The sequence below is a fragment of the Streptomyces globisporus C-1027 genome (assembly GCF_000261345.2).
In the GTDB taxonomy this organism is placed as follows: domain Bacteria; phylum Actinomycetota; class Actinomycetes; order Streptomycetales; family Streptomycetaceae; genus Streptomyces; species Streptomyces pakalii.
Window position 1 is genome coordinate 2,218,506 of sequence record NZ_CP013738.1, and the last position, 115,343, is coordinate 2,333,848.

At 72.7% G+C, this 115,343-nt stretch carries 61 protein-coding genes and 1 pseudogene (2 of these 62 cut by a window edge); 32 read left to right on the forward strand and 30 right to left on the reverse strand.

Annotation, left to right across the window (positions count from 1 at the left end; all coding sequences use genetic code 11):
- From WQO_RS09755 to WQO_RS09770, 4 genes are all read left to right on the forward strand, one after another.
- Positions 1-765 carry the 3' portion of a sensor histidine kinase gene (locus tag WQO_RS09755; RefSeq protein WP_237274112.1) on the forward strand. It extends 708 nt beyond the left edge of the window, so 765 of the gene's 1,473 nt are visible here — the last part of the coding sequence; its start codon lies off the left edge, out of view; its stop codon occupies positions 763-765.
- Complete coding sequence (locus WQO_RS09760; RefSeq protein ID WP_010057476.1) at positions 762-1,421, forward strand: response regulator transcription factor; 660 nt, start codon at positions 762-764, stop codon at positions 1,419-1,421. Before WQO_RS09755 ends, WQO_RS09760 begins: the two co-directional genes overlap by 4 nt.
- 149 nt (positions 1,422-1,570) lie before the next feature.
- Positions 1,571-3,004 (forward strand): SLC13 family permease, encoded by a 1,434-nt coding sequence (locus WQO_RS09765; RefSeq protein WP_010057474.1) that lies wholly within the window; start codon positions 1,571-1,573, stop codon positions 3,002-3,004.
- Positions 3,001-4,212 (forward strand): glycerate kinase family protein, encoded by a 1,212-nt coding sequence (locus WQO_RS09770; RefSeq protein ID WP_010057472.1) that lies wholly within the window; start codon positions 3,001-3,003, stop codon positions 4,210-4,212. The genes WQO_RS09765 and WQO_RS09770 overlap by 4 nt, the downstream gene beginning before the upstream one ends.
- A 312-nt stretch (positions 4,213-4,524) precedes the next feature.
- Here the strand turns inward: WQO_RS09770 and WQO_RS34880 are convergent.
- The 3 genes and pseudogenes from WQO_RS34880 to WQO_RS09775 form a co-directional block, all read right to left on the reverse strand.
- Positions 4,525-4,767, reverse strand: a pseudogene (locus tag WQO_RS34880) (RHS repeat-associated core domain-containing protein); the annotation flags it as partial.
- 142 nt (positions 4,768-4,909) lie between these two features.
- Positions 4,910-5,068, reverse strand: a complete 159-nt coding sequence (locus WQO_RS36365) for a hypothetical protein (protein WP_167552030.1) — start codon at positions 5,066-5,068, stop codon at positions 4,910-4,912.
- A gap of 304 nt (positions 5,069-5,372) precedes the next feature.
- Positions 5,373-8,804, reverse strand: coding sequence for an RHS repeat-associated core domain-containing protein (locus tag WQO_RS09775; protein ID WP_237274113.1), 3,432 nt, complete (start codon positions 8,802-8,804; stop codon positions 5,373-5,375).
- Positions 8,805-9,118: 314 nt separating this feature from the next.
- Between WQO_RS09775 and WQO_RS09780 the strand changes: the two genes are divergently transcribed.
- The 6 genes from WQO_RS09780 to WQO_RS09805 all read left to right on the forward strand — a co-directional run bounded on the left by WQO_RS09780 (position 9,119) and on the right by WQO_RS09805 (position 13,287).
- Positions 9,119-9,424 (forward strand): hypothetical protein, encoded by a 306-nt coding sequence (locus WQO_RS09780; protein WP_010057468.1) that lies wholly within the window; start codon positions 9,119-9,121, stop codon positions 9,422-9,424.
- Positions 9,425-9,714: 290 nt separating this feature from the next.
- Positions 9,715-10,278 carry a hypothetical protein gene (locus WQO_RS09785; protein WP_010057467.1) on the forward strand — a complete coding sequence of 188 codons (564 nt, stop codon included), beginning with the start codon at positions 9,715-9,717 and terminating at the stop codon, positions 10,276-10,278.
- Positions 10,279-10,408: 130 nt separating this feature from the next.
- On the forward strand, positions 10,409-11,086 hold the full coding sequence (locus WQO_RS09790; protein WP_010057466.1) for an ATP-binding cassette domain-containing protein: 678 nt from the start codon (positions 10,409-10,411) through the stop codon (positions 11,084-11,086).
- A gap of 61 nt (positions 11,087-11,147) precedes the next feature.
- Complete coding sequence (locus WQO_RS09795; RefSeq protein WP_029181993.1) at positions 11,148-11,978, forward strand: hypothetical protein; 831 nt, start codon at positions 11,148-11,150, stop codon at positions 11,976-11,978.
- Between the two features lie 63 nt (positions 11,979-12,041).
- Positions 12,042-12,854: a serine hydrolase domain-containing protein gene (locus WQO_RS09800; protein ID WP_010057464.1), complete on the forward strand. Its 813-nt coding sequence runs from the start codon at positions 12,042-12,044 to the stop codon at positions 12,852-12,854.
- A gap of 163 nt (positions 12,855-13,017) precedes the next feature.
- On the forward strand, positions 13,018-13,287 hold the full coding sequence (locus tag WQO_RS09805) for a DUF397 domain-containing protein (RefSeq protein ID WP_010057463.1): 270 nt from the start codon (positions 13,018-13,020) through the stop codon (positions 13,285-13,287).
- A gap of 15 nt (positions 13,288-13,302) precedes the next feature.
- Here the strand turns inward: WQO_RS09805 and WQO_RS09810 are convergent, their stop codons facing one another.
- The 15 genes from WQO_RS09810 to eccD all read right to left on the reverse strand — a co-directional run bounded on the left by WQO_RS09810 (position 13,303) and on the right by eccD (position 72,770).
- A complete protein-coding gene (locus tag WQO_RS09810) occupies positions 13,303-14,574 on the reverse strand; it encodes an aspartate aminotransferase type Ic (protein ID WP_010057461.1) in 1,272 nt (423 codons plus the stop codon).
- Positions 14,575-14,909: 335 nt separating this feature from the next.
- Positions 14,910-16,187, reverse strand: a complete 1,278-nt coding sequence (locus WQO_RS09815) for an RICIN domain-containing protein (RefSeq protein ID WP_010057459.1) — start codon at positions 16,185-16,187, stop codon at positions 14,910-14,912.
- Between the two features lie 162 nt (positions 16,188-16,349).
- Positions 16,350-20,270, reverse strand: a complete 3,921-nt coding sequence (locus WQO_RS36730) for a hypothetical protein (protein WP_010057457.1) — start codon at positions 20,268-20,270, stop codon at positions 16,350-16,352.
- Positions 20,267-21,163, reverse strand: coding sequence for a type VII secretion system-associated protein (locus tag WQO_RS34425; protein ID WP_010057455.1), 897 nt, complete (start codon positions 21,161-21,163; stop codon positions 20,267-20,269). The genes WQO_RS36730 and WQO_RS34425 overlap by 4 nt, the downstream gene beginning before the upstream one ends.
- Positions 21,164-21,469: 306 nt before the next feature.
- Positions 21,470-22,297, reverse strand: coding sequence for a type VII secretion system-associated protein (locus WQO_RS09830; protein WP_010057454.1), 828 nt, complete (start codon positions 22,295-22,297; stop codon positions 21,470-21,472).
- A gap of 44 nt (positions 22,298-22,341) precedes the next feature.
- The gene (locus WQO_RS09835) at positions 22,342-23,100 is read right to left on the reverse strand and encodes a type VII secretion system-associated protein (protein ID WP_010057453.1); all 759 of its coding nucleotides are present in this window, start codon (positions 23,098-23,100) and stop codon (positions 22,342-22,344) included.
- Positions 23,101-23,116: 16 nt separating this feature from the next.
- Positions 23,117-63,328, reverse strand: a complete 40,212-nt coding sequence (locus WQO_RS09840) for a lonely Cys domain-containing protein (RefSeq protein ID WP_058953935.1) — start codon at positions 63,326-63,328, stop codon at positions 23,117-23,119.
- A complete protein-coding gene (locus WQO_RS09845; RefSeq protein WP_010064399.1) occupies positions 63,329-63,694 on the reverse strand; it encodes a hypothetical protein in 366 nt (121 codons plus the stop codon).
- Between the two features lie 31 nt (positions 63,695-63,725).
- Positions 63,726-64,160 carry a YbaB/EbfC family nucleoid-associated protein gene (locus tag WQO_RS09850; protein WP_010064398.1) on the reverse strand — a complete coding sequence of 145 codons (435 nt, stop codon included), beginning with the start codon at positions 64,158-64,160 and terminating at the stop codon, positions 63,726-63,728.
- A 146-nt stretch (positions 64,161-64,306) separates the two neighbouring features.
- Entirely contained in the window at positions 64,307-67,912 is a 3,606-nt protein-coding gene (locus tag WQO_RS09855) for an AAWKG family protein (protein WP_058953936.1), read from the reverse strand.
- 119 nt (positions 67,913-68,031) lie between these two features.
- Positions 68,032-68,532, reverse strand: coding sequence for a type VII secretion system-associated protein (locus WQO_RS09860; protein WP_010064395.1), 501 nt, complete (start codon positions 68,530-68,532; stop codon positions 68,032-68,034).
- A 180-nt stretch (positions 68,533-68,712) separates the two neighbouring features.
- Positions 68,713-69,042, reverse strand: coding sequence for a WXG100 family type VII secretion target (locus WQO_RS09865; protein ID WP_010064394.1), 330 nt, complete (start codon positions 69,040-69,042; stop codon positions 68,713-68,715).
- Positions 69,043-69,129: 87 nt separating this feature from the next.
- Complete coding sequence (locus WQO_RS09870; protein WP_010064393.1) at positions 69,130-69,486, reverse strand: hypothetical protein; 357 nt, start codon at positions 69,484-69,486, stop codon at positions 69,130-69,132.
- A 413-nt stretch (positions 69,487-69,899) separates the two neighbouring features.
- Positions 69,900-71,348, reverse strand: coding sequence for a type VII secretion protein EccB (gene eccB, locus WQO_RS09875; protein ID WP_010064391.1), 1,449 nt, complete (start codon positions 71,346-71,348; stop codon positions 69,900-69,902).
- Positions 71,349-71,369: 21 nt separating this feature from the next.
- Complete coding sequence (eccD, locus tag WQO_RS09880) at positions 71,370-72,770, reverse strand: type VII secretion integral membrane protein EccD (protein WP_030801344.1); 1,401 nt, start codon at positions 72,768-72,770, stop codon at positions 71,370-71,372.
- Positions 72,771-73,417: 647 nt separating this feature from the next.
- Between eccD and eccCa the strand changes: the two genes are divergently transcribed.
- The gene (eccCa, locus tag WQO_RS09885) at positions 73,418-77,383 is read left to right on the forward strand and encodes a type VII secretion protein EccCa (RefSeq protein WP_073821285.1); all 3,966 of its coding nucleotides are present in this window, start codon (positions 73,418-73,420) and stop codon (positions 77,381-77,383) included.
- Positions 77,384-77,524: 141 nt separating this feature from the next.
- Here eccCa and WQO_RS09890 read toward each other — a convergent pair whose 3' ends face one another.
- Positions 77,525-78,709, reverse strand: a complete 1,185-nt coding sequence (locus WQO_RS09890) for a S8 family serine peptidase (protein WP_010064388.1) — start codon at positions 78,707-78,709, stop codon at positions 77,525-77,527.
- Positions 78,710-78,961: 252 nt separating this feature from the next.
- Here WQO_RS09890 and WQO_RS09895 point away from each other — a divergent pair, with 252 nt between their 5' ends.
- The 3 genes from WQO_RS09895 (at position 78,962) to WQO_RS09905 (ending at position 83,592) form a co-directional block, all read left to right on the forward strand.
- Positions 78,962-82,270, forward strand: a complete 3,309-nt coding sequence (locus tag WQO_RS09895) for a right-handed parallel beta-helix repeat-containing protein (RefSeq protein WP_029182724.1) — start codon at positions 78,962-78,964, stop codon at positions 82,268-82,270.
- A gap of 85 nt (positions 82,271-82,355) precedes the next feature.
- Positions 82,356-82,823: a hypothetical protein gene (locus WQO_RS09900; RefSeq protein ID WP_050992372.1), complete on the forward strand. Its 468-nt coding sequence runs from the start codon at positions 82,356-82,358 to the stop codon at positions 82,821-82,823.
- Positions 82,824-82,884: 61 nt separating this feature from the next.
- The gene (locus WQO_RS09905; RefSeq protein ID WP_010064384.1) at positions 82,885-83,592 is read left to right on the forward strand and encodes a DinB family protein; all 708 of its coding nucleotides are present in this window, start codon (positions 82,885-82,887) and stop codon (positions 83,590-83,592) included.
- 9 nt (positions 83,593-83,601) lie between these two features.
- Here WQO_RS09905 and WQO_RS09910 read toward each other — a convergent pair whose 3' ends face one another.
- On the reverse strand, positions 83,602-84,261 hold the full coding sequence (locus WQO_RS09910; protein ID WP_029182723.1) for a pirin family protein: 660 nt from the start codon (positions 84,259-84,261) through the stop codon (positions 83,602-83,604).
- A gap of 164 nt (positions 84,262-84,425) precedes the next feature.
- Between WQO_RS09910 and WQO_RS09915 the strand changes: the two genes are divergently transcribed.
- The 5 genes from WQO_RS09915 to fabF all read left to right on the forward strand — a co-directional run bounded on the left by WQO_RS09915 (position 84,426) and on the right by fabF (position 89,324).
- Positions 84,426-85,625 (forward strand): PucR family transcriptional regulator, encoded by a 1,200-nt coding sequence (locus tag WQO_RS09915; RefSeq protein WP_010064382.1) that lies wholly within the window; start codon positions 84,426-84,428, stop codon positions 85,623-85,625.
- An 89-nt stretch (positions 85,626-85,714) separates the two neighbouring features.
- Positions 85,715-86,632 (forward strand): ACP S-malonyltransferase, encoded by a 918-nt coding sequence (locus tag WQO_RS09920; RefSeq protein ID WP_010064381.1) that lies wholly within the window; start codon positions 85,715-85,717, stop codon positions 86,630-86,632.
- Between the two features lie 9 nt (positions 86,633-86,641).
- The gene (locus tag WQO_RS09925) at positions 86,642-87,673 is read left to right on the forward strand and encodes a ketoacyl-ACP synthase III (RefSeq protein ID WP_010064380.1); all 1,032 of its coding nucleotides are present in this window, start codon (positions 86,642-86,644) and stop codon (positions 87,671-87,673) included.
- Between the two features lie 63 nt (positions 87,674-87,736).
- Positions 87,737-87,985: an acyl carrier protein gene (locus tag WQO_RS09930; protein WP_003969376.1), complete on the forward strand. Its 249-nt coding sequence runs from the start codon at positions 87,737-87,739 to the stop codon at positions 87,983-87,985.
- Between the two features lie 76 nt (positions 87,986-88,061).
- Positions 88,062-89,324, forward strand: coding sequence for a beta-ketoacyl-ACP synthase II (gene fabF, locus WQO_RS09935; protein ID WP_010064379.1), 1,263 nt, complete (start codon positions 88,062-88,064; stop codon positions 89,322-89,324).
- 111 nt (positions 89,325-89,435) lie between these two features.
- On the opposite strand, the gene WQO_RS09940 is transcribed toward fabF, so the two are convergent.
- Positions 89,436-89,930 (reverse strand): DUF3145 domain-containing protein, encoded by a 495-nt coding sequence (locus tag WQO_RS09940; RefSeq protein ID WP_010064377.1) that lies wholly within the window; start codon positions 89,928-89,930, stop codon positions 89,436-89,438.
- A 400-nt stretch (positions 89,931-90,330) separates the two neighbouring features.
- Between WQO_RS09940 and WQO_RS09945 the strand changes: the two genes are divergently transcribed.
- Both WQO_RS09945 and WQO_RS09950 read left to right on the forward strand, forming a co-directional pair.
- Positions 90,331-91,233 carry an SGNH/GDSL hydrolase family protein gene (locus WQO_RS09945; RefSeq protein ID WP_010064376.1) on the forward strand — a complete coding sequence of 301 codons (903 nt, stop codon included), beginning with the start codon at positions 90,331-90,333 and terminating at the stop codon, positions 91,231-91,233.
- Positions 91,234-91,238: 5 nt separating this feature from the next.
- Positions 91,239-92,252 (forward strand): aldose epimerase family protein, encoded by a 1,014-nt coding sequence (locus tag WQO_RS09950; protein ID WP_010064375.1) that lies wholly within the window; start codon positions 91,239-91,241, stop codon positions 92,250-92,252.
- Between the two features lie 24 nt (positions 92,253-92,276).
- On the opposite strand, the gene WQO_RS09955 is transcribed toward WQO_RS09950, so the two are convergent.
- From WQO_RS09955 to WQO_RS09970, 4 genes are all read right to left on the reverse strand, one after another.
- A complete protein-coding gene (locus WQO_RS09955; RefSeq protein ID WP_029182722.1) occupies positions 92,277-92,885 on the reverse strand; it encodes a LysE family translocator in 609 nt (202 codons plus the stop codon).
- Positions 92,882-93,694 carry an EI24 domain-containing protein gene (locus tag WQO_RS09960; protein ID WP_010064373.1) on the reverse strand — a complete coding sequence of 271 codons (813 nt, stop codon included), beginning with the start codon at positions 93,692-93,694 and terminating at the stop codon, positions 92,882-92,884. The genes WQO_RS09955 and WQO_RS09960 overlap by 4 nt, the downstream gene beginning before the upstream one ends.
- A gap of 85 nt (positions 93,695-93,779) precedes the next feature.
- Positions 93,780-94,208, reverse strand: coding sequence for an organic hydroperoxide resistance protein (locus WQO_RS09965; RefSeq protein ID WP_006124225.1), 429 nt, complete (start codon positions 94,206-94,208; stop codon positions 93,780-93,782).
- A gap of 107 nt (positions 94,209-94,315) precedes the next feature.
- Positions 94,316-95,335: an NADP-dependent oxidoreductase gene (locus WQO_RS09970; protein WP_010064372.1), complete on the reverse strand. Its 1,020-nt coding sequence runs from the start codon at positions 95,333-95,335 to the stop codon at positions 94,316-94,318.
- A gap of 131 nt (positions 95,336-95,466) precedes the next feature.
- Here WQO_RS09970 and WQO_RS09975 point away from each other — a divergent pair, with 131 nt between their 5' ends.
- On the forward strand, positions 95,467-95,898 hold the full coding sequence (locus WQO_RS09975) for a MarR family winged helix-turn-helix transcriptional regulator (protein ID WP_010064371.1): 432 nt from the start codon (positions 95,467-95,469) through the stop codon (positions 95,896-95,898).
- A 9-nt stretch (positions 95,899-95,907) separates the two neighbouring features.
- On the opposite strand, the gene WQO_RS09980 is transcribed toward WQO_RS09975, so the two are convergent.
- Complete coding sequence (locus tag WQO_RS09980) at positions 95,908-96,813, reverse strand: SCO2400 family protein (protein ID WP_010064369.1); 906 nt, start codon at positions 96,811-96,813, stop codon at positions 95,908-95,910.
- 124 nt (positions 96,814-96,937) lie between these two features.
- Between WQO_RS09980 and WQO_RS09985 the strand changes: the two genes are divergently transcribed.
- The 3 genes from WQO_RS09985 (at position 96,938) to WQO_RS09995 (ending at position 100,244) form a co-directional block, all read left to right on the forward strand.
- Positions 96,938-97,507 (forward strand): hypothetical protein, encoded by a 570-nt coding sequence (locus WQO_RS09985; protein ID WP_010064367.1) that lies wholly within the window; start codon positions 96,938-96,940, stop codon positions 97,505-97,507.
- 134 nt (positions 97,508-97,641) lie between these two features.
- Positions 97,642-98,679 (forward strand): rod shape-determining protein, encoded by a 1,038-nt coding sequence (gene mreB / locus WQO_RS09990; RefSeq protein WP_010064366.1) that lies wholly within the window; start codon positions 97,642-97,644, stop codon positions 98,677-98,679.
- Between the two features lie 119 nt (positions 98,680-98,798).
- Positions 98,799-100,244, forward strand: a complete 1,446-nt coding sequence (locus tag WQO_RS09995; RefSeq protein ID WP_010064365.1) for a sensor histidine kinase — start codon at positions 98,799-98,801, stop codon at positions 100,242-100,244.
- Positions 100,245-100,300: 56 nt separating this feature from the next.
- Here WQO_RS09995 and WQO_RS10000 read toward each other — a convergent pair whose 3' ends face one another.
- Positions 100,301-100,732, reverse strand: coding sequence for an Lrp/AsnC family transcriptional regulator (locus tag WQO_RS10000; RefSeq protein ID WP_010064364.1), 432 nt, complete (start codon positions 100,730-100,732; stop codon positions 100,301-100,303).
- 117 nt (positions 100,733-100,849) lie between these two features.
- Here WQO_RS10000 and WQO_RS10005 point away from each other — a divergent pair, with 117 nt between their 5' ends.
- The gene (locus WQO_RS10005) at positions 100,850-102,073 is read left to right on the forward strand and encodes a nitrate/nitrite transporter (protein WP_010064363.1); all 1,224 of its coding nucleotides are present in this window, start codon (positions 100,850-100,852) and stop codon (positions 102,071-102,073) included.
- 60 nt (positions 102,074-102,133) lie between these two features.
- Here WQO_RS10005 and WQO_RS10010 read toward each other — a convergent pair whose 3' ends face one another.
- Together WQO_RS10010 and WQO_RS10015 are read right to left on the reverse strand one after the other, a co-directional pair.
- Entirely contained in the window at positions 102,134-104,302 is a 2,169-nt protein-coding gene (locus WQO_RS10010) for a glycoside hydrolase family 99 protein (RefSeq protein ID WP_010064362.1), read from the reverse strand.
- The gene (locus WQO_RS10015) at positions 104,299-106,788 is read right to left on the reverse strand and encodes a PQQ-dependent sugar dehydrogenase (RefSeq protein ID WP_010064361.1); all 2,490 of its coding nucleotides are present in this window, start codon (positions 106,786-106,788) and stop codon (positions 104,299-104,301) included. The genes WQO_RS10010 and WQO_RS10015 overlap by 4 nt, the downstream gene beginning before the upstream one ends.
- Before the next feature lie 328 nt (positions 106,789-107,116).
- Here WQO_RS10015 and WQO_RS10020 point away from each other — a divergent pair, with 328 nt between their 5' ends.
- The 3 genes from WQO_RS10020 to WQO_RS36735 are packed head-to-tail and all read left to right on the forward strand — an operon-like array spanning position 107,117 to position 110,361.
- Positions 107,117-108,682 (forward strand): acyl-CoA synthetase, encoded by a 1,566-nt coding sequence (locus WQO_RS10020; protein WP_010064360.1) that lies wholly within the window; start codon positions 107,117-107,119, stop codon positions 108,680-108,682.
- The gene (locus tag WQO_RS10025) at positions 108,675-110,120 is read left to right on the forward strand and encodes a carboxyl transferase domain-containing protein (protein WP_010064358.1); all 1,446 of its coding nucleotides are present in this window, start codon (positions 108,675-108,677) and stop codon (positions 110,118-110,120) included. Before WQO_RS10020 ends, WQO_RS10025 begins: the two co-directional genes overlap by 8 nt.
- Positions 110,080-110,361, forward strand: a complete 282-nt coding sequence (locus WQO_RS36735; protein WP_418082123.1) for an SDR family oxidoreductase — start codon at positions 110,080-110,082, stop codon at positions 110,359-110,361. Before WQO_RS10025 ends, WQO_RS36735 begins: the two co-directional genes overlap by 41 nt.
- Here the strand turns inward: WQO_RS36735 and WQO_RS10030 are convergent.
- Positions 110,306-111,571: an MFS transporter gene (locus tag WQO_RS10030; protein ID WP_010064356.1), complete on the reverse strand. Its 1,266-nt coding sequence runs from the start codon at positions 111,569-111,571 to the stop codon at positions 110,306-110,308. The genes WQO_RS36735 and WQO_RS10030 overlap by 56 nt on opposite strands.
- A gap of 223 nt (positions 111,572-111,794) precedes the next feature.
- On the opposite strand from WQO_RS10030, the gene WQO_RS10035 reads away from it, so the two are divergent.
- The 3 genes from WQO_RS10035 to WQO_RS10045 all read left to right on the forward strand — a co-directional run.
- Positions 111,795-112,301 carry a hypothetical protein gene (locus tag WQO_RS10035; RefSeq protein WP_010064355.1) on the forward strand — a complete coding sequence of 169 codons (507 nt, stop codon included), beginning with the start codon at positions 111,795-111,797 and terminating at the stop codon, positions 112,299-112,301.
- A 230-nt stretch (positions 112,302-112,531) separates the two neighbouring features.
- A complete protein-coding gene (locus WQO_RS10040; protein WP_010064354.1) occupies positions 112,532-113,026 on the forward strand; it encodes a hypothetical protein in 495 nt (164 codons plus the stop codon).
- 39 nt (positions 113,027-113,065) lie between these two features.
- A protein-coding gene (locus WQO_RS10045; RefSeq protein WP_010064353.1) for a hypothetical protein crosses the window boundary here: on the forward strand, positions 113,066-115,343 show its 5' portion. Its footprint extends 23 nt past the window's final position; only the first 2,278 of its 2,301 coding nucleotides appear in the window; the start codon lies at positions 113,066-113,068; its stop codon lies beyond the right edge, outside the window.

Below are 115,343 nucleotides of genomic sequence, written 5' to 3' on the forward strand. Positions count from 1 at the left end.
CTGACCCGGCGGATCCCCGTGGAGGGCCGGGACGACATCGCCGCCCTCGCCGAGACGTTCAACGCGATGCTGGACCGGCTTGAGCGGGCGTTCGCCGCGCAGCGGGTCTTCGTCGACGACGCCGGGCACGAGCTGCGCACCCCGATCACCATCGTCCGGGGCCACCTGGAGCTGATGGGCGACGATCCGGCGGACCGGGAGGAGACGGTGCGGCTGGTCACGGACGAGCTGGACCGGATGAGCCGGATCGTGGAGGACCTGCTGCTGCTCGCGGGGGCCGAGCGCCCCGACTTCGTGCGCCCGGAACCCGTCCAGCTCGCGGAGCTGACCGCCGACGTGTTCGTGAAGGTGCGGACCCTCGGGGAGCGGAAGTGGCAGCTCGACGGGGTCGCGGACCGCGAAGTACGCCTGGATCCGCAGCGGATGACGCAGGCCATGGTCCAGCTCGCGCAGAACGCCGTCCAGCACACCGTGCCCGGCCAGCGCATCCGGATCGGCTCCCGGTCCGCCGACTCCCGCGCCGAGGGGGACCGTATCGAGCTGTACGTCGCCGACCACGGGCCTGGCATTCCGCCGGAGGACGCCGAGGTCATCTTCGAGCGGTTCCGCCGGGGCACGTCCCGGCGCGGGACCCGCACCAGCGGGGCCGGGCTCGGCCTCGCCATCGTCAAGGCCATCGCGGAGGGCCACCACGGCCGCGTCGAACTCCGCCGGACCGAGGGCGGCGGAGCCACCTTCGTACTCACGCTGGAGACCGATTCATGAACCGCATCCTGATCGCCGAGGACGAGGAGCGCATCGCCTCGTTCGTCCAGAAGGGCCTGCGCGCCAACGGCTTCACCACGGTCGTCGCCGAGGACGGTGACCTGGCGCTCGGCCATGCGCTGACCGGCGGGTTCGACCTGATGGTGCTCGACATCGGGCTGCCGGGCCGGGACGGCTTCACCGTGCTGCGGGAGCTGCGCGAGGCGCGCGTCACGCTGCCGGTGATCGTCCTCACCGCCCGCGACTCCGTGCGCGACACGGTGGCCGGCCTGGAGGGCGGGGCCGACGACTGGATGACGAAGCCGTTCCGCTTCGAGGAGCTGCTCGCCCGGGTACGGCTGCGGCAGCGCACCGCGGCCCGCGCCCCCGAGGTCACCATGCTGCGCAGCGGCACCCTCGCCCTGGACCTGCGCACGCGCCGGGCCCGCGCGGAGGACCGGACGGTGGATCTGACGGCGCGCGAGTTCGTCCTGCTGGAGATGTTCCTGCGCCACCCGGGCCAGGTGCTGTCGCGGGAGCAGATCCTGTCGCATGTGTGGGGGTACGACTTCGACCCCGGCTCCAACATCGTGGACGTGTATGTCCGCGCGCTGCGCCGGAAGTTGGGGGCGGAGCGGCTGGAGACGGTACGGGGTATGGGGTACCGGCTGCCGTAGCGGCCGGCTCCGGCGCGCGGCCAGGGGCTGCCCTGAGCCGGCCCGACCGGACCGCCGTCCGCCATCAGGTGGTCGGGGCGCCGAGCAGATGAAAAGCCCTTCACGGGCGGCTCATCGACCGCTCACCCCGCCTTCAGAGGCTGTACAGCGTGCCTCTTCCTCTCCGGCAGACCGTCGGCCTCTGTGCCGTCCTCGGGCTCTGCGCTCTCCTCGCCGTCCCCGGCGCCGCCCCCGGCCTCAGCGTCGGCGGGCGGCTCTCGCTCGCCGTCTTCGCCCTGGCCACCGCCGCCTGGATCGCCACCCCGGTGGACGACGCCTACATCGCGCTCGGCGCGGGTCTGGCACTGACGGTGACGGGGGTGATCAGCAGCGAGACCCTGTTCGCGACGTTGGGCGACGAGACGGTGTGGCTGCTGATCTGCGCCTTCGTCCTGGCGGCCGCCGTGACCCGGACCGGGCTCGCAGGCCGGGCCGCCGTCTTCCTGGTCGGCGGGGCCAGGACCGTACGCCAGCTGGTGCACCTGACCACCGCCGGTCTCGTGGTCACCGCGTTCGCCGTGCCGGCCACGTCGGGGCGGGCCGCGCTCGCCCTCCCGGTGTTCCTGGCGCTGGCGGCCGCACTCCGTGAGCGGACCCGCCTGGTCGTCATGCTGGCGCTGCTCTTCCCCACCGTCATCCTGCTGTCCGCCGTCGCGACGCTGATCGGGGCGGGGGCGCACCTGATCACGGTCGGAGCGCTGTGGGAGCAGACCGGGGAGCAGCTGAGCTTCGTCCAATGGCTGCTCCTCGGGCTGCCGTTGGCCGTCGTCTCGTCCCATCTCGCCGCAGAACTGGTGCTGTTGACGACGACCCGGCGGGCCGACCGAAAAGGACCGGTCACGATCACGGCGGCGCAGATCCAGGAGCACTCCGAGACGGCCGTCGAGGGCCCGTTCACCCCGGCGGAGTCCCGGTGTCTGCTGCTCCTGGCGACGGTCGTCCTGCTGTGGTGCAGCGAGCCGTTGCACGGGGTGTCGCCCGCCGTCGTCGCGCTCATCGGCGCGCTGGTGGCGACCTCGCCCGCGCTGGGAACGGTCCGCTTCAAGGACGGCCTGCGGACGGTCCCCTGGCCGCTACTGCTGTTCATGGCCGCCACGATGGCGATGGGCGTCGCGCTCTCCGACTCGGGTGCAGCCGACTGGCTGGTGGGGTGGATACCCCTGGGGGCGTCCACGCCCCCGTGGCTGTTCCTGGCCGGAGTGGTCGTCGTCAGCACGGCCGCCCATCTGGCGCTCCAGTCGCGCTCCGCCCGGTCCTCCGTCCTCGTCCCGCTGGTGGTCGCGGCGGCGGTCGGGGCCGGGGTCAACCCCGTCACGGCGGCGCTGGCGTCCACCGCCGCCGCCGGTTTCTGCCACACCCTGCCGTCCTCGGCCAAGCCGGTCGCGCTCTTCGCGGACGTGCCCGGCACCCCGACGTACACCCCGCGCGACCTGCTGCGGCTGTCCGCCCTCCTCGCGCCGCTCACGGCGGCCCTCGTCCTCGCCTTCGCCCTCGTCGTCTGGCCGCTGCTCGGCGTGCCCGTCCTTCTGGAGACCCAGCCATGACCCGTCACACCCACCGCATCGCCATCGCCCCCAGCGGTTTCAAGGAGTCCCTGTCGGCCGCCCGGGTCGCGGAGGCCATCGCCACCGGGGTGCGCCGGGTGATCCCCGACGCCGACCTCGACCTCATCCCCCTCGTGGACGGTGGCGAGGGCACGGCGGAGGCGCTGGCCCTGGCGGGCGGCGGGCGCCTGGTGCCGGTCACCGCGACGGGCCCGGTGGGCGACCCGGTCGCCTCGCACTTCGCGCTGCTGGGCGGGGCCGGCCCACTCACCGCCGTCGTGGAGATGGCGGCCGTCGCGGGCCTCGCCCTGGTCCCGCCGGACCGCCGCCACCCGGGCGCGACGACGACGTACGGTGTCGGCGAGCTGATCCGCGCGGCTCTGGACGCCGGGGCCCGGCGCATCCTCGTCGGCTGCGGCGACTCCGGTACGTCGGACGGGGGCGCGGGCGCGCTCCAGGCCCTGGGGGCCCGGCTGACCGACCGGCACGGCCGCGAACTCCGGCCGGGCGGGGGGTCGTTGGACGAACTGGAGCACATCGACCCGTCCGGCCTGGACCCCAGGCTGGCCGGCACCGAGCTGCTCGTGGCGTGCAATCCGTACAACGTGCTGTGCGGGAAGCGCGGGGTGGCCCGGGTGTTCGGGCCGCAGAAGGGGGCGACCCCGGCGGAGGTGGAGCTGCTCTCGGCGGGCCTGGAGCGGCTGGCCGCCGTCCTCACCCGGGACCTGCTCCCGGCGTTCGCCCCACGGGCCGGAGACCCGATCGACCTGCGGACGGCCCCCGGCACGGGTGCGTCGGGCGGCCTGGGGGCGGGGCTCGCGTCCGTGGGCGCCCGGCTCCTGCCCCGGTACGACGTCCTCCTCGACGGCCTCGACCTGGACGCCCGCCTGGCCCGCGCCGACTTCGTGATCACGGCGGAGGGGGCGCTCGACCACCAGACCGTACGCGGCAAGATCCCGGCGGAGGTGGCACGCCGGGCCCGGGCGGCAGGGGTGCCGGTCCTGGTGCTGGCCGGGACGATCGGGCCGGGCGCGCAGGACGTACGGGCGGTGGGCGTGGACGCCTACAGCGCGATCCTGCCCGCGCCGATGACGCTGGTGGAGGCGATCGGCCGGAGCGGCGAGTTCCTGGCGGACGCGTCGGAGCGGGCGATGCGGATCATGGCGCTGGGGACCCGGTTGGCGCCGGTGGCCCCGCTGGCCGCGTGAGGGGCCATAGGCTCATTCAAGTCTGCTTTGTTCGAAAACGCAGAGCGGCACTTGCACCCATGACACAGACCGCACCAACCAGGATGACCCAGAAACCTGGCCGCATTCCCGCAACGGCTGCAATTATCCCCACGACCAGAAGGAGAATCCCGCCCATGACAGCCATCCACAGCCCCGAAGTTGCAGCGGCCTCTCCTGGCCGACTTCCTCGATCAAGCATTCCGCCACCTTCAGATCTGTGCGGACCGCCCCCGCGGCGGGGGCGGCGTCGAAGTCCGATACCTCTCATTCGGCCGGCGGCTCAGATGCGGCTCAGATATCTTTCGCCCCCGACACGGCCCTCGTGATCCCGTTGCCGATGCCGCTCAGGCTGAGGAGCCCGGTGGGGTCGATGCGGTTGACGGGGTCGCCTGCGGCGTAGAGGTAGGGGTTCTGTTCCTGGCCGGAGGGGTCGGGGGTGGTGAAGCGGCCGATGTTGGGGTCGTAGTAGCGGGCCGCGAAGTGGTAGAGCCCGGTGGGGTCCTGGCAGCCGCCGATGAAGCGATAGGGCGGGGGCGGCGCTTGTCCGACATATCACCCGACTACTCATGCCCCAGTCGGGCATCTCGAAAGATCACGTAGCGAGCGAGCCATGGGAACCTTGCCGGGGCGAATATCGTCCGGAGGATTACTTGGAGTTCCGCCCGGATCTGTACATCTAAATCCCGATGCCGAGAAAGAGAGCAGGCGCCAGCATCACCGGAGTAAAGCGAGATCCCTGGGCGAGCAGCACGACAACCGAAACAGTCATGACCAAGGTCAGGGCCAGCAAGAGAAGCCCGAAAGCCCTATTTACTTTTGCATTCTCGTGCGCCATACATCACCCTTCCTTGGATGCCGAATAGCAACGTTCGTTGAATATCTCCAGGGTTGCCGCCCGCACCCGTCCATGCGACTGAAACTCGTTTTCGTCATGGGCGCCCGCAGCGTATGCCTACTTCTTTTTTCGGTGACGAATGATCAGAGTAGAAACAAGGACAAAGGCAAGACAAATGAACAGCCCGGGAAGTGCCCACCCCTCGGGCACCCACGACCCTTTTCCTTCCGAAGCAAAATTCCACATAGGAACTCCTCTCATATAAGCCCGGGGAGCGAAGAGTTCTTCGCCCCCCGGCTCGTCATCAGGACCAAGCCGCTACGGTCTTGTCCTCTGCGTACGAACCGGCGAACTCACCTGCCGCCACACAAGGAACAGTCCCCACGGCGATCCCTATCCCCCCGCCGGTCGCTGCACCTCGCAGGCAGGTGGTTTCGACTGCCTTACCCACTGCGAGACCAAAAGAGAGACCGGCGGCTTTGCCCCAATCTCCGTCGAGTCCCGCATTCCAGATTTTCCCCACCGTATCGATATCGTTGGCCACACCGATGGCATTGTTGATCCCGTTGCCGACGCCGCTCAGGCTGAGGAGCCCGGTGGGGTCGATGCGGTTGACGGGGTCGCCTGCGGCGTAGAGGTAGGGGTTCTGTTCCTGGCCGGAGGGGTCGGGGGTGGTGAAGCGGCCGATGTTGGGGTCGTAGTAGCGGGCCGCGAAGTGGTAGAGCCCGGTGGGGTCCTGGTAGCCGCCGGCGAAGCGGTAGGGCTGGGGGACCTGTTCGGCGGTGGCGGCTCGCTGGACGCCGCGGGGGCTGTAGGCGTACGTGTTGACCTTCGTGCCCGCTTCGTCCGCCAGGGCGACGACGCTGCCGAGTGCGTCGGTCAGGTAGTAGTGGTTCTTCCCCCCACGGGTCATGGAGTTCAGCGTGCCCCCGGGTTCGCGGTTGAATCCCGTGTCCACTCCGGCCGTTGAGGTGGCGGAGAGGCCGAGGGGACCGTTGTGGAAGAAGGTGTCGCCGAGCTTGATGCGCTCGGACTGGTCGGTGGAGCCGTACTGGCCCGCGTACGTCGTGCCGCCGGTCGTGATCGACGTCATCTGGGAGTGGTCCGACCACTTCATCCCGGTGCGGGTGGACTCCGGGGTGGAGGCGGCGGCCGTCTCGTTGCCGATCTTGTCGTAGGACCAGTTCGTGGCCGAGCCGTTCTTCGCGGTGATCTGCTGGGCGTCGTTGACCGTGTAGGTGGTGCCGCGCGGGCAGCCCTTGTCGACGCCCTGGGAGGTGAGGTTCCCGGCGAGGTCGTAGCAGTACTGCCAGGAGGAGGTGAGCGTGGAGCCCTTCTTCTCCGCCGCGTAGGAGAAGCGGCCGGACGTGTCGTACTCGTAGCTCGTCTTCGTCCCGGCGACCGCGTCCGTCGTGGTGCCGATCTTTCCGCCGTCCTTACCGTCCGGGCGGGCATAGGTGTACGCCAGGTCGACCAGGGTGCCCCTGGGGCTGGTGGCCTTGATCGTCTCCGGGCGGCCGGACTTGTCCGGGGTGACCGTGTGCACCGTGTTGCCCGGGTAGGTCGTCGTGGTGCGGACGTCGTTCCTGTTGTACGCGTACGTGGTGACCTTGCCCTTGGGGTCCTTGAGCTCCTTGAGCTTGTTGACCTCGTTCCAGGTGTAGTCGGTCAGGCCCGCGGGGTTCTTGTAGGTGTCGACGTTGCCCGCCGGGGTGTAGGCGAGGACCGTCTGCGCCCCGTTCTGAAGGGTGCGGACCGTCTCACGGGAGAGGGGGTCGAAGTCGTACTTGATGACTCCCGTGCCGTCCGAGCGCTGGATGAGGTTGCCGTCGCTGTCGTACTCGTAGGTGACGGCCTGGTAGTTGGAGGAGTCGACCTTCTTCACCCGATCACGGTGGTCGTACTCGTAGGTGATGGTGATACCGCGGGCGTCCTTCGCCGACGACACCCTCCCCAGGCCGTCGTAGGTGTAGGTGGTCGTGCCCAGCGGCGCGGGGGCCTTGACCGTCTTCAGGTTGCCCTGGGCGTCGTAAGTGAAGTTCGTGGAGACGGACTTCGCATCCGTCATCTTCGTGGTGACCTTGCAGACCTGGCCCTCGAAGCCGCCGCAGGTGGGGGTGGCCGGGTTGTAGTCGAAGGACTGGTTGCCGCCGCCCGTTCCCTGCACGGCGACGGACTTGGTGTTGCCCGCCGTGTCGTAGGTGTACTTCGTCTTCTCGCCGTCCGCCGTGGTCATCGTCTCGGGCAGGTCCGACCCGGCGATCGTCTGGTAGCCGCTCATCGTGGCGGTCGCGCCGGTCGGAAGCTTGGACGATGTGGGGTTGTTGCGGGAGTCCCACCCGTATGTGGTGACGTTTCCGGAGGCCCCGCCCACGCCCATGGCGTCTTCGGCTTCCTCCACGTTCCGGTTCGCGTCGTACTTCTTGGAACGCGACCGCTCCAGCGCGTCGGTGACCTTCTCGACCTGGCCGTCCGCGTCGTGCTCGTACGTCGTCGCGTGGTTCTCCGGGTCCGTGACGGTCGTCCTGCCGGCCGCCGACGGAGAGGCGGCGGAGTAGGCGTAGGTCCAGGTCGGGCCGGTGTGGCCGGAGCCGCCCAACTCGGTGGCCCGGAGCATCGAGGTGACACGGTTGTGGCCGTCGTAGGTGAAGACCGTCACCCGGCCCTCGTGGGTGGTGATCTTCATCAGGCGGCGTGAGGAGTCGTAGCCGAAGACCGTGGACTTCCCCTCGGTGTCCGTCGTCTTCTCCAGATCCCCGGCAGCGTTCAGATCGAAGACGGCCGTGCGGCCGGTGTGGTCCTTGGCCTGCCACTGGTTCGCGTGCGTCTTGACCAGGTCCACCCAGCGCCCGGAGCGGGTCTCGGTCAGCTTGAAGCCCTTGTGCTCGCCGCCCTCATGGTGCTGGGTGACCGTGATGGCGCCCTTGTTCTTGTCGGTCACCTTGGTCAGCGTGCCGTCGACGTTGTAGGTGTCCTTCGAGCCGGACTTGCGATCGGTCAGCGTGTACGTGCCGTCCGCGTTCTTCTTCAGGTCCTTGGAGTAGCCCTTCGGGGTGGTCAGCGACCCGTCGGACTCCTTCGCGAAGCGGACCGCCGCCCCGGTGGCGTCGTACAGGACCACCTCGCCGCCGTCCGCGAGGTTCAGATAACGCTCGTACTCCTGCCACCACCGCTGCGACACCTTGCCCCATGGGGCGTCCAGCGAGTTGTACGTCCGGGCCAGCCGCAGCTTCTGTCCCACCCCGGCGATCTCGAAGTCCGTGCCCGCCAGCATCAGGTTGCCGGTGGAGTAGTTCACCCGCGCCACCAGCGCATCGGTGATCCGGAAGTCAGATATCTGGTGCCAGGGGACCGACCCCTGACCCTCCGGAACGTACGCGGCCGCGGCCGCCGCCCCCCGGGCCGCCTTCCGGCCGGCCGGTGCGGGCGGTGTACCGGTTGCCGCACGCTCCTCTTCGGCCTCCAGCCAGGCCGCCTTCTGCGCCGAGGGCGCTGCCTCGGCCTCGTTGCCGACCGGCTTGTTGGAGCCGACCTTGACCGGCGGGATCTCCGCCTTCGGGCCACCCGGACCCCAGGCGGACGTCGCCGCTCCGTCAGCAGCCGGGCCTGCGCCCGGTGCCGCCAGTGACGGCAGCGCCGAGGCCCCGAGAGCCGCCACCACCAGGGCGGCGGTCAGAGCGCTTCTGCGCTGGATACGGGCACGTCGAGACGGCGTGCCGAAAGCACGCGAAACCATGCGATCCCCCCACGGGACACGTAGACGCGGCGACCGCGGAGGCGACCGCCGGAAGCCCACACGCTGACACGGCTCCTTCACGTGGCACGAACAATTTCTCGACCAAAAACGCGCAAATGAGCGAGAACAAGCCGACTTTCACGCCCGCTTCGCCCCGAAAAGCACCTAGCCCCAGCGCGACTTTCCCTGTGGCAACTGTTTCAGCGTCAACAAAAGCGGGGCTGAAAGCCAGCCCCGGACTGCGTCATTCCGCGCATCGAAACGCATGAACAGTCAAGGTCGGGCAAAGAAGCACACGACGAGACGGGGGAAACATGGAGCAGCAACAGCGCGGAGCCAGATCCGGCCTGCGGAGGATCGACCGCACTGCCAGCAGGGTCGGCATCGCGCTGTGCTGGTCCCACGCGATCGCCATCGCCCTCACCGCTGCCGAGGCCATGGTCCGTACGGCTACCAGCTGGTGGGTCATCAGTTGGGCGCTGACCGCCGCTCTCTTCGTCATCTGGGTGCCGCTCCGGGCCACCCAGAAGGGGCTCCTCCGAAGGGTCGCCGGCAGCGAGGGCAAGGAACCCGACCCCTGCTCGCCCGAAGAGCCCCCTCACTACGATCGCGCCGCATAGACACACGGAGGTCGAGCGCGTCAGGCAAGCGCAATCAATTCACCTCCCTTGCTGCTGAGTTGAGAAATCGAGCAGCTCTCTCAGCGGCACGGGAGCCCGGTGAGATGCGGAACAGCGGCCATCCCGAATGAGCTCAACTAGTGCGGGGCGACGGAATTTTACGCCTTTCGGTTCCAGTGATTTTCCGTGATCATCTGCACCGATTTACCCCGGAAAACCTGAGATAGCATCAGTCTTCGACCGGCCCGGCCCGATTGCGGTCGGGTTCTGATGACCCCAGGGGGGAATACATGCGGAACCGCTTCATCACTGTCGCCGCGTCCTGCGGCATCGCTCTGGCGATAGCCGCCCCTGCCGCAACCGCCTTTGCCGATACCACCGGTGAGCCGATCGCGGTCAGCGAGGACGGAGTGGCGGTATCGACGGATCAGCTCAGCCCGGAGCAGCTCGCGGCATTCACCGATGAGCCGATCGCGGAAGCCGCCGATATTTCCGGCGATGAGGCAGGGGACGGAGTCACGGCCCGTGCCGCGGCCAAGACGAAGTACCGGAAGGCCCAGTACAAGCGCGGCAGTTCACTGATGTGGACCCGAGACACCGTGTACTTCGGCTACAACGGAAAGAAGGTCACCTCGTCCAAGGGTTGGCAGGAGAGCGGGCACATCTTCCCGAACATCGCGAAGAACAACGGGATCAAGCGCTACCACAACACCGCCTCGACCCATAAGTGGCGTGCCAAGGACACGATCGGCGCAGGGGTGCCCACTCCGTGGGGTGACGTGAAGGCGTATTCGAAGGACTACACGCACTACTTCTCCGGCAGCAAGTCCGGCGCCTGGAGCTGGAAGGTCTGACAGTTCGGCTCACCGACGTACCGAGTGCGGACGTAACGAGATACGGACCGTACCGACGTGGCAGGCGCGGGCGGCTGGGGCGCGTACGTGCGAACCGGCCGCCCGCCGCGCGGGAATCGAGACATCACCAATGATCACCATCACCTCCCTGTCCAAGGCGTACGGCGGCCAGACGGTCCTGGACGATGCTTCCGCGGTATTCAGCCGGGGCAGAGTGAGTTATCTCCTCGGCCCCAACGGTTCGGGAAAGACGACGCTGTTCAAGTGCCTGCTGGGCCTGGAGCGGCACGGCGGGACCGTGGAGTTCTCCGGCCGACCGCTGACGGATGTACGCGAGCACGTCTTCCCCGTGTTCGACGACTGCCCCCTCTACCCTCACCTCTCCGGCTTCGAGAACCTTCGCCACCTGACCGGACGCCGGGTGAGCTGGGACGACGTCAGAGCTGTCGCGAACGGTGCGCTGGACCGGACGAGCCTGCGCAAGCCCGCCCGCGCCCTCTCCTACGGGCAGCGGAAGAAGCTGTACACCGTCGGCCTGCTGATCGCCCGCCCCGCCTACATCGTGCTCGACGAGCTGGCGAACGGTCTGGACTACGACAGTCTGCAATGGCTGCGCGGCTCCATCGAGCGGCTCAAGGAGAACGGCGTCGTGGTCGCCTCCGGCCACCAATTCGACTTCTACGACAAAGTGGCGGACGACGTTTTCGCCCTATCCGAGAAAAGGCTGAGCAGGCTTGACTTCAACCATGATGACGGAGACAGCCTCGAAGCGGTCTATCTGCGCCATCGGGCGCACGCTCCGCAGTGATCTCCGCTACCAGTGGGTCTCACGCCACTTTCTCTACGCCGCGACCTGTTTCGCGGCCGTCATGTCGGCCTTCGCCCTCGGTGCGTACGCGAGCGCTCGCGCGGCGGTCGACAGCCTGCACCAGGAATGGCAGTTTCTGCACGAGGACGGCGGCTACACCTTTCAGCGGGCCATCGGGAAGAGCCCGGATGCGACCGACGCGCCCTTGAAGGAGACCTGGGAAGCGGCCGGACAGGCCGTCGCCGGTCTCCATCCGGTACAGGGCGCGGTGAATCTGCTCCAGGTGCTCTGCTTCGTCATCGGGCCGATCGTCTTCTTCACCTATGGCGCCATCGCGGCCACCCGTGACGCGCATTACAAGACGCTGAAGTTCCGCGTGGTACGGGAAGGGTATCGGCCGCTCTTCGTGGCCCGGGCGGCCTCCTTGGTGACGGCGGTGACCGCGCTGACCGTCACGGCTCTTCTCTTCGCCCTCGCCATCACCACCGCGGTACATCTGGCGGTTTCGAGCCGCATCGACACCCGTCTTCTGCGCGTGCCCCAGGACATGTCTTTCCCGGACGCGCTTCCCACGCTCACCATGACGGTCACGACCGGGGTCTTCTTCGCCCTGCTGGGAATGTGCACCGCTGTTCTCTTCCGGCGCCCGCTGTACATCCTTCCCCTTTTCGTTGCCGGATTCTTCCTCGTACCGATCCTGAGCCGGTTCGATCCACGCAATCTGCTGATGGTCCTCGCCTACCCGCACATGGAATTCATCGGCGGGTTCGTGCCCCCGGCACCGAGACCGGTGCACGTGCTGCTCGCCGCCTTCCTCCTCCTTGCCGGCGTCGCCGGCATGCTCGCCGTCACGTACGCGGTGGAGTCCCGTCGCTCGGCGTACACGACGTGAACCCCGGGGCCGACCCCGGAGGGCCACCGAAGCCGACCGGTGAGGCCGGTTAGGCTCGGGGACATGGAGAGCCTGCGCATCATCGACACCTGGCCGGTCACGACGGCGGCGGCCGCCGTCGTGCGGGCGGACGGCACGGTCCTCGGCACGCACGGGCCGGCCGACCACCGCTTCCCCCTCGCTTCGGTCACCAAGCCGCTCGCGGCCTACGCGGCGCTGGTGGCGTACGAGGAGGGGGCCGTCGAACTGGACGAGCCCGCCGGGCCCGAGGGCTCCACGGTGCGCCACCTGCTCGCCCACACCAGCGGCCTCGCCTTCGACGAGCACCGGGTGACGGCCCCGCCCGGCAACCGCCGCCTGTACTCGAACGCGGGCTTCGAGGTGCTGGGCGACCACATCGCCAAGGCGTCCGGCATCCCGTTCGCGGAGTACCTGCGCCAGGCCGTCCTGGAGCCGCTGGGCATGACCTCCACGACCCTCGACGGCTCCCCCGCCCGCGACGGCGTCTCCACCGTCACCGACCTGGTCCGCTTCGCCGCCGAGGTCCAGGCCCCGCGCCTCCTCGACCCGCGTACGGTCCTGGAGGCCCAGAGCGTCGTGCATCCGGGCCTCAAGGGCGTCCTGCCGGGCTACGGCCACCAGAGCCCGAACGACTGGGGCCTCGGCTTCGAGATCCGCGACTCCAAGTCCCCGCACTGGACGGGCAACACGTCCTCCCCCGCCACCTTCGGGCACTTCGGCCAATCGGGCACGTTCCTGTGGATCGACCCGGTCGCGGGCGCCGCCTGCGTCGCGCTGACCGACCGCGCCTTCGGCCCGTGGGCGGCCGAGGCCTGGACCCCGTTCACGGACGCGGTTCTGGCCGAGCTGTCCTGAACCGGCTGCCGCCCCGCTCGGGCGGCGTCAGGCATTCGAACCAGACGGTCTTCCCGCCGCCGTCCCACCGCTTGATGCCCCCCCCACTCATCGGTGACGGCGTCGACCAGGACGAGCCCCCGGCCCCCGTCGTCCAGCGGATCGCCCGTGGTGGAGGAGCGTTATGGAGCACGGCCCTGACCTGACGACCGCGGACTGGCGCAAGTCGAGCTACAGCGGGAACACCGGCGGCGACTGCGTCGAGTGCACGGTCACCGGCGGCGCGGCCTGGCGCACCTCCTCCTACAGCGGCAGCACCGGCGGCGAGTGCGTCGAGGTCGCCCCCTCCCACGCCTGCGGCTCCGTCCCCGTCCGTGACAGCAAGAACCCCACCGGCCCCGCCATCGTCCTCGGGGCCCCCGCCTGGCAGGCGTTCGTGGACGGCCTGCGCTGACGAGGGCCCTCGCCCTCAACTCGCCGTGTCGGCCAGCAGCTTCTCGTAGCCGACCAGGCGCACGCAGGCCGTGACGCCCGCGATCGCCTGCTCCAGCTCCTCCGGGGTGGGGAAGCTGGGCGCGATCCGGATCACCGCGTCGTCCGGGTCCTGGCCGTGCGGGTGGGTGGCGCCCGCCGGGGTGAGGACGATGCCCGCGTCGGCGGCGCGGCGGACCACCTCGCGGGCGCAGCCGTCGAGGACCTTCAGGGTGATGAAGTAGCCGCCCTTGGGGTCCGTCCAGGTGGCAAGGCCGGTGGAGCCGAGTTCGGCTTCGAGGATGCGCAGGACGGCGTCGAACTTCGGGCGGAGCTTGGCGCGGTGGAGGTCCATGTGGGCGTGGACGCCCGCCTCGTCCTTGAGGAAGAGCGCGTGCCGCAGCTGGTTCACCTTGTCCGGGCCGATCGTGCGCTTGGCGAGGTTGCCGAGCAGCCAGGTGATGTTGTCGGGCGAGGCGCCGAAGAAGCCGACGCCGCTCCCGGCGAAGGTGATCTTCGAGGTGGAGCCGAAGACGAAAGCCCGGTCGGGGTGGCCGTGGCCGGCGCAGGCGGCGAGCACGTCGGCTATCGCGACGCGCTCGTCGGTCAGGTGGTGGACGGCGTAGGCGTTGTCCCAGAAGATCCGGAAGTCCGGCGCGGCCGTGGGCATCGCGGCGAGCCGGTCGACGACCTCGTCGCTGTAGCTGATCCCGTCCGGGTTGCTGTACTTCGGGACGCACCAGATGCCCTTGACCGAGGCGTCCTCGGCCACCAGCCGCTCCACGGTGTCCATGTCAGGGCCCTGGTCGGTCATCGGGACGGGGATCATCTCGATGCCGAGCCGCTCGCACACGCCGAAGTGCCGGTCGTAGCCGGGTACGGGGCAGAGGAAGGCGATCCGCTCCTGGTCCACCCAGCGGGAGGCGGCCCCCGGCAGCACGCTCAGCAGCGCGTGCACCAGGCTGTCGTGCATCAGCTCCAGGCTGGAGTTGCCCGCGGCCACCAGCTGCTCGACGGGGACCTGGAGCGGGCCGCTGAAGATCTCCCGCAGCTCGCGCAGGCCGTGGAGGCCGCCGTAGTTGCGGGTGTCCACGGATTCGGCGCTGCGGTGCGTCTCGCCGGGCAGGGCGAGCAGCGGTGCGGCGAGGTCGAGCTGGTCCGCGGCCGGCTTCCCGCGCGTGAGGTCGAGGGAGAGGCCCCGCTCCACCAGCTCGGCGTAGTCCTGCTGCGCGCGGTCTCGGTGGGCGGCCAGGGCTTCGGGGCCGGACACGATGGTGTTGATGGCAGATCTCCTTCGCGGGCGAACGCGGGGTGTACGGAAAACGGCGTACGGCAGACACGGCGTACGGGCATACGACGCCGTCTGCACCTTACGGAGGCGCTCGGCTCCGGCAGGCCCCAGGGTCGGTGGCCCGCCTCAGAACCGGTTGCCCGCGATCACACCGTGGCCTGACTTCTCGGCTGACCCCAGGTGGTCTGAACCAAACCTTCGGCGACGGCGGCGCGCATCCGCCTTCCGGAAAACGAAGGAGCGACGCCCCCGTTCCCCTGGGTGCGTAAGGCTGCACCGCAGGAACAGGGGCGTCGCTCCGCCGGAGCGGATCCTCAGACGATCCAGCGATCGCCGAAGCCGCAGTTGGCGATTTCGAGCGCGGTGTCGTCCTTCGCGCTCGCGCCGCCGGTCGGGCGCAGGCACAGGTCGTTGCTGACCGCGTTACGGATCCAGTTGGTCCCGTCCCCGCGAGGGTCGAGCCACCAGAGCTGGTTGTCTCCGGTCGCGTTGCAGTGGAACTGGGTGACCTTCGTTCCCGCCGACCTCGCCTTGTAGTAGCCCAGGTCCAGGCACAGCCCGCCCTTGCTGTTGCGGATCAGGAAGAGGGGCGCGTTCTGGGGCCCGCCGTCCTTGTCCACGATGTCGAGGTTCCACAGCTGGTTGTCGGAGGTAGAGGTTGTGCAGGGGTCCTGGTTGATCCGGCCGTCGATCTCGCCCTTGCCCCAGCCCGGGACGTCCACGCACTGTCCGGTGTCCGCGTTCTTGATCACGGTGTTCTGGACCCCGGAGCGTCCGTTGGCCCACTGGCGGAGCTTCTCGGCGGGCGTCAGCACCTTGGCCTTGACCTTGGGCTTCTTCGCGTCCTTGGACTTCTCCGGCGAGGGCGTCGGCGAGGGCGTGACCGGGGGCTGGTGGACCACGGGCTCGACCGGCTTCTTCTCCTTCTTCTCCTTCTTGCTCGGCGTGGGGGAGGGGGCCGGCGACTGGCTGGTGTAGGTCTCCGGAACCGGAGGGCGTTCGCTGTCCAGCACCGTGCCGGCCGCGTTCTCGGTCCGGGTGCGCTCGGGCTCGCGGTCGTCCTGCCCCGCCAGGAGGAAGGGCACCGCGATCAGGAGCGCGCCGACGATGCCGGCCGCCGCGAGCATCGGCTTCTTGGGCCGGCTGCCGGGCGGTTCGTCGCCCTCCTGCGAGCTCGCGCCACCGCCGCCACCGGTACCGGTCGCGGTCGCCACGGAGGAGCCCGAAGCCGGGCCGTCGGTGCTGACGGTCGCCAGCTCCGCGGTCGGAACGGAAGCCGACGACGCCGACGCCGACGCGGCGCCGGACAGTGCCGCGGCCGGAGCGGCGGCGGGTTCGGCGGTGCCCTCCGCTTCGCCCCGGGGCGCGTTGGCGCGCGTCCCGGTCGCCTCGCCGGTCTTCGCGGCGTCGGGGCCCGTGGCGGCGTTCGTGTTCGCCTCGGCCTTCGTCTTCGCGGGGTCCCCGGACGCCGGGATCTCCGCTCGGGTGGCGGCCTCCGGAGCGGTTCCGGAGACGGGCGCGGCCTTACCGCCGGGCCGCTCGCCGCCGCCCGGCGCCAGTGCGCTGCCGGGGTCCCCGGGGGTTCCGGGCATGGTCACCGATCGGCGGACCGATACCGATGAGCCGCCGGAGTTCCGGCCGTTCCCCGTGCCACCTTCGCCGGTGGACGTGCCCGACCGCGTGGATATGCGGGAGGTTGGATCATGCTCTCTTGCCACCTAAGGTCCTCGCTCTTGTCGGGGTTCGTTGTCGCGTCACGGTCCGGCCCCCACAGCGCCCGCGCAGCGCTCCGGCCAGTGGCCGGTGCCCTTGGGCGTCGCTTCGGGTCCGGCTGCGACGGCTTCCAGCCGGGCGAGCACGGCCCGATCCCCCTCGGGATCGGGCGCGAGCGCCCCGGCAGGTCCGGTGAGTTCACGCAGATGGATCTGCACGCCGGGCTGCGCGCGGCGGACGGCCAGCACCCGGAAGAGCGTCCCGGGGGCGAACACCACCTCCTCCGGCCCGCGCTGCTCGGAGAACTGCCGCACGCGGCGGCCGGCCACCGACCAGATGACATAGCTGTCACCCGGCGGCGGTGCGGTGCCGGCGTCCAGCCGCACGGTGCTCAGCAGAGCCGCGTCGCGCAGCAGTGTCCCGGGACGCGGCGGTCCGGGATGGCCGCCGTCTCCGGAGGCGGTGGTGCCGCGCAGCACCGCGCCCCGGTAGGACGGCATCCGGTTCAGTGCCGAGGCCACACAGGCGCCGTACGGCAGCAGGTCCAGCTCACGGTCGCGCAGACTCCAGGTCAACGCGCCATGGCTGAAGGGCCCTTCCGAAAGGTGCAGGTACATCCGCAGCGCGATGAGATCGGCGCGGGCCGCCTCCTGCTCCTTTCCGCGCAGCGCGGGCATCCGGGCGAGCGCCCGTGCGACGGCCGCGCCGTGCCGGTCCCACATGTCGCCCGCGAGCGCGCGGAAGGCGGTCCGCTCGGCCTCGGAGCTGCGGTGCCCGGGGTCCAGCAGGACCGGGGGAAGCGGAGCCTGCACGGCCTCCGCGCCCTCGTCCTCGTTGCCCTCTCCGTCCTCGGCCTCGGCCTCGGTCACGTGGCCGGTGTCGGGAGTGTCGGGGGCCTCGGGATCGGGAGCGCCTCGGACCTCCGGTGCATCCGGTACGGGCGGTACGTCCGGAAGCCGGGCGGCACCGGAGTCCGACGAGGCGGTCGAGGTGAGCGGCGCCGTTGCGGGCACGGGGTCGGAGGATTCGGCCACCACCCGGTGCGGCGGTCCCGGCGGGGCGGGCGCCGGCTCCGGATCGCGTACGTCCGGGCCTTCGGAGCGGGGAGCGGCCGGGGCGACCTCGGTGGCGTCCGGTCCGGTGGACGGTTTCGGGGTGGGGGCGGCTGCCGGACCGTCCGGAACCGCGGAGATTCCTGGGGCTCCGGCCTCTGCCGAGGTCTTCTCGTCGTCCGCTTCCCCGGGGTCGGGCGCGAGGATCGACGCGCCGCCCGCTTCCGGCTGCCCCGGCCCCCCGGGGGGCGCGGATCCGGCGTCCGCGTCGGGGCTCTCGTCGCCGTCGGGGCCTTCGGGCGCCCCAGGTGCGGGGTCCTTCCGCTCGGCACCGGACCGGCCCTGCCCGCCTTCCGGTTCGGAGCCGTCGGTCGCTGCGGAGCCGTCGGTCGTGGCGGCGTTCCCGGTCGTCACGTCGGTGGCCAGGCCGCCCTCGGCGCGTTCGTCCGGGCCGGAGGTCTCAGCAGCTCCCCCGTTGTCGTCGCTTCGGGTCTCGGCCGCAGCTCCCGCGCGGCCGCCTTCGTCGAGGCCTGGGGGCCGTACGGGGTCTTCGTCCCGACCGGCGGCGCGGGCTTTCGGAGCCGGGGCGTTCGCCTCCGGGGCCTTCGCCTCCGCACCGTTCGCCTCCGGGGCGTTCGCCTCCGGCTCCCGCGCTTCGGGGCGCCCGGCCGGGCCGGTGTTCCGCCCCGGGGCCTGGGGCGCCGGAGCAGCATGGGTGCCGAGCCCAGGGCCCGCGGTCGTTCCCGACGAGCGGGCCCGTCCGGCGAACCCCGTCGGAACGCGGTCGTCCGACCAGTCGAACGTGTCCGCCCGTCGCTCCCGCTCCCCACGCGCCGCGCTCCTGCCGGACGCGCCGGACTTGCCCGGGGTGGCCGGGGTGCCCGAGCCACCCGCAGGTGCCGACGTGCCCTGCGCGCCCACAGTTGCCGAGGTGGTCGGCTTGCCAAAAGGTGCCGACGTGCCCGGGGCGCCCGAGCCGCCCGAGGTCGCCGGGCCGCCCGGCGTGCCCGCCGTACCCGGCACGCCCGAAGTACCCGCGGTGCCCGCCGTCGTGGGCGTACCAGGTGCCGGGCGCGCACCGGACGGACCGCGTCCGCCCGGCGTACCCGACGGGGCGGAGGCGGACGGCGTACCGGAGGTGCCCGCGGCCGTCGAGGCGCTCGCCCCCGTCTCCGTACCGGCGGCCATCGCCTCCCTGAGCTCCCGTGCACGTTCCGTGCGCGCCGCTCTGCCCCCGATCTTCGCGGGCGGGGCCGGGGCGGACCCGGAGGCCCGTCCCGGCTGGTGGGGCACCGCGGGTTGTCCGGACTGGGTACGCGGGCCCGGGCCGGGGCGCTCCGCCGGTCCGGACGACGCCGGGCGCTCGGAGCCCCGTGCATGAGGCGGCGGTGACAACGATGCCAGCGGGGTGGCTCCGGGCGGAGGGACCGCACCGGCAGCGGCGGGACGGCGCGGGGCCGTCTGCCCGGACCGGACCGGGGCCGGGGCGGCGTGGCGCAGGGTACGCAGTCCGTACTGGGCCGCCAGCCGCCGCAGTTCGCGTCCGCCGTCGCGGGCCACACCGTGCACATGGAGGACCGTGCGGCCGCGCAGGTCCGGCGCCAGGGATTCCAGCACGTTCGACAGGACCGGCCACAGCGAGGCGTCGAGGAGTTCACCCGGCATGCCCAGCTCGATCATGGGACCGGCCGGGTCCACCCGGCGGGCGGTGGGAGACAGCGCCGGGCCGCCGCGCGGCCCCACCCACATGCCGGCCCGGGTCACCGTGAGCTGCCAGTCGTCGGTCAGACCGACCACGCCCTCCTCCGGACGTGCAGGCCCCGGCAGCGGAGGGCTCCAGCGCAGCAGCCGGGGCGGCCGGGCGCGGCCCTCCGCGTCCGGCGGGGAGCACCGGACCGCGTCCACGAACGGGATCCACGCCGGAGTGCCGTCCGGCGTCGCCAGGACCGACCGCACGGAGTAGGTGCCCATCAGGCCGGCGGCCGCGACGAGCGGCAGCCCGGTCATGACCTCCACGTCGATGTCCAGCCGGTCGGAGACCGACTGGGCCAGCGGCAGCAGATCGCGCCGCCCACCGGGCACGAGCCGCACGTCGACCTGGACGTCGTCCGGGAGGGCTTCGAGCACCTCGGCGACCTCCTCGGCGGAGATGTCCTCGCCGAAGGGCACGCCGACCACCACGGTCAGGCGGCGGGGGTCGACCGGTACGGCGTGGTAGAGGTCGCCGGGCCGGGCCGGCGCGGCTCCGGACGGACGGACCAGCACCCCGGCAGGTATCTGCTCGACGACGCAGCCGCCCGCCAGGGCCGCCGGCAGGTCGTCGAGCGCGGACTGCCAGGACGGCTGCGGGCTGCGCGGGCCCAGGGGTTCGGGCCGTTTCCCCGGCGCGAACCGCCACCAGGCACCCGCCGAGGACCGCCGTCCGGCGCCTTCGACGGACGGGATGAAGAGGGAGCCGCCCGGCACGACGAGCGGCGGCCCGTCCGGCGCCTCGACCTCCATCCGCCAGGCGTCGGCGATGCGGCGCGCGGTGGCGGGCCGGCCCTCGGCGTCATGCCCCGCTCCGGGCATGACCAGCCGTACGCTGTCGGCCCCCGACTCGCTCAGTGTGTCGAGCAGTTCGCTCAGCTTCGGCCAGAAGGCGGCGGATCCCGCACCCTCGGCGCCCGCGATGACGGTCACGGTGTCCTCGTCCGCACGCATGGTGCGGGCCAGGTCGGCGACGTCGGCCGGGGTGAGGGTGTCGTCGGAGAAGGTCCGCAACAGCAGCAGTCCGTCGTGGTCCTCGACCAGGAACCCCTCCTCGGCCTCACTGTTCGGTCTGCTGGAGGCGGCAGCGGTGCGGTCGCGCCCGGCACCGGTGGAGGGTCCGGTGCCGCGTCGGCGTGCGAAGACTCCTCTGCCCTTCATGCCCGGGCCTCCGTTCCGGCCGGGGACACGGCCGTTTCCGTCCGGCCGGGCGCGTCGGCGACGAGCCGGTCGGCGTCGGTCACGTGGACCGCCAGGATGCGCGGCGCGCTCGGCCCCTCCGGGCTGTCCGTGCTCACCGCCCTGGTCTCGCCGCGCTCCTGGGCGGCGATCTCCTCGGCCAACGCCTCCGTCTCCATGATCATTCCGGCCGGTCCGGTCGGGTTGAGGTAGAGGGAGTGCCCCTCGGGCAGCCCCGCGACCACGTCGGCCACCGGGACCAGCCGGGCGGCGAGCGATCCGAGGGCGCGGAGGTGGGCCGGGCTGGTGAAGACAGGGACCACGGGGTCGCCCTGGGCCGACCGGAGGGCCGTGGGCTCGCCGTCGGAGCCGACGAGTACCGCGACCTTCGACGCGGCCAGGGTCCGCAGGACCTCGGCGGCCGGTCCGTAACCGGTGACAGCGCGCTGGACGGCGGACTCCACGGGGTCGGTGGCCCTGGGCCAGCCGAGCGCCGCCGGGGAGGGGCGGTAGTCCGCGTTGTCCTCCCACGCCACGATCGTCCCCGCGGCGTCGGTACGCCACCGGCCGGGAACCGCCCAGTCCGGCGGCGCGCCCCGCCCCGACCACGCGGCGTCGGGGACGCTCAGCCAGCGGTCGGGCAGCTCCCGGGCCGCCTCGACCACCTCCGGGGGCGGCTCCGGCTGCGGACCTGCCGGGGCCACCGGCCCGTCAGGGGCGGGGGCCGGGTCCGCCGGCCCGCCGGCGGTCGCAACCGCTTCGGCCGCGGCGGGTCCCGGCACCGGTATCGCCGGATCGTCCTCGGCCGCGGGGAGGGGCTCGGGTCCGGGCGCGGGAGGTATCTCCGGGACGGAGCTGTCGACGTACTCACTCACCGGCGGGCACTCCAAGAACAGAAGACATGAGCCATTGCTGCGAACTCACCCTCATCAGTTGACAGTCCGGTGATACGGACGGCCGGGCCGGGCCCTCTGCCGTGGTGCGCACGGAGGGGCGTGCGGGCGGCAAGCGGAATCGCGGACCACACGAGGTTCTGCTCACGGATGAACCGTACCCGCACAAAGTGGAGTTAGAGGAGTCAGATCCGTACCGCCCTGCCCTCTTCACCGCCCGGTCCTGCCCTCCGTGGCGTCCGGCCCTGCCCTGCCACCGCCGACGCGGGGGGCCGGGGGCCCGCGGGCTCAGCTCTCTCCCCGGAAGAACTCGGGCCGCTCCTCGGCGGATCCAGGGGGCCAGGGGGTGGCCTCGGAGCCGCCGCCGGCCGTCGGCCCGGGTGGCCAGGCGTCGGCCTCCTCCAGGCGGGCGAACTCCTCCAGCTCGGCCTGGGCCGCCAGCAGGGCGCTCGCCGTGACGAGTTGCCCCACGGGTGCGGAGGAACTGAGGACCAGCACCTCCTTCCCCTCGGGGAGCCGGTCCAGGAGGTCGGGTACCAGCATCATCTCGTGCGGCGGCAGCCTGTCCTGGTCCAGGGTCGGGGAGGCCGGAAAGACCGGCACGGCCTGGGTGCCGTCCTGCGCGTCGGTGACCGCCAGGCCACCCACCTCGTCGAGGCACACGGCGACTTCGGCGTCGGCGACCATCAGGGCGAACAGATCCTCCGAGGCGTATCCGGTGGCGACCAGCTGCACGGCGGCGTCCACGGGGCTGACCGGCGGGGCCCAGCCGTGTGCGTCGGGCGACGGGCGGTACTCGGTGTTCTCCTCCCACTCCACGATGTCGCCCTGGGTGTCGCTGCGCCAGCGCCCCAGGATCGCCCACGGAGGCGTGGGCTCGTCCTCGTCGCCGGTCCAGTGCCGGTCGATCACGGACAGCCAGTGGTCGGGGGCCGCCTTCGCGGCCTCCACGTAGTCCTCGGGCGGCTCCCGGAACCCCGGTCGGCCCCGCAGCACGGCGGACGGGCCGCCCTGGACACCGGAAGGGCGCGGTCCGGAAGCAGCGGGCCCGTCGGCCGTCTCCGCGTCGGCGGGGCCGTCGGGCTCGCGGTCCGGTGCACCTGAAGGGCTCGTCATCGGGGCAACTCCATCGGTTCGCTTCGTGCGTCGTACGGGGGCGGTCAGCTCTCGGAGCGCGCGGAGGCTTCGCGGCCGGTCTCTTCGGCGGGGTCCGGGAGGGGGGCGGCGGGGGAGGAATCCGGCCCGCCCGCCCCGGTGGCCGAGGGCTCCGGGTCGTCGGCCTCGGCCTCGGTGGAGCGCCGCGGTTCTTCCGGCGTCGCCCCGGCGGCCTCGTCGACCGCCCGGCGCAGGGCGTCGGTCTCGACGGTCATACCGACCGGCCCGGAAGGGTTGACGTAGAGCAGGTGGCCCTCGGGCAGACGTTCCATCACCTCGGTGACCGGCGCGAGTTCGTAGCCGAAGCGGCCGGCCGCGTGCAGATGGACAGGTGAGGAGAAGACCGGTACCACCGCGGTCCCGTCGGGCGAGACCGCCGACAGCGGTACGCCGCCGGGCGCGAGCAGGACGGCGACCTCCGCCGTGGCCAGCGCCCTGGGGACCGCCTCCCCCGGACCGTACCCCGTGGCGGAGAGCTGCACCGCCTCGTCCACCGGGTCGGTGGGGGCGGGCCAGCCGAGCGCCTGGGGCGAAGGCCGGTACGCCTCGTTCGGCTGCCACTCCTCGATGTCGCCGTCCAGGCCGGACCGCCACCGGCCCACCACGGCCCATTCCGGCGGATCGCCCTCGCCCGCCCATGCCGGGTCGACCATGCCGAGCCAGTGATCGGGAGCGAGCCGGGCGGCCTCCCTGATCTCCTCGGGGACCGGCGGCGCGGCGTCGTCGCCGGTCGCGGCCGGTCCTGCGGCAGTGCTGTCGTTCATGGATTCCTCGCTGGGATCAGGCACGGACGTCGTTCAGTATGCGGCGGATCCGGTCGGCCAGGCTGCCGGGGGGTACCAGGCTCCGGGCCCGGAACCAGTCGTCGACCAGGTGCTCCAGCCGCTCGGGTGTCAGTGGGGCGGCCCCTGACGCGGTGTCGGGACCGAGCGCCGACAGGAGGCGCAGGGCGTCCTCCAGGACGATGTGGTGCTCCCGGGCCCAGGCGGCCACCGCGGGGTCGGCGGGATCAGCCGGTCCGGACAACTCCTCGTCCCCGAAGGGGTGCAGAGCGTGTTCGTCGGGGAACAGTCCGTCGACCGCGACGTGCTGCCTCAGTTCCGCCTCGGTCAAGGGGGCGATCCTCCAGTAGCGGCCCCAGTTGTCGACGTAGTCGAGGTCGGCCGGCTCCGGGGCACCGGCCTGCCGCAGCCGGTCGAGGACCAGTTGGCTGCCCCGCATGATCTCGTCCAGACCGTGGTGCTCCGCCTGCAGCATCTCCGCCATGAGGGCGAGCCGGACCAGCCCGAGGTCGATGTCGAGGCCCCATTCCTGGCGCATCTTCACCGCCTGCGACATCAGCCGGTGAGCCGAACCGGAGGTGGCGGCCCGCACGAGGGCGCCCCTGTCCTCCGCCTCCGCCTGCGGGACGCTGTCCATGGCGATGTCGTACCGGTGCATGCCCGGAATCCACGGGATGCCGTCGTCCGGCATCAGGGCCCGCTCGGCCTCGCTCAGAGGCGGCGAGAGGTCCTCGGCGCGCGCCCGGGTCCGCAGCTCACGCGCGGCCCGCTCCATCCGCCGCTGCTCCTCGGGAGTCCTGTCCGGCTGCCCCGACAACTGCTGGTAGGCGGTGATCGTCCCGGACGGAGGCCTGGCGGCCCGGTACTCCTCGGTGATCACGTCGGGATTGGGGTCGGGACTGCCGAGCAGTTCGGAGATGACTCCGCCCTGGCCGTCCGGCGCCTGGGAGCCGATCCAGAGCATGCCCATGCGTTCCCGCGTGTTGCCCGACTCCACGACGGCGAGGAGCTGGTCCCGGCCGGTGCCGACCGCGCCGTCGACGGTGGGGTCGTCCGAGCCCAGCTCCGTCCAACGGCCTGCCGCGACGGCCCGGTCCCACAGCTCTCGGGTCATCACCGCGAGCTGGGCGTCGACCGCCGCGTGGCCGCCGAGATACCGGCCGAGGCGCTGCTCGAAACGGACGGCCTCGGTCATGTAGCGGATGCGGGCCATGACCCACTCCGGCGCCGGCCGGTCCGCCGCCCGGCGCAGTACGGACGCCGGGGCGACGGACAGGGCGTGCACCAGCCGGTTCAGCCGCTCCTCCTCGTCGACGGCCGTATCGCCGGGTCCTTCCGGAAGCCCGGCCAGATGGCGGTCCCCGTCCGCGACGAGCAGGGCGGGCGGTCCGCCTTCGGTGCGCTCACCGTGGAACGTCACCTCGCCGTCGGGGCCCGCCACGGCCACCGTCACACCGAGACGGCGTGCCGTCGCCGCTGCGAGGGGCCTCATCGGCAGTGTGGTGCCGTCCTGTTGGTACGAGGGGTCGGCGAGCAGCACCCGCAGGCGCTGCACCGGGGCCAGCTGCAGCCGCGAGGCCGGGAGGCGGTCGCCGTAGAGCATGGCCTCCGTGCGCAGGGATATACCGAGGGAGACGCCGGCCCGGTCGAGGAGGGCCAGCGGAAGGTCCTGGCCGCCGTCCAGGGGCGGGATGTCCAGGTCGGACACGTCGTCCTCGGTGACCGTGCCGCCCAGCCAGGCACGGAAGTCCTCCGCCGTGTCGACGCCCGCGTCCCGCAGCCCGTCCGCGGCCACCTGGCGGACCGCGAGCAGGAGGACGTCCGCGGTCCGGTCCCCCTCGCCCGGGGAGTCGTGCAGGGTGAAGAGGGTGCCGTCGAGTTCGGCGGCGTACGGTCCCGTGCGGCGGTAGCCGTCGCGGGGCGCGGTCGCCTCCGGCTGCCGTGTCTCCGACTCGTCGGTCTCGCCGGTGTCGTCGGTTTCGTCGGCGTCGTCGGTGAGTTCGACGATCCGGGGCGAGGTGCCGTCCTGCGCGTTGTAGTAGGCCGGGTGGGGATAGCCGGGCATCTCCCGGAATTCGTAGTCGAGGTAGTCGCGTCCCGTACTGGGCTCCGTCGCGACCTCACGGTTGACGATGCTCAGCGCCGCGCCCGGCGGATAGAGGACCTCCTTCTCGTCGAGCCACGCCGAGAACGGCACCACCGGGCGGGCGGTGGAGTCCTCGACGTATCCGCGCATCGCGTGTTTGTCCCCGGCGTCGCCCATCTCCTGCAGATCGCCCCGGGTGTAACCTCCGGCGGTCTCCCAGCTCTCGGTGGTGCTGCGGAACCGCGGCACGAACAGCGTGGTCGCGGTGAGGAGCGGCGAGTCCTGCGGGATCGCGTCCAGGGACCCGGGCAGCCAGCCGCCCCAGTAGACCGGGCCGTTGAGCGGCGGCAGGATCTCCAGCGCCTCGACCGCCATGTCGACGTGCATGCTCATGTCGTCGTACAGCCGGTCGGCGACGCGGTCCACCCGGCGGCGGATCTCCTGGACGTCCGGACCGGTCGCGTCCGGGTCCAGGTCCCTCAGATCGGACATGGCATCGCTCAAGTCCTCGTCGCGGTCCAGCAGTTCGGGCAGGCCTTGCCCGCTCTCCACGGCGTCCTCACGGACGTACCTCCACACCCGTTGCGCGAACATCCAGCGGCCGACCGCATCGCCGAAGCGCCCGGCGGTGACGTAGGTCTTGAAGAGCTCGTGGTCCTGGCTGGTGTAGAGGTACAGGGCGGTCATATGACCCGGAGTGAGGGCGCGCAGGGAGGCCCGCGCGCGGTCGCCGAAGCGTTCCAGCCACTGGGTGGCCACCTCGGTCCGCTCCTCCAGCTCCTCGCTCACCGGGGCCCCGGTCATCGCCGCGTTCATCGCCGCGACGAGGTCTCCTGGGACGTGGGTGTCGAGGCGGGAGAAGAAGCGCGTCCTCTGGTCGTAGGCCTGGTGGTGCGGCAGGACCGGGCCCATGCCGAAGACACGCGCGGTCACCTGGTGCAGCCGGGCGCCGTCGTGGGCGAGCGCGGCACGCTCCGGCTCCAGGCCGACACCCGCCAGGTGCGAGGCGCGCAGCACCTCGTGCAGGGACTGGGTGTCGGTCAGGACCGACCAGGACAGCACCGCCTTGCGGAAGGCCAGCAGTTCGGGCCCGCTCGCCCCGAGCGCCCGGTACGCCTGGAGCATCCACAGGGCCGGGCCGACCATGCCGCCGACATAGCGGAATCCGCGCGGGTCGTGCGCGAGCCGGTACGCGCCCTGGCGGTTCCCGTTCGGCCGGGGCGGCCAGGGCATCGCGAGCCAGCCGGGCAGGGTCTGCTGCAGGGTGACGGGTCCTCCGTTGCCGTACGCCGCCAGGCCGAACGCCCGGACCAACTGGGGAACCGACGGCCCGCTCTCCAGGAAGCGCGCCACCGCGTCCGGCCGTCCGGCCCACTGCTGGGCCTCGGGGCCCTGGAAGAAGGCGCCGTCCGCCGCGAGCGGACCGTGTCGCTGGGCGAGGGCCTGACGGAGCCGGGAAAGGGCGTGCGCGGCGGCCTGGACGGTCTCGGGTTCGGCGGCCAGTCTCTGTGCCAGCCCCGCCTCGAACTGGAAACTGAAGGTGCGCCAGCTCCGGTCCCGGTAGAGCCGGGCGAACCGCACGGTCTCGGGTGCTCCGGCGACCCGCCACCCGGGCACCGACCAGGGCTGGGTGGCGGGGGCGTCCGTGGCGGGGGCCGGGACGGCGGGCAGGACGGCGTCCGCGCCCGCCCGGGACCCCGGCGGGACCCGCAGGACGGTGGTGGGGCTTCCGTCCGCCGCCTCCAGGAGGTGGATGTCGGCGGTCGGTCCCCCGTCCCCGTCCCGGCCCGGGGTGATCGCCGTGCGACCGGTGGTGAGGTACACGTCCAGGCCGGTGAGGTCGGCGATGTCCGCGGCGCGGCGGACGGCGCGCTCCAGGCTCTCGCCCCCGGGTGCGGTGCCGGCGGGTCCGCCGGTGGCGGTGGCCACGTCACACGCGAGGACGGTGATGCTGGTGAAGCCCGCGGCGGCCAGGTCCGGTCCGAGCAGACGTCCCACCGCCGCGCTGTCGGCGCCGGCGGGCAGGTCGTTCGCCCCGGCGACGGCATAGCCTTCCGGCCCGCCGTGCGACGTCCAGAAGAAGGTGCCGGACGCTCCCGTGGCGGGGAGGGGACGCCGGTGGGCGATGCGTTCCTGGGCGGGTCCGCGGCTCCACTCGGTGTAGTGGGTGGCCTGGGGCAGGCGGCTGTAGAAGGGCTCGCGCAGCGCCCAGTCGCGCCGGGTGAAGGATGCCTTGCCGACGGTCCTGCCGTCCGCATTGATCTCCTGGACGACGATCTGCTGCGTGGCCGGCGCGGTCGCCTGCCCCTCCCACGGGGCATTCCAGTAGTCGTGCCGGGGGTAGGCACGGGTGGCCGTTTCCGAGGGGTCCGCGACGAGGCCGGAGTCCGCGTCGGAGTCCGTCTCGGAGTACCCGTCGACATCCGACAGCTCGACGTCCGACAGGTCGGCGTCGGAGCGGCCGAGGTCGAACACGTCGTCCACCGCGTCCTCGAACACGGCCGGTGCGTACGGCACCGGGCCGGTCCGCGGCACCTCGGAGAGGCCGTCGGGCAGCGGGGCCCTCTCCTCCGCCACCTCGTGCAGCATCGGGGGCCGCCGGTAGGACTCGACGAGGCGTCGGCTGACGACGTCGAAGCGCATGCCCGGCGGGTACAGCGCCTCCCCTTCCGACAGGTGCTTGAGGAAGGGGGCGGCGTCGCGGGCCGTGGAGTTCGCGACCTCGATCAGTCTGCGGTGCGACCGGGCGGGCACGGGCTTGTCGCTCAGCGCGAACTCGACGGCCTCCTCGATCTTCAGCGAGGTACTGCGGAAGAACGCCACCTCGATGGCGCCGTCGCCGTACAGGGGCCCGTTCAGGGCGGGCCGCTCGACGGGCCCGGGCGCACCCCGCTCGCCCCACCAGATGGTCCGGTCGACGGACGGCAGGATCTCCAGGGCCTCGATGGCCATGTCGATGTGGAGCCTCAGCTCGTCGTGGAGCAGGTCGGCCATCGCGTCCGCGCGGCGGCGCAGCGCGGCCAGGCCGGGGTGGGGGGTGTCGAGGTCGGGCAGCTCGGTGAGTTCGGCGTACAGGTCCGCGAACTCGGGACGGCTGACGAGGGTGAGCGGCGGCATGTCCAGCTCCTCCTCGCGCGCCGACTCCCGCAGGTACTGCCAGCTGTGGAAACGCACGAGGTGACGGCTGACGCCCCGGCCCAGCCGCTCCCCGTTGAGCAGCGCCTTCATCAGCCGGTAGTCGTAGGAGCTGTAGAGGTACAGGGCCGTGATGTGGGCGGGCATGAGCTGCCTGAGCGCGGCGGCGCCCCGGTCCCCGTACCGCTCCAGCCATGCGGCCATGGCCTGGAGCCTGGGCGTGGGGCGGGACGGCAGCGCTCCGGCGAGCGCGGCGTCGGCCATCGTGACGAGGGCGTCGGGCACGTCCATCGTCCCGGTGAGCTCGAACGGGAAGGACATGCGGTCCTGGTAGAGCGCCTGGTGCGGCGGGACCAGGGCAGCGGGCGCCCGTCCGTCGTCCTCGCGCGCAAGCAGGCCGTCCGCCGTGAAGGCGTCCACGGTCCAGGTATGCAGCGCGGCCCCGTCGCGGGTGGCGGCTCCGCGTTCGTCGGCCGCGCCCATGCCGATCAGGTGGGAGGCGCGCAGCACCTCGTGCAGCGACTGGAGGTCGTACGGAATCGTCCAGGCGGCCACGGCGGCGCGGAACGGGGGAAGCAGCTCGGACGGCAGGCCGAGTGCCGCGGCCACCCTCAGCAGGTGCAGCGCGGGTCCCCGCTCGCCGCCGACCCGGCGGAAGCCGCGGCTGTCGTGCACGGCGCGGTAGGCGCTGTCCCCGCCGAACCGCCCGCCGCCCTCGGTGAGCGCCTCGTGGACGGGGGCCGGCAGCCCCGGTCCGGCGTAGGACGCGTACACGAACGCCCGCATCAGCCCGTCCAGCGCCTCGGGGCCCGGCGGTTCGTCGAGCAGCCGCTCCAGCTCGGCGGCCGGGTCGTCGGGCGTCTCGTCCGGGGCGAAGAACGCGCGTGCCGCACGCTCTTCCCCGTTGCGGAGGGCGAGTTGGCCGTACAGTCCGCGCACCGCGAGCCCGGCGGCCTCGGCGAGCCGGGGGACCTCGCTCAGCGCCTCGGCGAGCGAGTCCTCCCAGTCGACGCTCGCCTGTCGCCAGGCGCGCTCGCGGTAGAACCCGGTGAACCTCGGTGTGCCCGGCGCCCCGGCGGGGCCCCAGGACGACACCGACCACGGCGTGCCCCGGTCGGCGTCGAGGTCGTCGAGCTCTTCGGGGGCGGCGTCCAGCACCCGGCCCTGGACGTTGAACTGTCCGGGTGCGGGGTAGCGGTGCGCGGTGCGTCCGGCGGCGGACGTACCCGGTGCCGGGACGCGGGGGCCCGTCCAGCCCACCGGATAGGCCGTGACCCACTCCGTGGGCTGCCCGTCGGCGTCCTCCAGCAGGTGCGGCAGCCCGTCGGACACCGCCACCCGGCCGGTGGGGAGGTGGACCGGCAGTCCCGCCCGGTCGGCGATGCGTTCGGCCCGCGCCTGGGCCTCCGCCCGGTTGCGGGGCACGTCGCCGGGGCCGCAGGCGAGCACCGTCACGCTGCCGAAGCCACGCGTGCCGGCCGACCGCAGCAGCCGCCCGGCGTAGGAACCGTCGTCCGTCCGCCGGCCGCCGTCCTCGGTGACGAGCGCGAGCCCGTCGCCGCCGCCGTGCGACGCGAAGAAGAACGTTCCCCCTGTCGTTCCGCCGCCGGGCAGCGCCCGGTGGGTGGGGACGTGCCTGCCGTCGGCGTCGCGTTCCCACGACACGAAGCCCGTGGCGTCGGCCAGCCGGCCGTACTCCTGCTGCCGTTCCGCCCAGTCGGCGTCGTCGAACGACGCGATGCCGATCGTGCTGCCGTCCTGTCGGCGTACGGTCCGCAGCACCGGTGCGCGACGGGACGGCGTCTCCCGGGTGCCGGCCGGGGGCGCGATGTTGAAGAGGTCGTCGGGAGTGCCGGATGCCGTGCCGGTCGTGGCAGCCTCGGTGACGTCGATGCTCTCGTACGCCCGTGTACGCGGGTCGCCGGGGACGACCGTCCGGGTGGTGACGTCGAAGGAGGCTCCCGGCGGATACAGGACCTCGGTCTCCAGCGGCAGCACCACGAACGGGCTGACCTCCCGCGCCGTGGAGTCCGACACGTGGACCAGTCCGAGGTGCGAGTCGCCGGGGGCTCCCTTGCTCCGGTGCATGAAGCCGAGCGCCTCGTCACGCTCCAGCGCCGTGCTGCGGAAGAAGGGCACGGTGATGCGGTTCCGCCCGTACACCGGTCCGTCGGACGGTGGCGCGCCCAGCGGGCCGGGCATGCCACGGTCGCCCCACCAGACGTCTCCGTGCAGCGGGGGCAGGATCTCCAGCGCCTCGACCACCATGTCGACGTGCGACGGAAGCTCCGCGAACACCGCGTCGGCCATCGCGTCCAGACGGCGCCTCAGGGCGGCCACCTCGGCGGTCCGCTCCTGGAGGTCGTCCACGTCCCACATGGCGTCGAACAGGGCGGTGAAACCCCGCTGCCGACGCAGCGTCATCGGGAGCAGGTCCGCGGCTCCGACCTCCGCCATCTTGCTGGTCATCGTCCAGGCGTTGAGACGGACGAGTCGACGCCCCATACCCGCGCCGAACCGCTCGCCGTTGAGGAACGCCTTCATCAGACGGTAGTCGGCGCCGCTGTACAGGTGGATCGCCGTCAGATGGGCGGGCGACAGCCGCCGCAGCGCGTCCCGGCCCGCGTCGCCGTAGCGGTCGAGCCAGGCGAGAAGCGCCCGGTTCCGGGCGGTGTCCGGGCTCAGCGTGCCGGCGAGCGCGGCGTCGGCCAGCTGCGCGAGGTCATCGGGGAGGTTCAGCCCGCTGCGCGTGATGTCACGGCCGAACGTCATCCGCTCCGCGTACAGGGCGACGTGCGGCGGGACCGGTGCCGCGGGACGGTCCGACCGTCCCTCGCCGTCCGCGGAGCCCGCGATGAGCGCGCCGGCCGCCCAGGTGTGGAGTCCGGCGCCGTCGCGCAGCGCGGTGTCGCGCTCCGCGGCGGTTCCCCCGCCGGCCCGGTGGGAGGCGCGCAGGATCTCGTGGAGCGACTGGAGGTCGGCCGGGATCGCCCAGGCGATGAGCGCGTCGCGCAGGACGGCCAGGCTGTCCGGTGCCGCGCCGAGCGCGGCGTAGGTGCGCAGGAGGCGTAGCGCGGGGCCGTCCTCGCCGCCCACGCGGCGCATGCCGCGGCTGTCGTGCACCTCGCGGTAGGAGCTGCCCGGCGTGTAGCGCCCCTGCCTGCCGGGCGGGCGGGCCAGGGTCTCGGCCGTCTCGCGGGGCAGGCCGTGGCCCGCGTGGGCCGCGTAGGTGAACGCGGTCATGAGCGCGGCGAGGGTGAGCGGCCCGGGCGGGGCGGTCAGCAGCCGCTCCAGCGTCGCGGCCGGGTCGCCCGGGGGTGCGTCCGGGGCGAAGAAGGCGCGCAGGGCAGCCTGCTCGCCGTGGCGTGCGGTGAGTTCGCCGGCCATGCGGGACACCGCGTCGCGCGCCGCCTCGGTGAGCCCTGCGGCGCGGCCCGTGTGCGCGGCGAACGCGAGCTCGAAGGCCGTGCTGCGACGCTGCCACTCCCGGTCGCGGTACAGGGCGGCGAACCGGGCCGTGCCGGGCGACCCGGCGGGACGCCAGGACCGCAGGGCCCAGGCCGGGCCGGTGGCGGCTGCGGGCACCGGTCCGGTGGCCGCGGGCGCCGCATCGGCGGGGTCACTCCCCGGGGCGTCGTCCTGGTCCGCCGTGGACACCGGGGTGGCGTTGATGCGGACGGCGGACGGATAGGCGATGTCCGGCCGGCCGCTCTCCCCGTCGGCTTCCCGGGCACGGCGGGGCGCGCCAGTCGTGAAGTGGAAGGTACCGGTGCCGGAGTCGTGCCGGGCCGAGTGCTCGGGCCAGGCGGAGGGGCCGGTCTTGACCGCCCCGCCGGGCGTCCCCGTCGCGGCTCCCTGGGTCGGCCGGGGCTTCCAGATAGTCCTGGTCCACTGCCCCAGCTTCTTCTCCCGCAGGGCGGTGATGTGCAGCGGGTCGAACGGGTCGTCCTCGATCAGGTCCAGGGGTCCGGAGTAGCCGAAGGCGCTGCGGCCGGTGCGGTCGGTGAACGGCTGGGTCCGCCGCGCCCTGCCGCCCGTGAAGCCGCTCATCGGGAAGACGACGGGGACGTCGACGCCCGCGTCGGTCACCAGCGGAGCCAGGTCCAGCAGCGCCCACAGCTCCTCGTCGGGGACGGGCAGCGGGGCGTGTCCGGGCAGGTGGATGACGACGCCGCCGTCGTCCGCCCGGGTCCCCGTCCAGATCACCAGGGACTTTCCACCCGGCTCCGTGGACCTCCACTGGGCCGGGTGGGGAAGGGTGAGGACGTCGTTGCCGGCCTTGATCCGCGCGTACCACTGGCCGCTCTCCACGCCGTTCGGGGCGGGCCGTCCGCTCCAGTTGTAGCCGGTGGGCTCCGTCCCGTCGGTGAGCGTCTGCCCAAGGGCGCCCAGTTCGCGGAGGTGGTGGGCGGCGAGCTGGTGCGGGTCGGTGATGTCGATCCGGCGGGCGTGGGCCCGTACCGCCAGGAACGTCAGTTCCGCCGTCGTCGCGTCGCTCCACACCTCCGTGCCGGCGAGGTGGAGGGCGCGGCGGCCCAGGCTCTCCTGCTGCGCCGGGTCCAGGCGGAAGAGGACCAGGTCGGCGCCGGCCACCATCGCCCAGAAGGCGCGGGTGATGTCCTTGGGCCGCAGGGTGACGGGTTCGGGGAGGCCCACCGCGTCGCGGACGAGGTCCTCGCCCTGGCTGCCGGAGAGTTCGTCGACGGCGTACGTCAGGGGGGTGTCCGGCAGCATCCCGGAGAGCGTGCTGTCCGGCTGCGCGCCGATCAGCTGCCGGGCGGCGTCCAGGACGTTCCGATAAGCGTCGCGGCCCGGGGAGTCGCCGCCGACGCGCCGGGCGAGGAACGTCCACAGCTCCATCCGGAACGGGGTGAACCGCCGCATGCCGGGGTCGTTGGCGCGCAGGGTCTCCAGCGCGGCGATGCCCTTCAGCGCCCGCTCGTACCCGCCGCCCGGCACCCAGCGGTCGTCCTCCACCGCGTGGTCGAAGACCAGGCGCAGCGCGCGGACCAGCCGCAGGACGGTGGCCCGGACCTCCGGCGGCACGGTGTCCGGATCGCCGTGCAGGCCCGCGATCACGGCCAGGCGGTCCAGTTCGGCGTCGGTCGGCTCGGGGCGGACGCGCACCAAGCGGCCGACCACCCCGCCGGGGGTGTCCTCCAGTACGTAGGAGTCGTCGTCCAGCGCCGCGACCAGGGTCGGGCCTTCGACCTCGCGCCGGCCGGCGTTGGCCGTGTGCTGGATGAGGGAGAGCTCGTCCAGCGGGTCCTCCACGGGCGGTACCGGTCGGCCCTCCTGCTGCGGGTCGCGGTGGTTGCCCGCCGACGCCGAATAGCAGACCTGGAGGCCGATCCGGTGGCCGGGCGGCAGTTCTCGGACCTCGCGCAGTCCGCCGATGTACGCCCCGCCGTCGGCCGCGGTCAGCGTCACCGTCGAGCCGTCGCGCAGGACGATGGCCAGCACACCGGGAACGCCGTGCCCGTAGTAGGTGTAGATCGCGGGGTCCGGGGTGTACGGCTCGGTGCTGACCAGCTGGTCGCCCAGGGTGGTGGCCGCGTAGTGGATCCGCTGCCGTCGGCGGAAGAGCCCCCGCAGCAGTTTCTCGCGCTGGTCCAGGTCGTCGGCGACCGACACCCTGCCGTACCGCTCCCGGCGGTCGAAGACAAGGGGCAGGGTCGCCACGTCGCTGTCGCGGAAGGTCCTGCCCTCGACCGAGGTCCACTGCCGGTCCTCGTAGGGCGCCGGCACCGCGGGGGGATCGAACGGCACCCAGTCGCCGTGCCAGCCGGCGGGGTCGTGGACCGTCATCGTCGGGATGCGCGCCTGGAGCGCCGAGTCGTGTCGGAGCCGCCCGTCGCCACTGGGGGCCCACACCCGGCGGCCGAGCCGGCCGGCGACCGCGCGCACCAGGTCCAGGTACTGCGCTCCGGCGTACGGGATCGCCAGGACCACCGGCACGTGGGGCGGCAGAGCGGCCAGTTCCGGATCGGTGGCCAGCTTCTCCGCGAACGCCTCCGGGGTCAGGCCCTGGCCGTCGAGGGAACGGTCGCCGACCAGATAGGCCTCGCTCCCCCAGGGTGCGGGCTCGTCCGGCTCCCGGGCGGCCTGTCCGTCCACGACCTCCCGTACCCGGTCGGTGCGCACCCGGTCGGTCCAGGCGCCGGTCAGATCGCGTCCGAGCACCTTCCCCGCGCCGTCCCGCAGCACGGTGGCCGGGTCCTGGAAGGGGTCCGTCCCCAGGTCGGCCGGGGACGGCGGCCCGAAGAAGGCCGGCTGGTCCTGGCCGGTGGCGGTGGCGGTGGCGGCGGTCAACCGGCGGGCGGCGGCGGTCCATCGGCCCGGGGCGTTGGTCGCCGGGTCCGGCAGGGCGACGATGCCGAGCGGGGTCTTGGGGCTGGGGGCGGTGAGCGCCATCGGGGCGCTGTAGCCGTAGGCGGGGCGGCCGGTGCGCTGCGAGAACCGCTGCACCAGCTCCGGGCTCAGCGCCCCCGGTCCGGTGGTGAGGAACAGCACCGGAATGCCGAGAGAGACCGTGCGCAGGGCGGGCGCCAGATCCAGCAGGGCCAGGAACTCGTTCTCCGGTACGAGGACGGGGGGGCGGCCGGGGAGGTGGAGGACGGGGGTGCCGGCCGGGTCGACCTCGATGACGTTGAGGAGGGGCATGAGCTTGCCGGGGCCGGCCCATTCGGGTGTGAGCTGGTGGGAGACCGTCCCGTCGGGCCGGCGCAGGGTGCTCCAGTCGATCCCGGCGGGGGCGGTGGCGCCGGACCAGTTGACTCCCTGGATGTTGGGGCCCTGCCGGAGCAGGGACGCCGGGCCGAAGGCGCCGCTCTCCGCCAGCTGGAACGCGGCGAGCAGGTCGTGGTCGGTGGCGTCCATGCCCTGGGCGATCGCCTTGGCCGACACCGCCCAGACGGCTTGCTGCTGGTCCCGGCCCCAGGTGGTGGCGGGGTCCAGATGGAGGACCTTGCGGCCCATGGCCTCGCGGGCGGCGGGGGTCATCGGGCGGAAGAGCTGGGCGGCCCGGGCCGTGGCCCACAGCGTGGACGCCACGTGGCGCGGGGTGAAGGCCGCCTGGGGTGGCAGCGACTGCACGTGCCGGATCATCTGCTCGCCCGCGTCCGCCAGTTGCTTCAGGGTGATCTGAAGCGCGGGCGAGGGCACGGCGTCGGTGAGCCGTGCGTCGAGGTCGGCCTCGACGCGGGCGGCCGCGTGGTCGAGGAGAGCCCGGTATCCGGCCAGGTCCGGGGCCCGGCCGGTGTGTTCGCGGACGAAGAAGTCGAGCAGGTCCCTGCGGAACGGGGTGAAGGCGTTGAGGGCCGGGTCGTTGGCGCGGAGGCGTTCCAGCGCGCCGATGGAGCGGAGCGCCCGTTCGTAGCGCCCGCCGGGGGTGGCCCGGTCGTCCTCGATGGCGTCGCCGAACACCGCCCGCAGGGCGCGTACCAGCCGGAGCGTCGCCTCCCGGGTCTCGGGCGGCACGTCGCCCGGGGTCCGGTGGAGTCCGGCGACGCCCGCCAGCCGGTCCAGCTCACCGTCGAGCGGTTCGGGGCGGCGCAGCACGCGGCGGCCGTGTCCGCCGTCGGCCGCGCCCATGATGAAGCGCCGGGTGTCGTCCATGCCGGTCATCCGGGTGGAGCCGTCGGTGTCGCGGCGGGTCAGGTTGGCGACGAGCTGGTCGAGCGGGACGTCGCCCAGCGGGTCGTCGACGTGCGGGACCGGGGCGAACGACGGCTGCGGCCGGGCGGGGTCGCCGTCCGAGGAGCTCCAGCAGACCTCCAGGTGCATGCGGTGGCCCGGCGGCAGTTCGCGGACCTCGCGCAGCCCCGCGATGTATGCGGCCGCCTCGTGCTTGCCCAGCCAGACGGTCCGGCCGTCGCGGAGCGGGAGCTGCATCCGGCCGGGTTCGCCGTGGCCGGCGTAGACGTAGGCGGCCGCGTCCATGGAGACCGGTTCGGAGGCCGTCTCCTGGGCGCGGGTGCCGGCGGGCGTCCAGTGGACGAGCCGGCGCATCCTGCGCAGGGCGCGGAAGTTGCGCTCGCGCCGCCGCAGCGCGTCCCCCCGGTGGACCGCGATCCGGCCGAACCGCTGGTGGTTCTCGTCGGCCAGCGGACGGGTGACGACGTCGCTGTCGCGGAACACGGTGCCGTCCAGCGCCGTCCACGTCCGGTCCTCGTGCGGTCCGGCCGTCGGCGACGGGGCGACGGACACCCACGCCCCGACCGGTGCGTCGGGGTCGGGGTCCATCGTCACCAGGACGTGCGCGTCCCCGGTGCCGTCGGGGACGATCCGGCCCACGCCGCTCGGCCCCCACACGGTGCGGCCCAGCCGGTCGGCCACCGCCCTGAGCGTCTCCAGGTACCGGTCGCCGGTGTACGGGACCGCGAGGACGACGGGCACGTCCTTCGGGAGCTTCGCCAGCTCCGGGTCGGCGGCCAGCGCGTCGGCCACCGCCCCCGCGTCCAGGACCCGGCCGTCCGGCGTCCGCACCCGCCCGTCCTCGCCGTCGGCGGTGACGACGTACGCGGTGTCCGGCCAGGGTGCGTTGTCGGTCGCGACGACCTTCGGTGCGGTGCCGGGCCGGCGCTCGATGGTCCGCAGGGTCCCCGGGAGGACACGGCTGACGTTCTTCCCGGTCCAGTTGCGGCCCTGCGCGGCGCCGGACGGCCCGGTCAGCAGGGTGTCCGGCGCGAGCAGTGGATCGTTCGGCCCGGTGAACGCGCCGGTGGCCGGTTGGGGCGCGGCGGTGGTCGGCGCGGTGGCGGGTGCGGTGTCGACGGGGGCGAAGAAGTCCGGGCCGGCGATGGCCGTGTCCCAGGCGCGCACGCTGTGGTGCTGCGGGGTGATCGCCATCCCCGACAGCTCCAGGTCGACCCCGACCGATCCGGCGGCCGAGAGCAGCAGGAACTGCAACGCCACCGGCAGCGGCGGTTCGGCCTGCCCGTTCGCGGTGAAGTACCCGCTGACCGCCGTCCGCAGGTCGCTCCAGGTGAGCGGTGCCGTGAAGCCGTTGGCCGCACGGGTCCGCTCCAGGGCCCAGAAGCCCCGCAGCAGCGCTTCGAACGCGGTCGCGTCGTTCTCCAGCAGGGGGCCGTAGACCAGCCGGACCGCCCGGACCCAGCGGCGTACGTCCGGCGCCCGGCCCCGGTCGCCGGTGATCCGCTCGGCCCAGCGGCCGAGTTCGGCGGTCGACGGCTCGGGGCGGAACCCGGCCCACCAGTCGCCCTCGGCCAGCTGCCAACGCGGCCCGGCCAGCTGGTCGGCGGGCACGAGGAACGCCTCCGCTCCGCTGCCGGGGGCCCAGACCCAGCGGTCCAGGCCGTCGGCCAGTTGCTGGCCGGCCACCGGGGTGTCCAGCGGGTCGGCGGGCGGCGGGCCCGCGAGATCGGCCCCCGTCACCAGGACCGGCCGTTCCGGGGCCAGCGCGGTGAGGTCCCCGTCCACGGCGTACAGGAAGTCCACGACGCGGGCGTAGGCGAACGCCGCGTCGGTGCCGTCGGCCAGCGCGAGGAGCGCGCCGCCGGGGCCGCCGCGCAGTCCGACCAGGTACGCGTCCTCGAACGGCAGGGCCTGGACGGGGCTTTCGAGCGGCACCGGGCCCGGCCGCAGGTAGGTGAAGCCGGTCACCTGGGGCAGCAGGCCGTAGTGCTGCCGCAGTCCGTCCTGCCAGGCGGCCAGCGGCAGCGAGGACGTGCCCACCGGGATGTCCTGTGCGTCGCGGTGCCGGATCACCATCACGCGGTCCAGGAGGACGCGGGCGCCGTCCATCGCGACCACTTCCGCGTACCACCGCATGACCGGCGGGGTCTGCGCCGGGTCGGCGAGGACGGCCAGGGCGCCGCGTGCCGCGTCGAAGAAGCCCCGGGCCTTCGTCCGGCCGCCCGGGGGGATGTTCGGCAGCAGCGCGTACGCCTCGGTCAGCGCCGCCCGCAGGGCCTGGTACGCGGGGTGGCCGTCGTGCAGGGGCCGGCCCAGCGCGTACTCGCCCAGCGCCAGGGAGATGTTCCGGCTGTCCCACTCGCTCAGCGGCCTGCGGGTGCCACCGCCCGCCTGCGGGATGCCGGCGCGCGCCGCCACCATCAGGAAGCCCGCGACACTCTGCACCACCGGGTTGTCCACGATCCGCCGGACGGACTCGCGCAGCACGTCCTCGGGCAGCGGCGCCCGGGACCGCAGGGCGCGCTCGTAGGCGGCGCGGCCGAACGCGGACAGTTCGGTGACGGCGCGCTGGATCTCCTCGGGCGTCATGAACTGGCCGGTGTAGCCGAAGTGCCGCAGCTCGGCGAGGACCAGGGGGACGGCCAGCCGGCCGTCGTCGGTGTCCAGGACCGGGTAGTCACCGTCGTCCATGCCGACGGCGTAGCGCTGGCTGACGGGCTCGCCCTGGGACGTGCGGCCGGTGAGGACGGCGGTCCAGTGCTCGCGGGGCGTCGGCACCTCCGTGCCGGCGGTGTCGAAGAACGCGGGGTCGGCTGGCAGGTGGGGCGTCAGTCGCTGCCGGAAGAAGCCCAGCAGTCGTTCCAGCTGCTCGGCTGCGTCGGCGGAGAGCTGGTCGTGGTGCTCGTTCAGGAACGCCCGGGTGCCGGGACGCAGCGCCCGCAGGATCCGGTCCAGGGCGTTGCGTGAGGCGGCGGGCAGGAGGTTCTTGATCAGCTCCGGGTCGGTGCCCGGCGGGCGGGCGTTGTCGAAGACGTCGCCGACCGGCGCGGCCACGACGTTCTGGAAGCCCAGCCATCCGTAGCCCCACACCTCGTCGACCTCGGGGATCGCCGCGAGGAACGGTGCGATGTGGCTCTCCACGGAGGTCGTGCCGAGGAGCTGGTTCGCGTAGGTGGCGGTGAGCGACTGGCCGAAGTTGCGGGCGACGGCGACGGCCATCTCGAACTTGGGGACGGTCAGCCGCTGGTGGGCGATGTCCTGGAGCTCCCGGAGGCCGACGGTGGGGTAGCCGAGGGTCAGCTGCCCGTAGGCGGTCCAGTCGAAGCCCTCGGGGGCGGGGTTGACCTTGGTCGTCAGCCCGGTCTCGGTGAACGTCCAGCCGCCGAGCGGGCCCAGCATCTCGGTGAGCGGGACGGCGACCTGGCGCTCGTCCGGCAACCGTCCGGCGGCGCGCGCCCGCTGGAGCTGGGCCATGCCCTCCTCCTGGGTCTGCCGGCGCTCGCCGGGGAGGACGGCCATGGGGTCGAGGACGAACTCGCCGATGGCGAAGTTCCTGCGGACCGGGCGCGGCTGCCCCGGCGGCACCTGCGGCTCGTTGACGTGGAGGAGGCCGTCGGCCGTCATCCAGAAGCCCCGGCTGTCGGTGACGAGCGTGATGCCGGGGCCGTGGGCGAGGACGAGCGTCGAGGTGAGGCGGCCGGGCAGGTCGAGGAAGAGGTCGCGGCGCTCCTCGACCTCCAGTCCGATGGCGCCGTAGCCGGGCTCGACCGGCGCGTCCAGAACGGCGTGGGCCGTGGAGGAGGACGGGGCGAACTCGGGGAGGGCGTGTTCCAGGGCCTGCCCGCCGGGTCCGACGACGACGGCACGGGCGTCGGACGCCGCGACCGCGGGCGGGAGGAGGGACACCTGCCGGCCGTGGCCGGCCGAGAGGTCCACCCACACCACACCGCCGCCGCTGAGGTGGTAGGCCGCCCAGGCGTGCCCGGGGGCCGCTCCCTGGCGGTGGGCCAGGACGAGGGCCACGGTGCCCGGCCCCTGGGCGGTGACCGCTCCGGCCACCGCGTCCCACGACCGGACCCGGGCCCACCCGGGGCCCATCACCAGGGACGACTCCGTGACAGGGACACCGACCGCCGTGTCGTCCACCGTCCGCGCCGGGCGCACGCCCTGCGGGAACAGCTCGGCACGAAGGGTCCCCAGGAGCACCAGGCAGCGTTCGACGGTCAGGCCGCGCACCGGTTCCGGGCCCGTCACCCGGCGGACCAGCGCGGTGAGTCCGGCCCGGTCGAGCGGCGGGCCCACGGTGATCTCGGCCCCGGTCAGGCTGCGCGGCGCGGTGAGCGCGGTGGTGGCCGGTTCCGTGTCCGGTACGGGGGTGAGCCGCGCGGCCGGCTTCGGGGAGGAGAACAGGGCATCGCCGTAGGGGGCGGTCATCACGACGCTGGAGTTCAGGCCCTGCAGCCATGCCTTGCGCCATACGCCCGGCCGGCCGCTCGTGGTCTCGGGCCGTCCGATCAGCCGCAGCGGGGCGGCCGCGGCACCGGGCTGCGGGGTGCCCGTGGCAGCGGGCGGGGTGGTCGGGGCCACCGTCAACGCGCCGCTGTAGGCCCAGCCGTTGCGGGCGGTGCGGTTGGAGAACGCCTCGGAGAGTATGGCGGCGCGTCCCGTGCCACTGCCCGCACCGGAGAGCACGAACACGACGGGGACCCCGAGCGCGACGGTCCGCAGCGGCGGGGCCAGGTCGAGCAGGGCCAGGAACTCGCGGTCGGCGACGCGGAGGGGCCGCATGCCGGGCAGGTGGAGGACCACGAAGCCCTCGGCGTCGGTATCGGTCCACGCCACCATGGCGTCCGCGGGTTCGCCCTCGGCGGCCCATGGCGCGCGGAAGTGCTGGAGGGCTGCGCCGTCGGCTCCGGTGTCCTGACGGCCGACGGCCCGCAGGTCGATCCCGCCGGGCGCCGGGCCGCCGCTCCAGTTGAAGCCCTGGAAGCCCTCCCCCGAACGCAGTTGGTGGGCGGGGCCGAAAGCCCCCCTGGAAGCGAGGTGGAAGGCTGACAGCGTGAAGAAGTCCGCCGGGTCGAGTCCGGCCGCGATGGCCTGGGCCGTCAGCATGTACAGGTGCTGCTTCCGCGCCGGGGCCCACGCCTCGTCGGGGAACACGTGCAGGACCCGGCGGCCCAGCTTCTCCGTGAACGCGTCGTCCCGGCCCGCCATCTGCTGGGCGGCGCCCGCCATCGCCCAGAAGGCCTGGGTGACGGCACGTCTGGTCACCGGTACGTTCTCGGGCTGCCGCAGCACGTTCCGTACGAGCGGAGCGCCGAACTGGGTGGCCTGCCGGATCGCGTGCTGGATCGCCGGATCCCCGATGGCTTCGCCGAGGGGGGCCTCCGGCTTCTGCGCCAGCAGGCCGGCGGCCAGGTCCAGGACCTTGCGGTAGTCGTCGGGGCCCGGGGTCTTTCCGCCCACCCGCTGGGCGATGAAGGTCCACAGCTCCATGCGGAAGGGGGTGAACCGGCTCAGTGCCTGGTCGTTGGCGCGCAGGGTCTCCATGGCGCCGATGCCCCGGAGCAGCCGTGCGTGCTGGTTCTGGTCCTGTTCGGCCTCGGGGCCGAAGACGATGCGCAGGGCCCGCACCAGCCGGAGGGCGGTGGCGCGCACCTCCGGCGACGCCTCCCCGTCCCCGGTGTGCAGGCCCGCGGTGCGGGCCATCGCGTCCAGCTCGTGCGGCAGCGGCTCGGGACTGACCCACCTGCGGCGTCCGGCGACTCCACCGGGGGCGTCGTGCAGGATGTGCGCGTCGGTGTGGAAGCCGCTGCTCGTCAGCGACCCCTCGGTGACGCGGCGGCTCACGTTCGCCGTGTGCTGGGCGAGCGAGACCTCCTCCAGCGGGTCCTGGACGGCGGGCGCGGGGCGGTTGTCCAGCTGCGGCAGGGCCGGGTTCCCCGGCGCGTCGCTCCAGCAGACCTCCAGCTTCATCCGGTGGCCCTCGGGCAGTTCGGCGACCTCCGGCAGTCCGCCGATGTACCGGCCGCCGTCCTCCGCGCTCAGCCACACCGTCCGGCCGTCGCGCAGGGCGAGTTGCAGGCCGCCCGGCAGCCCGTGGGCGACGTACACGTACGACGCCGGGTCCGGGGTCCGGGACTCCTCGCTGATCAGCGCGGTCCGACTGCCGGACGCCATCAGGTGGACCAGCTTCTTGGCGCGCTGGTAGGTACGCATCAGGGTCTCGCGGCCCCGGACGTCGTCGCCGTGCGACATCCGGCCGAACCGCTCGTCCCGGTCGGAGACCAGGGGCCGGGTGAGGACGTCGCTGTCGCGGAAGACCGTGCCGTCGAGCGCCGTCCAGACGCGGTCCGGGAGCGGTGCGGCCTTCTTCGTGGGCCGGAACGGCACCCAGGAGCCGAGGGGTTGGTCCGCGCCGTGGTCGATGAGCGCCGGGACGTGCTCGCGCTTCTTGTTGCGCACCAGTCGGCCGTCGCCGCTGGGGGCCCACACGGGGCGCTCCAGCAGGTTGGCGACCGCCCGCAGGTAGGCCAGGTACCGCTCGTTGGCCAGGTGCGGGACGACCAGGACGACGGGGACGTCCTGGGGCAGCTTCGCCAGTTCGGGGTCGGCCGCGAGTTCGGCCGCCAGCTGCTCCGCGTCCAGCGTGCGCCCGTCGGGGAACCGCACCCCGTTCGGGGCGCTTCCGCCCCAGACGACGTATGCAGAGTCGCCCCACGGTGCGGCCCGGTCCTCGCCGGTCTTCTCCTTGGGCGGAGCGCCCGCCTCCTCCTCGTACACCCGGACGCGTCCGATGCGCAGCTGGCGCACCTTCTCGTCCGTGAGATTGCGGCCGCGCGGGGAGCCCGAGGCGTTCGTCATGAGCGTCGCGGGCGACAGGAGCGAACCGGCCGGGGGCTGCCCCTGGTCGCCGACGCTCAGGGAGCCGATGTCCGGCAGTGCGCCGGCCTTCCGGTCCGACGGGCTGAAGACGATCAGGTCGCCCGTGCCGGCGGCGGCCGCGGGGGCGTTGGTCTGCCGGGCGGCGCGGGTCCAGGTGCCCGGCGTCTTCGTGGCCGGGTCGGTCAGCGCGAGGATGCCGAGCGGGGTGGCGGGGTCGCCGGAGGAGAGCATCATCGGCGCGCTGTAGCGGTACGCGGGGCGTCCGGTGCGCTCGGAGAACCTCTGGACCAGCTGGGGGCTCAGGGTTCCCGGTCCTGTGGTCAGGAACAGCACCGGGTGCTTGAGCGGGAGGGTGCGCAGGCCGGGGTCCCGTTCCAGCAGGGCCAGGAACTCGGTCTCGGACACGGGCAGGGGCGCGCGGCCCGGCAGGTGCAGCACGATCCGCCCGGCCCCGTCGACCTCCACGACGTTCAGCACCGGCATCGGCTTGTGCGGGCCGGTCCAGGCCGGCTGCACCGAGGCCATGCTGCTGCCGTTGGGCCCGAACGTCATCTGCCGCACGCTGCCCCAGTCGACCCCGGCGGGCATGGGGGCGCCGGACCAGTTGATCCCCTGGTCGTTCGCTCCCTGCCGGAGCACCGCGGGCAGGGAGAACGCGCCGCTCTCCGCAAGGCCGTAGGCCGCCATGACGTCCTGGTCGCCGGCGTCCACGCCCTCGGCGACCGCCTTGGTGAGCAGCGCCCACAGCGACTCCTGCCGTGACCGGTCCCAGGCGGTGGCGGCGTCGAGGTGGAGGATCCTGCGGCCCATGGCCTCCCGGGCGGCCGGCGTCATCGGGCGCAGCAGCCGGGCCGCACGGGTGGTGGCCCACAGGGTCGAGGCGACCTGCCGGGGGTTGAACGGCGCGGGGGCGGGCAGCGACTGCACGTGGCGGATCATCTGCTCGCCGTTGTCCGCCAGTTGCTTGAGGGCGATCTCCAGCGACGGTGCGGACACCGCGTCGGTGAGCTTGGCGTTCCCGTCGTCGGCGATCCGCTCCGCGGCGAAGTCGAGCAGTTCCACGTACCCCCGCTTGTCGGGGGCCCGGCCGGTGTGCTCCTGGACGAAGAAGTCCAGCATGTCGAGGCGGAACGGGGTGAGGCGGGAGATCGATCCGTCGTTCGCCCGCATCCGCTCCAGCGCGACGACGCCCTTCATGACGCGCTCGAACCGGCCGTCCGGCCCGCCGCGGTGGTCCTCGAAGGTGGTGCCGAAGACGCTGCGCACCGCCCGGAGCAGCCGCAGCATCGTCTGCCGCGTCTCCGGGGAGACCGGGTCCGGACCGCGGTGCAGTCCGAAGTCCCGGGCCAGGGCGTCGAGTGCGGGTCCGAGCGGTTCGGGGCGGCGCAGGACCCTGCCCCCCCGCTGGCCGGTCGCGGAGGCCAGGGCGATGCGCTGGGTGTCGTTGAAGCCGGTCTGGCGGAGCGAGCCGTCCGTCTCCCGGCGGGTGAGGTTGGCCACCAGCTGGTCGAGCGGCACGTCGTCGAGGGGGTCGTCCACGTGGGGCGTGTCGCCCAGCGAGGGGTACTGGCGGCGCGGGTCGCCGTCCGAGGAGCTCCAGCAGACCTCCAGGTGCATGCGGTGGCCGCGCGGCAGATTGCGTACCTCGGGCAGCCCCGCGATGTACGCCGCCGCGTCCGCCTTCGCCAGCCAAACCGTTCGGCCGTCGCGCAGCGGAAGGTTCATCCGGCCCGGTGCGCCGTGTCCGGCGTAGACGTGGACGGCTGCGTCCGTCGTGACCGGCTCCGAACCGACCGGCCCGTGCTCGGTGCCGGCGTCGGTGCCCTCGGGGAGGCGGTGGGAGAGCTCCCGCAGTTTGAGGAAGCGGCGGAGCCGCTGCGTCCGCCGCCGCAGGCCGTCCTTCTGCTCGACGGCCAGCCGCCCGAAGTGCCGGTGGTCCTCGTCGGTCAGCGGCACGGTGAGGACGTCGCTGTCGCGGAACACGGTCCCGTCCAGGGCCGTCCACGTACGGTCGAGGTAGGACCCGATCGCGGTCGAGGGCTCCACGGACACCCAGTCGCCGACCGGAGCGTCCGCGTCGCGGTCCAGCAACGCCAGGACATGGTCGCCCGACCCGTCGGGGACGGCGCGGCCCATCCCGCTCGGCCCCCACACGGTGCGGCCCAGCCGGTCGGCCACGGCCTGCAGGGTCTGCTGGTAGCGGTCGCCGGTGTACGGGACGGCGAGGACGACGGGCACGTCCTCCGGGAGCTTCGCCAGGTCCGGGTCGGCGGCCAGCGCGTCGGCCACCGCCTCCGGGCCGAGCTCCCGGCCGTCCGGCAGCAGCACCCGGCCGTCCTCGCCGTCGGCGATCACCACGTACGCGGTGTCCGGCCACGGTGCCGGGCCGGTCGAGACGACCTTCGCCGCGGTGTCCGGCCGCTTCTCCAGGGTCCGCAGCGTCCCCGGGAGGACCCGGTCGACCTTCGCGCGGGTCCAGTTGCGGCCCTGGGTGCTCCCGGACGGGCCGGTGATCCTGGTCCGGGAATCCAGCGCGGGGTCGCTCGGTCCGGTGAACGCGTCCGACGCCGGAGCGGGGGCGGGTGCGGCCGGTGCGGTCGGCTGTCCGGCGGGCGCCGGGGCGAAGAGGGACATCTCCTCGTCCTGGTCGGTGACGTCCTCGACGACGCCGCCCGGGGTGGCCGTGTCCCAGGCGCGCACGCTGTGGTGCTGCGGGGTGATCGCCATCCCCGACAGCTCCAGGTCGACCCCGACCGCTCCGGCGGCGGACAGCAGCAGGAACTGAAGCGCCACCGGCAGCGGCGGTTCCGCCTGCCCGTTGGCAGTGAAGTACGCGCCGATCACGGTCCGCAGGTCGCTCCAGGTGAGCGGGCCCGTGAAGCCGGCGGCCGCACGCGTCCGGTCCAGCGCCCAGAAGCCGCGCAGCAGCGTGGCGAGGGCGTCGCCCTGGTCGTCGACGGTGGGGCCGTAGACCAGCCGGGCCGCCCGGACCCATCGCAGGACGTCGGGGGCCCGGCCCCGGTCGCCGGTGATCCGCTCGGCCCACCGGGCCAGTTCGGGGGTGGTGGGCTCGGGGCGGAACCCGGCCCACCAGTCGCCCTCGGCCAGTTGCCAGCGGGGTCCGGTCGGCCCGTCGCCCGGGGCGAGGACGGGTTCGATGCCACGGCCGGTGGTCCAGATCCAGTGGTCCAGGCCGTTGGCGAGCCGCTGGCCGGCCAGGGGCGTCTCCAGCGGGTCGGCGGACGGCGGGCCCGCCAGATCGGCCCCGGTCACCAGCACCGGCCGTTGCGGGGCGAGGGCGGTCAGATCGCCGTCGAACGCGAACAGGAAGTCCACGATCCTCGCGTAGTCGACGACGGCGTCGGTGCCGTCGGACAGGGCCAGCGCGGCGGTCCCGGGTCCGCCGCGCAGCCCGACCAGGTACGCGTCGTGGAACGGCAGGTTCTGGACCGGGCTCTCCAGGGTCACCGGGCCGGGACGCACGTAGGTGAAGCCGACCACCTCGGGCAGCAGTCCGTACGTCTGCCGCCGGGCGTCCTGCCAGTCCTGGTCGGGGCGGGAGGAGGTGCCCAGCGGAGTGCCGTCCGCGGCACGGTGCCTGACCGCGAGGACCCGGTCCAGGAGGACGCGGGAGCCGTCCGCCGCGATCAGTTCGGACGCCCACAAAAGCGGCGGCGGTGTCCGCTCCGGGTCGGCCAGGACCTCCAGGGCGCCCTGTGCGGCGGTGACCATGGCCTGGAGCCGGGGCCGGTGGCCCGGGGGAAGCGTGTCGACGGCGTCGGCCGCTTCCTGGACCGCCGTGCGCAAGGCCCGGTGCAAGGGATGGTCGGCGGGCAGCGGGGTGCCGAGCGCGTACTCGCCGAGGGCACGGGAGATCAACTGGCTCTCGCCCACCGGCATCAGGCGGCGGGGAGACCCCGACGCCTGGGGCAGGCCGGCCATCAGGACCATCTGCACGAAGTGGGTGAGGCCCCGGACGGCTTCGTTGTCCAGGATGCGGTTCAGGGACTCGGCCAGGACGTCGTCGGGCAGCGGGGCGCGCTGCGCGAGAGCCCGGCGGTAGGCCTGACGGCTCAGCTCCGCCAGCTCGGCCACGGCCTGCCGGATCTCCTCCGGCGTCATCAACTGCTCACCGTCGTAGGCGAAGTGGCGCAGCTCCGTGAGGACCAGCGGGATGTCGAGGCGGCCGCCGTCGGTGTCCAGGGTCGGATACCGGTGGTCGTCCATGTCGACCGTCTGCTTCTGCGTGACGGCCTTGCCCTCGGAGGTGCGCCCGGTCAGCAGGGAGGTGGTGTGCTCGCGCGCGGAGGGGACGTCGCCGATCGTGGCGTCGAAGTAGCCCGGGAAGAGGGGCTTGTCCGGGGTGATGGTGCGGCGGTAGAGGTCCAGCAGCCGTCCGAGGGTGGCGGCGAGCCCCGCGCTGACGGTGTCGTGGTGCCGGTCGAGGAAGTCCCTGGCCCGGGGCCGCAGCGCCCGCAGGACCCGGTCGAGGGCCGGACGTGACGCCACCGCCAGGCCGTTCTTCACCATGAACGCGGCGGGGCCCTGATTGAGGATGACGCCGGTCGGCCGGGCGACGGCGTGGGCGTAGGCGAAGCGGAGGTAGCCCCACAGGTCGTCGACGTCCGGGACCGGGGCGAGGAAGGGGACGACGATGTCGGGCACGTCGGTCCGTCCGGTGACGGCGCGGACGAACTCCGCGGTGGCCTTCATCGCGAACTCCCGGCCGGAAGCCTCCACCGCCCCGATCGCGCCCTTGGGAAGCCGGTCCACCGCCCGGTCCTGGAGCAGGCTCAGGCCCAGGGCGGGGAAGCCCGTGGTGGGCTGTACGTAGGCGCGGTTGGTCCGGACCGGGGTCTGGCCGACCAGGGTCCTGCCGCCCAGTTCGGTGAGCGTCCAGCCGTCCTCGGCGGGCAGCAGGTCGGCCAGGGCGGTCTGCGGGGCCGCGCCCGGCTGGTCACGGCCGTCCAGCGCCCGCTCCACCCGGGCGAGCCGCTCCAGCGTCTCATCGGAGGACTGGTGCCGCTCCCTCGGGAGCACCGCCATCGGCTCGATGACGATCTCACCGATGAGGTAGCCGAACCGCTGGGGCTTCGGGTCGCCCGGCGCGATGGGCGGAAGGGTCAGGTGCAGGCGGCCGTCCGCCGTCCGCGCGACGCTCGCGTGGTCCGTCACGATGCTGAAGCCGGGGGCGGTGGCCAGGATCTGCTTGGCCGGGACGTCGCCGAGGCCGCTGATCACGAAGACCAGCCGCCGTTCGATCTCCAGGCCGATGGCTCCGTAGGCGCGGCCGGTCGCCGCGTCCAGCAGGGAGTGCGGGGTGGAGGACGACGCGGTGAAGGCGGGCAGGGCGCCCTCGACGGCCCGGCCGTCCGGGCCGACGACCAGGGCCCGCGCCTCGGACGCCGCGACCGGGGGCGGCGCGGAGGAGAGCTGACGGCCGTCCCGGGCCGAGAGGTCCAGCCACATCACGCCGTCGAAACCGCCGAGGTGGTAGGCGGCCCACGCGTGGCCCAGCGCCTCCCCCTGACGCCGTGCCAGGACGAACGCCGCCGCGCCCGGCCCCTGGGCGGCGACGGTCCGGGCCACCGCCTCCCACGAGCCCACGGGGCTCCAGCCCGGCCCCGGGACCAGGGCGGAGGCCGGGGTCGCGGTGGAGAGCGCCGCGTCGTCGACCGTGGCCGCAGGACGTACGCCGCCCGGGTACAGGGCATCGCGGAGCGCGCCGAGCAGGACCAGGCACCGCCGCTCGGTGAGGCCCCGGCGGGGCGTGGGGCCCGCGATCCGGCGGGCGGTCGCCGTCAGCCGGGGGCGGCTGAGCGGGGCGGAGCGCGGTGGGGCGGGCGGAGCGGGGACGGGCGCGTGGGGCTGCGGCTCGTACGCCCCGTCGTGGCCGTCCCAGAGGGCGCGGAAGGCCGCCCAGGTGTCGTCCTCGGCCCGGGGGTTGGCACCCCAGTGGTGTGCCGCCTGCGGGTCGGGCCCGTACAGCTCCTGGAGGAGCGGCAGCAGCGTCGGCTCGTTGCGCCGGACCCACTTCGCGCCGTTGTTGCGGGGGTGGCCGGTGTAGGGGTCGGTGCCGGTGTTCGTGCCGAGGTAGGCGTTGGTGAGCTGGGCGAAGTACTCGAACTCGTCGCGGGCCGAGTAGTTGCGGTGGGTGCCGGTGCTGTCGTACAGCGGTCCGTCGGGCCAGGCGCCGAAGCTGCCCGCCAGCACCTTGTCGTGGTACGCCTCGGTGATGAGCCGGCGCTGCTCGTCGGTGAGGCCGTGGCGGTGGAGGGCGTGCGCGAACTCGTGGGTCGCGGCGGAGTAGCCGTCGGCGTACAGCCCGGACCCGGGTACGGCGGTGGTGTCGCCCAGCAGGTTCTCCTCGCCGACGGCGGCCAGTCCGCCGGCCTCGACACCGCGCAGGATGTCGTAGGGGCGCGCGTTCTCGTCCCTCTCGCCGCGCAGGAGGCCGAACGCGTCGAGCGAGGTGGTCGCGGCGTCCTTGGGGACCACGATCAGCCGCGCGCCCTCGTTCAGCAGGCGTTCGGCCACGGCGGGCGAGCGCAGCATCCGGGCCACCTGCGCCCGCGCCTCGATGCCGGAGGAGACGGGGAGGTCCACGCCGGGCGGTACGTCGACCATCAGGAGGGCGGCGGTCCGGGCGAATGCGTCGGCGGGCAGGGTCCGGCGCAGCCCGGCGGTGAGCGCCGGGTCGGCGGCCAGGGCCTCGCGGTCGGCGGACGACAGGGAGAGCAGCCGGGAGGTCCGCTCGTCCTCGGTCATCGCGGCCAGCCCGGCGGCCAGTTCGGTGCGTTCGGCGACGGGCAGGCCGGGGCGCGGAGCGGGTGTCGGCGTCGCGGCGGGCGGCGGGGCCGTGGCGGTGGTTGTCGCCGAGGTCTCGGCGGACGGCGTGGCCGTCTCGGGCGGCGGGGCGGGCAGGGGCTGTCCGCGCAGCCGCCCGGCGCGGGTCGGACGGGCGGGCGCGGAGGAGACGGTGCTGCGCAGGGACGGACCGTCGCCGAGCCCCTCGGCGCGGCGGCCGGTCTCCAGCGCGTCGGTGAGGGCGGGCAGATCCTCCCACGCCTGGGTGTGGCGGCGCGCCTGCTCGCCCAACTCGTCGCGTACGTCGATCAGTTCGGCTTCGATGCCGTCGACCTGGTCCTGGATCGTGTCGCGTACCCCGGTCGCCCGGCGCAGCCCGGCCTCCGCCTGCCGCAGGACGCGGGCGGCCTCGGCGACGGTCGTCTCGGCGCGGCGGAGGTTCCCGGCGAGGGTGGTCTCCCGGGCGACGGCCCGCTCCAGGCGGGTCCGCAGCCCGTCCGCCTCCTCGCGGGAGGTCTCCGCCGTGTCCAGGTCCTCCTCGCGCCGCTGGTGCAGTGCGCGGCCCCGGTCCCGGAGCGCGTCGGCCTGTTCGATCGCCGCGTCCAGGGCGTCCTGTCCGTCCGGGGACGCCGGGTCGGTGTCCGGGGCGGCGGCGACGAGCTCTTCGAGCCGGGCCACCTCGGCCCGGGCCCGCTGCCACCGGCCGTGGAGCTCGCGCTCCTCGTCGGCGGTGTCGTCGTAGCGGGCCTGCGCCTCCCGGGCCTCGGTGTCGAGCCGGGTGATCTCATCCCGGGCCTCGGTGATCCGGCCCCGCAGCGTGGTGAGTTCCGTCCGTACCGCCGTGGCGTCGCGGCGGGCGGCCGTGTGCGCTCGGTCGGCGTCCCGGTGCGCGGTGGTGGCGGTGTCCAGGGCCCGATCGGCGGTGTCCAGGGCGGCGAGCGCGCCGGGCTGCCGCCGGGTGAGCCGCCCCTCGCGGTACCGGGCGGCCGCCTCGGCCCGTACGGCGTCGAGGTGGACGCCGATGGTGTCCGCCACGTTCTGCCAGGCCTCGTCGGTGGCGGCCGTGGTGTCGGTGAGCGAGCCGTCGGCGGCGAAGGGCCAGATCCGGAGCCCCTGGCCGGTGCGGATGACCAGTTCGACCGGCTTCCCGGCCCGGGCGGCCGTGAGCGAGCCGACGAACAGGGCGCGGGCCAGCCGGGTGCCGTCCGGGTCGGGGCCGAGCGCGAGCCACAGCTCGGCCGATGCGTCCTGCTCGTCGATGGCGTCCGCCAGCACGTCCGGCAGGTCGGTGACCGGGTGCTGGGCCCAGTCGCGTAGGTCGTCCGCTCCCTGGTCGGCCAGGATCGCGGGCAGGTCGTAGATCCGGGGGCCCGGTCGCGCCGGGGTGACGCCGAAGCCGAGGACGTCGCGTTCCCACAGGCGGGTGGTGGAGCTGCCGGTCACGTACCGGACGCCGTCGGGGCCGTCGACCTCGATGACGGTGTCGACCAGGGTCTCGTAGGTGCGGGGGATGCGCCGGTCGTCCGGATCGCTGGTCGCGCCGGTCCGCAGCCTGCTGAAGGAGAAGGCGGAGGCGTTGCCGCCCGAGGAGAGGGCGTGGGGCTGCTGCGCCGCCAGCGGGAAGGTCACTCCGAGCACCTGGCTCTTGCCGTCGGCAAGGTTGTAGGAGCCCTGCTGGTTGAGGACGAAGGAGCCGGCGGCGGACGAGGCCACGGCCGCGGTGCGGTTCTGCCGCCGGACCCGGTCGATGGCGACGTCGCCGGCCTCGGTGACCGGCCGCGGGTTGTGCAGGGTTATGCGCAGGGACGGCGCGGTTCCGGGACTCTCGACCGGCCAGCTGCCGGGCATCGTGTCGGTCAGCCCGGCCGCCGTGCGGGAGGGGTCGAGGGTGATCTCGCCGGCCTGGACCAGCTCGGCGAGGCGGGCGGCGACGGCTTCCGCGGAGGCGTTGGCGGGCAGCCCCCACGCGGCGGCCATGCGGGGGTCGACGTCGTGCAGCGCCCGCATCAGCTGCGGGGCGGCGTTGAAGTCGTACACCGGTGTCGGGCCGGTGGTCTCCAGCCGGACACCCTGCGGGAAGGGGGTGGTCCCCTGGGCCGCGGCGGCGGTGGCCGTGAGCAGCAGCGGGTCGGCCCCGAGCAACGCGGGTGCCCGGGGCCCCTCGTGCTGCTTGGGCCGGTCGGCCTCGGAGGCGACGAACCGCAGGGCCGTCGCGGCGGGTACGGAGACGCGGCTGACCGGGCGGCCACGCAGCAGGCGCCCGGCCCAGCTGCGGACCCGCTGCGCCACGTCCCCTTCCAGGCCGGAGAGGTTGAGCAGGCCGGACTGGAAGAGGGCGCCGGGCAGGTTGGCGGGCCACTGCCATACGGCCTGGGAGCGGACGGTGGCGGTGTAGCGGTAGTCGACGGCGAAGTCGGCGACGCTGCCCGAACGGGTCCAGAAGCGGTCCTCCGTGGCCACTTCGGAACGGGCCGTACGGGCCCGGGTCTCGGCCACCGCCAGGGACGGGCCGGCGCGGTCCGTCCAGCTGGTCGCGCCGGGGCGCGGATAGCGGGAGACCGGATTGACCGTGCCCTGCCGGGTGGTGGTGGTCCCGGAGGTGGTCACCCGGGACTGCGGGGTGTGGGTGTCGACGTGCTCCAGGCCGGTGCCCGCGCCCGCCCTGCGCCCGCGCAGGCCGCGCAGGGCGGGCGTCTGGAGCACCGGCTCGGCGGTCAGGGCGACCTCGACCAGGCGCGCCCCGCCGTAGGCGACGTGGAGGAAGTGGAAGCGCACCTGCCCGCCGGGGCCGCGTCCGGGCAGGGCGCGCAGCGCGGCGGGTTCGGTGACCCGGGCGATCTCGGTGGCCACGCCCGGCAGGTAGGAGGCGTGGCCGGGCCGGAGGGTGCCGGGCGCCTCGCTGTCCACCAGGGCCGTCAGCTCCTGGCGCATCCGGTCGCGGCGCTCCCGGCGGTTGGCCGTGCCGTCGAGCTGGGTGACCGTCAGGACGGTCGCCTTGCCCAGCTGCCGGGTCCGGGCGTACCGGTCGGGCAGCGGGACGTCGAGCGGGTTCAGGGTCAGCGCGGGGATGCCGGGCATGCCCTGGAACCAGGCCGCCAGTTGGGCCACGGCCTGGGCGGGGGCGAGGTACGTGACGGCGCGCGGCAGGTCGATGGCGACCGTGACCGGGGTGTAGGGGCCGAGGCCGACGGTGTTCCCCGCGACGTTGCGCACGCCCCAGCGGACGGTCAGCAGCAGCGTCAGGTCGTTGCCGATCCAGAGGGTGTCGCCGCTGTGCTCCGTGGCGTGGGTGATCTTCGTGCCGGAGCCCACGGTGGCGGTGTCGTCGGTGCGGCGGGACTGGGAGTAGCGGCCGCCCGGGTTGGCCTGGTGGACCAGCAGCTCGGGCGGGGTCGGGGCCGCCTGCAACGCCGTGACCTGGAGGTTGCCCTGGTGGTTGACGCCGACGCCGCGCTGCCGGCCGGAGGTGTCCCCGCTCAGGACGTCCTGCTCCGAGTAGAGCGATTCGGAGCCCAGGTTGCGGGGGTTGGAGAGGTAGCCGGTGACCTCCAGCATCATGACCTGGTCGGCCGCCATGCCGGGCAGCGTCAGCCCTTCCACCACGTAGGCGCCGCCCAGGATCTGCGGGGCCCTGGAGATGAGCTGGCCGGGCCTGATCGCGTCCTGCCGGGCCTCGGCCGCCAGGGTGCCGCGATCGTTCAGGGAGGCGCCCGCCACGGCGACGGAGGTCCACTTGTAGGTCGCCGCCGCACCGTCCGTGGACGTCTTGGCCGCCCAGACCACCGGTGCGGCGGCCCAGTTGACGGCCGAGCCGGCCCGGTTGACGGCACCGGACAGGCCCGCCGGGAGGGCTTCCTTCATCGCGGAGCCCCGCCGTGCCGTCTCCGTGGCCAGCCCGGACAGCGTCGCGGAGGCGCGCTGGACGGCCCGCCCGACCCGGCCCCGGCCCGGACTGCCCGGGTAGGTGCCCGCGACGATGCTCCGGAGGGCCGTCATCAACGCGGTGGTGCCCCGGAAGGTGTCGACGATGGCGCCTTCGGGGAGTCTGGTCAGGCCGGGCAGCGGACGGCCGCGTTCGTCGACCAGGGCGAGGCGCCGCTGGTCGTCCCTCGGGCCGCCGTCGGTGACGGGCTGCCGGATCACATGTCCCGGGGAGGGTGCGGGGGCCGGGGCGGGCAGCGGCGCCGGGGCGGGGACGCGGGTGCGGTAGTGCGGCACCAGCAGCCGGACGCTCCCCGGCACGGTGGGCGTGGCGGCGGCCCCGATCTGCATCTCCAGGTCGTCCTCCGCCTCCGGCTCCGCCTCGGGCCGCGCCGGGTTCCCGTCGGCGTCGGTCTCGGCGAACCGGACGAGGGGGTCCTCGCCGGTGCCTTCGTACAGGTCGAGGCCGAGCCGGGCGGGCACCTCGAAGAGTTCGCTGCCGTTGCGGGTGGTCATCGTGAACTGGTCGTAGCCGACCTGGCCGGCGGTCGAGGAGGCGTCGGTGAGCTGCCGGGTGCCGAGATAGTCCGGGGCCGTGTTCAGTCCCCAGGAGCCCCGGTCGATGGGGGCGTTGAGGCCGCCTCCGCCGCCGAGGGCGCCGCTCAGCGCGGTGCCGCGCTGGCGGCCGCCGCCGGACTCGTACGAGCTGGAGCCGACGTGCAGCACATCGGGCAGGCGGCGGGTGTGGACGGCGGGCCGGGTGGTGTCCCGGGCGGCGGAGAAGACCAGTTGCACACGACGGGTGCCCGAGACCGCGTTCGGCCGCTCGAACCAGACCGACTCCCCGCCGTCCACGGCGTCCGGCGCCGACGAGGCGAGGCCGTAGGTCGAGCGCATCTGCCGCAGCCGCCGCAGGTTCTCCAACTGGGCGACCACGAGCGGCTCGTCCAGCCGGAAGACCGCCGACCTGCTCCGGTGCCGGACGGGCGGCAGGAACCCCTCCCTGCGCAGCCAGGCCTCCGCTGCGGTGAACAGCGGGTCCGCCCCGTCCACCTTCAGCGGCGTCTCGGTGTACCCGATGCTCTCCAGGTTCTCCAGGTGCTCGGGGAGTTCGCGCAGTTCCGCCGGGGTCGGGCGGTGGCCCGCCATCGTGGCGCGCTGGGCGATCCGCAGCCGCAGGCCGTCCGTCCACGGGCCGAAGGTCGAGCTGATACGGCCGCCGCCGGCCCGGTGCAGCGTCGCGGTGTAGGCGACCCGGCCGCTGGTCAGCAGGTGGCTGCTCTTGGTGCGGAGCCCGTGCATGAGCGTGGCGCTGCTGACGTTGCTGAGCTGGTCGGTCAGCTGCCAGTTGACGGCGGCCTTGCCCATGAGGTTGCCGCCGAAGGACGAGGCGGCGGCCGGGTGGCCGGGGGTGTGGTCGGTGGTGAACGCCGGCCCGCCGGCCGCCTCGACGCCCATACCGCTGGTGAGCTTCGCCGACTTGTCCACGCTGGACGCGTGGGAGAACCAGGTCTCCAGCGTGGACTTGCCGTCGGCGCTCTTGCGCATCGGCCGTCCGGGTTCGATCACCGCGGTCAGTTCCAGGACGCCGACCGCGTTGCCGTCGCCGTCCAGGAGGGTCGGCGAGAACACCCCGCCGTCGCGCTGGAGGTGCGGCGTGCCCTGGAGCATGCGCTGCGAGAGGAAGTTCTCCAGCGCCCGTTCCGAGTCCTCGTCGAGGTCCCGCAGCGCCGCGAACGTGTCGTCCTGGAGCAGTTCGGTCAGCAGGCGGCGCGGTTCGGCGACGCTGTCGCCGCCCCACAGCGGCAGGTCGTCGACGTCGCCGGGTTCCGGCAGCGCGGTGGTGTCGCCGTCGAAGGCGAGGTGCTCGTGGAACCAGATCGTGAGGGCGCCGTGCGACTGCTCGGCCTGCCAGTTGTCGGTCTCACCCTCGCGAGGCGTGTCGAGCTGGATCTGCCACCGCCCGTCCACGTCCATCGGGTGCGCGGGCTCCTCGGCCTGCTGCTTGCTCGTGACCAGGAAGGTCTCGCCGACGGTGACGGACTGGGTGAGCTGGTTGTGCGTCGCGGACACGTTGACGGTGCTGTCCCACCAGCGCAGCGCCCCGGCGCGGTCGTCCGGGAAGATCCCGCTCCACGGCACCGAGCCGGTCCGGATGTTGCCCGAGCCCTCGACGTGCGAGGTGGACTGCCCGCCGCCGGCCCGGGCCTCGACGCCCATGTCCGGGAGGGTCGGCGGGCGTTGGCCGCTGTCGCTGCCGTACTTCGTGGACCGTACGGGGTCGGCGTAGGAGAGCCGTACGTCCACCGTCCGGTCGCGGCCGCCGTGCCGGAGCGTGATCCGGTATCCCTGGCGGCTGCGCAGGTACGGGCGGTTCAGCTCGATCTCCTCGGCGCTGAGCACGTCCTGGAGCCGGGTCAGCAGCCGCTGTCCGTCGGTGGTCTCCGGGTCGGCGCCGAGGGCCTCGACGATGCTGCGGTGCAGTCCGTCCAGGACGGTTGCGGGGGTCGGCTCGTGGAGGACGAGGCCGACGTGCCCGTCGTGGCGCCGACCGTGGTCGCGGATGTACTGCGAGAGCGGGGCGGTGGCGGCCGCGGTGGACGAGGTGGCCACCGCCGTGGACGACTCGGTCCCGGGGGCCCGTCCGGTGAACGTGTGGAGGGGGCCCTGCTGGGCGGAGACACCGGGCAGGGCGGCGGGCCGCCGGGTCTGCCAGTGGTCGGTCCGGGCGGCCGTCCCCTCGGTCAGGACGATCGCGTTCCGGCCGCTCACCGGATGCGGGACGAGGGTGCCGGGCAGCTCGGACAGCAGGGTGGTGCGGGCCGTTCCCGCCCGCCCGGCGAGGTGCTGCGCGAGGCTGCCGGGGTTGGTGTGGGTACCGATCACCAGGAGCGGGGCACGCAGGGCGATCTGCTGGTGGACCCGGTCGTGGCGGAGCAGGGCGGCTATCTCGCTCCCCGGCACCCAGCGGCTGGAGCCGTCGGTCCACGGCATGGCGACATGGCCGTTGGTGCTGTCCGCGGTGAGCACGTAAGCCGTGGCGGCCGATCCCCTGGGGGCGTCGGGCCACGGCGCCGGGTGCGGGGTGGCGCCGTCCGGGCCGCCGTCGGGCGAGACGAGGTACCCCTCGGTCGCGATGTCCCCGGTGACGGTCCCGCGGGTCCAGTTGCGGCCGGTCGGCACGCCGTCGGCCGTCAGCCGGGTGCTGTCGTCGAGAGCGCCGTGCCGTACGAGGTCCCACGCGGCGAGTTCCGTCGGGTCCGCGGGGTCGAATCCGGTGACCGCCGCGCCGGCCATCAGCCACAGCAGCCGGTCGCCCGCCTCGTCCGGGGTCGGGGCGGCGGAGCCGGGCAGGTGGAGCGCCTTCTTCGCCAGGGCGACGGGGTCGGTCACCGACCGCAGGGCCTCGGCGCCCTTGACCGCGCCCCACACCAGCCGGCTCACGTCCGCACGGGAGACCGCGCCCGCGTCCGGCAGCCGCAGCACGTCGGCGGCGAGCGCGGCCAGATCCCGCCCGGCCAGGCGCTTCAGCGCCCAGTCCAGCGACGGCATGGGCGTGTACTGGTGCAGCGTCAGCCGCCCGGCAGCGGCCTCGTCCCTCTTCCCGGCGGCGTCGAGCAGGACCCGCCGGACGTCGTCCCGGGACGGCGGGTCGTTGCTGGTGCGCTGGTGGCGGGCGTGCGTGACCAGGTGCAGGTGGTGGAGAGTGAACGGGCCCAGGACGCGCAGATGCGGGTCGGCCCGGCGCATGTTCTCGAGGGCACCGATACCCCTGAGCAGCGCCTCGAACTGGCCGTCCGACGCCACGTCGGCGCCGAACGACCGCCGCAGGGCCTTCACGAGGCGCAGCGTGGTGTCGAGGACGTCGGCGGGGACCGGCCCGTCCCCGGTGTGCAGGTGCGCCGTACGCGCCAGGGCGGCCAGCCCGGCCGGGTCCGGTTCGGGGAGCAGCAGGCTGCGCACGCCCTGCTCGCCCGAGGGGCTCGCCAGCGCACCCGCCTTCGGGGTCGCCCCGCGCATCAGCACATGGACGCGGTCCACCGCCATGACCCCGGCACCGCTGCCGTTGGCCACGCCCTGCGCGTACGAGGTGGTGCCGAGGACGTCGAAGACGTACGGGGGCTCCCCCGCGTCCGACAGATAGGGCAGGTCCTCCGCCGTGGCGTCGGCCCAGCACGAACCGAGGTCGATGACGGCGTTCGGGCCGAGCTTGCGCATGCTGGGCCTGCGCCGGATGAACCGGCCGGTCTCCTCTCCGCCCACCTGGACGGGCGGGCTGCCGTCGGCCACCTCCATCACCCCGCGCAGCGGCTGTCCGTGCTGCGCGAAGTGGTAGACCGGCCGCCCGTTCTCCAGCAGCGCGGCCGGTTGGCCGATCGCCCCCTCCGACACCGGGTCGAACTGGACGAACTCGGTGATCTCCGCCATGGATTCGAGCATCGGCTCGTTCGTGACCAGGTCGGAGTCGGACATGGTGACGCGGCCGATGGACCGGCCGTCGTCGCCGATGGTCCGCGTCTTCAGGGCGGCGTCGGGGAGGATCATGCCGTTCAGCGCGGTCACGAAGCCTTCCTCGGCGACTCCGCCGGGGCCCAGGTCGTCGGCGTCGCTGCCGAACCATCCGCCCAGGGGCAGGCCCTCGGACCGCCGGTTCTCCACCACGATCCGCTCGACGCCGGTGGCGGGGTCGGTGACCAGACCGACCTGACCGCTGTGCGCCCAGACGCCGTCGCGGCCGGTCCGGAACGCGAGGGTGCGGGGCAGGGCGAGGCCCTGGTCGCCGCCGTGGGCGAGCACGAGGATGACGGGCGTGTCCGCCGGGAGTCCGACGATTCCGGGGTCGTGGGCCACCAGCTCCACGAACTCCCGCCAGGGCACCTGGATCTGTCCCTGCCCCCACGGCAGCGTGACGTGATCGTGTCCACCATCGGCCACCACGGCGTACGCGCCGGTACCGGCGTCCCACAGGGGGTCGAGCGGCCCCTGGAACTGGCCGTTCCGGCGCTGCCACACCTGGGTGGTGTCCACCGGCCCGACGGGTCGCCCGGTGAGGTTCAGCCCCTGGTAGGCGCCGTTCGCCGCCATGATGTGGCGTCCGTGGTCCAGCGCCCCGCCGGTCGCCAGGTGGTAGGCGCCGAGCGCGTCGACGCTCGACGACCACCCGGCGGCCATCGCGTTCTCCACCGTGACGAGGAGCCGGTCCCGCTGCCCCGCCGAGACCTCGGAGCCCGTGGGCAGGTGCAGCACGCGCCGGGTCAGGCCGTCGATGTCCGGCGTGACGCCGGGCTCCTCCAGCAGGGCCAGCCGCTCCAGTTCGGCGGCGGCGTACGACTGACCCGACGCCGGGGCGCCGCCCGGCAGCCGTGGAGGCAGGCCGAGTTCACGCCGTACCCGGACGGCCAGTTCCGTACCCGACACCGCGTCCGCACCGTGCACGGCGAGGTGCTGGGCCACCTGCCGTACGGCGTCGAGGTAGTCGCCGCGCGCATGGCGGGAGTCGGCGAGCACGGGGTGCAGCTCCAGCGGCAGCACCAGCGATGTCGCCCGCCGCCACGCCTCGGCCGGATCGGTGCCGGCCGGCACTCCGGCGCCCCGGAGCGCGTCGAGCGCGAAGTTCTCGTAGGCGGCGCTCCAGGTGCGGCGGGAGGCGCGCGCCGCGATACCGTCGAGCGCCTCGGACCAGGGGCCCGGCCGGTTCATCAGCAGGCGCACCCACTGGACCGGGTCGGTGATCCCGCTGTCCTCGAAGCGCACGGAGCCGTTGAGAGCGGCCTCCAGCGCGGGGCCCTGGTCCGGAGTGACCCCGGCGGCGGCCAGCTCCTCCGGAGTGACGAGGTCTTCGGGCGCCGGGCGCGGCGGGTCGGTCGGCAGGTCGTCGGCGGTGACCAGGACGGCCGTGAACCGCCGTTCGGTCTCCGTCCGGGACACGCGCGGCACGATCGACGCGACGGCGGCGTCGTGGGCGGCGTCCGCGCCGAGGTCGCGCAGCCGGTCCAGGGCGGCGTCGAGCCGCCGCTGCGCCGCGCTCAGGTCCTGCCAGGCGTCGTACAGCCGCGCGGTGTCGTCGGTGCCGCCCCGGCCGCTGGTCACCCGCGCGTCGAGCGTCGAGACGGTGCGGGCCGCCCGGCCGAAGGCGGCGACGGCGTCCTCGTGCTCGCGGCGGGCCGCGTCCACAGCATCGTCGACCGCCGTGCTGCCGGGGAAGTCCAGCAGGACCGGCTCGTCGGCGGACGCGTTCTCCTGGTCCGTGCTCCGGCCCTTGCCCTTGCCCGCTCCCGGGGTGGGCCCCCGGCCGTCGCCCCGGCCCTCGGTGGCGAGGGGAACGGCGGGCGGGGTCCCCTCGACGTCCTGCGCGGTGGCTTCCTGCCCGGTGGCCGACCGGACGTCCGCGTCGGAGTCCGTGGCGGATGCCGGGGTCAGGGACGGCGTTCCGGTCTCCGCCGGCGCGGCGGAGGTGGTGCGGAAGGGGACGGCCGCCCGGACCGGGGCCTCGGGGTCCACGTTGCCGGGAGCCGGTGTTCGCAGGGCCTGCGCCGGGTCGTCGATGCCGCTCGGGGGCCGGGTGCCCCGCGCGGTGAGCGGGTGGTCGGCCACGGCGGCGCTGGTGACGACGGACTCGGCCGCCTGGAGGAAGTGCTGCGGAACGGCCGGGGCGGGCGTACCGGTGTCCGTGTCGCTCTGCCGCACCAGTCGGCGCAGGAGGGCCTCGGTCGCCGGGCCCCGGTCCGCTATGCCTGCGTAGCCCAGCAGTTGCTGGAGCACCGCCACGTCGTCGCGGGTCCGCAGCTCCGCCGCTTCCTCCGGGGAGGTGGCCGGATCGGTGCTGTGCAGCCGCCAGTTGAGGTGGTCGGAGCCCTCCGGCATGGCGGTCCGGCTCAGTTCGACGACCTCGGCGTGGTCGGGCGCGGCCGTGAGCGTGACGTCGAGGTGCAGCTGGTCGCCCGAGCCCGGGAGCTGGAGACCGTGGTTCAGATGGGTGTCCAGGAGCGTGCGCATCCGCTCCTGGAGGGCGTCCAGTTCGGCCGGGGAGAACCCCTCCCCCGTCCGGACCGGCAGGTGGAGCGAGACGTTGCTCAGCCAGCGGCCGTCGTCGGCCTGGATGCGCTGGACCCAGGCCCGTACGGGGGTCTCCGGGCCGTCGAGCGGCGTCGTGTCCGCCGGGGTGCGGCCGCCATCGAGCGGCGGGTCGATCCGTACGGCGGTGGCGGGGGCGTCGGTCCGCCCCGAACGCCACTGCTCGGGCCGCACGGGATCGGCCACCGGCACGGCGGGCTCGGGCGTGGGACCGGCGGAGAAGCCTGCCCCGGTCTCGGCTCCCAGGTCCCCGGTGGTCTCGTTGGTGACCTCGCCGGTGGAGAGGTCCGAGGAGGTGCGTACGGCCTCCGGCGCGGCCGGGGCGTCCTCGGGCCCGGTGGTGCTCCGTCCGCCGCCCGGAGCGCGAGCGCTGTCGTCGGAGCCTGTGCCCCGGGGCTGCGGAGGAGCCGGGCTCTCCGCGCCGCGGGCCGTTTCCTGTCGGCCCTCCGCGTCCGCCTGGCCGGTCTCCTGCCCGCCCGGCAGGTCGTCGGCGTCGCCGGGCTCGGCCGAGCCGTTCTGGGACGGCTGCTGCGAGGAGTTCCCCGTAGCGGAGTTGCCCTGCTGTGTGCCCTGGTTCCCGACTGCGGGCGCGGGGGTGTTCGGTCCCGCCGAGGTGGCGACGGGGGTGGGCGGGGCCACGGCGTCGGCGTCCGCGCCGTCCGTCCGCTGGTGCGCGGTGTCGTCGAGGCCCGGCTGCCCGCCGGTGCTCCGGCCGCCCGTGCCGCGGCCGGGGGCCTCCTGACCGGTGCCGTCGTCCTGCCGCCGGCCCTGTACGCCGTCCGCGTCCGTGTCGGCCGAGGCGTCGTCGGGAAGGTTGGCGCTGCCCGTGTCGTTCGAGCCGCCGATGGTGCTCGGGTCCGGTGCGGAGGACGAACCCTTGGGCCCGCCCAGGTTGTTCGGGAGGTCGTTCGTCGCCCCCGAGGTGTCCGGAGACGTACCCGGCAGGAGGTCGGGCGTCAGCTCGGGCGTGAGGTCCGGGGTGGTCTCCGGAGTCAGGTCGTACGAGGTGAGGTCGGTGTTCGTCCCGGTCCCGGAGGTGCGCCCCGACGTCGGCGGGGGCGTCAGCGGCGTGCTGTCGGTCGGGGACGAGGACGGCAGCGTGGAGGGCGTGGACGAGGACGAGGACGAGGACAACGACGTTGTGGGCGGCGGAAGGTGGGGAAGGGGCGACCCGCTCGTACCGGTGATGCCGTTCGATCCCGTGACACCGTCGGACCCGGTGACGCCGTTCGGACCGACCACGCTGCTGGTCCCGACGACGTTGCCGGGGTTGAGGAGGCTGTTCGGACCGGTGACGCCGTTCGGGCCGCTGGTGTTGCGCGGGGAGAAGTCGGTGGGCCGGGTCAGCGCGTCGGATCCCGCCTTCGGCAGGGTGTTCACGCCGGCCGGCGGCGGCACGGCCGGCGGCGGCATGTACGTGGCGGGCGGCAGGGTGCCGATCCCGCTGCCCGGACCGTTCGGCAGGTCGGCCGAGACGGTGTTGGGGTAGGGGGTCGCGGGGCCGGGGGTGAACGGGTTGGTCTTCACCACCGGAGGGCCCTTGACGTCGGTGCCGCTCGCCGGGCCACCGGGCTTCTCCGACCCGGACGGTCCGCCGTCACCGCCGCCCAGGATGCTGTTCGGCCCCGGCATGTCGTTGATGTCGGTGAACCGGTTGTTGTTGTTGAAGTAGTTGTTGTAGATCGAGAAGGCGCCCGCTCCGACGGCCAGCCCCGCGCCCATGTCGAACACGGTGCTGGTGCCGGAGCCGACGAACGTCTCCCACTTGAAGTCCCACTTGTCGTAGAAGGCACCGTTGATGATGACTTCGGCGGTGCTCTCGGCGGCGCCCCCGACGACGAAGACGGTGACGACCGTGGGAGGGCCATTCACCAGCCCCTTGAACAGCAGGCTGTTCGGGTCGATCTTGAACTTCCCGAAGATGTCCCCGAGGAGATCCTTGAAGATGTTCTCGATGGGCTTCAGGAACTTGCCAAAGATCTCCATGAAGCCACCGGTGAGCGCACCGAAGGCCGCCGCGACACCGACGTCCTTCCAGTCCACTCCCCCGGGCTTCCGACCCCCGGTGTTCAACCCGATCTGCGCCAGCCGGATCCCCAGCGCCACGATGGCCTCATGGATCGCCTGACCCAGGGGCGACCCCATGGGTGACATCCGCAGCAGGCGGTCGATGATGATGAGGATCGCGAGCTTGCTCCGGGCCCGCGCGAGGAACATCTGCGAGACCGAGGCGCCGCCGGTGAACGCGATCAGCGCCGCCAGGATCGCCAGTTCGGCGATCAGCATGATGATCTCGGCGATGATCTCCCACTTGGACGCCTGGATGTTCTGCGAGTAGTCCACCTGGCCGTTGGCCAGCTCGTCGAGCTGGAACAGCAGCTGCTGGACGGGGTCGGTGCCGCCCGGTTCGTCGGTGAGCATCCGCACACTCTCGATGTACGGACGCGCCACCTCGGGCGGCAACGCCGCCTCCACCATCTGGATCGTCTCGCGCGAGGCCGCGCGCAGATCGATCAGGCCCTTCTGGAGGGCCAGGTAGAGCTCACGACTTTCCCACGCCAGATTCTCCCTGGCCTGCAGGGGCATTTCACCCAGCAGGATCCAGAGCATCGTCCGGACGTCCGGCGGAAAGTCGATCTCCTCCACTTAGTGCCGGCCACCCTGGGAGGAGTCGCCCGGCGTGTCCAGGCTGGACATCTGCCGGTCGATCTCGTCACGCGCGTAGTTCGACACACCCTCGATGTGCTGGCCGTTGGCCCAGACCGCCTGGCCCAGCTCGGTGAACGCGCTGCTGAGAGCCCTGACCATGTCCAGGCAGGACTGGTTGTTCGCGTCGTACTTGGGCAGCACTTCGAGGGCGAAGTCGTCGCTGTAACCCGCCCAGCCACGGTAGTTCTGGATGTCGGAGATGAAGTTGTCGCCGATCTTCGCCGCCTGCGCGGGCAGTTGCTCCATCATCTTGCTGGCCCGGCGCAGTTCGCCGGGGTTCGCGGTGAACTTTCCTACCGCCATGGTGCCTCCCTCTCTCCGGTGGTCCGTACGGTCAGTCTTCGTGGATCTCGTCGTGCAGGCGGGCCGACGACCGCCGCCCGCCGCCGGTCCCGTCGTCCAGGGCCGAGCCGAAGGCCCGGTCCCAGTCGATGTCGATTCCTCTGATGCCCGTGGCCCGGCCCGTGGTCCGGGTCAGCGGCTCGAAGACGTCCATCACCTTGCGGGCCATCTCCGCGCGGCCCTCCTGCACCGCCTCCATGATCGAGGCGGCCAACTGGGGGCCCGTCATGGACCGGTGCCGGTTGTCGGGGAACTTCAGCCCCGTCAGCTCGCCCTGGGGGCCGACCGTCACCTCCACCGCGCGGTCCCGCGACCGGGCCGTCGTGGAGGACTGGCCGAGTTCGCCCTCGGCACGTGCCACGGCCTCCTGCACAGCCGTGAGCTCGGCCATGGCCTCGGCCAGCTTCTTCTCCATCGAGTCGCTCAACAGTCGCCCTTTCACCTGCGCGTACACCATTCTGTCGTACGCATGTGCGTGCTATGAACTCCCCCCGTGCCGGGGCGGCTTCCGAGACGGCAGAGGCCGTCTCCCACCGCCCCGCACGGGCTCCGGCCGCGACCGGGGCACCGCTCCTAGCGTCCGATCACCGCCGGTGCGCCGCCTTCGTCGGTACCCCAGACGTCGTCGTCCTCCGGCACCCAGGAGTCCCGGGTCCGCTCGCCGCTCTGGGTCGCGGTCTGGCCGGGCGCGCCGCCCCCGCCCGGGGCACCGCCGGCCATCGGCGGGAGGAAGGGCGAACTGCCCGCGGTGGGGCCGCCGGCCGCCACCCGCACCTCGTCGTCGGCGTAGCGACCGCCCGAGCCGGGTGCGGCGGCGCCGGGTCGCGCACGGCGGTTCCGGGAGACCGATCCGTCGATGACGTTGCGGACGCGCTCACCGGAGTCGTTCTGGCCTCCGCCACCGCCCATCCCCCCGCCCATCCCGCCACCCATGCCGCCGCCCATACCGCCGCCCATCGGGGCTCCGCCCATCGGTGCGCCGCTGCCGCCCTCGCCCCCGCCGTAACTGCTCGGGCCGGGGAAGGGCCCGCTGTTCAGGAACGGGCGGTTGTGACTCGGTGCGTTCGAGCCACCGGACGCCCCGTTGCCCGCCAGGGGCGACTCGTAGGGCTGGTCGTCGAACAGCTCCTCCTCGTAGGAGATCGGGTCGTACGAGGGGGGCGTGTGGCCGGAGAGGCCGTCGCCGAAGGAACCGGGGTTGTTGAGGGAGCCGTTGTTGAGCTGGCCGGATTCGAAGCGGGAGGGGCCGGACTCGTCCAGGTAGCCGGAGACGGTCGAGCCGTCGGGCCGCGTGACGGTGGTGGTGCCGGTGTCCGGGTTGATCGTCTGGGTGGAGCCGTCCGGGAACTCCGTGACCACATTGCCGCCGGGGTCCAGGTGCGTGACGCTGCCCCCGGGGTTGGACAGCAGGTCACCCGGGTTGAGCGGACCGGAGATGACGGAGCCGTCGGGCCGGGTGATGGTCGAGGAGTGGGTGTCCGGGTCGATCGTGACCTTGGAACCGTCGGGGTACTCGGTGACCACGCGGCCGTCCGCGTCGAGCCGCGACTCACCACCGCCGGGGAGTTCGAGCGGGCCGTCGTTGACCGGGCCGGTGATGGGGGTGGACGACAGGTCGGGGATGTCTCCGTTGCCGAAGAGGTCGCGCCGGGAGCTGTCGAGCCTGGACTCCGCTTCCTTCTGCCGGGCCTCCTGCTCGGACCGGACTTCCTCCTGCTTGGCCTCGGCCTCCTTCTGCCGGGCCTCCTGCTCGGCGCGGACCTCGTCCTGCTTGGCCTCCTGCTCCTCGCGGAGCCGGTCCTGCTTGGCTTCCTGCTCCTCGCGGATGCGGTCCTGCTTCTGCTCGGCCTCGGCCTGCCTCTGCTCCGCTTCCTTCCGCATGGCCTCCTGCTCGGCCTTCGCCTCGGCCTCCTTGGCCTCCTGCTTGGCCTCCTGCTCCGCCTGCTTCTGCTCCGCCTTCGCCTCGGCTTCGGCCTGCTTCTGCTCCTGCTCGGCCTGCTGCTGCTCCTGGCGCTCCTCCTGCTCGGTGCGGATGCGGTCCTGCTTCTGCTCGGCCTCGGCCTGCTTCTGCTCCGCCTCCTTCTCCTTGGCCTCCTGTTCGGCCTTCGCCTCGGCCTCCTTGGCCTCCTGCTTGGCCTCCTGTTCGGCCTGCTTCTGCTCGGCCTCCTTCTCCTTGGCCTCCTGTTCGGCCTTGGCCTCGGCCTCCTTGGCCTCCTGTTCGGCCCTGGCCTGGGCCTCCTTGGCCTCCTGCTCCTTCTTCGCCTCCTCCTGCTGGGTCTTCGCCTGGTTCATCTGCATCATCTGCATGTTCTCCGCACGAGCCTGGGCCTCGGCCTGCTTGGCCTCCTGCTCCTTGCGGACCTGCTCCTGCTTGGCCTCCTGCTCGGCCCGGAGCTGTTCCTGCTTGGCCTCCTGTTCGGCCTGCTTCTGCTCCGCCTCCTTCTCCTTGGCCTCCTGCTCGGCCTTGGCCTCCGCCTCCTTGGCCTCCGCCTTGGCCTCCTGCTCGGCCGCCTTGGCCTCGGCTTCCTTCTCCTTGGCCTCCTGCTCGGCCTTGGCCTCCGCCTCCTTGGCGGCCGCCTTCGCCTCGGCCTCCGCCTCCTTGGCCTCGGCCTCCGCCTTGGCTTCCTTCTCCTTGCGCTCGGCTTCCGCCTTGGCCTCGGCCTCCTTGCGCTCCGCCTCAGCCTTGGCCGCGGCCTCCTTGGCCTCGGCCTCCGCCTTCTCCTTCTCCCGCTCCGCCTCGGCCTTGGCGGCCTGGTCCTTCTGCCACTGGATGAACTCTTCCTGCTTCCGGGCGGCTTCCTCGGCTTCCGCCTTGGCCGCGGCCGCGTCCGCCTCCGCCTTCTCCTCGGCGAGCTCGGCCTTCTCCTCCTTGTACTCGGACTCCAGCGTGTCGCTGGTCCCCCGCGACTTGATCGATCCGAAGTCCAGCTCTTTGTTGCTCCAGCTGTCGCGCACCTTCGTCATGGCCGCGACCGCCGCCTTGTCGAGGTTGTCCTCGACGGTCTGCTTCCACATGAGGAGGGCCTTGTTGCCGACCTCCACCCAGGTGCTGAGCTCTTTGAGCTCGCCGAAGTCCTTGGGCTCGACGGTCAGCCCCATGTCGCCCGTGCCGGTGATCTTCTCGATCTTCGCCCGGTTGCTGAACTCATCTTCAGAGATGTAGTTCGTCGTGGTGGTGTAGCCGCCGCCGTACGACCCGTGGGTCTCGATCTCGTAGGTGATCTTCGTGATGTTGTTGTCCCAGACGTACTCCATGATCGCGGAGAGCAGGGTGTGCAGCACCACGAGCGGATTGCCGTACTTCCACTGCCAGTCCTTCCAGACCCCGTGGAGGTCGCTGACCGCTTCCTGGAAGGCTTCCTGCGCGTCCCGGATCTCGTTGCCCTGCTTGGACTTCGTGCCTCCGGCGGGCAGCATGTCGTCGGCGTAGTCCGAGTACTGCTTGTTGATCTTGTTGATGAGGTCCCAGAAGACACCGGCGGCCTTGCCCCGCCACGCCTCGTCCTTCTCCTTACCCAGCCGGCTCTGCCACTCCTCCACGATCTTCTGCTGGGACGAGAAGAAGTTGGCGACCCGGTCGAACGCCGCGGCGACGGTTTCGAAGTTGGCGGGGGTCACCGAGTCAGGGTCGTCCACCGGCTTGCCGTTGAAGCTGAAGCCGTAGGTGCCCTCCGTGGAGTTGAAGATCAACTCCTCCAGGGCGAGCCCAGTACCGTAGGCGTAGCGCGCGGTGGGCGTGGTGTCCCACGTCGGCTTGCCGTCCATCCCCAGGTGACCGTCGATGGAGCTGGAGAACTGCCCGCCCTCCTGCCACCCCTGGCTGGGTATCCGCCCGTCCCCCTTGCTGCCGAGCAGGGTGATGCGCGCCCGGTACATCGACACGTCGGAGCCCGGCCCGCCCTTGGCGTGGTAGAAGGGGATGACGAAGTCGGTGTTCTTGATGTCGGAACCGGCGTTTTCGTACAGCCAGTTCATGTCCTCGGGGTCGACGTAGTCCACATAGCCGACGTCGGAGATCTCCACCTTCATCAAGGGGATGCCCTCGTTGCCGACGAGCGAGTCGAACAGGTCGTTCCGGTTCGGCGCCTTGAAACCCGTGAAGAAGCTGACCGCCTCGGCCCACTTGTCGTTGGTACCGCCGCCGAGGTCTTCGACGACCTTGCTGGAATCGAGCGCCATGCCGGAAAGCCTTTTCGTCGGGGGGAGACACGGGGGACGGGAGGGTCGGGGTGCGGTCCGCCGGACCGCGGGCGTGCGGAGGAGCGCCGGCCGGGGCTACCGGCCGCCCTCGACGAAGGTCAGTCGTCCTCGTCGTCGCCCGAGCCGCCGCCGGCGGATTCGGAGAGCACCTCGTCCACGCCCTCGAAGAAGTCGATCATGTCCTTGCCGTCGATCTTCTCCAGGTTGCCGTCCTGGGTCTTGAAGAGCTCCTCGATGGTGTCCTCCAGGTCCTCCTCGATCTGCTCGAAGAGTTCGATCTGGAGCTTGAGGATGTCGTCGAGCTGATCGACCAGCCCGTTCAGGCACTTGACCAGGTAGCCGCCGTTGGTACGGCCGTTCTCGTCGGCCGCCATCGTCCCGATGGCGAGCGGCTTGTTCTGGCCGTCGAAGAAGCCCGCCGCCGTCGCGGACCCGTCCTCGCCTCCCTGCAGCGAGGGAATTGCGGGCACGGTCGTCCCGTCGGACGTGGTGCCGTCCTCCCGCATCTTCTTGATCTCCGCGAGGAACGGGACAAGGTCGTTGTCGAGGAAGCTCTGCAGCCATGCCTTGTTGAGATTGAGTGCGGGTGCTTCCGCCATGTCGCACTTCTCCAGTCTTCCGGGATGTCCAGGGACTCACAGGGCCGGTGCCTGTCCGCCGGCAGCCCAAGGGGGCCTCGGCGGACGGTGCAACCGCCCCGACTGCACCGGGCGGCCGTGCGCGCGAAGGAGCCACACGAACGGCCGCCCGGGAGGGACCAAGGGCGTGCCGCCCCCGGGTCAGCTGCCGATGCGCACGCTCTCCCAGAGGGACTTCAGGGAGTTCTCGCTGTACTTGTAGCTGCCCGAGACGTCGGTCAGCAGCGCCGAGTGCTCGGCGAGGATGCGCTTCATCTCTTCGACCGCGTTGTTCCACGAGGCCTGCTTCTCGGCGTACACGGCCTTGTCCTCACCTTCCCAGCTGCGCTGGAGCTCCTGGAGCTCGGCTTCCAGGTTGGTGAGGATGCTGTCGATCGCCTTGGTCTGCTGGACCATGTCGTCGGCGGCGTTCTCCATGTGGCCGTAGTCGACATAGATCTGGCCGTCGGTGAAGTCAAGCGGAGGGGTCATGGTCTTCCTCGTCTCGCGGCAGGTGCGTCAGGGTCAGTGATGTGGGGGGCCGGTCGCCCGTCAGGGTCCCGGTCAACGGAGGAGTGGTCAGCGGCCCGCGGTGGAGCCGGCGAGCGCGTTGAAGATCTCCTCGGAGCGGTTGAACGCCTGCTGGATCGAGTCGTTCGAGTTGTTCTGCTGGATGCCCTGCGCGCGCATGGTCTCCTCCAGCGTCGTGATCATGTCGCGGAGGTTGCTGGAGATGATCTCCGCCTGCTGGTCCCACCGGTCGAGCAGCTTCTGGAACGCGCCACCGTCGCTGCCGGCGTAGCCGGAGGCGAGGTTGTGCTTCATGTTCTCCACGTCCTGACGGCTGTTCTGCACACCGGTGAAGGCCATCTCCAGTGCGGTGACACCGTTCTGGGTGGATGAAGCCAGTGACTGCTGTGCGCCCGTACCTGCCATGTTGCTGCGCCTCCTGATGTGTCGCGCCGCCGGATTCCGGTTCCCGCGCGGCGCGTGCCTGGCCGGACGCGGCCGGAAGACCGGCGTCCGAATGGTCTGGACGAACGGAGCCTAAAGAAGGGCGCGTTGAGGATTCAATGGCTTGCGTCATCTTCTCGGCCCCGACCCCGCTTTTGGGGTGATTCGCGAAGGAGATTTGATGGGGATCTGAGGTTCGCCCCTTGCGGAATCACTTTCCGAATGGATCTGTTTCCCCGCGCCCGAGCGGGCAATGCCCGCCGTGGGAAACGGTATGGGCAGATCCCTTCGAGGAAGAGGACGGTGGATCACCTCCTCCGGTTGTCACGACGCACGCCTTTATCAGACGCGTCACGAGAAATTCACCTCCCTCGGTACAACCATCCGTCGGTCCCTCAGGTCCGCGCGCAGCGCGGGGTCGTGTTCGTGTTCCGGCCCAGGGCCGCGGCCTCCTTGGTGAGGTCCGGCCCGGTCGGCAGCATGGCCAGCAGCGGCGCCGGCAGGCCTCGGGCCTGGCCCTCGCTGTAGCCGAGGGCGGCGAGGCCGTCTGCGGTGCCGACCCGGTACTTCATCCCGGTGTCGGTCACCAGGTAGACGGTGGTGCCGACCGTGCTCCCGCTCGCCCCGAGCGCCCGCACCAGGGTTCCGCCGCCCGGCCGCACGCTGATCGTGCCGACCGGCATGCAGGCCGGGGTGAGGCCCTCAGGCGGCGCCTGCGCGGCGGGCCCCAGGGAGCCCGTTCCGGTCAGCGCCACGCTGATGCGCGGTCCGCGCTCACTCGGCTGGACCCGGATGCATACAGTGCGGTCCTCGCCGAGGGCCACCACCTCCGGCGGCTCCGGGGGCAGGTTCGCCTCGTCCGCGCCGCCCTGGGCGCCGGGGGCCAGTCGGCCGCTCAGCGCGTCCGCGCCCAGCGTCACGACGTTCGCCGCGCCTCCCCCGTACACCTTCTCGCGGGTATCCGGGTCGCCGAGCACCAGCGCGGCCCCGGTCGCCGTGAGCGGTGTCAGGCCCTCCTGGCGCAGCAGGTAGTAGCGGTCGGCGGAGCCCGGGACGGTGACCCGGAAGACCTGGCCGATCCGGGACTCCCCGCCGCCGAGCGCGGGGCCCTTCCTGCCCTTGCCCGGGACGTTCGGCGGGCGCAGGTCGGGTCCCGAGGGCAGGGCGTTCAGGAAGGCGGCGGAGACGGGCAGCCGGGAGACGGAGGCGTAGCCGAGGGCCTCACGGGCGCGGGTGTCCTCGTCGATCAGCAGCTTGCTGCCGCGCCAGACCAGGTAGTCGGCCTTGTCCGGCCCCGTGACGAGCATGGCCTGGTCGGTGGGCAGGCCGGTGGCGTCCGCCGGCAGGCCCACCGCGACGGTGGTGCCGGTCCTTCCGGTTGCACTGCCCGAACAGACCTGCCAGGGGCCCGTGTCCAGGTCCGCGCTCCCGGGCAGGGCGTCCGGGGCGCCGCTGATACCGATGGGCGCCCCGTGCGGCGTACCGTCCAGGGACTTCGAGCCGACCGCCACCGCCTTCATGTCGGCGCCCGCGAGCAGCCGCGCCGACGCGTAGTTGCGCACCGGACGCAGCCGCCCGTCCAGGTACAGGTAGCGGGATCCGGTGTCCTTGTTGACGACGAGGGTTCCGGCGGCCCGCCAGGAGTCCTTGGTGCCGGGCTTGAGGAGGCCGAGGACGAAGGAGCCTGCCGAGAGCAGGACGGCTATCACGATGCCGATCACCACGCCCCGGTTGGTGCGCCCCTGCGGGCTCTCCGGGGCGTCGGGGTCGGCGCGGAGCATGCCGGAGGTCAGCCGGCCCATGACGAACATGTGGGCCTGGACCTGGTCGCGTTTCGACTGCACGGCAGCGGTTCTCCCTTCCGGTCAGCCGTTGATGGCCCGCAGGGCGCCGTACACGCCGAGCACCCACAGGGCGAGCGGGAGCACGGCGATCGCGAGGGCCGAGTGGAGCACTTCGCCCGCGCGGCCCCAGTACGGGACGAGTCGGCGGCCGGGCACGGTCCAGGCGGCGATGGCGACCGCCGCGGCAGCCGCGAGCAGCCCCGCGGCCGTGACCAGACGGCTCCCCGGGGAGGCGGCGGGGGCGGCGACCAGCACCAGCAGGAGCAGCCCGAAGACTCCCGGGACCACCAGGGACATGCGCTGCCAGATGTTGCCGAGGCCTCGGGCGTGCAGGACGAGCAGGAGACACAGCGCCACCGTCATGATGATCTCGGCCAGCTCGCGCTCCCGGGCCAGGACGGCCACGCACGCGGCGCCGACCAGGCCCACCGCTCCGTAGAGCGACGTCATCCAGCCGTCGGCGAGGATGGCGCGGGCCGAGACCGCGGACGCGGCGTGCGGCTCGATGCCCTCCTGCAACTGCTGGGCGTTGGTCGGCAGCGGGGGCATCCGCATCCCGGACATCCGGAAGGCGAGCGAGGGGACGAACGCCCCCAGGATCACCGCGAGGACGGCGAGGATCCCGGCGGCGTGCACCGGCGCCAGGTCGGTGGTGAGGAGCAGGACGGCGGCGATCGCGGCGAACAGCGAGACGACGGCGACGCTCAGGAAGAGGGCGGCGAAGGCGGCCACGACGGCGAGCGCGAGGACCGCCCCGCCGGCCATCGCCGCACTGGCCGCGAGGAGCCGGGCCCCCAGGGTCTCGTAGGCGTGCGGCCCGCCGAGTTCCCCGCCGGGCAGCAGCCAGCCGGCCAGCGCCAGGTAGGGCCCGACCATGAAGCCGAGCGCGGCTCCGGCGCCCGCGTCCCCGACCGCCCTGCTCGCCGCGCCCGCACCCGCGAGCAGGAGGAGGCCGGCCGCGGTGGCGAAGACGGACCGGGACAGCGAGGAGCCGCCGGGCCAGGCGATCACCAGAACGCCGCCGGCGAGGATCGCGACAACGATGCCGAGGAGCACCCAGCGGCTCACCTTGGGGGTCCAGCCGAAGGGGTGGTCGCGCATCGTGGTGGCGATGCCGTCGACCAGGTCGTCGAGGTGCACCTCGGGCAGGGCCTCGGCCCGCGGCCGGAGGTAGAGGGTGTCGCCGTCCCGCAGCCCGTAGGAGTCGAGGGTGAGTTCCTCGTCCAGGGGCTCGCCGCCGAGCCGCTGGAGGACCCAGCCGCCGTGGTCGATACCGGCCTCTTCGAGGTTGTCGCCCGCGTAGCCGAGCACGGCGGGCAGCAGGTCCGCCACGGGGACGTCGGCGGGCACGGCGAGATCGATGCTCTTGGCAGGAGCTCGTACCGTCAGACGGCACAGCTCGGCCACCTGAGTGTCAGTCATCGGGATGGCTCACGCTTCTCCGGTTACGGCTGAGAACGGGCGGGGGAACAGGGGCCGGCGGACCGGTGAACACCCTGCTTCGGTGGGGGGTTCCAAACCGTGTGATGGCGACGGTTGTTGACGACCGATACGGCGATCGTAATATCAGCGGCCTAGTCTGGACCACGTGGCCCGCGCCACGGAATACGAAACGGCCCTCCGCGTCCGGCGAATTGCGGCGCGGTCGGCCGCACGGGCACGAAGGGCGGTTCGGCATGCGGGGTTTCGGCCGGGGAATAGCTCCGCGTCTGCCCGTCCGGCCCCGAAATCCGTTCCGTGTGCGCCCGTCCGGGCAGGGGAAAGGCTCCACAGGCGCCCGTTCGGCCGGGAAGCGCTTCCGTTTGCGCTCTTCCGGCCGGGCGAACGGCCGCGCGGGCCCTGCCCCGAAGCCATGATGTAGCAGAACTGTGACATGACCGTCCGGCCCCCTCCCGCCCACCGCGGAAGCCCCGGGCGGGCTTTCTGCTCCGGCCGGGGCGCGGCGTAGGGTGCGTGCACGGCGAAGGCCTGTCCGCGTCCCGGCCCCCGGTCGACGGCGGGCGGCGTGCCCTGCGACGCCGCTGCGCCCGCTCTCCCCCCATGCCCCTGAAGGAGACGGTTCCTTGAGTGTGACCCTGTTCCGCCGTCCGGCCCGACGCCGCGGCCCGGAGATGCCCGACGGCGAGCTGAACCTCCAGGAGCCACCGGTCCTCCCCGAGACGGTGCCCGACACCTCCGCCGTGTGGACGTACCTGCCGATGGCGCTGATGTCGGTCTCGATGATGTTCATGTTCATGCGTCCCGGTATGACGCGGGGCTCCGGCGGCTTCATCTACATCGCCCTGGGGCTGATGGTGCTCGGCGCCGCGGCGATGTTCATCGGCCAGTTCATGCGCCGGGCGGCGGAGCGCAAGCAGAAGCTCAAGGGCGAGCGCCGGGACTATCTGCGCTATCTCACCCAGATCCGGCGCAAGGTGCGCGGCGCGGTCGTGGACCAGCAACTGGCGCTGGCATGGCGGCACCCGGAGCCCGCCGCGCTGTGGTCGCTGACCGGCACCACCCGGCTGTGGGAGCGGCGCCCCCGGGACGAGGACTTCGGCGAGATCCGGATGGCCGTCGGCGAGCAGAAGCTGGGCCTGAAGCTGGCGTCGAACTCGACCAACCCCGTGGAGGACCTGGAGCCGCTCAGCGCCCACGCGCTGCGCAGCTTCATCCGCGCCTACTCGACGGTTCCGGACCAGCCCATCGCGATCTACCTGCGCGCCTGGGCCCGTGTGCTGTTCCAGGGGGACGAGGAGCGGATACGTTCCCTGGTGCGGGCGCTGCTCGGTCAGTTGGCCACCTTCCACTCGCCGGACGACGTGTGGATCACGTTCTGCGTCTCCGACGAGCGGCGCGCGGACTGGGAGTGGACGAAGTGGCTCCCCCACAGCCTCCACCCGCACGACACCGACGGCGCGGGCCCGACCCGGATGACGGTCTCCGCCTGGGGTGAGCTGGAGAATCTGCTCGGCGCCGAGTTCATGGAGCGGCCGCAGTTCGACCCGGACGCGGTGCCCGGACGCGAGGAGCCGTTCACCGTGATCGTCGTGGACGGCGGGGTCATCCCGGCAGGCCACCGGCTCGACGGTCCCGGCTTCCGCAACACGGTCGTCCTGGACCTCAGCGGCGCACTCTCCTGGCGCCCGGGCCGCATCACGCTGCGCTTCACGGTCGACGAGGACGAACTCGGCCTGGTGCGCACCGACCGCGAGCGCAAGGAGCAGGTCACCCGGCTCGGCCGGCCCGACACCTTCGGGCTGACGGGCGCAGTCTCGCTCGCGCGGCGGCTCGCGCCGTACCGCATGGGCCTGGGTTCGGCGTCGGACTCCTCGGAGCCGCTCTCCGCAAACGTCGAACTGACCACACTGCTGGGCATACCCGACCTGCACCGCCACGACCCGAACACCCTGTGGCAGCAGCACACCGGCCCCAACCGGCTCAAGGTGCCGATCGCGGTCGGCGCGGACGGCGAGCCGGTCGAGCTGGACATCAAGGAGTCCGCCCAGGGCGGCACCGGACCGCACGGCATGCTGATCGGAGCCACCGGCTCCGGCAAGAGCGAGCTGCTGCGCACCCTGGTCCTCTCGCTCGCCCTGACGAACTCCTCGGAGACCCTCAACTTCGTCCTGGTCGACTTCAAGGGCGGCGCCACCTTCCTGGGTCTTGAGGACCTCCCGCACACCTCCGCCGTCATCACCAACCTGGCGGGCGAGGCGGCGCTGGTCGGCCGTATGCAGGACGCCCTGCACGGCGAGCTGATGCGCCGGCAGGAGCTGCTGCGCTCGGCGGGCAACTACACCTCCGCGCTGGACTACGAGAAGGCCCGCGCATCGGGCGTCCCGCTGGAGCCCATGCCGAGCCTGTTCGTCGTCGTCGACGAGTTCAGTGAGCTGCTGGCGGCGCACCGCGAGTTCATGGAGCTGTTCGTGATGATCGGCCGTCTCGGCCGGTCCCTCGGCGTGCACCTGCTGCTCGCCTCGCAGCGCCTGGACGAGGGCCGCATGCACCAGTTGGAGAGCCACCTCTCCTACCGGGTCGGTCTGCGGACGTTCTCCGCGATGGAGAGCCGCGGCGTGCTCGGTGTGCCCGACGCCTACCAGTTGCCGTCGGCCCCCGGCAGCGGCTTCCTCAAGTCGGGCGTGGAGGCGCTGACCCGGTTCCGCGCCGCCTACGTCTCCGGCCCCTACCAGCAGCGCCGGGGCAGCGCGAACCAGGCGCGGGTGGCCAGCCAGACCGTGCCGTGGACCAGCAGTTACGTCGTACCGCGCCAGCTCCCCGACACCCCGGAACCCGAGCCCGAGCAGCACGAGGAGACCGGCGAGACCCTGCTCTCCGTGGCCGTGGACCGGCTGCTGACCGCAGGCCCGCCGGCCCACCAGGTGTGGCTGCCGCCGCTGGACCTCCCCGCCACGCTCGACCAGGTGCTGCCGCCGCTCACCCCGCACCCCGAGTACGGGCTGACGACCGACGCGTCGCATCGCGGGCGGCTCACCATCCCGCTCGGCATCATCGACCGCCCCTTCGACCAGCTGCGCGACCTGCTGACCGTCGATCTCTCGGGCGGGGGCGGACACATCGCCATCGCGGGCGGCCCGCAGAGCGGCAAGAGCACGATGGTGCGGACGATCATCACCGCGCTGGCGCTCACCCACACCCCGCGCGAGGTCCAGTTCTACTGCCTCGACTTCGGCGGCGGCGCGCTCGCCGGGCTGGCCGGGCTGCCGCACGTCAGCGGGGTCGCGGCACGCCTGGACGCCGAGCGGGTGGGCCGTACGATCTCCGAGGTCACGACCCTGCTGGCGGAACGCGAGCGGTTCTTCCTGGACAACGGCATCGACTCGATGGCGACGTTCCGCCGCCGGCTGGCCGCCGGGGAGTTCCCGGAGCACCGGCACGGCGACGTGTTCCTGGTGATCGACGGCTGGTCGACGGTGCGCCAGGACTTCGACCGGTACATCCAGACGTTCGGCGCGATCGCCGCGCGCGGTCTGAACTACGGCATCCACCTGATCGTCACCACCGCCCGCTGGGTGGAGGTGACCTCCGCGATCCGGGACCAGGCGGCGACCCACCTGGAGCTGCGGATGGGTGACCCGATGGACTCCGAGATCGACAACCGGCGCGCCGCGACCGTGCCCCGGCTCCCTGGGCGCGGCCTGACCCGGGACGCCAAGCTGCACTACCTCACGGCGCTGCCGCGCATCGACGGCGTCGAGTCCGCCGACGACCTCTCCGACGGGGTGGCCGGTCTGGTGGCGGCGGTCCGCGAGAGCTGGCAGGGCCCGCCCGCACCGCAGGTACGGATGCTGCCGACCCGGCTCAAGCTGTCGGAACTCCCGGCCCCGAAGGGCGACTTCAAGATGCCCATCGGCCTGGAGGAGGAGCGCCTGTCGACCGTGTGGCACGACTTCTCCGAGACCCCCCACATGATCGTGGTCGGGGACACGGAGAGCGGCAAGACCAACATGCTGCGGATGACGGCGAAGGCCATCATGGACCGGTACACCCCGGCCGAGGCGCGGATCATGGTCGTGGACTACCGCCGCGCGCTGGTGGAGGCGATCCCCGACGAGTACCGGCTCGGCCACGCGGTGGCGATGGACGCCCTCAAGGAGCTGATCGGCGGCGCGGCGCGGGCGGTCGCGGCGCGCGTCCCGGGTCCGGAGATCACCCCGGCCCGGATGCGTACCTGCGACTGGTGGGACGGGCCGCGGCTGTTCATCCTCGTGGACGACTACGACATGCTCGGCACCAGTGCGATGAACGCGCCGTTCGACCCGCTGCTGAACCACCTCGCGCTCGGCTACGAGGTCGGCCTGCACCTGGTCGTCGCCCGCTCCGCCGCCGGTGCGGGCCGCGGTCTGGGCGAGCCCATGCTGCGGCGCATGCAGGAGGTCAACACCCCGACGCTGCTGCTGTCGTGCCCGCCGTCGGAGGGCTTCATCCTGGGCAGTGTCAAGGGCCGCAACCTGCCGCCGGGCCGGGGCACGCGGGTGACGCGCCGCAAGCAGATCCAGGTGCAGACGGCCGTGCTGGAGGACGAGAAGTCCTGAGCCGCGGGCCCCACGGGTCTCCCCGGTCCGATGGCAGGACGGGGAGACCGGGACCTGGGCCTCACCCGGCCTTCAGCGGCGTCCCGGGGGGTGCTGAACCGCTCCGCCCACGCGGCACGGCCCAGCACCCCCCGAGCGCCGTCAGCTCCCCGCAGGACGCCAGTTGCGGGCCCGCCCGCGCGGGATCACCACCGCGCCCGCGGCGACCAGCAGCACCACGCCGCCGCCCACGCCCGCCGCGATCAGCGCGCGGGTACGGGGCTCCGCCGCGGGCGGCGGCGGGACCTCGGCCCGCTCGGTCCGGGGCACCGCCCCCTTCTCGTCCGTCAGGACGGCCGTCAGGGCCGCGTACGGGTCCAGGCGCGGCGGGCTCGCCGGGTAGGCCGCCTCGGTCAGGCGGCGTTCCGTGCCGGCCGCCGACAGCTTCGGGTGGCGCGCTCGTACCTGCGCCGCCGCCCCCGCGACGTGCGCGGCGGCGAACGAGGCCCCGTAGCCGATGAAGTGCCCCGAGCCCTCGGGGCCGATGCTCACCACCGCGTCCCCGGGCGCGGCCAGGTCCGCCCCGCCCACCACGGGCGCGTTGGCGGGGCGCTGCCCGTCCGGGCCGTAGTCCGTGACACCGATCGCCCCCGGGGCGGCGGCGGGCCAGTACCAGGCGGCGGGCTTCGCGTCCCTCGGCAGCGCGTCCGGAGCGAGGGGGGCGACGACCAGGGCGTCCTTCTCGCTCGCGTACGCGACGGCCTTGGTCAGCTCCGCCTTGCCTGCGGCCAGGGCGGCGGCGACGTAGATGACGGAGGCGCCCTCGTCGGCCGCCGTGCGGATGCCGGCGGCGACCTGGGCGACCGTGGACCCGCCGCGCTCGTCCGCGCCCCGTACGGCCAGGATGCGGGCCTCAGGGGCCAGTCCGGCCGGTCCGCCGGCCGCGCCCGGAGTTGCCGCGATCAGGCCGGCCGCGAAGGTGCCGTGCCCGACGCAGTCCTTGCCCGCGTCCCCCATCGCGGTGACCCGGCCGGCGAGCGCCGGGGCCGACTCCCCGACCCCCGTGTCCACGACGGCGACGGTCTGCCCGGCACCCTGGGAGAGCGGCCTCGCGCGGGCCGCCCCGAGCGCGCCCATGGTCCAGGGCTCGGACCGGGCCTTCACTTCGGAGGCCTCGACGCAGGTGTCGTCCTCCGCCAGTACGGAACGTACGACGGGGAGTCCCACGGAATCGGCCGCGGCGGGCGTGGTGCCCGAGGCGACCAGCACGGTCGGGAGCACGGTGAGCGACAGGGCGGCGGCGACGGCCGTGGCCCGGGGGCGGCGGCGAAATCCGGCAGGGGGCATGGCGCGCATGATAGGCCGAACGGATGACGGTACGCCGCACGGGATGCGGCACCCGCTTCCCGGTTCCGGCCTGAACTGTCCTGTCCCACCTGGAACATCGCGGTGCCGGTCCCGTAGCCTTCCTCGCGTGCGCACAGCTGCGCGGCCCCGATGCGATCCGGTTTCCTTCCGGGCCGGCGGGAGAAGCAGTCACCTCCTTCCGGTCCCCGGCGGGAGAGGCGGGCAGCGGCACCACAAGGAGGAGGATCGGGCGTGTCACGGCAATTGCTCAGGGTCGGGTCGGACCAACCGGACAGCTTCCGGACGATCGGTGAAGCCCTGGACAAGGCACGCACGGGTGCGGTGATCCGGGTGAGCCCCGGCCGCTACCCGGAGAACCTGACGGTGCGGACGCGGGTCACCATCGTCGCGGACGGGGAGCCGGGCAGTGCCGAGATCTGCCCGCGCCGGGGCACCGCCGTCATCCTGGTCGCCGACGCCGTCATGCTCACCGACCTCACCCTGCGCGGCGGGAGCGAGGACCTGCCGGTGGTCGACGCCCCGCGCGGCCAGGTGGCGATGGACGGATGCACGATCGTCGGCTCCGGCTGGACGGCCGTGCTGGCCCGGGAGTCGGGCTCGGTCGCCATGCGCGACTGCCGGGTCAGCAACCCCAAGGGCGCCGGGATCGTGGACTCCGCCCCCACGGGCAGCGTCATAGCCGGCTGCCGCATATCGAACCTCGGAACCTCCGGCGTGGTCATCGGCGCGGAGGCCCGGACGACGGTCCGGGACTGCCGCATCCTCGACGCGCGGGCCAACGGCGTGCTGACCTCGGACGAGGCGCAGGGCCTGGTGGAGGACTGCGACATCTCCGGCACGGACAAGCCGTCCATCGCCCTGGAGGGCCGCAGCGGCACCCGGGTCCTGCGCACCACCGTGCACGACACCTCCGTCGGCGTCTACATCACCAGCTCCGCCCGCCCGTCCCTGGAGCGCGTCTCCGTCAGCGACACCTCCGGCCCCGGGATCATGCTGGCCGTGAGCGCCGACCCGGAGTTCCTCGACTGCCGGACCTCCCGCACCAAGGGCAGCGGCCTCGTGGTCAGCGAGCGCTCCCGGGGCACCTTCCAGCACTGCGAGTTCGACACCGCCGCCGCCCCGGCCGTCCGGGTGATCGACTCCAGCTCACCCACCCTGATCGGCTGCGCGGTGCGCGACTGCGCGGACGCGAACGGTGCCGTCCTGCTGGAGGAGGACTCGACGGCCGAGTTCGACGAACTGCTCGTCAGCGACGCGGCCGGGGTCGCCGTCCGCATCCGCACCGGGGCCGACCCGCTGCTGCGTCGCGTCCGGATCACCTCGCCGGGTGGCAACGGTGTCGAGGTGGCGGAGGACGGGCGCGGCCGTCTTGAGCACTGCGAGATCGACCGCGCGGGAGGATCGGCGGTACGGATCGCCTCGGGCGGCAACCCCGACATCCGCGACACGGTCATGAGAGCGGCCGAGGACACCACGATCTCCGTCGGCACGGAGGGGCGGGGGACCGTCCGGGACTGCGCCGTCGAGTTCGCGGCCGCGGGCGGCATCACGGTGGACAACGGCGGTGACCTCTCCGTCCTGCGGGTCCACATCACCGACTCCGGCGCCCACGGCGTCCTCCTCGCCAACGGCTCCCGCGCCACCCTCACCTCCTCGCAGGTCATCGGCAGCGTCGGCGACGGCATCCGGATCGACAGCGCGGAACCGGTCACCGTCGCCGACTGCACCGTCCGCGACAACCGCGGTGCGGGCCTGCGGCAGACCCGGATCAACGAACGCCTCACGATCGAGGGCCTCAACAGCGCCGGCAACGCGGCCCCGGACGCCTGGGGCGACACCCTTCCTCCGGACGTCGCGGGCGGCGGTCCCGACGCCGAGAAGAAGGGGCCCGAGGGTCCGCTGGAGGAGCTGGAGTCCCTCGTCGGCCTCGCCGAGGTCAAGAGCCAGGTGCGCAACCTGGTCAACCTGAACCAGCTCAACCAGCGCCGTGCCCAGCTCGGCATGCCCGTCGCCCAGGTCAGCCGCCACCTGGTCTTCTCCGGCCCTCCCGGCACCGGCAAGACGACGGTCGCCAGGCTGTACGGCGGCATCCTGGCCGATCTCGGCGTCCTCAGGTCGGGGCACCTCGTGGAGGTCTCCCGCGCCGACCTGGTCGCGCAGGTGATCGGCGGCACGGCCATCAAGACCACCGAGGCGTTCAACGAGGCTTTGGGCGGGGTGCTGTTCATCGACGAGGCGTACACCCTGCTCTCCGACAGCAAGGGCTCCGGCGCCGACTTCGGCCGCGAGGCGGTCGACACGCTGCTGAAGCTGATGGAGGACCACCGCGACGACGTCGCCGTGATCGCCGCCGGGTACACCGGCGAGATGGAGAGCTTCCTCTCCTCCAACCCGGGTCTGGCTTCCCGGTTCACCCGGACCATCGACTTCGCCAACTACTCGGTGGACGAGCTGGTGACCATCACCGAGAACATGTGCCTGGGCCACCGCTACGAGCTGGCCGCAGAGACCCGGGAGGCCCTCGCCCGGCACTACGAGCGCATGCCGCGCGACGCCACGTTCGGCAACGGGCGCGCGGCACGCCGGGTGTTCGAGGAGATGGTGGACCGCCAGGCCTCCCGGTTCGCCTCGATGAAGAATCCCGCCGAGAGCGACCTGGCCCTCCTCCTGCCCGAGGACGTCGCACCCGACACGGGCGCACCGGCGGACGACGGCCCGGGCTCCGAGGAACTCCTCGCCCAGCTGCACTCCATGATCGGCCTCACAGCGGTGAAGAACGAGGTGACCGCGCTGGTCAACCTCCTCACCGCGACGAAGCAGCGCAAGGCCGCCGGACTCCCCACCCCGAAGATCAGCAACCACCTCATCTTCTCCGGGCCGCCCGGTACGGGCAAGACCACCATCGCGCGGCTGTACGCGGACCTGCTGCGCTCCCTCGGAGTGCTGCCCAAGGGCCAGTTGGTCGAGGTGGCGCGCGCCGACCTGGTCGGCCGCTACGTGGGTCACACCGCGCAGTTGACCAAGGACGCCTTCGAACGCGCCATGGGCGGTGTGCTGTTCGTCGACGAGGCGTACACGCTCACGCCGGAGGGCGCGACCTCCGACTTCGGCCGGGAGGCGGTCGACACACTGCTGAAGCTGATGGAGGACCACCGCGACGAGGTCGTGGTCATCGCCGCCGGGTACACCCGCGAGATGCGCCGCTTCCTGGACTCCAACCCGGGCCTGGCCTCGCGGTTCTCGCGCACCGTGGAGTTCGAGAGCTACTCCACGGACGACCTGTTGCAGATCCTCTCCCAGCAGGCCACCGGCTACGGCTACGACTGCTCCCCGGAGACGACCGCCGCGCTGTACGCCTACGTGGACTCCCTGCCGCGCGACCACGCCTTCGGCAACGCGCGGACGGCCCGCCAGATCCTGGAGGCGATGATGACGCGCCAGGCGGGCCGCCTCGGCGCGATGTCCGCCCCGAGCCTGGACGACCTGCGCCTGCTGCTCCCGGACGATCTGCCCCCGGAGGTGGCGGCGATGCAGCGATGACTTTCTCCCGGCCGTACGCCGCGGCCGAGGGGGAGGGCGTCGCCCCCCGCGTTCGCCGTGGGGTGCGCTGCTAGATTCGTCCGCCATGCGATCACGAGAGTACGACGTCGAATTCCGGGAACGGGCCGCCCGCATACGTAACTGGGGCGTGGGCCTGCTGGTCCTGGCGGGTCTGCTCTGGGGCTGGTGCGCCGTTCTGCTGATGACCGAGTACACGATCGAGACGCGCACCGGATTCGAGAAGGAGTGCGCGGCGCGGCTGTTCACGGACCGCGGCACCGCCAACGAGGGGGTGTACGCCGGGGATTACTGCGCGGACGAGCGCGACTGGCCCGAGGCCCTGGCCGTCCTCGGGCTCTCCATCCCCGTGGCACTCGTGGGAACCGCGCTGTTCACGACCGGCAGTGTGACCCGGCGGATGAGCTCGCACGCCCAGGCGATGCGCGAGCTGGACCGGCTGACGGAGAGGCGCGCGAAGGAGTCCGAGCAGTCCCAGGGGCGATCGGCGGGCTCCGGCACCCCTCCGGGAATTCGGTCGCGTCCCACGGGGTGAGCCGTTAGCTTCCCTCCGGACGCCGGGGTTCGCCGGGGGCTCGACGACGAGGGGGCTGCGTATGAGCGGCGAGGGTCCGCGGACCGACCGACTGGGCATTCTGCTGGAGCAGTTCGACCAGGCACGGGAGATGGCCGAGGTCCGGCTGCACGGGCTCGGCGACGAGGAGTACCTCTGGGAGCCCGCGCCCGGCAGCTGGTCGATCCGCCGCCGGGAGGAGGCGGTGACGCCCCGGGCGTACGGTCCCGGCGCCTGGGTCATCGACAAGGGGGCGCCGGAGATCCCGGCGAACGAGTACGCGGAGGTCGCCCGGCAGGCGGCGGACGGGATGTCCGTCGCGAAGATCGCCGAGGACTGGAGCGTGAGCGTCGAACGGGTCGAGGAGGTCCTCGCGTTCACCGGTGAGCCGGAGCCCGACGTCGTACCGGTCACCACCATCGCGTGGCGGCTGGGCCATCTGCACTCCGACTTCGAGGGCCGCTGGGAGTGGACCTTCGGCGAGCGGCGGCAGGACCCGCATCTGCTGGTCGACTTCACCCCGTCCGCCTCGCTCGCGCTGGAGCGGTTCTGGGCGACCCTCGACCGCCACCGCGCGAGCATCGGCGCGCTCACCGAGGAGCAGCTCGACACGGTCGGCCTCTCGCAGTACCCGTACGGCTCCGATCCGGACGACGCGTACATCGGCACGCTGGCCAACGGCAATCTGGAGCTCATCCACCACATGGCCGAGATCGCGCTCCTGCGCGACCTGTGGCGGGCCCGCCGGTAGCGGCAGTCCTCAGCCCGCCAGCTCCCAGACCAGCAGCTCCGCCGGGCCCGCCACCGCGACCGCCGCCAGGCCCCGGGCATCGGTGATCCGGGCGGCGTCGCCGGGGCCCAGCTCCTCGCCGTCGAGGCCGACGCGGCCCCGCACCACGTGCACGTACAGGCGCACCGCGTCCGGGACCGCCGTGCGTTCGTCCTCGGTCAGGCGGCGGACGTGGAGCATCGCGCCCGCGCCGGGCAGGGCGTACGGGGTGGAGTCGGCGATACCGGGCACCACCGTGTACGAGGGTTCGCCGCCCGGCTCCAGAGGGGCCAGCCACATCTGGAGGAAGGTCAACGGGTCGGTGCCGTCGTTGCGTTCGACGTGGCGGACCCCGGAGGCGGCGCTCAGATGGGCCACGTCCCCGGCCCGGACGACGGTGGAGTGGCCGGCCGAATCGCGGTGGGTCAGCTCGCCCTCGACGACCCAGGTGACGATCTCCGTATGGCTGTGCGGGTGCTCCTCGAACCCGGCGCCGGGGGCGAGGCGTTCCTCGTTGCAGGCCAGGATCGGGCCGAAGCGGAGGTTGTCCGGGTCGTAGAAGGGGCCGAAGGAGAGGGCGTGCCGGGTGTCGATCCCGGCGGCCTCGTCGCCGCCCCGGTAGCGGTCGTCGGACCGGTGCACGGATATCACCCGGCCACGGTAACCGGGGGCTCCGAGAGGTGTGCCGCTACCCGCCGGTACGGATCCGGTGACGGTAGCCCGGCAGCCCCGCCCGGTATTTCGCTACCCGCCGGTACGGAGCAGCGTCGCCCCGCCCCACCGATCCACCGGCCCGATAAGGCAGTCTTGTCCTCGTGCCCCGACCCGATCCTGAGCAGCCCCCCGCCCACGACGCCCACCTGCATGCCGCGACCCTGAAACGGCTGGAGCAGTCCTCCGGCCGGCTGGCCGCGAACGCGATTGCCCGCATGGACGAATCGCTGCCGTGGTACCGGGCGATGCCGCCGGAGAACCGGTCCTGGATCGGCCTGGTCGCCCAGGCCGGTATCGCCGCGTTCACCGAGTGGTTCCGGCATCCCGAGACCCCGCAGGCGATCTCGACCGATGTGTTCGGCACCGCCCCGCGCGAACTGACCCGGGCCATCACCCTGCGGCAGACCGTGGAGATGGTGCGGACCACGATCGAGGTCATGGAGGCCGCGATCGAGGAGGTGGCCGCCCCCGGCGACGAGTCGCTGCTGCGGGAGGCGCTGCTCGTCTACGCGCGCGAGATCGCCTTCGCCACCGCCCAGGTCTACGCCCAGGCCGCCGAGGCCCGGGGCGCCTGGGACGCCCGTCTTGAGTCGCTGGTGGTGAACGCGGTGCTCTCCGGCGAGGCCGACGAGGGTGCCGTGTCCCGCGCCGCCGCGCTCGGCTGGAACTCCCCCGAGCACGTCTGCGTCATCCTCGGCACCGCGCCCGACGGGGACAGCGAGCTCACCGTGGAGGCGATCCGGCGCGCCGCCCGGCACGCCAAGCTCCAGGTCCTCACCGGGGTTCTCGGCAACCGGCTCGTCGTCATCGCGGGCGGCAGCGACAATCCGCTCCAGGTCGCGAAGGGCCTGATCGGGCCGTACGCGGCCGGGCCGGTCGTCGCCGGCCCCGTCGTCCCCGACCTGCTGGCCGCGACCCGGTCCGCGCAGGCCGCGGCGGCCGGGCTGAAGGCGTGCTCGGCGTGGCAGGACGCGCCGCGCCCGGTCCTGGCGGACGATCTCCTCCCGGAGCGCGCGATGGCCGGAGACCCGGCCGCGCGGGACCAGTTGGTGGAGGAGATCTACAGACCGCTGGAGGAGGCCGGGTCGGCTCTCCTGGAAACGCTGAGTGTCTACCTGGAGCAGGCGAGCAGTCTGGAAGGCGCCGCCCGGATGCTTTTTGTGCACCCCAACACCGTGCGCTACCGGCTGCGACGTGTGACCGACGTCACCGGATGGTCACCCTCCGATGTGCGCTCCGCGTTCACGCTGCGGATCGCCCTGATCCTGGGGCGCTTGGCCGCAGCGGATCCTCAGTCCTAGACTTTTGTTGGACTTCAACAATTCCCCCGACGGTTCTTCGTCCCTGTCCCCACGGGCGTGCGGAGCCGTCCACAAGAGAGAGTGTGAGGGTGCTCGTACTCGTCGCTCCCGGCCAAGGCGCTCAGACGCCCGGCTTCCTGACTCCCTGGCTCGACCTCCCCGGTGCCGCCGACCGCATCGCGGCCTGGTCCGACGCCATCGGGCTCGACCTTGCCCACTACGGCACGAAGGCCGACGCGGACGAGATCCGCGACACCGCCGTGGCCCAGCCGCTCCTCGTGGCCGCGGGGCTGCTGTCGGCGGCCGCCCTGGACGCCGCCTCCCCCGACGTCGTCGCGGGCCACAGCGTCGGTGAGATCACCGCCGCCACGCTCGCCGGTGTCATCGAGGACGAGGCCGCCCTGCGCTTCGTCCGGACCCGCGGGCTCGGCATGGCCGAGGCCGCCGCGGTCACCGAGACCGGGATGGCGGCCCTCCTCGGCGGCGACCCCGCCGTCACGGTCCCGCACCTGGAGAAGCTCGGGCTGACCCCGGCCAACGTCAACGGCGCCGGCCAGATCGTCGCCGCCGGCACCGCCGCCCAGATCGCCGCCCTGGAGGGCGACAAGCCCGAGGGCGTGCGCCGGGTCGTCCCGCTGAAGGTGGCCGGCGCGTTCCACACGCACCACATGGCCCCGGCCGTGGAGAAGCTGCGCGCGGCGGTCGGCGACCTCACCGTCTCCGACCCGACCGTGCGCTACGTTTCCAACGCCGACGGCCACACCGTGGCCACCGGCACCGAGGTCGTCGCCCGGCTGGTCGGGCAGGTCGCCAACCCGGTCCGCTGGGACCTGTGCATGGAGACCTTCCAGTCCCTGGGCGTCACCGCACTCGTCGAGCTGAGCCCCGGCGGCACCCTGACCGGGATCGCCAAGCGTGCGCTGCCCGGCGTGCGGACGCTCGCGCTCAAGACCCCCGACGACCTCGACGCGGCCCGCGCGCTCATCTCCGAGCACGCAGGCGTCTAAGGAGCGAGCATGTCGAAGATCAAGCCCAGCAAGGGCGCCCCGTACGCACGGATCCTCGGGGTCGGCGGCTACCGCCCGACCCGGGTCGTGCCGAACGAGGTGATCCTCGAGACGATCGACTCGTCCGACGAGTGGATCCGCTCCCGCTCCGGCATCGTCACCCGCCACTGGGCCTCCGACGAGGAGACCGTGGCCGCGATGTCGATCGAGGCGTCCGGCAAGGCCATCGCCGACGCGGGCATCGACCCCGAGCAGATCGGCGCGGTCGTCGTCTCGACCGTCTCGCACTTCAAGCAGACCCCGGCCGTCGCCACCGAGATCGCGCACCGGATCGGCGCGGGCAAGCCCGCCGCCTTCGACATCTCGGCCGGCTGCGCGGGCTTCGGCTACGGCCTCACCCTCGCCAAGGGCATGGTCGTCGAGGGCTCGGCAGAGTACGTACTTGTGATCGGCGTCGAGCGGCTCAGCGACCTCACCGACCTGGAGGACCGCGCGACGGCCTTCCTGTTCGGCGACGGCGCGGGCGCGGTCGTCGTCGGCCCCTCCCAGGAGCCGGCCATCGGCCCGACCGTGTGGGGCTCCGAGGGCGACAAGTCCGAGACCATCAAGCAGACGGTCGGCTGGAACGAGTTCCGCCTCGGCGACGTCTCGCAGCTGCCGCTCGACTCGAAGGGCGAGGTCAAGTTCCCCGCCATCACGCAGGAGGGCCAGGCGGTCTTCCGCTGGGCCGTCTTCGAGATGGCGAAGGTCGCCCAGCAGGCGCTGGACGCGGCCGGGATCGCCCCGGAGGACCTGGACGTCTTCATCCCGCACCAGGCCAACATGCGGATCATCGACTCGATGGTGAAGACCCTGAAGCTGCCGGAGCACGTCACGGTCGCCCGTGACATCGAGTCCACCGGCAACACGTCCGCCGCCTCGATTCCGCTCGCCATGGAGCGGCTCCTGGCGACCGGTCAGGCGAAGAGCGGCGACACCGCGCTCGTCATCGGCTTCGGGGCGGGTCTCGTCTACGCCGCGACGGTCGTTACCCTCCCCTAGGCACACCGGACCTTTTGGGTCCGGACGCACGAACACCGAAGAAACCACCGAAGGAGCGCCAAGATGGCCGCCACGCAGGAAGAGATCGTCAAGGGTCTCGCCGAGATCGTCAACGAGATCGCCGGGATCCCGGAGGAGGACGTCCAGCTGGACAAGTCCTTCACCGACGACCTCGACGTCGACTCGCTGTCCATGGTCGAGGTCGTCGTCGCCGCCGAGGAGCGCTTCGACGTGAAGATCCCCGACGAGGACGTCAAGAACCTCAAGACGGTCGGCGACGCCGCCGACTACATCCTGAAGCACCAGGGCTGATCCCAGCCCGGCTGTGTCGCCACCCGGCGGTGGCGCCGCTGATTCACGACCCTCTACACGTGGAGAAGATTTTCCAGTGAACTCGACCAATCGCACCGTGGTCGTCACCGGTATCGGCGCAACCACTCCGCTGGGTGGCGACTCCGCATCGACCTGGGAAGGTCTGATGGCCGGCCGGTCCGGCGTCAAGCCTCTCGAAGGCGAGCGCTTCGCCGAACTGCCCGTCCGGATCGCCGCCCTCGCGGCCGTCGACCCGGGCGACGTCCTTCCCCGCCCGCTGGCCCGCAAGCTGGACCGCTCGGCGCAGTTCGCGCTGATCGCGGCCCGCGAGGCGTGGGCGGACGCGGGCTTCACCGCCAAGGCCGGCGAGGACGAGTCCATCGCCCCCGAGCGCCTCGGCTCGGTCATCGCCTCCGGTATCGGCGGCGTGATCACCCTGCTCGACCAGTACGACGTGCTGAAGGAGAAGGGCGTACGCCGCGTCTCCCCGCACACCGTGCCCATGCTCATGCCCAACGGCCCGGCGGCCAACGTCGGCCTGGAGGTCAACGCCCAGGCCGGTGTCCACACCCCCGTCTCGGCCTGCGCGTCCGGCGCGGAGGCCATCGGGTACGCCGTCGAGATGATCCGTACCGGCCGTGCCGACGTCGTCGTCGCCGGTGGCACGGAGGCGGCGATCCACCCGCTGCCGATCGCCGCGTTCGCCAACATGATGGCGATGTCCAAGAACAACGACGAGCCCCAGAAGGCCTCGCGTCCGTACGACACCGGCCGGGACGGCTTCGTCCTCGGCGAGGGTGCGGGCGTCGTCATCCTGGAGTCCGCCGAGCACGCCGCGAAGCGTGGCGCGAAGGTCTACTGCGAGGTGCTGGGCCAGGGCCTGTCGGCCGACGCCCACCACATCGCGCAGCCCGAGCCCACCGGGCGGGGTATCGCCGCCGCGATGCAGAACCTGCTGGACTCCAGCGACCTCAAGCCGTCCGAGGTGGTCCACCTCAACGCGCACGCCACGTCGACGCCGCAGGGTGACATCGCCGAGATCAAGGCGCTGCGGAAGGTGCTGGGCGACGACCTGGACCATGTCGCGATCTCCGCGACGAAGTCGATGACGGGCCACCTGCTGGGTGGCGCGGGCGGTATCGAGACGGTGGCCACCGTTCTCGCGCTGCACCACCGCATCGCACCGCCGACCATCAACGTCGACGACCTCGACGAGGCGGTCGAGGCGGACGTCGTGCGTGGTGAGCCCAGGGCGCTGCCCGAGGGGCCGATCGCGGCGATCAACAACTCGTTCGGGTTCGGTGGGCACAACGTGGTGCTGGCGTTCCGGTCCGTGTGACGCCGGCCCTTTGACGAGTGAAACCCGCTTCCCGGTTCTCGGGAGGCGGGCTTCTCTGTCAAACCCCTCCGGCGATGGAGGAGCGGGGTCCGGGGCAGCACCCCCGGAAAGTCACACGACCTGGTGCAGCCAGCGGACCGGCGCGCCCTCGCCCGCGTGGCGGAAGGTCTCCAGCTCGTCGTCCCACGGCTTGCCGAGCAGGGAGGCGATCTCGGCCTCCAGGTCGCTCTCGCCGCGCACCGACCGCGCCAGCGCGGCCCGCAGCCGGTCCTCGGGGACCAGGATGTCGCCGTGCAGGCCGGTGACGGCGTGGAAGATGCCGAGGCCGGGGGTGGAGCTGTAGCGCTCGCCCTCGGCGGTGGGGCACGGCTCGGCGGTCACCTCGAAGCGCAGCAGGTCCCAGCCGCGCAGGGCGGAGGCGAGCTGCGAGGCGGTGCCTGCGCGGCCCTTCCAGGAGAATTCGGACCGCCAGGTGCCGGGCGCGGCCGGCTGTCTGATCCAGTCCAGCTGGACCCGCACACCGAGGACGCCCGCCACTGCCCACTCGACGTGTGGGCACAGCGCGCGCGGTGCGGAGTGTACGTACAGGACTCCACGTGTCGTCACCGGAACCTCCCGTATGGGACGAGGTACGCCTTCCCCAGCGGCCTCGCGTCCGTACCGCCTCTTTCCGGCCAGAGCCCGAGGTTGTCATCAGTAAACAGCATCGGGAGTTAATCTCCTGAAAAGGGACAGCATGTGACGTGACGTAATGTACCGGAGCCGTCCGTGTGTGCGCGGGCGGGCGGAACGCCACTGGTTCGACGGGGAAAAGCTACCGTGCGCCGGGGCCGTCCGTGTGACGTACCGTCGGTCTCAGGCCCCTGATTCGCCGGGTTTCACCCGGCAGGGCGCGCACGGCCCCGACCTGGGGATCTCGCGCTTGCCAGGGGCATGTCCAGAGGCATACGCCACAGGTTGACCGGAGGGGATCCGACCGATGCCGGAGCGTGCGACACGCCCACGAATGCGTACCGCTGCCGCCGCGCTGACGGCGCTCTCGCTCGTCGGCGTCGCGGCGCTGGCCGGGTGCTCCGGGGGCGGCTCGGAAGGCGGCGTGTCGCAGAACGCGCCGGCCGCCTCGCGCAGCGCCTCGCCGTCCCCCTCCCCCACACCGGACTGGAACCCCCGGCCCGGCTCGATCGCGGCGGTCGGGGATTCGATCACCCGGGGGTTCGACGCGTGCTCGGTGCTGGCCGACTGCCCCGACGTGTCGTGGGCGACGGGTACGGACGACACGGTGCGCAGTCTCGCGGTCCGGCTGCTCGGCCCGTCGAAGGCGGCGGACCGGAGCTGGAACCTCGCGGTGTCGGGATCGCGGATGGTGCAGTTGCCCGAGCAGATGGCACGGGCGGCGAAGGAGCGGCCGGAGCTGGTGACGGTGATGACCGGCGCGAACGACGCGTGCCGGGACTCGGTGCGGCTGATGACGCCGGTGGCGGACTTCCGGGCGTCGTTCGAGGCGTCGATGCGGCAGCTGCGGGCCGAGGCGCCGAAGGCGCAGGTGTACGTCTCCAGCGTGCCGGATCTGAAGCGGCTCTGGTCGACGGGGCGGGTGAACGAGCTGGGCAAGAAGATCTGGGACCTCGGGATCTGTCAGTCGATGCTGGCCGACGCGGACGACCTCGGGCCCGCCGCCGTGGCCCGGCGGGACGCGGTGCAGGACCGGGTGGTGGCGTTCAACGAGGTGCTGCGGGACGTGTGTGCGAAGGATCGTCACTGCCGTTACGACGGCGGGGCGGTGTTCGGCTTCCGGTTCACCGGGGCTCAGCTCAGCCCGTGGGACTGGTTCCACCCGAGCCGCGACGGCCAGGCCCGGCTGGCGGAGATCGCCTACCGCAACGTCACGGCCGCGGAGCCGCCCGCGTAGGGTCGATGACCATGACCAGCGGGACGGACACGGCGGTACAGGCGGAGGACTTCGGCGCGCTCACGGACGGGACCTCCGTTCGCCGGTGGACGCTGGAGCGGGACGGGGTCCGGGTGCGGATCCTGACGTACGGCGCGATCGTGCAGTCGGTGGAGGCGCCGGGGCGGGACGGCTCCCGGGCCCCGGTGGCCCTCGGGTTGCCGGATGTCGGCGGGTACGAGGAGTTCCCCCGCCCCTACTTCGGCGCGGTGGTCGGGCGGTACGCGAACCGGATCGGGGGCGCGTCGTTCGTGCTCGACGGGCGTACGCACCGGCTGACGGCCAACGAGGGCGCCACCCATCTGCACGGCGGGGCCAGGGGCTTCGACAAGCGGGTCTGGGACGCGGTGGCGGTGCCGGGCGGGGTGCGGATGTCCCTGGTCTCGGCGGACGGGGACGAGGGGTATCCGGGGCGGCTCGACTTCTCGGTGACGTACACCCTGGAGCCGGGCGGGGCGCTGGTGCTCGACTACCGGGCGGTGACCGACGCGCCGACCGTGCTGAACCCGACCAGCCATCTGTACTGGAACCTGGCGGGCGCGGACAGCGGGAGCGCGCTGGGGCAGCAACTGCGGATCGCGGCGGGGCACTTCACCCCGGTGGACGGGGCGTCGGTGCCGACCGGTGAGGTGGCGCCGGTGGCCGGGACCCGGTTCGACTTCCGTCGGACGCGGGCGGTGGGCGCGGGGTACGACCAGAACCTGGTGCTGGAGGAGGGGGCCCGGGGCGGGGACGCCGTCGCGGCCGAGCTGTACGACGCCTGGTCCGGGCGGGTGCTGACCGTACGGACCACCGAGCCGGGGCTCCAGCTGTACACCGCCGACCACTTCGACGGGCGGCCGTTCGGGCCGTGTGCCGGGATCGCGCTGGAGACCCAGCACTTCCCGGACTCGCCGAACCGGCCGGAGTTCCCGTCGACGGTCCTCCGGCCGGGCGAGGAGTTCGCCTCGCGCACCGTGTACGCGTTCTCGGTGCGCTGAGACGCTGCTTGTACGGTGCTCCGCTCAGCGGGCCAGGCCCAGGGTGACGCCGAGGCCGACCAGGACCGAGCCGATTCCGCGGTTCAGGGCCTTCTGGCGGCGCAGCATCGCCCCGCGCAGCCGGGAGTGCGAGAAGAACAGCGCGACCAGGGCGAACCAGCCGAGGTGGGCGGCGGACATGAACAGGCCGTATCCCGCCTGCTGCCAGAGCGCGGTGTCGGGGCCGACGACCTGGGTGAAGGTCGCGACGACGAACAGGGTCGTCTTCGGGTTGAGCGCGTTGGTCAGGAAACCGCTGCGCAGCGCCCCGAACGGGGAGAGCCCGGGCCGGTCCGACAGGTCGACGTCGAGGTCGGCGCGGGCCAGGAAGGTGCGCACCCCGATGTAGATCAGATAGGCGGCTCCGGCCAGCTTGACCGCGGTGAACAGAGCGGTCGAGGAGGCGATGAGCAGCCCGACGCCGAGCATCGTGTACGTGACGTGGACCAGGACGCCCGCGGCGACCCCGGCTGCCGCGAGGACGCCGGTGGTGCGCCCGTACAGATAGCTGTTGCGGACGACCATGGCGAAGTCGGCGCCCGGGGAGACGACCGCGAGGACGGTGATGGCGGCGACCGCCAGCAGCTCGGTCACGCGGACCACGCCCGGGGGGCCGGGGGAACGTCACCGCTGTCCGCGGTGCCGGGCCGGGGCTCGGTGTCCGGGTCCGGGTCGACCAGGTCGCGGGCGAGCAGGGTGGCCCCGGCGACGGCTCCCGGCATCAGGAACACCGCGACGACCGGGATCAGGAAGGCGAGGACCAGCGGGACGCCGAAGCCGAGCGCCAGCAGCCGGCGGCCGCGGAGCAGGACGAGACGGTCCTTGAGGACCATGCCCCGGCGCTGAAGGGCGACGGCCGTCAGCTCCTCGGCCAGGAAGAAGCCGGAGACGCAGAAGCCGATCGCGGGGACCACGGTCTGCCCGACGACCGGGATGAAACCGCAGGCGAAGAGGATGATCCCGTACAGGGCGACGCGCAGCAGGATGCGTACGGAGTCGCGGGCGGAGATCCACAGCTCCTGCCAGAGCGGCAGTCCGGACTCGGGGACCTCGCCGCCCTCGCTGCGGTCGACCTCCTCGGAGAGCGACTCGTAGAAGGGCTGGCCGACCAGGAGGGTCACGGCGGTGAAGGTGATGACCGCGAGGAACAGGCCGAAGACGAAGACGAGCGCGGTCAGCCCGGTGCGCAGCAGCCCCTGCCAGGGTGAGGACCAGTCGTCGGCGAACGGGGTCGCCCAGCCGACGAGGTCGTCGGCCCCGTAGCCGAGTCCGATCAGCGCTCCGGCGTAGACGACGAGGGTGACGAGTCCGGGCAGCAGCCCGAAGCCGAACCACCGTCCGTGCTGGGCAACCCAGCGTTGCCCCTTCATCAAGTAACCGAAACCCGCCCCGAGATCACTCATGGGCGTCAGCGTACGGCGTGCGGAAACGCGGCGAGGACCGCACCCCGGAGCGGGGTGCGGTCCTCGCGTGCGGTGCGGGGTCCGGTCAGGCGACCGAGAGCTCGACCTTGATGTTGCCGCGGGTGGCGTTCGAGTACGGGCAGACCTGGTGGGCCTTCTCGATGAGCGCCTGCGCGGTGGCGGCGTCGACGTTCGGGATGGAGGCGCTGATCGCGACCTCCAGGCCGAAGCCGCCGGCCTCGGTCTTGCCGATGGAGACCGAGGCGGTCACCGTCGAGCCGGAGATGTCGGCCTTCTCCTGGCGGGCGACGACGCCCAGCGCGCCCTGGAAGCAGGCGCTGTAGCCCGCCGCGAAGAGCTGCTCGGGGTTGGTGCCCGCGCCGCTGCCGCCCATGGCCTTCGGCGGGTTCACGACGACGTCGAGCTGACCGTCGTCGGAGGAGACCCGGCCGTCGCGGCCGTTCTCGGCGGTGGCGACGGCGGTGTAGGCGACGTCGATCTTCTGGATGGTCATGGTGTGACGATTCCTCCGGTTGGTGCGCCGCGACTCGCGCCCACGATCGCGACGGCCTGCGGATGAGCCTAACGCGTGGTCGCGTCCGGCGAACGGCAGGCGGTGGGTCAGACCAGCGAGACGATCATCTTGCCGGTGTTCTCGCCGCGCAGCAGGCCGACGAAGGCGTCGTACCCGTTCTCGATGCCCTCGACCTTGGTCTCCTGGAACTTCAGCTCGCCCGAGGCCAGCCAGCCGGCGACCTCCTGGACGAACTGGTCCTGGAGGTGGGCGTGGTCGCCGACGAGCATGCCCTGGAGGCGCAGCCGCTTGCCGATGATGAGCGCCATGTTGCTCGGGCCGGGGGTCGGCTCGGTGGAGTTGTACTGGGCGATCATGCCGCAGATGGTGGCGCGGCCGTGCAGATTGAACGAGGAGATCGCGGCTTCGAGGTGCTCGCCGCCGACGTTGTCGAAGTAGACGTCGATGCCGTCGGGGGCGGCCGCCTTGAGCTGGTCGCGGACCGGCCCGTTCTTGTAGTTGAAGGCGGCGTCGAAGCCGTACTCCTCGGTGAGGAGCTTGACCTTCTCGTCGGAGCCCGCGGAGCCGATGACCCGGGAGGCGCCCTTGAGCTTCGCCAGCTGGCCGACCTGGCTGCCGACGGCTCCGGCCGCGCCGGAGACGAAGACCGCGTCGCCCTCCTTGAAGGAGGCGACCTCGAACAGGCCCGCGTAGGCCGTGAGCCCGGGCATGCCGAGCACGCCGAGGTAGGCGGAGAGCGGGGCGATCTCCGGGTCGACCTTCACCGCGTGCTTGGCGGGCAGGTCGGCGATCTCGCGCCAGCCGAGACCGTGCAGGACGTGGTCACCGACGGCGAAGCCCTCGGCGTTCGAGGCGATGACCTCGCCGACCGCGCCGCCGTCCATGGGGTGGTCGAGCTTGAAGGGCGGGGTATAGGACTTCACGTCGTTCATCCGGCCGCGCATGTACGGGTCGACCGAGAAGTACTTGTTGCGGACGAGGATGCGGCCTTCGGCCGGAGCGGCCACCGCGGCCTCACGCAGCGCGAAGTCCTCGGCCTTGGGCCAGCCGTGCGGGCGGGCGACGAGGTGCCATTCGCGGCTGGACGTGGGAAGTGCTGCAGACATGGGCTCGGGTTCTCCTCAATGTCCTACGGGGGGTGAGCCTCGGCGCCGTACGGCCCGAAAAGCTTCATGACATGAAACAACCATGCTCCTGAATATTTCATGATGTCAAGTAAATCGGTACGCTGTCGTCCATGGCCACTCGTACAGACACCCTGACCCTTGAGGTCGTCGAGCTCATCGGCACCGTCGTGGCGCGCTACCACGAGGAGTACGACCGGGCCGCCGCCGAGCACTCCCTCACGGGCGCGCAGGCACGGGTGCTCGGGCTGCTCTCGCTGGAGCCCCAGCCGATGCGGAAGATCGCCGTCAGGTTGAAGTGCGAGCCGTCGAACGTCACCGGGATCGTCGACCGGCTGGAGACCCGGGGGCTGGTCGAGCGCCGGCCCGATCCGGCCGACCGGCGGGTGAAGCTGGCCGCCGCGACGGAGAGGGGCCGGCGCACGGCCCGTGAGCTGCGGGACGCGCTGGACTTCGCCCGGGAGCCGCTGGCCGGGCTGTCGGATGCCGAGCGCACGGTGCTGCGGGATCTGCTGCGCCGGATGCTGGGCGAGGGGACCCCGTAGGCGTCGCGCCTACGTGCACCACCACAGGAAGCGGGTGCAGGTCGGGGTCGGGGTCGGGCTGGGCGTCGGCTCCGCCGGGGGCGGCGGCGGGGGTGCGGGCGCGGTCGTCGGCTCCTGCGGGTCCTCCGGGCCCGGCGGGTCGGCGGGCGGGCTGTCCGGGGCGTCGGACGGGTCCGCCTCGTCGGGGTCCGGGGAGGCGGTGGGCTCGTCCGGGGTGGAGGCGTCGGGGCTCGGCGACCCGGACGGGTCCGGGCTCCCGCTGCGGGCGTCCGCGGGTTTCGCGTCCGTTCCGGGGCCCGTGGTCGCCCCGGCCCGGGAGCCGACGGGGCCGGGGTCGCGGGGCGCTTCGGCGGAGGTCTCCGTGGGCTCGGGCTCGGCGGCCGGGTCGCCCGGCGCGTCGCTGACGAAGTCGGCCGCGGTGTCGTCCTGCCCGGGCTCCAGGGCCAGTTCCGCCAGGCTCAGGGCGCCCGCCGCGAGGAGCAGCCCGAGGGCCCCGAGCAGCACGGTCCGGCCGCGTCGGCGGTGACTGCCGCGGGCCCGCCGCCGGGAGCCGGGGCGGGGCTCACGGGCGGCGTCACGGCGGGAGGTCCGACCGGTCTCGCCTTCGACGCTGCGGGCCCCAGGACCGGTGTCACCTGCGGCGCTACGGCGGGACACCGCAGCGGCCTCGCCGCGGGACTCCGGCCCTGCCTCGCCCGCGGTGCCGCGCCGGGACTTCCGGCCGGCCTCGCGCCGGGCGTCCCTCCGGGTGCGGCGGGGGGCGTCGGCCCGGGCGGCCGTCCCGTACGGCTCCTCCGGGGCGGGGCCGGCGGGCGCGGGTATCGCATAGGGGCCCAGCGCCTCGGCGGGCGTACCGCACCCGGCGCAGGCCAGGGCTCCGTTGAGATGCCGTCGGCACGGGTGGCAGTAATCCATGGCGCCCGCAGGTTAGGCGCGCGCGGAACAACCGGGGAAGCCGCCCAGGTGAGGATCGTGTGAGGAAGCCAGGATTCCGGTGACGGCCGGTCCGATACGCCTGACACGCGGGAGGATGGGCGGCATGAGCACTCCCGCCCCCTTCGGCCCGCTCCAGTTCCAGCTCGTCCTGCTGCGCCGGATGGCCGACTTCCAGCCGGACCTGGTCGAGGACGCCCGGCACGAACTGAGCGCCTCCCTCGCCGACATGCGGGAGGCCAACCGCCGCTGGCAGGCCATGGTGCGGGCGCCCCGGGGACGCGGATCGCTGCGGCGCTACCGCTCGGTCCTCGGCGAACCGGAACTGGTCCTGCCGCGCCGGGTCGGCGACCTGGAGTGCGAGGCGCTGCTGTGGCCGGTGCCGCTCTGGCCCGACCTGCGGTTCGAGGTGATGGCCGGGCCCGGCGGCGCCGTCTGGAACGAGTGGCTGGTCCGGGCCCCGGGCGCGACGGGCCCGGAGCTCACCTCCGTAACCGATCTGCTCCCCTGGTCGTGCACCGTGGACGAGGCGGCCCGCGCCTTTCCCCCGGCCCGGCCGATGGAGGGCAGCGCCCCGACCCGGTGGGCGCTGGCCGTCACGGACCCCGGGTCCGGCCGGGAGCGGGTCGCCGAGTTCACCTGGGGCCTGTTCCAGCGGCTGCTGCCGGGCGCGTGAGCTGAGGAGCCGTCAGCTCCTGCTCCCCTTCCGGCGCATCTCAACGCGCGCGACGGGCCGAACGGCGCGACCATGCAAGGAGAGACCGGCCGCCCGCCGGTGCCCCCTCCATCCGCGCGCTCGGGAGAATCGCCGTGACCGTCAGCCTTGAGCAGTTGCAGCGTTGCCATGTCGCCGTCGACCTCGGGGCCGCGAGGACCCGGGTGTACGTGAAGGGGCTCGGGCTCGTCGTCGACGAACCGAGCGTCGCCGCCGTCAACACCCGTACCGGCTCCCTCATCGCCGTCGGCGCGCTCGCCGAGCAGATGACCGGCCGCACCCCGGAGTACATCCGGGTGGCCCGCCCGGTCTCCGGCGGGAGCGTCGTCGACATCGAGATGGCCCAGCGGATGCTGCGTCATCTGCTGGGCGACAAGCTCCGCCGCCAGTTGCGCCGCAAGCCGCGGCTGCGCGCCGCCGCCTGCACCCCGCACGAGGCAGATCCGCTGGCCCAGCGGGCGACGGTGGAGACCCTCGTCGGGCTCGGCGCCCGCCGCGTCGAGCTGGTCGACACGCTGATCGCGGCGGCCGTGGGCTGCGGGCTGCCGGTCGAGCAGCCGACCGCCACCATGATCATGGTGTGCGGAGCCGCCACCACCCAGATCGCGGTGCTCTCGCTCGGCTCGATCGTGACCGCCGTACGGATCCCGGTGGGCGGCAACGCGATCGACGAGGCGATCATCCAGTACCTGCGCCAGCACCACGAGCTGCTGCTGCCGAGCCAGTCCGTGCGCCCGCTCCAGCTGGCGCTGCACGGCAACGGCATCCAGCTCACCGGTCCCGCGCTCACCGACATCCACGGCCGCGACGTGGCGACCGGGCTGGCCCGCACGGTGCAGGTCGACACCGCCGCCGTACGGCAGGCCATCCACACCCCGCTCACCGCGGTGCTCGACGGGGTGGGCAAGGTGCTCCGCGACTGCCCGCCGGACCTGGTGGCCGACCTCGCGGACCGCGGGATCATGATGGTCGGCGGCAGCGCGCTGCTCCCGGGCCTCGACCAGATGCTGCGGGACGCGACCGGGATGCCGGTGCATATCGCCGAGCGCCCCGACGTCTGCGCGGTGCTCGGTCTCGGCGCGATGCTGGACGGGAAGATCCAGCCGATGGTCCTCAACCCGCTGGCGGGGTGAGCGCGTCGGCGCGGACGCCCGGGACGGTGGACTCCGGACCGGCCGGGAGCGGGCCGGCTCAGCCGGAACCGGTTCAGCCCGGAGCGGCTGGGTCCGATGCCGCCGTCGGGCGGCTGCCGATGCTGCTGGAGGCGGTCCTCAGCGTCGGCAGCGATCTGGATCTGGGCTCCACCCTCCAGCAGATCGTGGAGACCGCCACCGCTCTCACCGAAGCCCGCCACGGTGCGCTCGCCGTGCTGGAACCCGACCGGGACCGGATCGACGCGCTGTACACCACCGGAACGGCGGAGGCGGAGGCTGAAGGGAGCTTCCTCCGGGCGGCGATCGTCGTGCAGACCGAGGTGTTCGGCCACCTCCACGTCGCCGGGAAGCGGCCGGGCCCTTTCACCGACACCGACCTGGGCCTGCTGCGGGTCCTGGCCGCCCAGGCGGGCATCGCGATCGGCAACGCCCGGCTGTACGGGACGGCCCGGCAGCGCGAGCGCTGGATCGCGGGCGCGGCGGCCGTCACCACGGCCCTGCTGACCGGCAGCGACGCGGCCGACGCGCTGATGACGGTGGCGGAGCAAGCGCGGGTGCTGGCGGGCGCGTCGGCCGGGGTGATCCTCCAGCCGACGGAGGCGGGCGGGATGGAGATCGTCACCGCCTCCACTCCCGACGATCCGGCGGGCATCGTCGGCACGGTGATCGAACCCGGGTCCGCGGTGCTCGTGCAGTTGCTCGGCGGCGAACCGGTCTTCATCGACGACTCGGCCACCGATCCCCGGATGACCACCGGCGTCCGTTCCCGCTTCGGGCCGAGCATGATGCTGCCGCTGCAGAGCGGCGGGCGGCTCATCGGGACCCTTGCCCTGCCCCGGCGGCGCGGCGAGCGCCCCTACACGGATCTGGACCGGCTGCTGGCGACCCAGTTCGCCTCGCAGGCGGCCCTCGCCCTGGTTCTGGCGGACGCGCAGGCCGACCGGGAACAGCTCGCGGTGTACGAGGACCGCGACCGGATCGCCCGTGACCTGCACGATCTGGTGGTCCAGCGGCTCTTCGCCACCGAGATGATGCTGGAGTCGACCCGGCGACGGGCGGCGTCGGATGAGGAGAGCGGGGACGCCACGGAGGCGGGGCACGGCGGGGCGGCGGAGGAGCAGGCGGAGGCCGGGGTGCTGCTGGGGCGGGCCGTGGACGAGCTGGACTCCACCATCCAGGAGGTCCGCACCGCCATCTTCGCGCTCCAGCAGCCGCCCGCCGCGGCCCCGAGCACCTTCCGGGGCCGGGTGCTGCGGGAGACCGGGGGCGCGGCGGCCCTGCTGGGCTTCCCGCCGTCCGTGCAGTTCACCGGGGCCGTGGACGCGCTGGTGGGCGAGGAGACGGGCCGGGAGCTGCTGGCCGCCCTGCGCGGGGCGCTGGCCGCCGCGCACCGCAGGCCCGGGGTCACGGCCATCGAGGTCGAGGTGGACGCCACGGTCCGGCTGCCGGACGGGCGGGGCGGGGTGCGGCTGGTGGTCGCGGACGACGGGCGCGGTGAGGACGACGGCAGGCCGACGACAGTGACCTGGCAGGCCCCGTTCTGATCCCGGACCCCGGCTTCGGTGTGTCGGGGCCCGTCCTCCATGCGTCGGGCCGGGCCTCAGCGCTTCGGGGCCGCCCGCAGCGCGATCCGGGTGTTCGAGTGGGCGACGCCCGCCTCCCGTTTCAGCCGGCGCAGCAGGCTGTCCAGCGCCCCCGGGTCGGCGGCGGCGGCCCGCAGGAGGTAGTCGTGGCCGCCGGTCACGTGCACCACCTCCGTGATCCCGGGCAGCATCAGCACCGAGCGTTCGAACTCCTCGTTCGTCGTGTCGAGGCGCAACGTCACATCGATGAAGACGACCAGGCCCGAACGGGTGTCGGCGGCCGGGTCGACGATGACGGTGAAGCCCCGGATGACCCCGTCGCGGCGCATCCGGCGGACCCGGTCGCCCGCCGCGTTGGCGCTGAGCCCCACGCGTACGCCCAGATCCCGGTACGAGATCCGGGCGTCCTCCTGGAGAATGCCGAGGATTTCCCTGTCCAGCCGATCCATACGGTAATTGTCCCAGCTTGTGACGATATTGGCTGAGGAAGCCCGGGACGGTCCGCTGTCGCCCGGTCGGCGCAGTCCGACGGGCCGTGCGATGTCCCGCGCCCTTGACTTGCTGGTGTGGACACCTCTGTCAAGCAGTCCTCCGAGCCGCCCGCACCGGGGGCAGCGGCGCCGTCCCCGGCCGCGTACCGCAATCTCGTCCTGGCGACGGTGGGCTTCGCGCTGACCTTCTGGGCGTGGAATCTGATCGCGCCGATGTCCGGGGACTACAAGGACCGGCTGGGGCTCAGCTCGTTCCAGCAGTCGTTCCTGGTGGCCGTGCCGGTGCTGGTCGGCTCGCTCGGCCGGATCCCGGTGGGGGCGCTGACGGACAAGTACGGCGCGAAGCTGATGTTCCCGCTGGTCTCCGCTCTGACGATCGTGCCGGTACTGCTGCTGATCCCGGCGAGGAACTCGTACGGGGCGATGCTCGCGGTCGGCTTCCTGCTGGGGCTCGGCGGGACGACGTTCGCGATCGGCGTTCCGCTGGTCAACGCGTGGTTCCCGCCGCACAAGCGGGGCTTCGCGCTGGGTGTGTTCGGCATGGGCATGGGCGGGGTGGCACTGTCGGGGTACTTCACCCCGCGGATCGCGAAGCACGGTGACGATCTGCCGTTCCTGGTGGTCGCGGGGGCGCTGGTGGTGTTCGCCCTGCTCGCCGCCGTCCTGATCAGCGACCACCCCGACCGGAAGATCCCCACGGACACCCTGGCGCACCGGCTCGGCGAGGCCGGGAAGCTGCGGGTGACCTGGGAGCTGTCGGCGCTGTACGCGATCGGCTTCGGCGGCATCGTGGCGTTCGGCGTCTATCTGCCGACGTATCTGAAGACCTGGTACGCGATGTCGCCGACCGAGGCGGGCACCAAGGCGGCCGGGTTCGCCCTGGTCACGGTGGTCTTCCGGCCGATCGGCGGCTGGCTCTCGGACCGGATCCACCCGGCGGTCGTGACCTCGGTGGCGCTGCTGCTGGCCGCGCTGATGGCGATCGTGCAGGCCTTCGAGCCGCCGCTGAACCCGGTGGGCACGATCGCGCTGCTGGCCATGGCGGCCGGGCTCGGTACCGCGAGCGGCAGTGTGTTCGCCCTGGTCTCGCAGGTGACGCCGCAGCCGAAGGTGGGCAGTGTGACGGGCATCGTAGGGGCGATGGGCGGGCTCGGCGGATTCGTGCCGCCGCTGGTGATGGGCGCGATCTACAGCGCCAAGGACTCCTACGCGATCGGCTTCATGCTGCTGTCCGATCTGGCGCTGGCGGGGTGTGTGTACGCCTACGGGCGGATGCGGACCGTCCAGCGCGACGAGTGACGCCGTCGGGCGGGGAAGAACGGCCGCGTTCCCGCCGGATCGCGGCCGTTCGTGTGCGGGCTACCGGCGCTGCCGGAGCTGTTGTTCGAACCGGTCCGCCCAGTACGCGGTCCGGTCGAGGTAGGCCGTCTCGGCGGCTTCCCCGGTCTTTCCGTAGGCTCCCTCGAAGGTCTCGTAACCGTGGCCCGGGGGCGGGGTGGAGGAGGCGGGTTCGATGGAGCTGCCCTCGTGCCACTCGTTGAACGAGGTGACGGAGACCCAGGTGGGGTCGCCGCCGATGGCCGGGTCGAGGGCGTTGTCCCACTCCAGGTCGTAGGAGGCGCCGTCCTCGCGGCCGAGGGTCGGGGTGGTGTTGCCGGGGACGGCCCGGTCGTCGACGTAGCCGGGGGCGACCGAGGGCGCCCAGACGAGGCCGTTGGCCTTGGCGTAGTCGCCCGCGCTCTTCCAGCCGGGGGCGGTGGCGCCGGCGATGCCGTCGTAGGTGTAGATCCCGCCGAAGTGGTCGACCTTGCTGGTGTCGGTGGTCTGGGCGAGGACGATGGCGGTGTCCTTGACGGCGTCGAGTGCCGACCAGTCCTGGATCTTCAGGCTCTCGAAGATGTAGTAGGCGTTGCGGTCGCCGTTGGCCGCGTCCCGGTAGAACGCGGGGTGGTCGCCGAACTTCCCTTCCAGATAGGCGATGTCGTCGACGACGGACGCGGCGGTGCGGCCGCCGTACGGTTCGATGTGCCAGGCGACCTCGATGCCGTGGCGGGCGGCGGCGTCCATCACGTCACCGGCGAGGCTGTCCTCGTACCCCCCTTGGCCCCACCAGCTGTAGACGATGACGCCCGCGCCGGACCGCTTCACCCACTCCATGTGCTGGTCGACCGCCCCGGCGATGTCCCCGGAGTCGTACGGGCCGAGCTTCGGGTAGAGGTCGGCGCCGATGGCGTCCGGCGGGGTGTGGCCGCCCTGCTGCCAGTGCCGCCAGTTGCCCGCCGGACCGTCGGGGGTGCCGTACCAGGGGTAGTAGAAGAGGTGCACGTTGGACGAGCCCTCGTCCTCGGTGGCCGGGGCGCGGGTCAGGGTGAAGCGGTCCACGTCGAAGAGCGCGCCCGCTCCCCCGGTGAACCGCAGGAACAGCGGGCCGGTACCGGCGGTCAGCGTCGTGGTGACCTCGGTGAAGGTCTCCCAGCCGCCGGTCGGGGCCACATCCACGGAACCGAGCAGCGGACCGGTGGCCGAGCCGGAGCGGACCTCGATCGTGCCGCCCGCACCGGCCGAGGAGACGGTCGCGGTGAAGGCGGTGGCTCCGGCGGTGTCGAGGGCGGAGTACCCCGCCCAGTCGCCGTCGTCGATGTAGCCGAGGGTGGCTCCCCCACTGGCCGAACCGTGGGCGGCGCTCTGGACGCCGGAGGAGGAGGTGTACGCCTCCGCCTCCGCGCTGTCGCCGCCCGGGTCCGGGCCCGGATCACCGGCGGAGCAGTCTGCCTCGACGGCTCCGGCCGCGTACTGGACGCCGCCGAGGAGGAGCTGGCGGAAGTCCGGGTCGGCGAAGGACTCGATGGTGTGGCCGAGCCCGGTGTAGAAGGAGCGGCCCTCCTGCTGTTCGTGGCACCACGTGATGGGGTGGTCGCCGCCCATCTCGCCGCCGCTGTAGCTGGATTCGTCCAGGGACTGGAGGACGCGGACGCTGTCGCGGGGGTTGGAGCGGTAGTTGTACCACTCGTCGGTCCGCGTCCAGGTGTCGTCCAGGTGCGCGGTCGCCGGGTGGGCGTGGTCCTCGGTGGTGAGGCGGGCCTCCTGGATCGCCGGGTGGCTCCGGAACCACGCCCCGACCAGGTCCTCGTACTCCGGCCAGTCGTACTCGGTGTCGGCAGCCGCGTGTACGCCGACGAAGCCGCCGCCCCCGTCGACGTATCCCTTCAGGGCGCTCTGCTGGGTGTCGTTCAGGATGTCGCCGGTGGTGGAGAGGAAGACGACGGCCTCGTAGCCGGCGAGGTTCTGCGGGGTGAAGGCGGTCGCGTCCTCGGTGGCGGTGACGGTGAAGTCGTGGTCCGTGCCGAGTTGTTGGAGGGCGGCGATGCCCGCCGGGATGGAGTCGTGGCGGAATCCGGCGGTCTTGGAGAAGACCAGGACCTGGTACGGGTCGGCGGCTGCCGCGCTCTGCACGCCGGGGCTCAGGAAGGCGGCTCCGAGGGTGAGGGCGACGGCGCAGGCGAGGCGGCGGATGCGGGATCGCCTCATCGGTCGTTCACCTGCGCTCCCTGGGTGGTGAAGGTGAAGGCGTCCAGGTCGAAGAGGCTTCCCTGGCCCGTCGGTCCGGTGAAGACGAAGAACAACTCGGTTGATCCGGCAGGGGCGTTGTTCACATCGGCCGTGACGTCCACGTAGTCCTCCCAGCCGCCGGTCGGGGCGACGGGGAGGGAGGAGAGCAGAGTGCCCGTCGGGGAGCCGGCCCGTACCTCCAGGGTGCCGCCCGCGCCGCCCGAGGCGACCCGTGCGGTGATGGAGGTGGCGTTGGACAGGACGTACGGCGTGAAGGAGACCCAGTCGCCGTCGTCGGTGTAGCCGACCGCCGAGCCGCCCTCGGCGGAGCCGTGCGGGGCGATCTCGATGCCGTTCTGGGCGGCGAAGTGCTCGCCCTGGCGGTGGCGGGGCTGGAGGATGGAGTCGCTGTGCGTGGTGAGTCCGCCCGCGTCGGTGTACTCGGCGTCGAAGACCCCGTAGATGTTGGCGGCGCTGTCGTGCTCGCCGTCGACGGGGACGTCGATGGTGCCGGAGCAGCCGTTCTTCGAGGTGATCTGGTGACGGTGGCTGTCGTGGCCGAGCAGGTAGGTGACCTTGACCTTGGAGCAGTCGACCGTGCCGTCCTCGGGGTCGCTGACGGTCACGGTGAAGGGGACGGAGTCGCCGAAGGAGAAGAGGCTGCCGTCCGCCGGGGTGGTGAGGGTGACCGTGGGTGCGGTGTTGCCCGCCGTCACGACCAGGCTCGCGGTGCCGGTGAGCCCTTCGGGGTCGGTGACGGTCAGCGTCGGGTTGTAGGTCCCGGCGGTGGTGTAGGTGTGGCTGGGGTTCGGGTCGGTGGAGGTGGTTCCGTCGCCGAAGTCCCAGGCGTAGGTGAGGTTTCCGCCCTCGGGGTCGGCGCTGCCGGCCGAGGAGAAGGAGACGGCGAGCGGGGTGGGCCCGGACGTCCTGTCCGCGGCGGCCTTGGCGACCGGGGACCGGTTGCTGCCCGCGAGGTACTCGACGCGGTACAGGGCCTGGTTGCCCGCGCCGGTGCCGTAGTCGAGGACGTAGAGCGCGCCGTCGGGTCCGAACGCGGAGTCCATGACCTGGGTACCGGTCCACGGGAAGGTGTCGATGGTTCCCGGTGATCCGTCGGCCTTGACCTCGACCGGCTTGATCCACTTGCGGCCGTACTCGGCGGCGAAGAAGCGGCCGTCGAGGGAGGCGGGGAACTTCACGGCGGAGTCGAGGTCCGCGTCGAAGTTGTATACGGGTCCGGCCATCGGGGACTCGGAGCCGCCGCCGAACTCCGGCGGGGAGCCCGCGTCACCGGCGTACCGGATCCAGGCGGGCCGGGCGGGCGGCAGGGTGGCGAGGCCGGTGTTGCGGAAGGAGTTGTTGGCGGGGCCGGAGGCGCAGTCGTACTTCGCGCCGGACGGGCCACTGGGGAAGGTGTACTCGCCGTACGTCTCCGTGGGCGTGTTGGTGCCCGTGCAGTACGGCCAGCCGAAGTTGCCGGGCTGGGTGACCCGGTTGAACTCGACCTGGCCGCTGGGGCCCCGGTTCGGGTCGGTGGTCCCGGCGTCGGGGCCGTAGTCGCCGATGTAGACGGCTCCGGACTTCTTGTCGACGGACATCCGGAACGGGTTGCGGAAGCCCATCGCGTAGATCTCGGGCCGGGTGTTCGCGGTGCCGGGCGCGAAGAGGTTGCCCGCCGGGACGGTGTAGCCGCCGTCGGACGTGGGCTTGATGCGGAGCAGCTTGCCGCGCAGGTCGTTGGTGTTGCCGGAGGAGCGCTGGGCGTCGAACTGCGGGTTGCGGTCGGTGCGTTCGTCGATCGGTGCGTAGCCTGCCGACTCGAAGGGGTTGGTGTCGTCCCCGGTGGTCAGATACAGGTTCCCGGCGGCGTCGAAGTCGATGTCGCCGCCGACGTGGCAGCACTGTCCCCGGTCGCTCTCGACTTCCAGGACGACCTTCTCGCTGCCGAGGTCGAGCGTGCCGTCGGCCTTGAGGACGAAGCGGGAGAGGTTGAGGTGCCCCTTCCATGCCGCGAAATCGGCGGCCGAGCCGGTGGTGGGGGCGTCGCCGGGCGGCGTGTCCAGGAGCGGGGAGTAGTAGAGGTAGACGAAGCGGTTGGCCGTGAAGTCCGGGTCGACGGCGATGCCTTGAAGGCCCTCTTCGTCGTGGGTGTAGACGTCGAGCTTGCCCGCCGTCTTCGTCGACCCGGCGGCGTCGGTCAGCCGGACCGTGCCGTCGCGGGCGGTGTGCAGCACGGACCGGTCCGGCAGCACGGCGAGCGACATGGCCTCGCCCAGCTCGGCTGCTCCGAGGGCGAGTTGGACCTGCTGGTAGTCGGCGGCGGGGATGTCGGCCGCGATGCGCGGGGCTCGCGTCTCGGGGTCGGCGGCGAGGGCCGGTCCTGCGGCGGGGACGGCGAGCGTGGCCGCGAGGAGTGCGGCGAGTGCGGTGGCGTATCTGGACCACCGCGGGGGTGCGGGTGACATGGTCGGGTGGTTCCTTCCTGACGGTACGTGGGGTCTGTCAGGCAAGGCGCTGTCGCGCTTTGCGACGTGCAGGGGGGAGGCTCGGGCGCTCGGGTGGGGGCGGGTTTTTCCCTGGAGAGAGCGCTCCAACTCGCTTACTAGGCAAGCTTTTTGCATGCTGGCAACGCAAAATTAATTTGTCAATGCTGTGTCGAAATTGCGGTTCGATGCTCCGTGCAGCCATGTGGCGGACGGGGCGGGCCCTCCGAATGCCGGACCTGGGGTGACGCTGCCCTCATCGGTCTCCGGGTCCGGGCGAGGCCGCCGCCGACGCCCTAGGCTTCCCGGCGTGACCCTCCTTCCCGCGCTCCAGTCCCCAACCGGCCCGGCGGCCTCCCGGGAGGCCGTCCGGTTCGGCGCCCTCTCCCTGACCTACGGCGAGCTGGCCGCCGCCTCCACCGCCCTGGCCGCCCGGATCGCGGGCGCGGGCCGGGTCGCCGTCCTGGCCACCCCGACGCCGGAGACGGTGATCGCGGTGGTCGCGGCCCTGCGGGCCGGGGTTCCGGCGGTGCCGCTCAACCCCCGGACGGGCGAACGCGAACTGGCGCACATCCTGGGCGACAGCGAGCCCACGGCCGTACTGGCCGGCCCGGACGACGAGCTGCCCCCGGCGCTGGAGAAGCTGCGCCGGGTGACGGTGGACGCGCGGGCGGCAGCGGCCTCGGGAGCCCCGGCGGGCTCTCAGGCGCATGAGGCGGGCGCGGCGGGCCCCGACGTGTACGAGACCGGCGAGGCCGATGGGGCGGGCGAGGCGCGTCCCGCCGCACGCGACATCGGCGAGGCCGGTCCCGAGGCCCCCGCCCTGATCGTCTACACCTCCGGCACCACCGGCCCGCCCAAGGGGGCCGTCCTGCCCCGCCGGGCCGTCGCCGCATCCCTGGACGCACTGGAGGACGCCTGGGGGTGGACCGGCGACGACGTCCTGGTCCACGCGCTGCCGCTGTTCCACGTCCACGGGCTGATCCTGGGCGTCCTCGGCCCGCTGCGGCGCGGCGGCTCCGTGCGCCATCTGGGGAAGTTCTCACCCGAGGGCGTGGCCCGTGAGATGGGAGCCGGGGGCACGATGCTCTTCGGCGTACCGACGATGTACCACCGGCTGGCGGAGGTGCTGGACGGCCCGGCGGGAACCGCCGAACGGGACGTGCTGGCACGGGCGTTGAGCGGTGCGCGGCTGCTGGTCTCCGGTTCGGCCGCGCTGCCCGTGCACGACCACGAGCGCATCGCGGCGGCGACCGGGCGGCGGGTGATCGAGCGGTACGGCATGACGGAGACCCTGATGAACACGGGGATCCGGGCGGACGGCGTACCGCGCCCGGGCACGGTGGGACCGCCGCTCGCCGGGGTGGAGCTGCGGCTGGCGGAGGACGACGGCACGGTGCTCGACGAGCCCGGGACGATCGGCGAGATCCAGGTGCGCGGCCCGAACCTGTTCACCGGCTATCTGAACCGGCCCGACGCCACGGCCGCCGCCCACACGGCGGACGGCTGGTTCCGCACGGGCGACGTGGGCACGGTGGACGCGGACGGGTACGTCACCATCGTCGGGCGCAAGGCCACCGACCTGATCAAGAGCGGCGGCTACAAGATCGGCGCGGGCGAGATCGAGAACGTGCTCCTCGCGCACCCCGGGGTCCGGGAAGTGGCGGTCACCGGCGAGGAGGATCCGGACCTCGGCGAGCGGGTGGTGGCCTGGGTGGTCGCGACGGACCCCGACTCTCCTCCCTCCGCCGAGGAGTTGGCGGACCGGGTGGCGGCCCAGCTGGCCCCGCACAAGCGCCCGCGCACCGTGCGCTACCTGGACGCGCTGCCCCGCAACGACCTGGGCAAGATCATGAAGAGGTCGCTCCGTGCCTGACGCCACCCCCGTCCGCGCGACGGCTCGTGAGGCGATCGCCCTGCTCACCGGCGCGGCGGGCTTCACCGAGCACCGCCCGCCGCCGAGCCCCCAGCCGCCGGACGGCCCGCTCGGCTGGGCCGGGTACGACGCGGCGCGGGAACGTGCCTCGGCCCGGACCGGCGAGGAAGAGTCCGTGGTGTACGGCACCGGGGCCGTCGGAGACCGCGCGTGCGTCCTGCTCTCCTTCGAATTCGGCTTCCTGGGCGGATCGTTGGGCCGGCAGACCGGAGACCGGCTGGCGGCCGCGTACGAGTTGGCCCTGACCCGCCGTATCCCGCTGGTCGCCCTCGTCGCCACGGGCGGCAGCCGGATGCAGGAGGGCATGGTCGCGCTCACCCAGCTCCAGCGGGTGGCCGCGGCCTCCGTCCGGCTGCGCGCGGCCGGGCTCCCGCAGGTCGCCGTGGTCCGCGACCCGACGACCGGCGGCGGCTGGGCCACGGTGGGGGCGGGCGCGGATGTGGTGCTGGCGCTGCCGGGCGCGCAGGTGGGCTTCGCCGGATCCCGGGTGCGGCCGCCGGACGCCGACCCGTACGCGTACAGCGCCGAGGGCCAGTTCGCGGCGGGCCAGGTGGACGCGGTCGTCCCGGCCGACGAGCTGGCCGCCGCGGTGACGCACTGGCTGCGCGCACTGGGGCCGCACGGGGAGCTGCCCGCCGCGCCGGTGCCGGGTGCGCTGTCGGCGGGCGGTGGCGAGCCGGGGGCGGGAGCCGGTACGGGATCGGGACCCGGCACGGGCTCCGGAGCCGGCACTCCGTCGGCGGCCGGCAGGGACCCGGCGGCCCGGCTCCCCGAGACCGGGCGGGAGGCGGTGGCGCGGGCGCGCGATCCGCGACGGCCGCGCGCGGAGGCGTATCTGGCCGACTACTTCGCCGTACGGCTTCCCCTCCACGGGGACCGCTCCGGCTCCACGGACCCCGGGCTGCTCTGCGGCTTCGGGCTGCGCGCGGACGGGCGGCCGGTGGCGTACGTCGCCCAGTGCGGTACGCCGACCCGCCCGGCCGGATACCGCGCGGCGGCCCGGACGATCCGGCTGGCGGACCGGCTCGGCGTTCCCGTCCTGACCCTGGTGGACACCCCGGGCGCGGCCAACGACGCCGAGGCGGAGCGGGCGGGCGCCGGCGCGGCCATCGCGGACACCTTCGCGGCGATCGCGGCGGCCCGGGTCCCGGTGACGACGCTGGTGATCGGCGAGGGCGGTTCGGGCGGGGCGCTGGCGCTCGCGGCACCGGGCAACACCCATGTCACGGTGGACAGTTACTTCTCCGTCATCGCCCCGGAACCGGCCGCCGCGATCCTCAAGCGGCCGCCGTCGGAGACGGGCGCGACGGCCGACCAGCTGCGGCTGCGCCCGCAGGATCTCGTGGACCTGGGCTTCGCCCGCTCCATCGTCGGTTAGGCACAGCTGCGGCCCCGCTCATGGCTGCGGGGCCGACGTGGACATCGCGAACGCGGTGGCCTACCTCGCGGGCCCGGACGCGCAGTGGATCACCGGCACCACGCTGGCGGTGGACGGCGGGTACACGGCCTGCGGCCTCTTCGTCCGCTATGGCTTCTTCCGCACGCTACGGCCGCTTCCGTCCGCTACGGCTGCGGGTCGCGGGCGTCGTAGCGGGCGAAGGCGCGCCACTTCAGCGTGAGCAGGGTCACGCCGGTGACGCACAGGACGCCGCCACCGGTGACGGCGACGGCGGGTGAGGCGAGGTCGGCCACCGAGCCCGCCAGGAAGTCGCCGAGGCGGGGGCCGCCCGCCACGACGACGATGAAGACGCCCTGGAGGCGGCCGCGCAGTTCGTCGGGCACGGCCGCCTGGAGCATGGTGTTGCGGAAGACCATGGAGACGGTGTCCGCGCAGCCGGCGAGGGCCAGGAACAGCAGCCCGAGCCAGAGGTTGCGGGTGAGTCCGAAGACGGCGATGGCGGCACCCCAGGAGCCGACCGCCAGCAGGATCGCGAGCCCGTGCCGCCGGATCCGGCCGAGCCAGCCGGAGAACACCCCGCCGAGCAGCGCGCCGAGGGCCGGGGCGGCGACGAGCAGACCGGTGGTCCGCGCGTCGCCCCCGTACCAGAGGACGGCGACGGCCGGGAACAGGGCGCGGGGGTGGGCGAGCACCATGGCGCACAGGTCGGTGAAGAAGGTCATCCGCAGGTTCGGCCGGGTCCCGAGGAACCGCAGCCCGTCCAGGACGGAGGCCCGTTTGCCCGCCTCGCCGTCCTTGCGGTCGGGCAGCATCGAGGGCAGGCGCCACATCGCATACAGGGAGGCGGTGAAGCAGACGGCGTCCACGGTGTACGCGGCCCGGTAGCCCCACCAGCCGACGATCAGGCCGCCCAGCATCGGGCCGACGAGCGTGCCCGTCGTACCGGTCATGGTCGTCAACGCATTGGCCGCGGGCAGTTGTTCGGCCGGCAGCAGCCGGGCGATCATCGAGGAGCGGGCCGGGGCGTTGAGGGCGAAGCAGACGGCCTGGAGGGCCACGATCGCGTACAGCAGCCCGACGTGCTCGATGCCGACGACGGTCGCCGCCACCAGGACGAGGGAGAGCCCGAACGACCCGGCGGCGCTGAACAGACCGAGCTTGCGCCGGTCGACGGTGTCGGCGACGGCCCCGCCGTAGAGCCCGAAGACGACGAGCGGCACCAGCGAGCAGAACCCGATGAGCCCGACGGAGAACGCGGACCCGGTGATGTCGTAGACCTGGAGCGAGACCGCCAGCGCCGTCATGCCCTGGCCGATCCAGGAAACGGTGTTCCCGAACCAGAGCCGCCGGTAGTCGGGCGAGGTCCGCAGGGGCGTGAGGTCGGCGAGTATATGGGTGCGTCGTGCACGCGGTTCGGCTGATTCGGTCACAGGGGATGGTAGCCAGGGCCCCTGATCCGACGGCTCCGGGGGCCGGGACAGCGCCGCGGCCGGCAGGGACAACCGAACAGGTTGCCGACTTGGCCGGAAGCGGATGCACCCACCGGGATACGGTCGGAGCCGTCCTTGTCATCGTTCCGAGAGGCTGCTCGCGTTGTCCGTGTCTGTCCGAGGGTCTCTCCGGCGCCACCGGTTCATCGGCACGGCCGTCTCCGTGTCGGCCGCCATAGCCCTCGCCGCCACCCTGTCGGCGTGCTCCGGCGACGAACCGCCCGAGAAGGCGTACACCGTGCCCGGCTCCTTGTGCGGCATCGCTGTGGAACCCGCCCTGGTGAAGGCCGTGCTGCCCGGCGGGGACTCCCTCACCTCGGCCACGCAGAAGCCGAACGGCGGAACAGTCCGCTGCAACCTGTACGTGGACGACAAGCTGGTTCTCAGCCTCGCCCAGGCGTGGTGGAGTGAGGGGAAGGCCACGGCAGCCGTCTCGCCGGCGTACCCCGGCACAAAGGGCGGAGCAATGTCCGAAGACGAACGCTTCATTTACAGCGGGCAGGCGGGCGTCGGCAGGACCGTCCCTTCCTGTAAGACGTCGGAACACCCGGAGCAGGACCTCTACATAGCGGTCGAGACCCGCGACACGGGCATCGACGACCCCGAGGCCATCGAGAAGCTCCTCACCGCCTACACCAAGGCCGTCGAAGGATCCCCGGCCTGCCGGTGAGGCGTCGGCCCCACGCCGAGCCTTCGCACGACGCAAAGGCGAGCAAACCGCCCGACTCCCGGACATCGGGCAGTGCCGTTCCCGAACCCTCCACACGATGGTCACAACGACCGTCCAGGGATCGGACTTCGCCCCATGTGAACACCTGGTCGAGTTGCTAGCTTGGCTCGAAGCAGAGGCGTCAACCGGGCGCGACGGAACACAGCGGGTGCGCGGGGGAAGGGTTCTTCATGGCGTGGGACGAGTGGGAACAGCTGAAGGCGGATGCCGTTCAGCGTCAGTCCACCGGAATGCAGCTGAACCAGCTCGACCCCGGGGGCGGCGGCTCCGCGCCCCTGCCCGGGCAGACCGGCGATCTCAAGGTGAGCAACGGCGATCTGGTGAAGATCGGCAGCCAGGCGCACGAGCTCTACGACCAGCTCTGGAAGAAGGCCCGGGTGGCCGTCCCCAGCAGCGACAAGGCGGCCGGTGACCTCAGCGGCCAGGGCTTCGCGCTGGGCGGTGGGCTCAAGCACGTGTCGAACCGGTGGGACGAACAGCTGAAGTCACTCATGGACGCGTGCGCCCACATCGCCAACCACATGCAGGTCACCAAGAAGGTGCACGCCGGTGACGACCACTACATCCAACGCCAGATGAGCAGCATCGACACCCTGGACGCCGGGTTCGACGAGCGGGTCGGCGAGCCGGGCAAGAAGAACCCGGCGTACGAGCAGAAGAAGTAGCGGCGCGACCACCGAGACGTACAGGAGAAACAACCACTCATGGATCTCGACGCGCTGCGCTTCGGCAACTTCGCCACGCTGGACGAGTCGGTCACCGACTGGGGCCTGCTCGTGCGCAACCTCGCGCAGTTGAAGAAGCAGGCCCAGGACGGGTTGCGCAAGGCCGCCAACGCGGCCGACTGGGCCGGCCTGAACGCCCAGGTCACCAAGGAGTTCGTCGGTAAGACCGCAGGTGAGTTCGCCGATGCCCACACCCAGGCCGACACCATCCACAAGATCCTCTCCGACACCCGTGACGAGTTGCGGCAGTACAAGAAGGATCTGGATGAAGCCATCAGCCGCGGTGCCCGGAAGAATCTGACCGTCACCAGCACCGGCGGCGGCGGTTTCACCGTCACGATGAACATCCATCCGGACCGCGCAGCGAAGGGCACGTCCGTTCCGGAGCACGACGAGAGCGATGTCACCGCGCTGCGGGACGAGGTGCAGGGCATCCTCAAGAAGGCCACCGAGAGCGACAACTCGGCGAGCAAGGTCCTGACCGCGATCGCCGACCAGGCCAAGATGGGCTTCTCGGACGCCTCCTACAAGGACCGCGACTCCGCGGTCGAGGCCGTCGAGGCAGCCGAGAGCCTCGCCAAGATCGCGGCGAAGAATCCCGAGGACCTCGCGCCCGCCGACTTCGACAAGATCAACAGCGGTCTGGACACGTACAAGGACGACCCGCTCTTCGCCGAGCGGTTCGCCACGCAGCTCGGGCCCAAGAAGACCCTGGAGTTCTGGCAGGGCATCAACGACTTCGCGGTGAACCCGCACGTCGGCGGCGAACGGCTCGACAAGCTCGACGACCTCCAGCGCAATCTCGGCGTAACGCTCGCCACCGCCACCCAGAGCGACTCCGCCGACATGACGAGCTGGAAGGGCAACATGATCAAGCTCGGCGACCAGCCCATCGGCCGGGACGGCGGCGGCCCCATGGGGTTCCAGGTCATGAGCAATCTGATGCGGACCGGCGACTACGACGACCAGTTCCTCAAGAGCTACGGCACCAAGCTCATGGAGACGGAACGCAGGCTCACCGGCAACGGCGAGCACGACAACATGGCGTGGCAGCACATGGGACCGGACCCGTGGCTCAACCGGATCGGCGAGGACAGCGGCGACGACCCGCTGACCGGCTACCTCAAGGGGCTGTCCAACAGTCCGGACGCGGCGACCGACTTCTTCAACCAGGAGTACGTCTCCAAGGAGAACTCCCCCTTCGAGCGCGACACGGACGGCAACGGCAAGAACGGAAAGATCCCGCTCTCCAACTTCCAGTACCTCTTCGAGGAGCGGGAGTGGCCGCAGGAGACCAACCTCAAGGGCGACGACGACAACACCGGCCGCAACACTCTCGCCCTCGCCCTGGAGGCCGCCACGACCGGGCACCCCGCGGGCGAGTTGCCGACGAAGGACACGCCCGCCCACAACGAGGGGCAGACCAAGCTCTTCGAGTCGCTCGTGGCCTCCGTCGCGGACGACAACGAACGGCTCACCAAGCACAACTACATGACCGACAGCATCGGGCAGATCACCTCGGAGTACCTGCCCGACATCAACCGGGCCATGACCAACGACTCCGACGGCGAGACGGACAAGCTGTTCCCCGTCGCCGGCAGCTCTGCCACGCTCAACCACCGTGAAGTGAACGCCCTGTTGCTGACCGTGGGGCAGAACGCCGAGGGGTACGCGGCCGTGGAGGTGGCCAACAAGCTGTACATGGCGAACCTCATGGATTACCACATGAACCCGGACCTGCCGGCCGACGAGCGTTACTCGAAGGACATGCAGTTCACCCTCGAGCAGGTCGCCCAAGGGTCGGGCGAGGTGTCCGGCACCTTGGCCATCGGCCGCCAGGAGGCGGTCGCCGGCGAAGCAGAAGAAGCCGACAAGAAGTACGAGCAGTCCGTGGCGCAGTGGAAGAACGCCATCTCCGGGGGAATCGGTACGGGTATCGGCGTCGGCACGTCGTTCGTCGCCAGCCCCGTCGGCGGCGCGGTGGCCGGCGGCGCGGCGGAGACGGTGAGCAGCATGGTCCTCGAATCCTTCTTCAAGGACGCCGAGGGGAAGGCCAAGGACAACGCCGGTCCCGTCATGGGCGAGCTGTGGGAGAGCGGCGTCGAGCAGAACTCGGAGTACACCGAGAAGGCGGTGGAAGCCGCGGCGAAGGCCCACGGCCGGGACGATCTGATGGACGACAGCATCGACGAGAAGGCGCGCGTGGCCGCCCAACTCGGTTTCCGGGCCGCGGGGACAAACACCCTTCAGATGTCTC

Coding starts and splice junctions, on each gene's coding strand:
- WQO_RS09865 (WP_010064394.1), bottom strand. CDS start 69,042: ATGACCCCTCCGCTTGACTTCACCGACGGCCAGATCTATGTCGACTAC.
- WQO_RS09770 (WP_010057472.1), top strand. CDS start 3,001: ATGACCCGTCACACCCACCGCATCGCCATCGCCCCCAGCGGTTTCAAG.
- WQO_RS09860 (WP_010064395.1), bottom strand. CDS start 68,532: ATGGCGGAAGCACCCGCACTCAATCTCAACAAGGCATGGCTGCAGAGC.
- WQO_RS09785 (WP_010057467.1), top strand. CDS start 9,715: ATGCGGAACCGCTTCATCACTGTCGCCGCGTCCTGCGGCATCGCTCTG.
- WQO_RS10000 (WP_010064364.1), bottom strand. CDS start 100,732: ATGGATCGGCTGGACAGGGAAATCCTCGGCATTCTCCAGGAGGACGCC.
- WQO_RS09985 (WP_010064367.1), top strand. CDS start 96,938: ATGAGCACTCCCGCCCCCTTCGGCCCGCTCCAGTTCCAGCTCGTCCTG.
- WQO_RS09775 (WP_237274113.1), bottom strand. CDS start 8,804: ATGGTTTCGCGTGCTTTCGGCACGCCGTCTCGACGTGCCCGTATCCAG.
- WQO_RS09890 (WP_010064388.1), bottom strand. CDS start 78,709: ATGCCCCCTGCCGGATTTCGCCGCCGCCCCCGGGCCACGGCCGTCGCC.
- WQO_RS10015 (WP_010064361.1), bottom strand. CDS start 106,788: ATGTCACCCGCACCCCCGCGGTGGTCCAGATACGCCACCGCACTCGCC.
- WQO_RS10040 (WP_010064354.1), top strand. CDS start 112,532: ATGGCGTGGGACGAGTGGGAACAGCTGAAGGCGGATGCCGTTCAGCGT.
- WQO_RS09995 (WP_010064365.1), top strand. CDS start 98,799: ATGCTGCTGGAGGCGGTCCTCAGCGTCGGCAGCGATCTGGATCTGGGC.
- WQO_RS09835 (WP_010057453.1), bottom strand. CDS start 23,100: ATGAACGACAGCACTGCCGCAGGACCGGCCGCGACCGGCGACGACGCC.
- WQO_RS09980 (WP_010064369.1), bottom strand. CDS start 96,813: ATGGATTACTGCCACCCGTGCCGACGGCATCTCAACGGAGCCCTGGCC.
- WQO_RS09930 (WP_003969376.1), top strand. CDS start 87,737: ATGGCCGCCACGCAGGAAGAGATCGTCAAGGGTCTCGCCGAGATCGTC.
- WQO_RS09830 (WP_010057454.1), bottom strand. CDS start 22,297: ATGACGAGCCCTTCAGGTGCACCGGACCGCGAGCCCGACGGCCCCGCC.
- WQO_RS09960 (WP_010064373.1), bottom strand. CDS start 93,694: ATGAGTGATCTCGGGGCGGGTTTCGGTTACTTGATGAAGGGGCAACGC.
- WQO_RS09970 (WP_010064372.1), bottom strand. CDS start 95,335: ATGTCTGCAGCACTTCCCACGTCCAGCCGCGAATGGCACCTCGTCGCC.
- WQO_RS09905 (WP_010064384.1), top strand. CDS start 82,885: ATGAGCGGCGAGGGTCCGCGGACCGACCGACTGGGCATTCTGCTGGAG.
- WQO_RS09815 (WP_010057459.1), bottom strand. CDS start 16,187: ATGCCCGGAACCCCCGGGGACCCCGGCAGCGCACTGGCGCCGGGCGGC.
- WQO_RS09950 (WP_010064375.1), top strand. CDS start 91,239: ATGACCATGACCAGCGGGACGGACACGGCGGTACAGGCGGAGGACTTC.
- WQO_RS09855 (WP_058953936.1), bottom strand. CDS start 67,912: ATGGCGCTCGATTCCAGCAAGGTCGTCGAAGACCTCGGCGGCGGTACC.
- WQO_RS09900 (WP_050992372.1), top strand. CDS start 82,356: ATGCGATCACGAGAGTACGACGTCGAATTCCGGGAACGGGCCGCCCGC.
- eccD (WP_030801344.1), bottom strand. CDS start 72,770: ATGACTGACACTCAGGTGGCCGAGCTGTGCCGTCTGACGGTACGAGCT.
- WQO_RS09945 (WP_010064376.1), top strand. CDS start 90,331: ATGCGTACCGCTGCCGCCGCGCTGACGGCGCTCTCGCTCGTCGGCGTC.
- WQO_RS36365 (WP_167552030.1), bottom strand. CDS start 5,068: ATGGCGCACGAGAATGCAAAAGTAAATAGGGCTTTCGGGCTTCTCTTG.
- WQO_RS09925 (WP_010064380.1), top strand. CDS start 86,642: ATGTCGAAGATCAAGCCCAGCAAGGGCGCCCCGTACGCACGGATCCTC.
- WQO_RS09800 (WP_010057464.1), top strand. CDS start 12,042: ATGGAGAGCCTGCGCATCATCGACACCTGGCCGGTCACGACGGCGGCG.
- WQO_RS09780 (WP_010057468.1), top strand. CDS start 9,119: ATGGAGCAGCAACAGCGCGGAGCCAGATCCGGCCTGCGGAGGATCGAC.
- WQO_RS36730 (WP_010057457.1), bottom strand. CDS start 20,270: ATGAAGGGCAGAGGAGTCTTCGCACGCCGACGCGGCACCGGACCCTCC.
- WQO_RS09965 (WP_006124225.1), bottom strand. CDS start 94,208: ATGACCATCCAGAAGATCGACGTCGCCTACACCGCCGTCGCCACCGCC.
- WQO_RS09805 (WP_010057463.1), top strand. CDS start 13,018: ATGGAGCACGGCCCTGACCTGACGACCGCGGACTGGCGCAAGTCGAGC.
- WQO_RS09870 (WP_010064393.1), bottom strand. CDS start 69,486: ATGGCAGGTACGGGCGCACAGCAGTCACTGGCTTCATCCACCCAGAAC.
- WQO_RS10010 (WP_010064362.1), bottom strand. CDS start 104,302: ATGAGGCGATCCCGCATCCGCCGCCTCGCCTGCGCCGTCGCCCTCACC.
- WQO_RS09795 (WP_029181993.1), top strand. CDS start 11,148: ATGTCGGCCTTCGCCCTCGGTGCGTACGCGAGCGCTCGCGCGGCGGTC.
- WQO_RS09790 (WP_010057466.1), top strand. CDS start 10,409: ATGATCACCATCACCTCCCTGTCCAAGGCGTACGGCGGCCAGACGGTC.
- WQO_RS09845 (WP_010064399.1), bottom strand. CDS start 63,694: ATGGCGGTAGGAAAGTTCACCGCGAACCCCGGCGAACTGCGCCGGGCC.
- WQO_RS09760 (WP_010057476.1), top strand. CDS start 762: ATGAACCGCATCCTGATCGCCGAGGACGAGGAGCGCATCGCCTCGTTC.
- WQO_RS09975 (WP_010064371.1), top strand. CDS start 95,467: ATGGCCACTCGTACAGACACCCTGACCCTTGAGGTCGTCGAGCTCATC.